Genomic DNA, 115,343 nt, shown 5'->3' with positions numbered 1-115,343 from the left:
TATTAATATAACCGTAATAAACCGCAAGGAGTGGATTTAGGTGTTACCTCAACAGTATGGAAAAGCCGTTATTTTTAGCGCATGTTCGCTGATATCCGTAACAGCATTAGCAAATTCAAGCGCTAACCCTGCTTCTTTAATCTTTGGTGTTAACTCAGATAAACGTGTGTTTGAAAACACACGGTCACTCGAAAGCCAAATTCCAGTCAAAGGGCATTTAGATAGCAGCTCAGCAAACATTCAATATGCAGCAACTTATCATTCTATTGTCGGCAATTATTTTGAAGCAGAAAAACTCACCTCTGGGGTGATCAACCCAGATATGTTGCTAAACGATTATCGGCTAGTTCCTGCGCTAGAAATCATAGAACAAAAGGCTGCTGACACGCGTATCACTATGGTAAACGAGGCGTATCATAATGCTAAACACCGAGCGCTAACGATTGCCCTGTTGAAGCCTTTATATGAACAAGGCTATCGCTATCTTGCATTAGAAGCGCTTACCCCACAGGTAAGCGTTGAGCAGCAAATCAATAAACACGGCTTTACAACATATGAGCATGGGATCTACACCATGGAGGCGACTTACGCTAGCTTGATATTTGAAGCCAAATCGCTTGGCTACGAGATTATTAGTTACGATCACGACTCACAACAAGGTAGAGCCAAAGCCGCGGCTAAACACATAAAAGAAAAGGTATTTGATAACAATCGCGATGCAAAATTACTCGTTCACCTCGGATTTTTTCAACTAGATGAACAAAACCAACTGGCAAGTGAACTCAAGCAAACATTGAAAATTAATCCACTCACCGTTGATCAGGTTCGCTTATCTGAGGTTCAATCAGTGAGTGGCAATACTCCTTTGCTCCTCGCACGAGTAGCAAGCCAATCTCAGCACTACTCTTCAGACCCGCAAAGGTTTGATCTTTCTGTAACTTGGCCCAAAACCACTAAAATCAATAATAGGCCAAGTTGGCTCTCTTCAACGTTTGACTTACAACAACAATCACTCGGTGTATGTAAAAAGGTGTTTCCATGCTATTTAGAGCTGTCATTTTTTGTCGAGGAAGGTAATAAACTCGTCCCAATCGATAAAATTACAGTAGAAAAGCCACATGATCAGGTCTATTTAAAGCACTATTCTACGCCACTGACTTTGAGTAGCTATAATGCTGTCACTGGTGAGTTCATTACACAAAAACTACTCAACCAAAAACAACTATAATCATTCGTGCAAATTGAGCACCAATCTGTGACTCGCGCATTTCATACTATCAAGGTAGACTAGCTTCTGAACAAATTTAGGGATCATCCATGTATCGAGTATTTGAACGCTTTACCAAACCCTTTCCCGAGCAAGAAGTTGGTCAGCCACCACAAGGTTTGTTGGCTTTCTGTCGCTTCTATACTAAGGGAATGGAATTACCCTTGTTATTTATGTCGCTAAGTGCTGCGCTCCTCGCAATTTTGGAAGTAACATTATTTGGCTTTATGGGTGATTTAGTTGACTGGCTCTCCACTTATACACCACAAACTCTATTTGAAGCTAAACAAACCGAGTTAATTCGAATGTCTGTCATCACGTTAGTGGCGCTGCCACTGTTAGTCTTTTTTCACAGCGCCATTTTACATCAGAGTTTATTGGGTAATTACCCAATGGCTATTCGCTGGCAGGCACACCGCTACTTGCTAAAGCAGTCTATGACATTCTATCAAGACGAGTTTGCAGGGCGTATTGCAACTAAAGTGATGCAAACCGCCCTAGCCGTGCGCGAATCAGTCATGAAGCTACTCGATGTGCTGGTTTATATTTTAGTGTACTTCACCGCAATGCTCGCGCTTGTTGCAAGCAGTGATATACGTTTGATGATCCCCTTGGTTATTTGGCTTGGCTGCTATATCTGTTTCCAGTTTTATTTTGTTCCTAAACTAAAACGCGTTTCTAGTGAGCAGGCTGACGCGCGCTCAGAAATGACGGGAAGGATCGTTGATAGCTACACCAATATTTCAACCGTAAAGCTTTTCTCTTATACCAAACGAGAAGAAGAATATGCCAAAGACAGCATGGATGTGTTTATTCAACCTGTTTATAAGCAGATGCGCTTAGCAACTAGTTTAAACGTTAGTATTCAGGCCTTAAATTATCTGCTGGTATTTTCCGTTGCCGCGCTTTCAATCTACTTATGGTCATTTAATGCAATAACCGCTGGTGCAATCGCAATTACAGTGGGTTTAGCCTTACGACTAAATGGTATGGCGCAGTGGATAATGTGGGAAATTAGCGGCCTATTCGAAAATATTGGTACGGTTGCAGACGGCATGAACACACTCTCAAGACCGCTTGATATTGTTGACCAACAAACAGCGCCACAGTTAGATTTTAAAGCCGGAAAAATCGACTTTTGTAACACTACCTTCGCTTATAAGCGTAAAGATGCAGCGAGACAACATAACGTCATCGACAACTTGAACCTACATATCAAACCCGGCGAGAAAATTGGTGTAGTTGGCCGCTCAGGTGCGGGGAAGTCGACCTTAGTGAACTTATTACTGAGATTCTACGATACCGACGGCGGCAGCATCGAAATAGATGGCCAAAATATTGCGAAAGTAAAACAGGAAAGCTTAAGACGTCATATCGCCATGGTGACGCAAGATACTTCTTTGCTCCATCGCAGCGTGCGTGACAATATTCTTTATGGTCGCCCTGATGCATCAGAAGAAGAATTAATAGCCGCAACAAAAGAAGCGCAGGCTTACGATTTTATCCAAGATTTAGAAGACAGTCACGGTAATACTGGCTTTGACGCACAAGTAGGTGAACGCGGTGTGAAACTATCAGGTGGCCAACGCCAACGTATCGCCATTGCCCGTGTATTACTAAAAAATGCGCCAATTTTAATTTTAGACGAAGCCACTTCAGCCTTGGATTCTGAGGTTGAGCAAGCTATCCAAGAGAGCTTAGATGCACTGATGGAAGGTAAAACCGTTATAGCGATTGCCCATAGGTTATCCACGATTGCACAAATGGACAGATTAATCGTTATGGATGAAGGTCGGATAGTAGAAGAAGGAAGCCATCAATCCTTGCTAGCTTTAGGTGGTATTTACGCCAAACTGTGGTCGCATCAAACCGGTGGATTTATTGGCGTTGAGTAACGCCATTACAAAATAGCGAGACCGCCTTTTCAACTAATATATCAAGCTCTGCTTCTGGAAGCGGAGCTTGCCATTTTATTGCGCGTTCCCAATAGCCTAGCTTTTTCAGTGCGCCCCAAAAGTACGCTGCGGCAAAGTCCGCATCAAAACTACCAAGACACCCTGAATTCGCAGCATCTTCGAACCATTGGATCATCGCGGCTTCACAATGACTAAACTTTTCATTTAAATTCTGTGCTTGCTCAAAGCTACGCATCGATTCAATCATCACAATACGCGACAAACGCATATAATCCTCGTCATTCAACAAAGTCATTGCGCTTTTCGCAAGATGTTGCAGTTGCACTGAAAAGTCATAGTTTGGGATAAATTGTATCGCTGTTATCGGCTTAATTCGCTCAATTAACAGCTCAACAACGGCATCAAAGAGCTCGTCTTTGGTCGAGTAATGCTTGTATAACGTGCGCTTTGATACTTCCGCTGATTGACTAATCGACTCCATCGTCGTCGCCTGCAAGCCTTTTTGAGCGAACTCTTCTATCGCTGCACATAAAATTGACTGCTGTTTTGGTGAAAGTTGCGTCATTTACTTATTCTGTCTTTAATTAATAGTGGGAAAAGCGAGCCATTGATAGCTGCTACTCACATGGTCAGTTGTATACCGAGAATCACCTCTCTATACAGAGATAAGCCTTCTTCGTAATAAATCAACATTCCCTTTATTTTAATCAATAAAGTCGTTAATAAAAAGTACACATGATCGTATACCTAAATTGAAGAAAAGTACACGCAACCGTTTACCTTTTATTTCTTTAAGTATACACTACCGTTTACTTGTTTAATTGTCGAACAAATAGCCTTTACTTTGGTGTGGTTAAGGTATGAAATGAACTCACTTGACTGATTGCATCCAGTTGAGTGTGCGTTATTAAAGGCAAATTGCAAGGTAGTTCCCCGTCAAAGCCGGGGCAGCATAAAATGATAATATAGGAATTGGAGTGTTCATGTATCCAGCATCAATACGCAGTCGTGTTAAACACCTATCTTTTTTAATGCTCACGTTAGGCACTTTGTCAGCGTGTTCAGAAGCACCACAGCAAGGGGGCCATGCAATGCCACCTGCGCAAGTGAGTGTACAACAAGTTACTACTCAATCAGTGCCTTTCGATATCGAACTTCCGGCTACTCTCGCGGGTGATAAAGAAGTCGAAATTCGTTCTCGAGTTTCTGGGATCATCGAATCTCGCAACTTTGAGGAAGGTCAATTTGTAAAAGCTGGTCATTCATTATTCACCATCGAGCTTAAACCTTTTGAATTAGCGGTAGAAAAAGCGCAGGCAGCACTTCAGGCAGCAAAAGCAAACGTTGATCAAACTAAGCGCGAGAGCGAAAGGCTTGAGCGTTTGAAGAACGAGCGTTCAGTATCAAAGCGCGACTTTGATAACTCAGTATCGGCCTACGATATTGCAGTTGCGAATTTAGAATCTGCAAAAGTCGCATTGAGTGAAGCCAAGCTAGACCTTGAATACGCCAAAGTTGAAGCACCTGTTTCTGGTATTGTTGGTCGTGAACTGATGTCAGAAGGCAGTTATGTTTCTGGTCCGAGTGTACTATTAACTGAACTTACCGACATTAGCACCATTCGTGCTCGCTTCGGCTTTTCAGAGCGTGAGCAGCTAACAATGCGCCAAGATGTAGAAAATGGCTCATTGTCATTACCAGATCATAATGAATTTGATACCACGATTATTCTGCAAGACGGTTCACTATACGGACAAGCCGGTAAAGTAAACTTTAGCGACGTTCGGGTAAACCGCTTCACGGGTACCAGTGAGTTACAAGCTCGTATTCCTAATGAAAATGGCGAGTTAAGACCGGGTCAGTTTGTTCGAGTTAAACTCTCTGGTGCGGTACGCAATAACGCCATTGTACTTCCGCAAAGAGCGGTATTAGACAACGGCACGGGTAAATTTGTATACATTGCCACCAAAAATGAACAAGGCACAACCGTAGCCCTGCCTGCACCGGTCAAAGTTGGTGAGTGGGTCAAGCTTAATAATGAGAATATGTGGGTTATTCGCGAAGGCTTAAAAGAAGGTCAACCTGTCATCGTTGAAGGTATGGCGAGGATCTTCTTCCCTGGTATGCCAGTGTCTGTGAGCGAGCAAGGAGAATAATCTGATGTTCTCCAAATATTTCATAAACAGGCCTATTTTTGCCTTTGTTATCTCTATCGTAATAGTGCTTGCGGGGCTTGCTGCAATGCGCAGTTTGCCTGTTGCACAGTATCCCGAAATTGCACCACCTCAAGTTGAGGTACGTGCGGTATACCCTGGTGCATCAGCAGATGTATTAGAACAAACTGTTGCAACCCCTATCGAAAACGCGATTACGGGTGTTGAAGGCATGATGTACATGACATCAACCAGTACCAACTCTGGCGTAACGACGATCGCAGTTACTTTTGAGATTGGAACGGATGTTGATCAGGCTGCCGTAGATGTAAATAACCGGGTGAAGCAAGTAGAAGCTCGTCTCCCTGAAGAAACTAGACGCCAAGGCGTGGTGGTTCAAAAGACATCTTCTAACTTCTTACAAGTACACGCATTCTATTCGCCAGATGGTACTCGAGAAAGTCTCTGGACATCTAACTACGTCACCATGAATATCCTTGACCGCGTCAAACGCATTCCTGGTACGACCAATGTGCAGATCTTCGGTGCTAAAGATTATGCCATGCGTATTTGGTTGCGCCCGGATATTATGAGTCAACTGCAAGTCACAGCTGACGATATTGCGGGTGCAATTAGAGAGCAAAACTCTCAGTATGCTGCGGGTAGTATTGGTGCAACACCGACATCTCAAGACGCGCAATCGCTCGTTTATAGTGTCACCGCGAAAGGACGTTTATCGACGGCTGAAGAGTTCGAAAATATCATCGTTCGTGCAAACCCAGATGGCTCAACACTGCGCCTTAAGGATGTTGCTCGCGTAGAGCTTGGTTCTAAAGACTATAACTTCCAAGGTACTATTAACGGTAAGGAAGCGGTATTACTCGGTGTATTCTTACAACCGGGCGCGAATGCGCTTGACGTGGCTAAAGCAGTAGAGGCTGAAATTGAACAGATCAAACCTCAGTTCCCTACAGGCCTCGCTCACGTTAACTCTTACGACACCACACGCTTTGTAGAAGTCTCAATTCGAGAGGTGTTAAAAACGCTTGGTGAAGCAATGATCTTGGTATTCTTAGTGGTTTACCTGTTCTTGCAAAACTGGCGTGCAACGCTAATTCCAACGCTTGCAGTTCCGGTCTCGTTACTTGGTACATTTGCAGGTCTCTATATGCTCGGTTACTCGATTAACACACTTACGCTGTTCGGCATGGTGTTATCGATTGGTATCGTGGTAGATGACGCCATCGTAGTACTTGAGAATGTCGAGCGTATTATGCATGAGCAAGGCTTGCAGGCTAGAGAAGCCGCAGTTAAAGCGATGCAAGAAGTAAGCGGCCCCGTAGTCGCGATTGTATTGGTATTGTGTTCGGTGTTTGTACCTATCGCTTTCCTAGGCGGGTTAACAGGCGAACTATTCCGTCAATTTGCGATCACAATCTCCATCTCTGTAAGTTTATCCGGTGTGGTTGCACTGACGATGACGCCTGCACTTTGTGTATTGCTGCTTAAGCACGAGCACAAACAGGATGCCAAGTTTTTCTTGTGGTTCAATGACTGGTTCCATCGTGTAACCGGACGCTATGTTGGTGCGGTTAGCTTTATGGTTCGCCGTGGTTTTGTAGGCCTAACCTTAATGGTAGCGATGATTGGTGCAACGGTATTCCTGTGGCAAAAAACACCAAGCTCGTTGGTACCAGATGAAGACCAAGGTTACTATATGATAGCGGTGTTCTTGCCTGATGGCTCTTCGTTAGAGCGCACTGCTAAAGTGGCCGATGAAGTGATAGCTGCAGCGAAGTCAAACCCAGCTAACGAAAACGTCGTGGCGTTTACGGGGATGGACTTCATCGGTGGTGGCTTCAAAAATAGCGCGGCGACTATGTTCGTGACGCAAACACATTGGGATGAACGCGATGTGTCGGCGAAGGAACTTGTTGGTGAGTTATTTATGAAAACCGCGCATATTAACGAAGCATTAGTGCTGGCGTTTAACCCACCGCCAATTTTCGGCTTGGGTACAACAGGCGGATTTGAAGTCTTCTTGCAAAATAAAGGCGGCTCTGATCCCGCTAAATTGAAGCAAGGCATGCAGATGATCATGGCCGAGGCGCAGAAGAGCCCTATCCTTACAGGCATTCAAACGCTATGGCGTCCTGATGCACCACAGCTAAAAGTGCATATGGATCGTGAACAAGCGCGTGCCATGGGGGTTAATATCAATTCTGCGTTTAACGCACTTGCAGCCAATTTAGGTAATTACTACGTCAACGACTTCAATAAATTTGGTCGTGCATGGCAAGTGATTATGTCCGCTGAAGCCGAGTTTAGAATGACACCGGAAGATGTTGGCCGCATTTATGTGAAAAACAATCGTGGCGAAATGGTACCAATTTCTGCATTTACGGATGTTGAGTATAGTCGCGGCCCGGAAACCATGAATCGTTACAATAACTTATCTGCAGTTAAGTTAATGGGCGAAGCAGCACCTGGCTACAGCTCAGGTCAAGCTATCGCGGAGTTTGAGCGTATCGCCAACAAAGTGCTACCACCAGATATGACTTACGAGTGGACGGGTTCCGCGTTCCAAGAAAAGCAAAACTCTGGCACAACCGGTATTGCACTCGGTATGGCCGTGATCATGGTATTTTTGATCCTCGCAGCACTTTATGAGCGCTGGTCATTGCCATTCTCGGTTATGTTAGCGCTACCGTTTGGTACTTTTGGTGCATTGGTCTCAATCTGGATCGCTGGGCTAACCAACGACGTTTACTTCCAAATCGGTTTGGTTACCTTACTTGGCCTTGCCAGTAAAAATGCCATTCTTATTGTCGAGTACGCACTCATGAAGTATCAAGAAGGATGGAGTCCAGCAACTGCAGCCCTTGAAGCGGCAAGACTGCGTTTTAGACCTATTATCATGACTTCACTTGCTTTCATACTTGGTGTAGTTCCACTGGTGATGAGTTCTGGAGCTGGCGCAGGAGCAAGACACAGTGTGGGTACTGGCGTAATGGGTGGTATGCTCTCGGCTACCTTCCTCGCAGTATTCTTCTTGCCACTATTCTTCTATTGGCTAATGGCAAGACGGATGTCAGAGAAGCGTTCTAAGCAAGAACTTTCAGATGAAATCGCGAAGCATCATAAAGATGAGCATGTCGATACAGATGAAGGATTAGCTTAATAACATCCCTTAAGTGAAACCACAAAACGCCTGAATTTTCAGGCGTTTTTTATACCCCAAAAAAGCTAATCTTGACCTTTCCACTACCTCACCATCACACACTTTATCACTAGCCATTAGTCGTAATTTCATGCTTTTCGTCCAAATGCACTTGATTTTGTCGACAATTAGGTTATCACTGATAAAGCATAATGATAAAAACTAGAGATCAACAGCAAGGACAAGATATGACAACAGAGAGCCAATTAATAAATGCAAGTGCACTTACAAAGAGTTACTTCAAAGGCCCCCAAGTAGCACCGCTTACTCAACTCACCATAGGGCAATACCTAGAAGATATTGTCGACAATTATCCAGAAAGAGAAGCCATTGTTGTCTCTCATCAATCTGTTCGCTTAAATTATCGTGAGTATCTCGCCAAAATAAATCAACTTGCCGCAAGCCTTTTAGCTGTGGGCATACAACCAGGGGATAGAGTTGGGATTTGGTCTCCAAACAATCTTGAATGGAGTCTAGTGCAATTTGCAACCGCTAAAATTGGCGCGATCATGGTGTGCATTAACCCAGCTTATCGTCCAAGCGAGCTTGAATACGTGCTAAACAACGTTGAGTGTAAGATGTTAGTTATGGCGAAATCATTTAAACATAGCCATTACGTTGACATGATAAGAGAGCTGGCACCAGAATCTTATGACTGTATGTTTGGCGAATTATCTTCACAGCGCCTTCCCTCTCTCAAACAGATTGTGCTGATTGACGAAGATATTGAACCCGGTCTTATGAATTTCAGCACCCTGTTATCTAAAGCTAATGATGCCCACTATCTTGAGGCAAATGCGATTGCAGCCAACCTCAGTGCCAGCGACGCAATCAATATTCAATTCACTTCAGGTACTACAGGCAACCCGAAAGGCGCCACCCTCACCCACAATAATATCCTCAATAACGGATTACTCGTCGCCAATGCTATGAAGCTCACAGAGCAAGACAAGCTTTGTATTCCCGTGCCGCTTTATCATTGTTTTGGTATGGTACTCGGTAATCTCGTTTGTATCAGTAAAGGGGCGTGCGCTGTATTCCCTAACGATAGCTTTGATCCGCTTGTCACCTTAGAAGTTGTTGAACGAGAAAAGTGCACTGGGCTTCACGGTGTACCAACAATGTTTATCGCACAATTAGAGCACTCAGACTTTACACAGTTTGATCTATCTTCGCTGCGCACTGGGGTGATGGCAGGCTCTACCTGCCCTGAAAAGGTCATGCGCCAAGTACAAACCCAAATGCATATGACCGATGTACTAATTGGTTACGGGCAAACCGAGTGCAGCCCAATCAATAATATTACCGAAATCGATTCGCCTGTTGAGAAACGCGTGCAGACTGTTGGTCGCGCTATGCCACATACCGAGGTCAAAATTATTGACGAGCTAGGACATATTGCCCCAATTGGTACGCCTGGTGAAGTATGTGCCCGAGGATATTGCGTAATGAAAGGCTATTGGCAAGACCCAGAAAAAACGGCGGCAACTATTGATAGCGATGGCTGGCTACATTCTGGCGATTTAGGGGTAATGGACAACGAAGGGTTCGTCAGTATCGTCGGCCGCATAAAAGACATGATCATTCGCGGTGGCGAGAATATTTACCCCAGAGAAATTGAGGAAGTGCTTTATCATCATCATGATATTCAAGACGCCGCTGTATTTGGGATCAAAGACGAAAAATATGGTGAGGAAGTATGTGTTTGGGTTCAACTTAAGCCCGGACACTATATTTCGGAAGAGGATATTCGTATATTTTTAAAAGATAAACTCGCCTATTTCAAAGTCCCAAAACATATCAAGCTCGTTGAAAATTATCCGATGACAGTCACAGGCAAGCTACAAAAGTTCAAAATGCGAGAGCAAATGGAAAGTGAGCTTGATGCATTTGCCGAATCTCAGTAACTAAGATGAGTAAGTGGTGAGCAATATCCTAGCTCACCACTTACGTAGCTCTTACAACGCGTTTGAAAACTTTGCTCTGTAAAAATCACAACCACCGCTAAGCTACTACTCAACTAATTGTTTAAATTGAATTTTTCTTTGGTTCATTTCTTGCTATTAGTTTCTAAATTTTATATGAAGGAAACGAGCAATGACCAAGTGTCCATTAACCACCACAGCTGGTAATCCAATCGCCGATAATCAAAATAGTCTTACCGCAGGTCCTAGAGGCCCATTATTGGTTGAGGATTACCAGTTAATCGAAAAACTGGCGCATCAAAATAGAGAACGTATTCCAGAGCGTACCGTGCATGCTAAAGGATGGGGTGCGTTTGGAACATTTACGGTAACAAACGATATAAGCCGATATACCAAGGCAAAGCTATTTGCTGAGGTTGGTAAGCAAACCGACATTCTGATGCGCTTTTCAACAGTAGCCGGTGAAAAAGGGGCTGCCGATGCGGAGCGTGACGTAAGAGGTTTCTCGATAAAGTTTTACACTGATGAAGGAAATTGGGATTTAGTTGGTAATAATACCCCCGTATTTTTTGTCCGTGATCCGTATAAATTCCCAGATTTTATTCACACCCAAAAGCGCCACCCAAAAACCAACCTGCGTTCCAACACCGCGCAATGGGATTTTTGGTCACTGTCGCCAGAAAGCCTGCATCAAGTATTGATTTTAATGTCTGACCGTGGCTTGCCAACGGATGTGAGACATATGAATGGCTATGGCTCTCATACCTTTAGTTTGATTAACGAGGAAAACCAAAGAGTTTGGGTGAAGTTTCATATGAAAACCCAACAAGGCCACCAGCATCATACCGATGAAGAGTCAAAATCAGTAATTGGCGAAAGCAGAGAGAGTTTTCAAGAGGACTTGCTTGAGGCCATAGAGCGCGGAAATTATCCGAAATGGGATATGAAAATTCAAGTGATGACTGAAGCGCAAGCAAAACAGTTCCAACACAATCCGTTTGATTTAACCAAAGTCTGGCCGCATGGCGACTTTCCACTCATCGATGTTGGCACTCTCGAATTAAATCGCGTACCAGACAATTATTTTGCTGAGATAGAACAAGCCGCATTTAGTCCGTCTAACGTGGTATCTGGCATTGGATTTTCTCCGGATAAAATGTTGCAAGCACGCATTTTCTCCTATGCCGATGCTCACCGCTACCGACTCGGTACGCATTATGAGGCATTACCTGTTAATCGCCCAAAATGCCCTGTGCATCATTACCACAAAGACGGTGCAATGCGGTTCTTTAATAATGAACCTGGTGGTAACGAAGATGCTTACTACGAGCCTAACTCGATGGGAGGCCCAAAAGAGAGCCCAGAGTATAAACGCCCTGCTCTTGAGCTTGAAGGAATGGCGGATAGATACGACCACCGCAAAGACAATGATGATTTTTCACAGCCTCGTGCCCTATATTGCCTATTTGATGATGCCCAAAAACAGCGCTTGTACGGCAACATAGCACGCGCTATGGAGGGTGTACCTGAATATATCATTGAACGCCAACTTGGGTTATTTAAATCTGTTCACGAAGAACTTGAAGCCGGTGTTAGAACGGCACTGAGTCAATAAGGTTAACTGCCTAGTCTGAACAAATAGCTAGCACCTGAAGTGCTAGCTATTAAACGGCTAAATTTGTGACCATGCCTTTTTGGTTCCAAGCGCGTAAGCCCCTCCTATTACCAAACAAATTGAGGAACTCATCAGCCAAAACGTCATGCTGTTATCTGGGATCGTTGGCATGATAAAAACAAACCCAATTCCCCTTATTAAAAAGATTGCACTTATTACACACAGGGCGATTTTAAGCATAGGTAATTGTCGGATCCGTTTCGCCCCTGAAAACGCATAGCATGACCAGAGCAGTAAAATCGTAGCGATAACGGCAGTGACAATGTGCGGATAAATAAGCCCCTGTTCGGCCATAGTAGCCATTTCCTCGCCCGCACCAAAAAAGCGATACCAAGGCGCGCCAAAGATAATGCAGCCAATGTGCGCCACTGCCGCAATGGCTGTACACACACCCGCGAAGAGTAAAAAGTGGTTGGTCGTTTGAGTTTTCGTGTTCAAGTTCATTTCCCTATATTGTCAACTTGCTTGAGTATCGCTGCTCTGCCGCTGCCTGTCGATAGATATGCGCTCAACCAATATTATCTGTGGGTCGTGATTTATCACGACAAATGATTTCCGCCGCCTAAGGTACGGCATTAAAACCAAAAAGATCGCGGGTGAACCCGCTCCCACCTGATATGGGTAAGTGTTATTACAACGCTATGTTTTTGGTGCAACGAGGGGTAGATCAAACTGGACCATTAGACCACCTTTCTCGCGATTAAAGAGTTTAAGTTGTCCACCATGGGCAATCGCGACTTCATTACAAATACTCAGCCCTATGCCTGTGCCACTGGGTTTAGTAGAAAAAAACGGCAGTACTGCGTTTGCTAGCTTTTCTTCTTCCATTCCTACACCTCTGTCAACAACCACGACTATCAGGCGTTGATAATCAACCAGCAGCTTCACGCCTATTTCATCTATCTTAGATCCTGACTCATGGGCGTTTTTAACCAAATTAATCATCACCTGCTCTACCTGTATGGGATCAAAAAAAGCGCGCTCCACAGGAAGTGGTGCCAGCAGAGTAAAGTCATAAAGCTTATTTACGGTATCAAGTAAGGGCTGCAAGGGTTGCTCTGAAATATTAGGAGCCGGTAATCTCGCAAATTCGCTATATTTAGCGACAAACTCACTCAAGTTTTCGGTGCGGCGATTAATGGTTGCCAGCATATCAGGCAACAACTGGACTAGGGTATGATTTTGTTCTTTAGCACTGCGCTCAACAATCGTATTTGCGGAGTTAGTCAACGAAGAAATAGGCGCTAATGAATTATTGAGTTCATGACTGATAAGGCGGATCGCATTTTTCCAAAGCCCTACTTCTTGACGGCTCATTTCGCTAGATAAGTTTTGACACATTAACAATACATGTGGCTGGTGGTTGAGCGTTATGCTCTGCCTTGAAAAGTAATAGCTCTGCTTTTCATCATTGGCTTGAAAGGTCACAAACCCAGATTCTTTTTGTAGCAAAATAGTTTGCAGCTTAGGATCTGCATTCGCGATGGCATGGTGAAGCACAAGGCCACTTAACGACTTGTTGTTATTGAGTAACTTGCCGGCTTTGTCGTTGGCATATACAACCTGATCAAACTGATTTAACAGTAAAATCGACACCGGCGACACCTGCAAAATAGTATCGAGTAGTAACTCCCTTTGGCTGGTGGCGTGGCGCTGCTTTTTTAATGTTGTCGATAAACGATTATATTCCAAAATTAGATCAGACATTTCTATGCTTTCAAAATGCGTAATTTGAACTGAAAAGTCTTGATCTTTAAAACTGCGGATCCCGTCCGTTAAGCAATCTATGATCCGTTGTTGGCGAGAGAAAAAGTAACTGATACCGACAATGCCTACTACCGCCGCAACAATTAGCCCCAGTGGAATTGCCAGAGTAAATGGTATTGCAAATAAAGCTGCCAGCCATAGAATAGCCGCAAACACCAATAGTGATACAAATAGGCATGCAGACACCGCTGCTTGAAGAGACACCGTCATTTTAAACCAAACTTCTCCATTCTCCGGTATAGTGCTTGCCGACTTAATCCAAGCTTTCTTGCGGCTTTACTGACTACGCCATCAGCGCTGTCTAATGCAGCTTCGATATCTGCTTGTGTATATTCAAGCGGCTCTTCATGTTGTGGTATTTGAATTGCTAAATGCTCACACTCAATTTCTTGCCTGGGGCTCAGCAACACAGCACGACCTATGGTGTTTTCAAGCTCCCTGACATTTCCAGGCCAAGTATGATGCTTTAACTGCTTCATTGCTGCGTTACTCAAACTCTTATTGCTAGGTAAAAAGTGATCCACTAACACGGCAATATCTTCTTTTCGCTCAGATAGTGGCGGCAATTTAAGCTCAATCATATTGATCCGATAATACAAGTCTTCTCTAAAAGTACCTGCGCGAATGGCCTCTGGTAAATTACTGTTGGTAGCACTTATCACCCTAACGCTCGCCTTTTTGGTCACGTTACTGCCAACGCGCTCAAACTCGCCGCTTTGTAAAACCCTTAGCAATTTTTGTTGCCCTGTCAAAGACAAGTTGCCGATTTCATCCAAAAACAAAGTGCCACCATCGGCGGCTTCAAAACGTCCAGCCCTCGATTTTTGTGCACCTGTATAAGCACCACTTTCAACCCCAAATAACTCGGCCTCAATGAGGTCCGCCGGAATGGCCCCCGCATTCACTTTAATAAAGGGTTTATGTTTATAGCTGCTATTGGCTTGCACGATTTCTGCAATTTTCTCTTTACCAGCGCCGTTTGGTCCTGTGATCAGAATTGGCGCGTCGGAGTGCGCAACCTGCGTCGCCATTTCAAGCAAGCTCAACATGGCAGGATCGGCAACCACCACACCACACAGGTCGTATTGCGCTTTTAGCTTTTGTAACCTGGCGTTGCGCTGATTAGCAGCGCTACTTACTTGCTCTTGTAGTTCTCGCATTTCGAGCAAGTTTTTCACTGAGGTGACGAGTTTATGGTCTTTCCAAGGTTTGGCTAAGTAGTCTGCCGCACCATCTTTAATAAGCTCCACCGCCATTTCAAGATTTGTCCAAGCGGTCAGTAAGATGATGGGTAAGTCTGGCTCTAAATCTCGAATGGCTTTATACAGGGCTTTACCTTCCACGCCGCTGGTGGTGTCTCGGGTAAAATTCATATCTTGAATAACTAAGTCGAACTGTTTGCTACGAACCTTCTCTAGGCCCAGCTGCGGAGAGGTAACACCTTCACACGGAATATCATTGAGCAACAAAAGGACTTTAATGGCTTGAATTACATCCGGATTATCGTCAATTACCAATACACTCATGAACGCTTTTGATCCTAATTTGTAGATTTAGCCCCTTTCGGGGCTTTGTTGTTTTTATTATTAACTGGATTTAGTTACTTGCGCCGGCGACACTTTCGCAGCTTCTTTGGCAGGCAGGTACACTGCCAATGTACTCACAAGCCAAGTAAAAATAGCGACCCCAACCAATAACGGGATCTCTACCACACTTTGCACGCGAACATTATTCATCAAAAAATAGTAAAGCAAAATCGAGAGACCAAAGCCTAGCACTAAACCGATAAAGACTAAAATTGTATTTTCTTTAATTAAAGACCACATCACTTTGCCTTTAGATGCCCCTAACGCACGAAGTACACCATGATCTTTCTTTCTTAGGCTAACAGAAAAGCTGACAAGTGCGACAATACCAAGCGCGGTGACCACGCATGCTATGATGCTTATACCTGCCATGGTGAGTGCAAAGGTGCTACGGCCATCCCACAAACGTTTTTTTGCCCTAGCAACAAACTCTACTCGCTCAACCATTCGTCCGCTGGTGTGATACAGTGCCGTTTCAACTTCTTCTAGCACTCGCTCAGACACACCTTTTTCAACCCTGACTAAATAATTGGCTCGTTGACGGTTACCCCATATGACCTCAGGTACAACCCCTGAATTGTAGTGTTGTTGATTGTATGTTGCGCCTTCTCCAAGCATTTTACCTTTATAAACACCAATCACTTGATGTGGAATGCGTTGTCTTGAAATATACACCGTCTGCCCAAGGGCAGAGTCACCACCAAATAAAGACGTGGCAAGGTCGTCACTTATCATAATAACGCCTGCATTTTTTGTTGCCTCATCACCTTTGATAAATTCGCTGGCATAAAATCTCCGCCCCTCAACGAGTTCAAGCCCAAGTACATCTACCCCTTTTTCATCCAAGCCAAAGTAGCCGAACACGCTGTAATCCGTTTCTGGTTGGGTATCTTTAAAAATAGTCCATCCAGGGCCTAAGCTGTTTAATACCAGCTCTCTACCAGCATAAGATGCGGCAACGACCCCTGGCACATTTTCAATCGCTTGAATATCCTTTTCTATAAGTGACTGCACGTCTACGGAGGTATCAAACACACGCGTCGTTACATTGAGAATTTGTTGCTCTTCCAACTTTGAAGGAATTAGCCAGTTTTGCAGCGTTGCATAGCTGATAAACGCGGTATTGCTGACAATCATCACGGTGATCGCGATTTGTAGAATAATTAACAGCGCAATACTTTTTTGTTTTAAGATCAGTTTTAAAATATGTTTAATCGCCATACTTACCCCCTTAACTCTGCAGCTGGTGATACACGGCTACTACGGTATACCGGATATAATCCAGATATCCCAACCGCCAAGAAAATACCTATGGTGGTCAAAAGTGCCAGCTCACCATCAAACTGATAGATTTGACGAACCTGCTCGGCAAATGCCATATAATCCGTCTGATACATACGTAAATGGAACATCAACTCGAGTCCTGCAAATGCGAGTACAAAACCAAGCAACACAGATGCAACTGTGAGCATGAGAATTTCTAGAAAATGAATTTTCATGATCACCCCACGATTTGCACCGAGGGCTCGGTAAAGGGAAATAAGCTTACGATTGGCTTGGAATTTGGCCAGTAGGATCCCCACAGTGTTCACTAGACAAATGGCAAATAGTAAATATGAAAACGTTAGGTAAATGGCTTCCCATGCCATAAAACGCTGGATCAAAATATAGAGCTCACCCATGCTATAAAAATCGGTGAGATTTTTGTGTTGAAAACGGCCAACCACTTGCTGATTTGCAGTATAGTTATTCAACCAAGTTTTTAGCTCTGCAAGATGTGCCACCCCCATATCATTTTGGTACTGGAACCAAACCGTCAAATAACCACATTCAGCACTTTTCAGCATGTCGATACTGCCGCTACGCGGGTTGGTTGCGGTGTATAAATCGTCGGTTCTACACGATACTTGCCCTGTTCTTGGAAAGTTTTGCGCATAGGCATAATTTAGCGGGATAAATGCATCGTGATTGTAATTATTACTAAAGCTCAAATCTTGGAAACGACGTTTATAATTGCTCAAATCAACCACGCCCACGACTTGTATTTGTTCGCCTTGAACTTGAATAAACTGCCCGACAGAATTCGCCCCACCAAAAAGATGGTCATTAGCGTTTTTACTGATCACAGCGACCGCTTCACCACTTTGCTGGCTTTGTTCACTCCAAGAAGCTCCGTGGATAAACGGCGCATCTAGTACACTAAACATTTCTCTATCTGTACCAGAAGCTTCTACACTAATAGGTCTAACTGAGTTATCCGCCAGCCCCACAATAAACTCTGTGGTGTAGTTAAATGATAGATGCTCGTATGGTAAATCCGCTTGCTTAAGCGCCTCTGCATCTTGATATGTCCAGCGTGGAAATTGGTTAAAATCGACAACGTCTTGGTCGCCATCAAAAAAATTTAGGCCCGCGGTGTACAAGTGATCTCCCTTATAACCGATCACCTCACTGCTGCTTTGTTTTACAATGGCTGACATCGTCAACATTAACGTGATCCCAACTGCAAGGTTGATCACCATCAGTGCGCTTAGCTTGGGTTTTTGCTTTAATCCCTGCCAAGCTAATAGTATTAGCTCTTTCATTGCTAGCTCCTACACTGCCAGTTCAGTTAGCTGAGATTTGGTGATGTCGGTTAGCTCACCATCAAGAATTTGGATGTTACGACCCGCTCGTCGTGCCAGCTCATTGTCATGGGTTACCATAATCAATGTTGTACCCGCCTGATTCACTTCTTGTAATAAATCCATCACTTGCCTTGCCATTAAGCTGTCTAAGTTACCCGTTGGCTCATCCGCTAAAAGGAATCGCGGTTTCCCCGCCAAAGCTCTGGCAATAGCCACACGCTGCTGTTGCCCGCCACTTAGCTGTGCGGGATGATGTTTCATTCGGCTTGCAAGCCCAACGAGTTCAAGCGCTTCTTCAATGCGCTTTTTACGCTCACTGGCCTTAATCCCACGAAAAATGAGCGGCACTTCAACGTTGTCATATAAAGATAAGTCGCTGATAAGGTTAAAGCCTTGGAAGATAAAGCCAATTTTTTCGTTTCTTAGCTGAGACAACTTTTTATCGTTAAGATTGGCAACGTTTTCACCATCTAGAAAATAGTCACCGCGCTCAAAACGCTCTAACAAACCGGCAATGTTCAAAAAGGTCGTTTTGCCTGATCCTGACGGGCCTGTGACCGCAATAAACTCCCCTTCTTCAATGGTTAAATTAACATTGCTGAGCGCATGGGTCTCAATCAGATCTGTACGATAAATTTTGCTTACTTCATTCATTTTTAACATTGTCTATTCCTTCTCATTCTTATTCGGTACGCAAGATGAGGCTACTTCCCGAGTAACACTCGCGCTTTGTTATTGAACGGATCTAAACTTGAAATCACGATTTCTTGTCCTTCACTCAGGCCCTCGATAATCTCAACTTCAGAAATACTTTTTACACCGAGCTGAATGGGTGTTTGATCAGCCTGCTCACCGACAACCGTATAGGTAAAACGCCCTGCGCCAGTTTCAACAAATGCACCACGCCTTACTTTGAGCACGTCTTGCTTTTGCGACAGGATAATTCTTGTAGATACCTTTTGGTTTTGGCGAAGACCACTTGGTTGTTCATCAAAGCGTACTCGCGCACTGACACGGCCAGCTTCGATTTCAGGGGAAATAGCGACAAGCTTTGCATGGTATTGGTATTGATTGATAAATACTTCAGCGGCCATGCCGACACCTAGATTGTCGGCATAAATTTCTGGTATTTGCGCTTCAACCTCAAGCTCTGAAAGGTCAACCAAGGATATTAGTGCCGCATCTCGCTGTACAAACTGCTTTTGCTGGACATGCACCGTACCAACAATACCCGACAACGGCGATATAATGTTAAGTGCCGCTACCTGACGCTGCACTTCTTCTAAAATATGCTGTTGTCTGGTTAGGCTCAGCTCGCTACTTTTTAGCTCAAACGCAAGTCGCTCTTGCTCAAGCTTTAGCGAATCGATGGCGTGACGCTCTTGTAGCTGCGCGCGCTTAAGTTCAACCATTGACTGTTCAAGCTCTAATTTTGAGATAATTTGCTTTTCGATGCTTTGTTTTGAGCGTGCCATTTCCCGCTCTGCCGCTTCTAAGTCTACTTTCGCCATTTCCATGCGTTGTTTAGTATCAAGTAGCTGCTGTTTAATCGAGATCCGTTGGCGCTCAACTTCCGTTTGTAAACGTTCAAATGTCGCCTCTTCTTGCAGTAAACGGTTGGTAAGCTCTGGACTGTCTATGCTAAGCAACGCTTGCCCTGCTTTGATGGCATCACCGGGTTTAACGTTTAGCGTTACTGTGCCCGATGCGATGGCGTATAAGTCGGGATTATTCGCAGCCAGCGTACGCCCTTCAACACGAATATCTTCGCTGATATCACCTCTCACTACCGTGGCGAGACGTACTTGCTCCCGCGATACCGTCTGCTCTGCAGATAAAATTGTGTTAATGCTTGGCCAAGCACTGGTCAATCCACCTAAGGTGATGCCAACGGCCAACAACGCAAGCACAGGCTTTTTTATGGTTCGTTTCTTTGCGATTTGTTTGTCTTGCGCACTTGTATCTTTAATCATGCTACCTCCTTGCGGACAAGAGGGTGTCCGCGATTATTATGAGTAACTAATAACAAGTAGCGTGCCATAATTTATCTTACTGTTTTATATGCTATTTATGTAATTTAACGGCTTTATTGAGAGGGTTTGGACGGACACCGGACAGTTTGCGGACAAGGGAGCTTTATATCAATTTGCTTTATTAAGTGATCTATTCTGCAGCGAGAAAATTTTGTCGATAACACCGCTACTGCATCCTGCTACCGCCAAGGTGCCTACATCCATATCTGCAAGGCAAAGATTTTGCTATTGAGTTGTTCTAAATAAGAAATTTTTAACGCAGGTAGCGTCAGATTTACACCTTCAAATTGAGCTAGTATTAAGACAAATTGGTATTAAAAAATATATTTAAGCTTGATGGTTAGGGCCTGTCCAGCCGTGCGAGTCACTTTGACATTTTAGTGATGTGAACACATGCAAACATCTTGATACTTGATCAAACGTTTCCTCTTCTATTGGGAATTTAATCTATCTGCAGCCAATATATACTTGTTATAGCCGGTTTTACCGGCTATAAATTTTTGCCATCATCAGCCATTTCCCAGTACTTTGGCAGGATCCGTTTTGGTGGCTTGCCAAGCGGGATATAAGCTTGCGACGACAGCCATAACAAAAGTCGTGACTAAACTGATATAAATGTCTGTCCAAATAATTTTGCTCGGTAAGTACTCAATAAAGTAGACGCCTTCAAGCGGATTGGTATCACTCATATTGATCCAGGCTTTAAAAATATCGGGGATATTAATAGCAATAAAAATGCCGATCCCTGTGCCTAGCAGTGCACCTATCCCTGCATACGTCACACCTTGCAGCGCAAAAGTCGAAAAAATCGTACTGTCCTGTGCACCCATCGTTTTCAAAATGGCAATATCCGCCCGCTTTTCTTTTACTTCCATCACCATAGAAGAGACGATATTAAAGCTCGCTACAGCGATGATCAGAAATACCACGAGATAGACGATAGTGCGTACCATCTGAATATCTTGATACAGTCCACCTTGCGTTCGAAACCAAGACGATACGTACACTAAATCGGGTAATGCCCTGCCCGCTGATGTCGCAATTTGCTGTGCCTGAAACACATCACTCACCTTGGCACGCAAGTCCGTTACTTGGTCTTCTCTAAAATCCATCGCTTCTTGCAGTGCGTTAAGTGGCACTAAGGATAATGTTTGGTCAAGTGGCCCGCCCATATCGATAAGCCCCACCACCGTCGCCGTTAATCGCTTTGGCGCAGCGAGTGGATTATCCGAATGTTTGTTAGCAACCAAGAGCTGGATATTATCGCCAGCCACGACGCCAAGCTTGTCAGCTATCCCTTTGCCGATGATCACTTCACCCGGTTTTAGTGCCTTTAGTTCTACGCCTTTTATAAAATCACCTATGCTCGACACCGTATGATGCCTATTCGGTGCGATCCCTTTTAACTGCGCCGCTTTTAAGGTGCCTTTGTATTGCAGCATGGCTGTTAAGTTAATTTCAGCCGTCGCGCTTACGACGCCACGTTGACTCTCCAAGATCTCTACTTTTTGCTGCCACGCTTGAATAGGGTCGTAAGGTGCTTGATAACTAACTTGCGGTACCACCGACAACAGCCGCTGCTCTAATTGTTCTTCAAAACCATTAATCACAGAAAGTGCGACTATCAATACTGCCATACCCAGCATTACACCAAGCGTAGAAGCACGGGTTAAAAAACCAATAAAGCCAAGCTGACGTTTAGACTCTCTAAAACGTTTGCTTAAAAAATAACTAAGCATGCTGATACACACCTACTTTGCCATCGTCCAGTTGCACTGCACGACCAAGCTTATCTGCCAACTCTAGGTCGTGTGTTACAACAACAAAGCTGGTTTTTAGTTGCTGATTGAGTTCAGCTAGGAGGTCATAGATCCTTAGCGCATTATGCTTATCAAGATTGCCGGTTGGTTCATCAGCTAGCACCAAATCAGGTTCTGTTACTAACGCTCTCGCTATCGCAACACGCTGTCTCTCCCCCCCAGAAAGCTCTGAAGGCTTATGATCAGCACGATGACTCAAGCCTACTTTATCAAGCATGAGTAATGCTTTTTCGCGGGCTTGTTTTGCTTTATTACCGGCAATTAGTAATGGCATCGCCACGTTTTCAACCGCGCTAAACTCCATCAACAAATGATGAAACTGATAGATAAAACCCAAATGCTTATTTCTAAATTCCGCCTGCTTTTTACGTGACAGCTTGCCAACTTCCACACCTTTGATTTTTACACTGCCGGTGGATGCTTTATCCAAGGTACCGAGAATATGCAGTAAAGTACTTTTACCTGAACCCGAGCTACCTACAATGGCAAGCATCTCACCTTGGGTTACAGATAAATCAACGCCTTTTAGTACCGTTACTTCGGCTTTACCATCTTGGTAGCTTTTGACCAAATCTTGGCAGTCAATGACTAAATCACTCATATCTTAATACCTCTGCTGGCAGCACACTCGACGCGCGTTTAGCTGGATACAAGGTTGCTAAAAAGCTTAGCAATATGCTGCCCACTGCCATAATCGTTAAATCTGTTAGTTCTATTTTGACCGGAAGTTCAGCGCCACCAAGCAACTGAAGGCCTGCGAGGTGGAGCACCTCATTAATATTGTTCGAAAGCAATAATCCACCAGCAACACCAATGAGTGTGCCAAAAATGCCGTTATACATCCCTTGCGCCATAAATACTTTAGCTATCATTTGTGGTGTAAAGCCAAGCGTTTGCAAAATAGCCACTTCCCCTTGCTTTTCACTCACCATCATAGATAGCGCTGAAATGATATTAAATACAGCCACTATCACAATAAGGCCAAGTAATAGCGACATAATGCGCTTTTCCATTGCAACCGCCGCAAACAATGTGCCTTGCTGAGTTTGCCAATCCTGTATCTCGAGCCCTTGTAACAAGCTATCCGCTTGCTGATAAAAATCAGGCAGACTAAAGGCATCATATAAATGAATGTTAAGGTCGTATTGCTCTGGCTTCTTGCGCATTAACCGCTGTAAACTCTTCCCGTCGGCAAATGCCAAATAAGTGTCAGCTTCGCTTTGGCCATCATATATGGCAGCTACGGTGAATAAGCGCTGCGTCGGTGTGCGGCCAAGCGGTGTGTATGTGGTGAATTCAGGCATGATCACGCGAAGTTGTTGACCAACGCTTACGCCAAGTTTATTGGCTAAATAGCGACTCAGCGCCACTTGGTATTTTTGCTCATACAATCGAGTTAAGCTACCTGCGCGTACGGCGTCATCTAACGCTGTTTCATACCCTTGAAATAGTCCTTGAAGTTGCACACCCACCAAATCTTGATTGGTTTGTAGAATTACGTCACTTGCAACATATGGCGAAACTTGCTTAACCAAAGGATGACTTTCAATGGCTTGTAATTTATTTTGATCAAGTTGCTCATTTTCCTTAATTTGCACATGCGGGATCAAATCAAGCATGGCGGCTTTTAAGGTTTGCTCAAAGCCATTCATCACTGAGCTGACGGTGATCAAACTCATCAAGCCAAGGGCGATACCCGCAATTGAGAAAAATGAGATAAACGATATAAATGCATTGCCTTTCGCAGCACGGCTATATCTTAACCCAACAAAGAGGCTAACTGGTTGAAACATAATCTATCTCGTAAAAAACTGCTGCACGGATACTAACATACTCAAAACCAGATTGATGGCAGGATTGCTATAAAAAGTGTGACAAACTATAAATTTGTTGACGTTTAGCTGTGCATTGCTTATCCCGTCAAAACGTTACTACTCGCCATACTTAGCGATTACCTTTTGCGGATCTGATATGGCACGTTTCTGCGTTTGACTACTGTTGATTTCACCACCGATGTGTGGGTATCACCCAGCGTGGAGACTTTATCCAGAATTTCGTCTAGCTTAGGCATACTCTCAAAACACAACCTCACATAAAAACAATCCTCTCCCGTCACTTTGTCACATTCAATCACTTCAGGAATGTTTTGGATCATCGCTTCAAGCTGTTTTAGTTTACCGGGATGCTGACGAATACGCACAATCGCTGTCAGCGGGTAATCAAAGCTTTCTTGGTCTAATTCAATACTGTATTTACTAATTACCCCATACTCTTCCATACGTTTCATGCGCTCATTCACACTCGGTGAAGACATATTCACAGCACGAGCCATTTCAGCAACAGACACTCGGCTGTTGTTTTCTAACAGCGCTATAAGCTTGCTATCTATCGCATCAAGCGACCATTTTTCATTATTAATTAATTTTCGCATTTTTGCCTTTCATTTTTAGGAAAATAGAAAAATTAGCCTTTTATTGTCTATTAGCAATACGGCAAACCCTAAGTAATATGCAAGTATAGAATTGAATATGACAAGGTGTGAACAATGTTTGGCTCAGATAAAGAAAAAGGTTCGATAGAGATGATAATAGCTATGGTGCTATCTGGCACCATAGGATACTTTGTCGTCAGTGCACAACAATCCTATTGGAACGTGGTATTTTTACGTTGTGTTATTGGCGCGTTGTGCCTTCTTGGATACGTGCTCGTAACAAAGCAACTGACAAAAGAGGTGTTTAAAGGTCCCGTTTTTATAACCATCTTGCTCGGCGGTATCGCGCTGGTCGGAAACTGGGTGCTGTTATTCGCCTCATTTGACTATATTCCTTTTTCAATTTCAATCATCGCATACCATCTACAACCTCTGATGTTGGTATTACTAAGCGCGGTGCTTTATCGTCAGTATCCAAGTAAAGCAATCCTTTTGTGGTTGAACATCGCCGTGGTGGGGTTATGGTTGGTTGTGGGGATCCCGTATCAAGAAATAGTCGCAGTTATTTTTGCACAAGAGAGCAATCAAGCCGTTTTTGGTCTGCTACTGGCGCTTGGAGCTGCATTTCTGTATACCATTACAACGCTGATGACAAAAAAGGTAAGCCAAGTGCCATCCGGTGTGGTTGCTGTGATCCAAATCTTTTTGGGCGGTTTATTTTTATTGCCTTGGGTTGACTTTGCACATTTCCCTGAGACTTCATCGAGCTGGGGCAATATCCTATTCTTAGGCGTCGTCAACACAGGGTTTATGTATGTGATCATGTATGATGCGTTTCAACGCTTAAGCACCACATTAATCGCTATTCTTTCTTTTATTTATCCGGTCGTGGCGCTGTTTGTAGATTTTATTGCATTCGAGCACACGATTTCGATACTACAAACGCTTGGGATTGTTTTAATCTTAACGGCCGTCAGCGCTGTAAAGTTCGATTGGAAGTTAGGCAAGTTATTTAACCTGAGGTTTGGATAAGGAGTGTTCCAACTCATTGTTGCTAAAGCACAACTTAGTTTTTCCTTGTCTAGCCAGAGAGTTTTAGGGAAAACACCGCTTCCGCGTCCTGCTCTCGCTAAGGTACCTACATCCGGTAGGCAAGGCGAATTTACGCACCAATAGCTGGCTATTGGAAGTGAATTCAACGCAGTTAGCGCTAAAGCTGGCTGCTAGAAAGGCATTAATTATCCGCAGCTCAGATTATTTAGCACACCAAAGCAAAAAATCAGTTAATTTAGCTAATTTGAACTTAAAGGAAACACCAGTGATAAAAGCAGAGTAAAGTGCAAGTACTTTGCTCTGCTGCTGTTGACTAGCTTACTGCTCTAGGTAACAAATAACCGCTGCTTGCTTAGGGTTGCTTTGTGTATCTTCAATCAGATAGCTCGCTTTCTTACTGTTTTGGCATAAACACATGTCGTAATGACTGATCATGTAAGCATTACCTACAGCATCTTCATCCGTTTTTTGGATGCTACAGGTAGGCTCTCTCCAAATTGGATCCCAGCCGCTTTGGCCAATGGCAACAATTTTAATGTTCTGTTGAGTAACGAGTGCTTTCGCCTCTTCTACTTCTTGAGCAGATACAGATAATGCGGTGAATGCAACGAGTGCAGTGATTAGCTTTTTCATTTTTCATCCTTAATTTAAGTCAGCGCTATAGATAAAAAACAGCAAAATACTGTAACAGTAATCAAAATATTGAATAAAAGCTCTATAGCGCCCGCTATTTTATTCATTAAATATGACAACTCAAGAATAAATTCATTAAATTTATAAAAATAATTTAAACCTTAAAACTTCATCATAAAAAATCTTGCCCACATACGTATGCCCACACCTTTTAGGTCTCTTACATTTAGAATAAATAGAAATATAAAACATAGTTAAAATAACAAAAATGAATAACGAAGTTTAATTCCATTTATCTTAATAGCGCAATTTACACAACAAACTCGCACACTTAAAAAAATAACAATTTCATTAACGTAAACACCATCATTTTTTTAATTCCGAATAACACAAGACATAACTCAAGAAACAAAAACCCGCCCCTGATTATTAAGATAAATTACTTTTCACACATTCAGAATATTAGTACATAGAGCATTTACACCAAAATTAATTCAATAAAACTCAAATATCAAAATTAGACAAACAGCATTAAAAATAACAAATTTGATTACTTCATAAAAAACAACAATAAAATTATCTAGGTTAATTTAGTCAAAATAAAATCATTAGCATCTAAAGAATTTCAATGTTTGAATACGCAACTTGTGAACGCAGTGTAATTAAAATGTGTACAAACAAGCTTTTAATTGCCTATTTATCATACTTCTGCATTAAGGTTTTTTGAGATGAATGACTTTTCTTCAAGCACTTGCTTTGAACTTGTCTCTGAAGCACTAGAGGATATCGAAGCTCTTCATGACGAGCTTCAAGGTATTGATGAGGATAAACATACCAGCCACCGCGTTGTTGACATCGCAAGGCAGTTAGTCGCATTTAAGTCGATCACACCAGATGACGTTGGTTGTCAACTGTGGTTAGCACAAGAGTTACGAGCTTTGGGCTTTTCAATCAAACACTTACCCGTTCGTGATGTAAGTAACTTAGTAGCAAGCATAGGTAACAACAGCGATGCTAGGTTTGCTTTTCTTGGTCATACCGATGTAGTACCGGCCGGAAGTGCACAAGATTGGCAGTTTAACCCTTTTAAGCTGACAGAACACAATGGCTGCCTCTTCGCTAGAGGTATTGTTGATATGAAAGGCGCTATTGCCGCCTTTTTCTGTGCAATTGAGGCTCTAGTGACAGAATTTGGAATACCGGAAAAAGAGCTTTGGTTGCTACTCACTAGCGACGAGGAAGGCGAAGCGGAACACGGAACCAAGCGGATCACTCAGTTTTTAAAACAGCAGCGTATCACATTTGATTTTACCTTGGTCGGAGAGCCAAGCTCTGAAGCGCAAGTAGCAGATACACTGAAAGTCGGTCGCCGTGGTGCTTTGTCTTTTACCATTAATTTACATGGTAAAAGTGGACATGTGGCTTACCCTCAAAAAGCGACCAATGCCATCCATCTAGCACAAAATATTATGCAAGCATTATTGTCAGTAGATTGGCCTAAGCACTGTGATAACTTTGACTCGACCACACTACAATTCACTCATGTAAATTCTGGCGATTTTGTTGACAACATCATTCCAAGCCAATGTCAGCTAAATTTTAATATCCGTTATACACCCGCATACAACGAATATGAATTGGTCCAGCTGGTCAGAGAAACCATCGAAAAACATACACTCAATTATGCATTAACGACCAATAACTCCTGTAAACCCTATTACTGCGTAAATAATGATGAGATCCCTTCTCCATCCCTCGCTATCGTCTGCGATGAAATCAACAGCCAATGCCATTTCACACCAAAACTATCGACCGCAGGGGGAACGTCGGATGGCCGCTTTATTGCTGAAATATCAACCTCAGTATTAGAACTTGGATTGGTGAACAAAACCATTCATCAAATAGATGAGCACACAACAACATCCGACTTAATCCAGCTTCAACAACTTTACTACGGCATCTATAAACGCCTGCTCTACCCTACGCTTCATGTTCACTCAACCACTCAAGATGAACTGCTGCAACTTCGCTAATTAACAGAAAATAGATAACTTCAAGGAATGCATTATGGCAATCGAAAATGAACGCTCTGTTCGCCCCGCAAACGACACGCTACCGATAGCAATTATTGGCATGGGTTGTCGTTTCCCAGGTCACGCGAATAGTCCTGAATTGTTTTGGGAAAATATTAAACATGGTGTCGATTGCATCATAGAAACCCCAGAATCGAGATGGAATATCGATACTCATTATTCGTCTGTAAAAGCGAATAAAGGCAAGTTGAGCTCAAAATGGGGTGGCTATATCGATGGTATCGATAAGTTTGATCCAGCATTTTTTGGGATCACGCCTCGTGAAGCCGAGTTTATGGACCCTCAACAACGTAAATTGCTGGAGGTAACTTGGGAAGCGTTGGAAGATGGTGGGCAAAAGCCATCTGAACTCGCAGGAGAGTCGGTCGGTGTTTTTATGGGTGGGTTTACGCTTGACTATAAAATCATGCAATTCACTAACCCAGATTTTGACAACATTGATGCTCACACTGCGACGGGTGTTATGATGACGATGCTTTCTAATCGCATCTCTCATACTTTTGACTTTAATGGCCCCAGCATGTCCATCGATACTGCTTGTAGCTCCTCTATTGTCGCATTAGATATGGCCTGTAAAAGCCTACAGACCGGGGCAAGTAATATGGCACTCGCAGGTGGTGTGCTATTACATTTGGCACCACAATATACAGTATCCGAGTCTAAAGGCGGTTTCTTATCTCCGACTGGTTTTTCTCATGCTTTTGACGACTCCGCAAACGGTTATGTCCGCGCTGAAGGCGCTGGCGTCGTTGTGCTCAAGCGCTTAGATGATGCGATTAAGGATGGCGACCCAATTCATGCGGTGATCTTAGCCACCGGTGTAAACCAAGACGGTAAAACACAAGGGATCACGGTGCCAAACGGCGATGCCCAATTGCGCTTGATGAAAGAAACCTATGCCAAAGCGAATATTGACCCCGGTAAAGTGCAGTACATTGAAATGCACGGCACAGGCACGCCTGTTGGCGACCCAATTGAAGCAAAGTCAGTTGGAACACTCCTTGGGATCAACCGTAATCAAGACGATAAATGCTACATTGGCTCAGTAAAAACCAATATTGGCCATACCGAGGCAGCCGCAGGCATGGCTGGTTTGTTCAAGGCGGTCAAAGCCATTCAAAACAAACAGATCCCACCGCATTTACACTTAAAATCAATTAATCCTAAGATTGATTACGCCAATGCGCCGTATGAGATCCCCACTAAACTTACACCTTGGCCTAAGCATCAAGGTTTAGCCGTTGCGGGGGTAAACTCCTTTGGTTTCGGTGGAACCAATTCCCACGCGGTTATTCAAGAATTTGTTGCGCCAGAAGTACCATCAATACCTCCAGCAAATGAGAATGGCCTAAAACTTTATCCATTGAGTGCAAGAGATCAACACGGGATCCATCGCTTTGCCAAAGCACATAATGAATTTTTGCAAGACAGCGATGCATCTCTCAGTGATATTATCTACACACTGGGTGAGCGCCGTGAACATCACCAATATCGTCATGCAATTTGTTTCAAAAATGCAGAGGATCTGCAACAACAACTGCAAACACTAACTCATGATGCTGAATTTGCTGCGGCCAGTACATTGCGCACGCTGAAAAAAGATGAGCAAAAACTCGTATGGGTCTTCACCGGCATGGGGCCACAATGGTGGGCAATGGGCCGTGAGCTGTACCAATCAGAGCCAACTTTTAAAGCGATGATCGATGAGTGTGATAGCTATATGTCAACACTTACAAATTGGTCATTGGCTGATGAAATGCTTGCCGATGAATCAGCGTCAAACATGCAATATACTTGGCTCGCTCAAACGGCAAACTTTGCCGTGCAAGTTGCACTTGCAGCAATGTGGCGTCAACACGGCATTTCACCTGATGTCATTGTTGGCCACAGTACTGGTGAAGCAGCAGCATTTTATGAAGCCGGGGTCTACTCATTAAAAGATGCTTGCACCATCGTAGTCCATCGTAGCCGTTTACAACATCAATGCCGCAACACAGGTAAAATGATGGCGGTAGGACTCTCTGACAGTGATGTCACGCCTTATCTCAACGACCAAGTTGAAATTGCAGCAGTAAACAGTCCAAACTCTGTCACCCTAGCTGGTGAAGAAAATGCGTTACACAGTATCGAAACACAACTGAGCGAAGCTGGTGTGTTTTGCAAGTTTCTCCGCGTTGAAGTGCCCTATCACAGCCAGTTTATGGAACCGATTAAGACCGAATTGCTCGAGTGTTTAGCTGGTATTCAAGCTAACACCGCACATACTCCATTGTATTCAACGGTAACAGGAACACTTGCAGAGGGGCCTGAGCTTGATGCTAACTACTGGTGGCTCAACGTCCGCCAAGCCGTGCGTTTTGTTGATGCCACCCGTGCAATATTACAACAAGGTTACCAAGCATTTTTGGAACTAGGTCCACACCCTGTGCTTGGCGCATCTATTGCCGAAACCGCAGAAGAACAAAGTTGCTCAAGCGTTGTCGTCTCGAGTATGCGCCGTAAATCCGACGAGCAACACACCTATTACCACGCCGTAGCTCAACTGTTTGGTTTAGGCTTTGAATTAAATTGGTCAGCCATAAATGGTCGAGGTAAGTTCATTACGTTGCCAACTTACCCGTTCTTGCAAGAACGCTTTTGGACCGAGCCTGAGTACTTTAATCAAGTGCGTTTAGGGCAAAGTAACCATGCTTTCTTGGGCCGTAAACGCAGTGAAGCTGAACATGTTTGGAACGCGGTAACCGACACAAATCGCGATAGTTTTTTAAGCTGTCACCAAATCCAAGGCAATACCCTCTTCCCCGCTGCTGGCTTTATTGAAATGGCGTATGCTGCAGCCAAAGAGACTTGGGGCAATGGCAGCTATGCACTCGACCACTTTGTCATCGATAAAGCGTTATTTTTGAATAATGAACACGCTCCCAATGTGCAATTCATTTTGCACCATGATGAACCGAATTTTAAAGTGGTAAGCCTTGAAGATGGTAAAACGACCCGCCATGTTCAAGGGACAATCCGCCGAGTACAAAGCGCCAACCTTGCTGAGCCTATTGATCTCAATGCTATTCGTAGTGCCGCTACCAGCGCGCAGCAGCACGATGAGTTTTATGCACACCTAAAAGAGTTTGGTTACGAATATGGTCCATGTTTTAGAGCCATTGAACAGATCTGGGCAACAGACAACGGCGTGCTTGCCAAAATCTCTTGGCCTACTCAACTTGAGCGAACAACACAATTTACCCTACACCCAAGTCTACTAGATGCGTGCTTCCAGACGTTAGTATTTACAGAGCTTGCAAGTGCTAATGCTCAGCAATTCTCTATCCGCTTACCAGTGATGCTAGAGCAGATCCTGCTTTGCGGGCAGAACAATACTGATTTTTGGTGTTATACCCAAATCACTCATCGTGACGACGAAAAAACGGTCGGTGATTTATACCTCTGTGATGAGTCTGGTCAAGTGTTTGGTGTTATCAAAAACTTTATTGCACAAAGCGTTGACTCCGCTGCAAGTGGGATCACCACCAGAACCATAGATAGCTGGCTTTACCAAGTTAATTGGCTTGCAGAGCCCGAGCAGGAAATACAAGAAACCGACACATCGGGTCGTTGGGTGCTCCTCGCAGATCAATCAGGAACAGCCGAACAGGTAGCCGAACGTTTAGTAAAGCTTGGCCACTCTAGCTGTATCGTTAAATCTGGTGAATACTTTGATATCGACAGAGACCATTGTCATGCATGGCTAGTTCCCGATTCACGGGATCACCTGTCACAACTTATCGAGACTTTGGGCAAACAAGAAATTCGTGGCGTTGTGCATTGCTTTAGTCTAGATAACAGCGCGATAGAATCACTGACCCTTGCTCAACTGCAAAGAGAAAAACGTCAGTCGCTACATTCATTGTTAAATCTAGCCAAAACCGTAATTGAACAAGACTGTAAATTCCCGCTTTACGTGGTAACACGCAACGCCAGCCTCGTTAATAGTGAGCAACTTACCGCGGTGATGTCCGCTTCGTTAACTGGATTTAGCCGAGTGCTCGCACAGCAAGAACTGGTTGATAATTGGGGTGGCCTCATCGATGTTGATGGCCAAAATGATGCCGAACATATCACAGCTAGATTATTAAGTGACCGCCAAGAAGGGGAAGTTGCTTTTAGGGAAAATCAGGCTTATGTTGCTCGTTTAGAGCAGGCAACGTCACTTCAACCCGCCTTCCCAACTCGCGTGCAAAGCCATAAAGCACAGTTGATCACGGGGGCATTTGGTTCAATCGGTCAGTTAGTTTGTCAGCTACTCGTCGATAGAGGTGCACGAAACCTCATTTTGCTTGGTAGGAGTCAATTACCTGAGCGTAAGAGTTGGTCAGAACTTACCTCAAGCGACTGTAACTATGATCGCGTTCGGTTTATTCAACACCTTGAAGATCAGGGCGTTAATGTCTCGTTATGGCAGACAGACTTAACTCGAGAGCGTGAACTTCACGCGGCCCTTGAGTCTTATCATCTAAGTGCACAAGCACCGATCAACGGATTATTTTTCTGTGCTGGTATCGTCAATGACACCTTACTTGGCAATATGGATACCAGAGCATTTGACGGTGTGTTTGACACCAAAGCGATTGGTGCGTTGATGCTTCACAAAGCACTCAGTAAAGTTGACCTCGAACATTTTGTACTCTTCTCCTCTGTCGCGGCTCAAGTCACTACCGCAGGACAAACAAACTATGCTTCTGGCAATGCTTTCTTAGATGCCCTCGCCCACTACCGTCGCAATCAGGGTCTTCCGGCGCTGAGTATCAACTGGGGTCCTTGGGCTATTGGTATGATTGAAGAGTTGGGTCTCGCCGAACATTACAAGAACCAAAGGGGCATGAACTGCATCTCACAAAGTGCGGGGATGGCTGTGCTTGAACGTATTCTAGACCAAGATCAACCTCAACTCTTAGTGTGTGACGCCGATTGGTCCAAAGTAACCAATTGGTATGCAGGAAAGCCGAGTTTATTTAGTCACTTGGCTACCCAAGAAAACGACAAGCAAAGCCACCAAGAGCAAGAGTTTGCTCCTTTATACCAGCAAACAGACAGCGCGCTTCGGTTACCGCTTGTTGCCGATCATCTCGCTAATGCTGTCAGCCAAGTATTACGCTGTAAACGAGAGCAAGTGGAATTAGATCTATCGCTCGGTAATCTCGGTATTGACTCTATTATGGCGACAGAACTGAGAAATAAGATCACCACCCATTTTGGTGAAACCCTAACGATTGTACGCCTACTAAGTGGTGCATCTATCAACGAATTAAGTATAGAGCTTAATGACAAACTCGTTGAGTCGCTTGGCTTTGAAGTCATAACCACAGAAACATCGCAGGTTCAGCCGGTTTCCGAGACCAAGGTTAACTCTATTATCGTATCTGATGCCAATGTGGAAGCTGAATTCCCACTTTCCTATGGACAAAAAGCGATTTGGTTTATCAATCAACTCAACCCAAGTAGCGCTTCCTACAATATCGGCGGCGCGATGCACATTCCTAGTGCCCTGAATATCGACGCGCTGAAAAAAGCCCTTAGTGCTGTAGTTGCTCGCCACCCAATGTTAAGAACAAACTTCTTCTTTAAAGATGGCGAACCCTATCAAAGAGTTTGGACTCATCGCGAGGATGCACTGCAAGTCATTGATGTACATGGTAAGTCTTGGGAAGATATTCAACCTATGATGATTGCAGACAATGAACAGCCTTTCGACCTTGAGCACGACCCGCTGTTTAGACTGTATTTGTATAAGCAGAATGATCAAAGCTACTACTTTGCAGTGACGATTTATCACATCATCTCAGATGCATGGTCAAATTACATGTTTATCGATGAAATGCAGTCACTGTATGCGCATTTCGCAAAAAGTGAACCGTTAGCACTCGACGAGATAACGTCAAGCTATGAAAAATTTGTCGATTGGGAAACACGCTTTGTTCACTCTCCACGCGGCGCGGCAAACTATAAGTTTTGGCAGAATCACTTACCTGCTGAGATCCCCGTATTAGACCTTGCAACCGACAAACCTAGACCTGCGGTACTCACCAACGTTGGTGATTCATATCATTTTGAGTTGGATAAAGCCCTTACGTCTTCGTTAAATGCCCTGGCAAAGGCACAAGGTTCCACCATGTTTATGGCGTTGCTTAGCATCTATTACGCAGTCATGCATAAATATACTCAGCAGGATGAAATCATTATAGGCAGTCCTGTGGCCGGTCGTACAAATCCCGAGTTTTCAAACGTCTACGGTTACTTTGTGAATCCCCTACCGCTATGCGCAAGGTTTGCTCCTGAAACGCACTTTACTTCGCTTTTAGCGCAGGTGAAAGACATTACACTCAACGCACTAGATCACCAAGAATATCCGTTTGCGCTGTTAGTGGATAAGCTTGGTATTGAACATGATGCCAGCCGCTCTACGGTATTTCAGGTCATGTTTGTGATGCTCAATCACCGCGTTGAGCAATCACATATGGATGAAAATAATGTCGCGTACTATAAGGGCTTTCCTATGCAATTCATGGAACTGCCTGAAGAAGAAGGTCAATTTGACATTACGCTTTCGACCTATGAAGAAAATGGCGTGTTCAAAGGCACATTAAAATATAATACCGATCTATTCGAAACCGAAACGATAGCGCAGCTGGCTCGGGACTATATCGCACTGGCGCGAATGGTCGTTGATAGTCCAAATCGGCCACTTTCGGAGCTTGCCTTAACAAGTCCAGACGCAATAGATGCCTTGGCGACATTTGCTGAAAGTCAACAAAACGCACCTGCATTACCGACTTTGGTCAGCCAAATAGAAAGTGCGGCGCAACATAGCCCTGAGCTTCCAGCCCTTAGCATTGCCTGTGAAACAAATGCTGGAGAACTGGCTGCTACTTTAAGCTATCGTGAACTCAACAATCTGGCAAACCAGTTAGCGCGACTAATCAATTCGCAGCTAGATAATCAACCTAGTCAAACGATTGCCTTACATTTTGAAAAATCTATCGCGTTAGTTGTTGCTTGTATCGCTACGTTAAAAGCAGGTCATCATTTTGTGGTAATTGACCCGCAGCAACCCAATGAACGCAAGCAGCTGTTGCTTGAGCAAAGTCGCTGCGCGTTACTACTTTGCGAAGAAGCGCTAACATCAGATCACCCTACACTACTTTGGGAAAGCTTCCAAAGCCAACGAGATGAAATCAGCGAGCACAATTTGGCGTTAAATCATCAGCCAAATGACATCGCGTATATTGTCTTTACTTCTGGCTCTACAGGTACGCCAAAAGCTGTCCAGGTTAGCCATCAAAACTGGGCGACGATCGCAGTGGACTGGTTAGCCCAATTTGATTTAGCACCTACTTCTCATCATTTACAATTGGCTAGCCCAACCTTTGATGTGTTTTGTGGCGATCTTGCGCGCGCATTTTACAATGCGAAGCACTTAGTGTTGTGTCCTAAAAATATGATGCTGAACATGCCGGTGTTGTATGACCTCATTGAGACACAGCAGATTGATACGGTTGAGTTTGTGCCCTCTGTGGTTCGTAATCTCATCTTATTCGCAAAGCAAAGTCAGGTTGGATTTACCAGCTTACGTAGAGTGATTGTTGGCTCTGAGCAATGGCAAATCGCTGAATACCGCGCACTCAAAGGATTGCTACAAGAAGATGCTCGACTATTTAGCTCCTACGGTACATCTGAAGCAACCATAGACAGTAGCTTCTTTGAGGAATCAGAACAGTACCTGGAAACCAGCGCGACTGTGCCTATCGGCAAGCCTTTCAATGCAACGCAACTTATCTTGCTCGATAAGCAAAACCAGTTAGTATCGAGTAACGCAGTCGGCGAAATTGCAATTGCGGGGCAAGGCGTAAGTCTTGGCTATCTCAATAATCCAGAGAAAAATGCCAGCCAATTTATCCAACTTCCCGTGTCAGAAAATAGCACCCTACGGGTATATAAAACGGGTGATTTAGGTAAGTGGGACAAACACGGCAATCTACATATTCTGCAACGCATCGACAACCAAGTAAAAATACGAGGTCACCGCGTTGAGCTAGGAGAAATTGAGTCTAGCATCAGCCAGATCCCAGGAATTAAGCGAAGCTATGTAAAAGGGATAGAAGTACATGGGCAAACCCAATTAATTGCCTACTTTGAGTCGGATCTTGCGGTCGGTACTGAGTTTGTCCTCGAGCAGTTAGAGAACCAGCTACCAAGCTATATGGTACCTAGTAAGCTGGTTGCTATTGATCAATTTCCATTACTGAGTAACGGTAAAATCGATGCAGCGGCATTACCGCAGGTTGAACTCGCCGAGTTGGTAAGAGCATTCGTAGCGCCTGCCACCCTATTTGAACAGCAGCTCGCTGAGATTTGGTCCAATATGCTAGGGCAAAAATCCATTAGTCTTCATGATGACTTTTTTGCCCTTGACGGTAACTCTTTATATTTGATTGAGCTAATGGTCAGGATCCAGTCAGCCTTCAGCATCAAAATGGAAGTTAATCAGCTATTTAGATTTACAACCTTACATGGCATGGCCAGTGCAATTGAAGATGTAGTAACAGGAAAAGAAACGGGCGCGTCCCCTTATCTTATCTTCAATGCAGGCCAATCTACTCGTTTATTTGCCCTACCACCAGCGGGTGGTTACAGCATCGTTTACAAGGCATTTGCCGACGCATTGCCTAACACTGAAGTGATCTCTTTTAACTACCTCGAAAATGACACTAAAGTTAGCGACTATGCCGACCAAATTATGCAAATTCAACCTCATGGTCCCTATACCCTATTTGGATACTCCCTTGGCGGTAATTTAGCCTTTGAGATTGCTAAGGAGCTGGAAGGCCGAGGTCAACGTGTCGGGGATGTGGTGATCTTAGACTCATTCAGGATCACTGAAACAATCAAAATGCGGGAGCAAGACTTCGCGCACTTTGAGCAAGAGTTAAAAGCACATTTCGCCCGCCACACCGGCTCAAATACGGTACACCAGCATACACTGGCACAAGCGAGAGACTATATCGATTGGTGTTATGAAGTGAAAAACCTAGGTCAGGTTCACGCCAAACTGCACTTTATCGTCGAGCAAAATGCACATGCAGAAGCTGCTCGTCTAACCAGTTGGGATGCAGCATCAGACGCCGAAGTCATTACCTATCAAGGTGTTGGTAAGCACGAGGAAATGTTGATGCCAGATATGATGCAGGCAGGCAACGGCGCAATTATGCAGAGTATTCTGCAGGATACCCAAAGCCAAGCGGTAATAGCAACAAACGTGGAGTAACAGCTTGCCCCAAAGCCTTCGCTTTGGGGCTTTCTAACGACTTTAAGGACAGAATTATGACCACACAAAGACAATCTATGATCATCATAGGTGCCGGCATGGGTGGACTCTCAACCGGTAGCTATGCACAAATGAACGGCTACAAGAGCGTGATCTTAGAACTGCACGATATTCCCGGCGGCTGCTGCACATCGTGGGAACGCAGAGATTATATTTTTGATTGGTGTATTAGCTGGCTACTGGGTAGTGGCTCAGGCAACGGCATGAATCAAATCTGGCAAGAGTTAGGTGCGCTGGATGATAAAGAAATTAGAGACTTTGAAATCTTCAATTCAGTTATTGATGAAGAATTAGGAGAAGTACATTTCTACGCAGATCCAGATAAACTCGAAGCCCACCTCTTAAGTATTTCTCCCGCTGACAAGAAACTCATCAAACAATTTTGCGATGGCATTCGTGAATTCGTCAAAATGATAGACGCTTATCCCTTTCTGGTGCCAGTTGGCATTATGTCACGCTGGCAGAAGCTAAAAATGATGTGGCCATTTATCAAAAAATTCAATTTAATCCGCAAATCCATGGCGACATTGATGTCGGACTTTGCTGCTAAGTTTTCACATCCGCTGCTGCAAAAAGCATTTAACGTTATCTTTTATGAGCAACATCCCAGTTTCCCATTGCTACCTTTCTACTTTAATTTGGCCTGCGCGGCGAAAAAAAATGCAGGTGTACCCGAAGGTGGCTCGTTAGGTCTCGCACAATCGATGGAAGCAAGATATAAAAAGTTGGGGGGTGACATCATATACAACACCCGAGTACACAAGATCTTGGTCGAAGACAACAAAGCCATCGGTGTTGAACTCAGCGACGGCCAAAAAATGTATGCCGATATCGTGATCTCAGCATGTGACGGTACGGATGTGGTAAAAAACATGCTTGATGGCCAGTATTCCAGCCCAGTGTTAGACAAGCTATACGACGAGTTAAGGGAGACCGATGGTCAAATGTTCCCAGGATACGTCTCTGTATTTTTGGGGGTAAACAAGGACTATACCCATCATCCCCATTGCCGCACCCACTTGTTAGACCAACAAGATCTGGTCCACTGCCCTGGTATGACGCACCCGGGGATCAATGTGCAGGTGCGCAATGTACACTACCCGCATATCGCCCCAGAAGGCAAATCCGTGCTTTATATCACTTACTTCTCAACCTATGAGCCATGGGCTGAATTAAATAATTTCCAAGAAACAACGGCGACTAAACGCCATCACATTAGGGTCAAGCGTAGCGTTCAATATCGCCTCGCTAAAAAGACCTTAGGTGAATTTATAATCGATAAGCTCTCCACTCATTTTGAGGGACTAAAAGAGCATATCGAATATATCGACATCGCAACCCCTTTGACCCAAGTTCGCTATACCCGCAACAGCAAAGGAACGGTATTGGCGTGGCAGCCATTTTTGGAAAGTGGTGAAAGTTTAGAAGACGAAATAAATGCCAACGGGACAACGGGACTGCCAGGCCTTAGCAACTTTTATATGGCTGGTCACTGGGTGACAACCGGCGGGTTGATCCGCGCTGCAGCTACAGGCAGACATGTTCTGCACTTTGTATGCCGTGATGATGACAAGCCGTTTCAGGCTTGGATCGGTGAAAACCCACTACACCAACCTCAATCTTATAGCGAACAAAAGCAGCATGTTGCTTAACCAAGAGAATTAAAAGGAAATATTATGAGTACTCGTATTGGCCTATTTTATGGCAGCACAACAGGTAACACTGAGGCCGCAGCAGAATTAATAAAAGCAAGCTTAAACCAGTTTACCATCGACCTCTTTGATATAGCAGATACTGAATTAACCTTAACCGAGAACTATGAATTTTTGATTTTTGGTATTTCAACGTGGGAATACGGTGGTTTACAGGATGATTGGGAGTCACGTTGGGAAAGCCTAGCACAACAGGATTTCAGCGGAAAAATCGTGGCTATCTTCGGTCAAGGCGATCAAGTTGGTTATGATGAGTGGTTTCAAGACGGTATCGGCATCTTACACGATAAACTAACCGAACAAGGCGCCACAGCAATTGGTTACTGGCCAAATTCAGGTTATCACTTCACCAAGTCGAAAGGGCTAAATGAAGACGGTAGTGAGTTTCTCGGCTTGTCGCTTGATGATGATAACCAACCAGAACTCACCGAGCAGCGCATCAACGACTGGTGCCAAGAGATTGCCGCCGTGCTTCAAGAACTTACCTGCGAAACAGCTTAAGGCCATCAAGATAACTATTCGGCGATGCTTAGCTGTATTACATGCACGCCGAATATGACAAGGAATAACAATGTCAACAAATACAAAATCAGTCATTATTATCGGAGCTGGCATGTCAGGTCTAAGCACCGCAGCATACAGCCAGATGAATGGTTACGAAACGACAATATTTGAGCTACATGAAACTCCCGGAGGATGCTGTACTTCTTGGCAGCGAAAGGACTTTACTTTTGATTGGTGCTTGAGTTGGTTAAAAGGTACAGGTCACAAAGATGAGATGTCATTAATTTGGAATGAACTTGGTTGCCTCGATGACGTTTCAATCTACCATATTAAAACATTCAACACCGTAATTTTTCCAGATGGACAAAAAGTTACTTTCCACGCAGATCCCGATAAGCTCGAGTTAAGTTTAATCGAACAATTTCCTGAAGATACCAAGCATATTAAAGAGTTTTGCGGCTATATTAGAAAACTAGCTGGTTGTAGTCCCCACTTTCCATTTCTAAAAAATACTGGACTCATGACATGGTGGGAAAAAGCTAAAATGATGTGGAAGTTGCTTCCCTACATGAAAACATTGATGAACACAATGTCTATCAGTATAGAAGACTACTCAAAACGCTTTAATAATCCAATTTTAGCTGAATCTCTTAACTGGATAATTTATGACAGACTTGGGGACTTTCCAGTTATGCCCTTCGCTTTTAATATTGCCAATGCCGCTGATAAAACGATAGGAGTTCCGGATGTCGGCTCATTAGGATTGGCTAAAAAGTTGGCTAGCAGAGTGGAAAAACTAGGTGGAAAAATCCACTATAAAGCGAAAGTCGACCAAATTTTGGTTGAAAACAATAAAGCTATTGGGGTACGACTAAGCAACGGACAAGAACACTTTGCAGATTACGTGATCAGCGCAAGCGATAGTTACAACACAACACAACACTTATTAAAGAGTGCTTACCCTCACCCTGTAATGGATAAAATGTATAGCCAACTGCATAACGATCCAAAGGGCATCATTTTTCCTAGCTTAGTTGCCGTATTTATTGCCGTTAATAAGGATTACACTGATCATGCTCCTTATTCAACCTATCTAATAGACGATAAACTGAAATCAGAGTTGATAGGTATTAACCACGGCGGAATAGCTGTACAAGTTAGAAGCACTCTATTACCAAAGCAGGCTCCTGAAGGTAAGTCAGTGCTCTACATTACTTACCTTACTGACAGTCAACCATGGCAAAATTTAAACGCAAACAGTGTTCAATCCGAACATATCAGTATTGGACGAAATAGTCACACCCGTCGAAGACGCTCTGTAGAATATAAAGTCGCCAAGAAAGACGTTGGCTCCAAGATACTACAATTTCTTTCTCAGCACTTTGAGGAATTAGAGAACAACGTTGAGTTTATAGATGTTGTCACACCGCTTACTTGTGAACGATATACCAAAAACTACAATGGCACAGTATTAGGTTGGGACCCATTCTCTCCTTACTCTGAAGAGTTTGAAAAATACATCAACAGACATGGGCCCACTTTACCTCACTTAGATAATTTCTATTTTTCCGGTCACTGGGGAACATCAAATGGTGTAGCTCAGGCCGTGGCTAGCGGCAGACATATAGCCCAATATCTTTGTCTACAAGATAGCAAAAGGTTTCGAGTCACGCCCTTGTTAAGCCATGCCAACACTGCAACGCAACCAAAAGAGAATGAGCAATATGCATAACTTAGCGACAAAAAATAGGGTCACTCAAGCTATGAGTATACTCTGCTACCCAATCATTTTCTTAATAGTTAGTGCAATTAGTTTACTTGCGATTACAGAAAAACTTGAACTTGGTATCACTACTTTTTTCACCGTTTTATTCGTTATTTTTTACTTCGTTGTGATGGAAAGAATAAATCCCTTTCGACATAGCTGGCATCCAAGCAAAAAGGAATGGCAAAGAGATGGACGTTATTTCATTTTAGTGATGATTTATGGCGCGATTGGCGCGGGCATCATTCGCACCATCTCCATTTATTTGGCACCTCAGGAAAATGCACTAACACTGTCACAAAATGTGTTACTAGCAATTCTCGTTAGTTCATTTACGGGATATTGGCTTCATAGATTGCAACACAAGTACCTATCTTTGTGGAGCTTTCATGGTATTCACCATACTCCGAACAAGGTCACAACAAGTAATAATGTTGTTGTACATCTATTTGAAGTAATTATAAGCGCAGTTACTATTCAACTTATCTTTCTACTCTTGGGCTTTTCTGCCGAAAGCGTATTTATTGCCGGTCAATTTACGGTATTGCAAGGGTACTTCATACACGCCAATATCAATGTCAAAATGGGATGGCTAAATCATCTTATTGCAACCCCCGAGTTGCACCGGTTTCACCACAGCACCAACTTACAAGAAGCTGGAAACTACGGCTCTGAACTAAGCATTTGGGATAAAGCCTTTAACAGTTTCCAGTACCACCCCGAGCGCTCACCTCAGGAAATTGGTGTTACTAAACCACATTTGTTCCCTGCCCCTTCAGCCATTGGACTTGGTATTTTGCACCCTTTTAAGTGGTTTATAAGTTCAAAAGGCAAACGTCCAAATTACAGCAATATTGATAAACGCACGGCAAATAGGCCGAAAAAAGTGCCATCAACAACCCATGATATTGGATGATAGTGTGAAAGATTTAACTCAAGGCTCAATTCCAAAACATATCATATCAATGGCCTTGCCACTGGCTATCGGTATGCTTGTCCATACACTTTATATGTTTACCGACCTCTATTTTGTATCTCAGCTAGGTGATGCAGAAACGACGGCACTCAGCTTAGTTGGCAATGTACTCTTTTTTATTTTTGCGATTAGCCAGATTTTAAACGTTGGAACCGCTACGTTAATTGCGAACTCCGTGGGCAAGAAAAACCAAGCTGAATCAAACTCAATCTTCAATCAAGCGATTTTATTGTCCTGCATATTAGGATTGGTGGTGCTATCTTTTGGGCTATTTGTGATCCAATTTTATCTTCAACATACCACTACAGACTTGGCAGTTCGAGAAGCGGCTATGATTTACACTAAATGGTTTATTCCTTGTCTCGCAATGCAATTTTTATTTATTACTTTGGGAGCAGCGATGCGAGGTATAGGAATAGTTAAACCTATGATGTTTGCTCAGCTCGGATCTCTCCTTCTCAATATCTTGCTATCCCCTTTACTTATAACTGGTTGGGGTTTCATCCCTTCCATGGGGATCTCGGGGGCTGGACTTGCAAGTTCAATTTCCATGATATTAGCTATTGTCGTTACCCTTTTATATTTCAGAAAAGCAGATGGTTATCTAAGAATAGATCTAAAAGCATGGAAAATTGATCATTCCACCATCAAAAAACTACTCGTTATCGGCGGACCCGTTGGGCTCGAGTTAACGCTAACCTTTTGCTACATTTCACTGACGTTTTGGGCAATCAAAGATCTCACAACGGATGTCCAAGCAGCACTCAGTATCGGTTCAAAGATAATTCAAGGACTTTCTCTACCCATGATGGCTGTTGTCTTTTCGCTTCCAGCAGTTGCAGGGCAAAACTTCGGTGCAAATAACTTAGCACGATTTAAATATGCTTTTTTTTGGGTAATGTGCTGTGTTTCAATCATTATGTTGCTCATGTCTGTTATCGCAATAAACTGCGGCTCCCTGCTTGCCACTCCTTTCTCAAATGATGCAAATGTCATCGATCAAACGCAGTACTTTTTGGAGATTGTTGCATTTAACTTCATCGCCACTGGTATCGTTTATAGTTGCTCGGGAATATTTCAGGCTACAGGTAATACTTTCCCCTCTCTTATAAGCAATGCTTCCAGACTATTCACTTTTGTTTTACCTGTTATCTGGCTCGTACTTACACAACGAGTTTCCGTAGAGTTACTATGGCATCTGTCTGTGATAACTGTGCTTATTCAAGCAGCTTTAAGCTTGTATTTAGCTAGAAATCATTTAGGGCTCATTGCTAGCAAAATAAGTGCTACCGATTACTCCGTGAAGGAGGTATCGTGATTACCCATAAAATAGAAGAGCGCATAAACCACCAGCTTTCTACTTCAAAATGGTTTTCCTTACTCAATAAGCCTAACACCATTCGCAAACAACTCATTTGCTTTCCTTTTGCTGGCGCAGATGCAGCTGTTTACCAAAATTGGGCAGAAAAACTACCAAAAGATGTCGCTTTATATGCACTCCAAGCCCCTGGGCGAAAGGAGCGGAGTCATGAAGCTGCCATTGATAATATTCATACCTTGATCGGCGCAATAGCACCTATTTTGAGCGAGGCAACACCACTGCCTAGCGTTTTTTACGGTCATAGCAATGGCGCTTATATTGCGTATGAGCTTGCCCTAGCACTTCATCATAGTAGCTGTAATATCGTTAAACACCTGTTTATTGCAGCAAGGAAGGCACCGCGATATGCGATAAGAAAATCCCCCTACCATACTCTTGACGATAAGAAGTTCATCGACTCGGTAAATTTAATGGGCGGGTTACCACCGGCTTTGCTCAACGATATCGAACTGCAACAACTGATGCTGCCAACGTTAAAAGCAGACTTTAAGCTGGGAGAGACCTATCAATACGATTCAACTTGTAAACTCGACGTGCCTGCAACCGTGTTATATGGTACTCGGGATAAAGCAGCAACAGGGATGGATATGCAACATTGGGAAAGCTGCTTTAAACAAGGTATCGCACCTAAAGCAATACCTGGTCGGCACTTTTTTATGCAGGATTCCTCGGCTTTGGTGCTAAAAGAAATCAACGCGGTGTTGGAAACACTGAGCCCCTTATAGTTGGGGCTCTTTGGTTACTTCAATTTGCCTAATGGCCAATCCTTGAATTTCTATTACTTTAAACTTAAAACCATCAACTTCTAACGACTCTCCTTCGGCAGGAAAATGCTTTAACCTGTGGATCACAAAACCGGCTAAGGTTTCTATGGCTTCAATCGGTTCAAACTCGTACTCAATCACCGAAGCTTGAAAGTCCTTAATCGACATATCGCCCTGCACTAGCCATCGGGTGTTATCCTTTTGTCTAAATTGGGCTTCTATTGCTTGGTCGTCTTTCAGTGCAATTAAATTCAAGATGCTGGATAACGTTACCATCCCGACCACTGTTGAGAATTCATTGATCACCACCGCACAGTTGCTTTCATGACTTTTCAACCCATCTAGCGCATCGGAAAGGCTTAGAGTATCAAGTAAAATTACCGGCTTATGGAATTCTTGTTGTTGACCATCCAGTAACGGCTTTTTAGCCAAAATATTACTAAGCAGTTGCTTTGCCTCAGGTGCAGCTATCACTTTGTCGAGCGAGCCGTCACACAGCAAATACTGTTGAAAACTGTGCGCTTGAATTAACGTGCTCAGGTTTTCTTCTGATTCTTGAATGTCTAACCACACGATTGCATCGCGATTGATCATCGCTTGGGTAATATTAGTCTGGTTAAGGTCGAGCACATTGCCAATGATATTGTACTCGTGTTCGCACAGTTCACCCTGCTCAGCACTTTGATCAACCACCGCATAAATATCATCACGCGTTACCTGTTCGTCACGCTCATTTGGTAAATTGAATAGCTTTATAATCCAATCAGCGAACACGTTAAATAGCCAGATAATAGGCTTAAAAATCCATACACTGGCAAGCATAAGATGGATAAATCGCATCGCGATAGTTTCTGGGATAACCATAGCTATTCGCTTTGGCAATAAATCAGCAAACAGTACAAATAACGATGTGATCAGTAAAAACGACACCACTGTGGATATTTGCAATAACATCGAGGCATGAGCTGCAACATCGGCAAACATAAAACTCGCAACCCAGTTTAGTAGTTGTAATACATAAGGAGTAAACACCGACTCGCCTATCATACCCGCAACAATTGCCAAGGCATTGAGTACCACCTGTACCGCAGCAAAAAACTGATGCGCATTAGCCTGCAAATACAATACTTTCTTGGCTCTAACGTCACCAAGATCAAATAAGGTTTGTAATTTAACTTTGCGTGCCGCTGCCAATGATATTTCACACAGCGCGAAAACTGCACTCAAGCTAATGAGTAACAACACCCAAAAAAAGTCCACAGATACACCTAAAAAAGAAAGCGAGAATTCGACGCGATGTATACGCCTATTTTATGACTTTAGCAATGTAATTCGCGTCAAATAATTAAATTTTTGTCGCCTATCTCGTACTGTTCGCGACGAATAAAAAAGTACGTCAAGGAAGGAAAATGACAAAATTGATACACTCTCTCAAATTAGCGCTATGATATGCTTGTCAACGGCATGTTCAACCTATCATGAGATCACTACGAGGCGTGTAAAGCACAATTGCTATTAAGTTAAGTCCAAGAGCACCAAGCGAGATAAGAGCCAAATCGCAAGTTTATGGTTTTAAATCCGGCCGCGCTTCTGCAAAGCTTGTTGGTGACAAATACGACAATGGCGAGCTCAACTTTACGCACTTCGGAAAATTGAGTTATCTGCTCGCAATTAATTTCGATGTTAAGAGGAGCCTCTTTGAAAAAGCATCTAAAGCGGTTACAACACCTTTAAAAAAACAGCCAAAGGTGCTTTTTCCTCCTTGCCATCTCTGTTATCGCCACTATATTTCTTGGTAAATATAGGTGCTTCAAGCACTAAATGATAAAGAAATAGTACAACGTCATAATGCACTACTGTGCTTTTTTATCAGAGACGCTTTCATAATATGTTGAGGGCCAGCAGGACCACCGAGGTATTTTTCATTTGTGTCTTCAAATCCACCTTTTAGGTAACAGGTAATCGCCGCTGGGTTTCTACAATTTACGGTTAAATATATTGACTCAAACTCTGGATAACTTGCCTGCGCATAGGGGACCAATGTACTCGCGGCTAATGTCCCTAGACCCTGACCTTGTCGCTGGCTATCTATGACAAATGCTCTTAAACCTAAACCGCTTTTTGGGCAAAACGAATATGTGTTCGAATATGCAATATCAAACTTAAAATATCCGATAATTTCATCAGCCACCTTTATGACATGCAAATGGGTGGTCTCACTTTGATCTTCTAAAAATGATTCAGCGGTACCGGCAAATTGAATTTGCTCCTCCGCAAGGTGTACTCGTTTCACTGCCTCTACATGAGTTGCGGTGAATGGCGCTAAGGTCAGCATGACTAAATCCTTCGTTGTCTAAGAGTTATACCATAACATAATACTCTCATTCGTTCCCAATAAGTTTACGGGCAATAAAACCTGTCTTTACTCCCTTATTTAAACTAAAGCTGTCGGTACCGAAATGAGCCACCACAAACAAAACAGACATAGAATATGTATACAGTGCATGAGAATTACTTTTACGTATTTTAAATGGCAGATCAAATTTGAGGAGAAAATAACCAAAGTACCACTTTCAAAAGTTAACAAGTAAACACGCTCTCTTAATGCACAAAAGTAACTTCGACTTAAATTTATCTCTGACTCTGGAGCAAAAGGTAACTTTAGGCGTAATGCCTAAAGCACCTCTCTCGCTTTAAACTCAAGTACTTGGGCATTGATACAATAGCGGTCTTGACCTTTTGGCCCTTCATTTTTAAAGACATGGCCTAAATGAATGCCGCTGCTTTTTGAGCGTATTTCAGTTCTCACCATTCCGTGGCTTAAATCTTTGTGATAGGTCACGCTGTCTTTTACTGGGTGGGTAAACGACAGCCACCCAGTGCCTGAGTTAAATCTATCTCGGGTGTCAAAAAGAACCTTGCCGCTTAATTTATCGATAAATACGCCATCAGGTGTGTTTTTAAAGATATCATACTGCTTGCAAAATGGTCGCTCTGTGCCTTTTTGAAAGGCAATGTCAAAAGCTTCTGAACGACCCAGCTTAAAAGCTCCGAGTGCCTTGTAAAACTCTTCTCTCGCCATAAAACCTTGAAAGCCTAAAGACTCAACACCATTTTCAATAAATAAGATCGTTGGCGTCGCCCAAGTCGCGGTTTTTATCATTAGTCCCTCGAGTTGATCTGCATAGCGAAAATGAAGTGGTATATCACCTTGATAGTCGTTTAACACCTCTTTTTTTAGCTTCTCGCAATAAGGGCAATAGCTTTTAGCATCAACAATCACGATATGCTTACCTTGGGCTAGCATAGTGTTATCTGTTTTATCTTTCGCAACCTTATCAAAGGTCACTCCCGTGCTGTGATCTGGGCAGTATCCCTTGGGATTCTTGGTTAAGTAGTTTTGATGATACTCTTCCGCTGGATAAAATTTTCTAAGCGGCTTAATCTTGGTTTGAATGTCGCCATAGCCTTGCTCAGATAATAAATGTTGATACTGCGCTTTTAATGTGTGGGCCTTGTCACTTTGTTGATCGTCAGTATAGAGAATGATCGAACGATACTGCGTTCCAACGTCATTACCCTGCCGATTTTTTTGGGTTGGATCATGACTTTCAAAGTAGTACTTTAGCAGCGCATCGGTGGTGATAAGGTTTGCGTTGTAAGTTACCTTTACCACCTCCGCATAGTTGTCTTCATCAAAGCGTCGGCTCGATTTAATGATTTCTCTATAACTTGGCTTAAACCCTTTACCGTCGGCATAGCCAGATTCAGCATCTATCACGCCCGTCATTTTTTCATAACGCTTTTCAGGACCCCAGAAACAACCGGAACCCAACACTAACGTTTTTATATGGTTACTTGCGCCATCAACTTTTGGCTTGGGCATATCTGTCCCCGCGAGTGCCGATACGCCTACACCTAACATCATGATAAACCCTATCGATGCGGCCACCTGTAATGTTCTCATCACTACCCTCTCAATGCTGTATGTCACAACTAAGTATGATTATCACTTCATACTTATTGAACTTAATATGATTTACTGCGTATTAAATGAGACCGCTAAAGGTTAATTATCATTTCATCTAAAGTCGTTCATGATAGTGAAGTAGGCTGTCTGCAAAATAAAGGAATGGGTGTGAGTAAAATAAGTGAGAATCTCTATCAAAAGCTAACCAATGATGACGAAGCGCGTGCCTGTAAAGCGATTGACGATAAGGCGTGTAAAGAAGTTCCCGGTAACTACGTACTTATTTTATTGAGTCAACTATTTAGCAAATTGGGAGATGCCCTACTCAACCCAAAGATCACGCTACCTTGGCTGATGCAATCACTCGGTGCTCCCGCTTATATGATATCGGCTCTGGTCCCCATTCGCGAGTCCGGTTCACTGATCCCACAATTGTTTATTGGCCAGTGGGTGCGTAAGCACGCTAAACGAAAGCACCTTTGGTCTCTCGGCGCACTTACTCAAGCTATTTGTGTACTACTTATGGCACTGCTTGCATGGCAGCAAACTGAAAATCAATTATACGCTTGGATGGTACTTGGATTACTGGCGATTTTTAGCATCGCCCGCAGCTTAAGTTCCGTGTCGTCAAAAGATGTCATCGGTAAAACTATCCCTAAACAAAAGCGCGGCCAGCTTAGCGGCCAAGCCGCCTCTGTCAGTGGACTTATAACCGTTACATTTGGTGTTGGGCTTTTTATCGCTGCCACTCAAGTAAACAACGTCAACTTTGTGATCACACTGGTACTAGCTGCAATCTTTTGGCTGATTGGTGCGTTAACGTTCTCAAAAATCAAAGAATATGAAGGGGCAACCGAAGGTGGTGAAAGCGGATTAGATAAAATAAAGCAAGATTTAGCACTGTTGAAAACCGATCCAATACTTAAAAAGTTCATTTTAGCCCGTGGATTGCTATTAAGTTCTGCGCTTATTCCGCCCTATTTCACCGTGCTGGCGCAGCAGAATATTGGCAACGGTGCATGGGTGTTGGCAGCTTTGTTAGCGGTATCTGGACTTGCTAGTTTAGTCAGTGGTGCATTTTGGGGTCGCCTTGCCGATCAATCCAGTAAACACGTAATGATTTATGGTGCTACAATCACCGTTGCTATCACTGCTGTACTACTGGCAACTTCTTTATTTTATTCTTCACTGCTTGAAAAAATCTGGTTTATTCCACTTTGCTATTTTGTCATTGCCATCGCTCACCAAGGCGTGCGCGTGGGCCGCAAAACCTACGTGGTCGATATGGCCGAAGGAAACAAACGCACCAGTTACGTCACGCTCAGTAACACAATTATCGGTATTGTACTTTTATTAACAAGTGCACTTGGTGTCGTTGCCTCGGTATTTTCAATTAATGTGTTACTTGCACTCTACATTATGGTCACGATATTAGGCATCGTGCTGACAAGCCGCTTACCTAATGTCACTGAACGGTAAAAGCTGTTACTTCACCGACAAACTGTGTCTAAATTTCTCCAAATGAGGTAAAAACGCCGCAATTTTAGTTATCTGAGGATAAAATTATGTCATTGACTACGCGTTTTTCTGCTTTAGCGCTGGCGGTTGCCAGTATGACTTCTGCAAATGCCGCTGACTTTGAGTTCAATACCAAGCTTGCAGACGCTGATGCACTGGTACTTTTTCAAGCTGGTGAAAACCAAAGTAACCTAAAGTTCCTAGATAAAGACACTCGTAAACAATTGGAGCGCGCAATTGCTGCTGAAGATTTTAAAGGCGCGTATGGCAAAACAGTTGAAGTATTAGCACCTGTAGACTCTGATTATAAGCGTATCTTCATTGTTGGTTTAGGTGACGCAGGCGAACTCAACGCCAGCAAAATGACCAAACTTGGTGGTAACCTACACGCTAAATTCGAAGGTAAAAAGCTGGAGAATGTTGCGGTTGCATTCGAAGACGTTGAGGGAGCGCTTTCAAATGCAGAACTAGCAGCACAATTTGCACACGGTGCAAACCTTCGTGACCACACCTTCGAAGTATACAAAAAAGAGCCAAACACTTTTAACGTAAGCTATCACTTCGACGTTGCCGATAAACAAGCAACACAGGCTCAGTATAAAGCACTACAACACATTCAAGCTGGCGTGTTTTTAGCGCGCGACTTAACCTCTGAAGTCGCAACAGAAATGACTCCTGTAGACTTTGCAAAAGCGGCAAAGGAACTTGAACAATATGGCGTTGAAGTAAAAGTACTAGCACCAGCTGAACTTAAAGAACTTGGCATGGGTGCGCTTGAGGGCGTTGGCCGTGGTAGTGAGCACGGCTCTCGCTTAGTTGTTGCACATTATAAAGGTAACAGCGAGACACCAATTGCCCTGATCGGTAAAGGTATTACTTTCGATTCTGGTGGTTATAGCATCAAAACCGGCGCTTCGATCGCACGCATGAAATCTGACATGGCGGGCGCAGCTGCCGTACTTGGTACGGTAAAAGCAATGGCGCTAAGCAAAGCAGACGTAAACGTGGTAGCAGTCATGGGTATGGCGGCAAATATGGTGTCTCAGTATGCAATTGCACCGGGTGATGTACTGCGCACTGCAGAAGGTATTAGCGTAGAAGTGGTCAACACAGATGCTGAAGGCCGTTTGGTGCTGTCTGATGCGATGTGGTATGCACGTAAACATTACAGCCCTGAGATCATGATTGACGTCGCGACATTAACGGGCTCTAAAATTCGTGCTGTTGGTAATGAATATTCAGCAATTTTCTCTGAAGATGATAGCTTAATTACAGAATTTACCAACGCAGGTAAGGTTGTGAACGAAAACGTATGGCGTCTACCGCTTGGCTATAAGGACAAACTAAAATCTGACATCGCCGATTTCCAAAACGTAGGTTCAGGTGGTCCTGGTGCAACAACTGCTGCGACTTTCCTACAACAATTTGCAGGTGACACCCGTTGGGTTCATATCGATATTGCCGGTAACGCACTTTCAAGCTCAGCCAAAGACGAAGTACCAACTGGTGGTACAGGCTATGGCGTTCGCCTCTTAAGCGAGTGGCTATTAACTGCTAAATAAATCCTCAGATTTTAAGCCGTGTTTAAACACGGCTTTTTTGTGACTGCAACAAAATGGCAACTGATAGCAATAACTTCGTTTCAATTGCGAGGTGTGTTATAAGAAATATAACGTTTACCAAAGCAACCAATTGTTATTGTCTATGTCCGATGTGAGTTGTTATCTATTAGGTGAGCAAGCAATTGTTGTAAATGCAACATGTTTGCCTGATAGCAAAAGTCCAATTAATCAACGACTGTTCGCCCTCAAGAAATGGCTTGATAGTAGCGGTGATTTTATTGATGTGGTGCCTGCCAAATCTTCCGTTACTGCCTATTTAAAAGACCCCCGTAAAGCCGATCCGTGGCAACATAAAATCCAAGCACATTGGCAAGATCTAGAGGTAGCAGAGGTAAAGCCTACACACCATCATATTGAGGTGTTTTATGGCAAAGAATTCGGACAGGATTTTGAACGCATAGCGGACGAATTACAACTGACACCAAAACAGCTTATCGAGCTACACTCAAGCGTTGATTATCAAGTACAATTTATTGGCTTCTTACCCGGTTTTGCTTACTTGTCAGGGTTACCAGCTGCGCTTCAATTACCCAGAAAATCCACACCAATTACCAAAGTCCCCAAAGGCAGTATTGCCATCGCAGACAGCTACAGTGCAATTTATCCGAGTCAATCTCCCGGTGGCTGGCATTTACTTGGACAAACCAATACTACGCTATTTGACCCAAATTCTGCGTCAGCAAGCTTGCTGCAACCAGGAGATATCGTGCGTTTTGTGGAGAAATCATGCTAGAAGTTATTAAACCTGGGCCACTTTCAACTATTCAAGACATTGGCCGTCAAGGACTTCGCCACTTAGGAGTAAGTCAAGCAGGTGTCATCGACCCTGTTGCGCTTAAACTTGCAAATACACTCTTGTCAAATGACGACGATAATGCAGCTATTGAAGTGACCATTGGCTTATGTGAGTTTCACTTCCACGCCCCCACTAACTTTGTTATCACAGGGGCAGATCTCAATGCTGCTTTAAACGATGAAGTGATATACCCTTGCTGGCGCTACAGGGCAAAAGCTGGAGATAAGCTAACATTTAAACAAAACCGCGATGGTTTACGCGCTTATTTGGTGGTCGAAGGTGGATTTACCAACATAGACAAGCTGCTTGGGAGTTATTCAACCGATCTCATGGCAGGCTTTGGGGGTATAAGCGGCCGAGCTCTTAAACAAGGGGACAAGCTGAGCTACACGCCAAGCACTGCCAAGGACGCCGTTGGTGGCCTGCAGCCCAGCTACGAAAAGCTCATTCATTTTATCCCAGGCCCACATCTCGAGTTAATTTCCAAACAGACACTGAGTGTATTAAACGACACCATTTGGAAAGTAAATCCCAGCAGTAATCGTATGGGTATTCGCCTAAGTGGCCATAGTAGCCTAGTGCATGCACATAATATTGCAACCCAAGCTGTCCACCCAGGCGTTATTCAGCTCCCCCCTAGTGGCGAGCCCATTATCCTATTGAATGACTGCCAAACCACAGGCGGTTATCCAATTATTGGTACCATCATTCAAGCCGATATGCGCCACTTGAGCCAATTGGGCGCGGGCGATTGTATCCATTTAAAATCAACATCCCTTATAGATGCAGCAAAGGAATCTCACCGAGTACAGGCGCATCTCAATCAGCTAAGGCTAGCGCTTAAAAATAAAGAACAACAAAATGACTGAGCTAAATCTCCTTCCTCTTTCGGGCATTGCTGTGATTGTTATTGGCTTTGCTCTGAGGTTTAATCCCTTGTTGGTTGTCACCTCGGCAGGTCTAGTTACTGGTTTTGCCGTTGGGATAGACTTTGTCGACTTAATTGCCACCTTTGGCGAAAAGTTTATGAACTCTCGCCAGCTTGCAAGCTTTCTACTTATCTTACCCGTGATTGCAATTTTAGAACGTTACGGCTTACAGCAGCGCGCTAAAGCTTGGGTTGCGGGCATAAAAGGGGCAACCACTTCTCGAATTTTAAGTATGTATTTTGTGGTCCGTGAGTGCTCCGCTGCGCTGGGGTTAATCAATTTAGCGGGCCAAGCGCAAACCGTTAGACCACTGCTCGCTCCGATGGCGATAGGCGCTGCGGCAAACCAATACGGCGACCTGCCACAAGATGTAAAAGACATGATAGGCGCACATGCTGCGGCCTGCGATAACATCGCCGTGTTCTTTGGTGAGGATATTTTTATCGCCTTTGGTGCTGTACTACTGATGGATGCATTTTTAAAAGAAAACGGCATTGCCGGGATTGAACCGCTACATATCGGACTTTGGGCAATACCAACCGCAATTGCCGCGCTCATTGTTCATCTTTTCCGGTTAGCGCGATTTGAGGCAAAAATCCGGGCAGAAATTGCGCGCTGTCAGCAGCAACAAAGCGAAGAAGAGCAAACACCTAGCAATACAAATTCAGCGCTTAAGGAGGAGTCATTATGAGCTTAATGAACACTCCTGACGCGCAATCTAGCTTACTTTCAATTGACAACATCTATTTATTAATTGGCTTTATTGTGATGTTTTTAGTGGTGAAAACGCTACAAGATAAGGCCCATCCTAAGCGCCTCACCACCGCCCTATTTTGGTTTTTATTTGGCACTGTCTTTATCTTTGGTGATGCTTCTGCCGCGTTGATTGGTGAGCGAAATACTTATTTATGGATTGGCATCAACGTGGTGATCATCGCACTACTTGCAGGTATGAATATGGTTTCCATGGGAAATTACGACATGCCGTGCGAACGAGCCAAAACAGAGGATGCAAATCGGTTTGGTAATAAATTGTTTGTTCCTGCTGTACTTATTCCAATAGTTACCGTTATCTGCACTATCATCTTAAGTGAGATCCAGCTCGGCGATTTTTATCTATTCGATCAGGAACATGTGACGCTTTCAGCACTGACACTCGCTTGCACCATCGCATTGCTGGTGAGCTGGAAAATAACCAAAGGCAGTCCACTACAAGCACTTTCTGAGTCTCGTCGCTTAGTCGATTCAATAGGCTGGGCAGCAATATTGCCACAGATGTTAGCAATGCTTGGCGGTGTATTTATCGTCGCCAACACAGGCACTGCTATCCAAGATTTAGTGACATTGTTTATTTCGCCAGATAACCGTTTTATGCTCGTTGTACTGTATTGTGTGGGCATGGCGCTATTTACCATGATAATGGGCAATGCTTTTGCCGCATTTCCGGTAATGACGGCGGGTATTGCGCTGCCATTTTTGATCCAAGGCCACGGCGCTGACCCTGCACCGCTTGTAGCAATTGGCATGTATTCGGGTTATTGTGGAACACTGATGACACCGATGGCCGCTAACTTCAACATAGTGCCAGCGGCACTGTTAGATTTAAAAGATAAATACCAAGTCATTAAAGTGCAAATACCAACCGCTATAACGTTATTGGTGATTAATATTTTTCTTATGTACGGAGTCGTTTTTTAATGTCCAGTTACAGTAAACCTTGTGTCCTCGTTACTGGGTTCACCCCATTTGGTGGTGAGTCCATCAACCCTTCATGGCAATTAGCTCAGCTATTAGAAGGTGAGACCATTGAAGGCCACCTGATCCACACAAAAGAGTTACCTTGTGAATTTGACAAAAGTATTGAGTCTTTAACACAAGCGATAGATAAGTATCACCCAAGCATCGTGATCTGTTTAGGCCAGGCTGGTGGACGCTGTGATATCTCCATCGAACGTATCGCGATTAACGTTAACGATGCCAGAATAGCCGACAACGCAGGAAACCAGCCGATAGATACACCAGTCGTTACACACGGACCCGATGCTTACTTTGCCTCTTTACCAATAAAAAGTATGCTAAGTAGTGCGATTCAGGCGGGAGTTCCTGCAAGTATTTCTAATACTGCGGGCACTTACGTGTGCAACCATGTGATGTATGGATTACTGCACTATCTTAGTACACATGACTTAGCGTGCCGTGGTGGCTTTGTGCATATTCCATACTTGCCCTCCCAAGCGGCGCACCACCCTGGTGCACCCAGTATGGACATTGACACCCTAGTTAAAGGAATAAAAATCCTATTAACCAGTGCCATTACACAAAAGCAAGATATTAAGCTTGTCGCTGGAACGACACACTAATAAGTAATGCCCCAAAATGGTGCAAGATTGCACCATTGCACATCACAAAAAATTCACATTTTCTCTATTTCATTGTGTGACTTATCAAATTATTTTTGGTAGAACTTAAACTATCTCATGGTAACTATGCTTCCGTGAGCAATAATAATTTGTTGATATTATCAACACATCAATAGGAATGAGGAAATATGTGTTCAATTTTCGGCGTACTTGACATCAAGACCGATCCCCTTGCACTTCGTGAGCAAGCGATCGAAATGTCAAAAAAATTAAGACACCGTGGCCCCGACTGGTCAGGGGTATATTCAAGTGAAAAAGCCATCCTAGTTCATGAACGTTTGGCAATTGTCGGCGTTTCTAGCGGCGCACAACCATTATTTAACCCTGAAAAAACACATATTTTGGCGGTAAATGGTGAAATTTATAATCATAAAGAGCTTGCAAAAGCACTGACCGTTCCATTTGAATTTCAAACAGAGTCAGACTGTGAAGTGATCTTGGCGCTATACAAGCAAAAAGGCCCTGAGTTTCTAGATGATCTCAATGGAATTTTTGCATTTTGTTTGTACGATGAAACGGAAGATGCCTTTTTAATTGGTCGTGATCATATCGGTATCATTCCACTTTACACTGGCCGTGATCAAAGCGGTAACCTCTATGTCGCCAGCGAAATGAAAGCGCTCACACCTATTTGTACACAAATTGAAGAGTTTCCTCCTGGCCATTATTGGTATTCAAAAGAAGGGGGTCCAAGAGAGTATTACCAACGCGACTGGCAAGCGTTTAGTGCTGTAAAAGACAATGAGGCCAGCCCCGAAGCGGTTAAAAATGGGCTAGAAGCCGCAGTAAAACGCCAATTGATGTGCGATGTGCCATATGGCGTGTTGTTGTCTGGTGGTCTCGATTCTTCAGTGATTTCCGCTATCACACAAAAGTTCGCAGCAAAGCGTATCGAAGATGATGATGCTTCCGATGCTTGGTGGCCAAAACTTCACTCATTTTCCATTGGCTTGGAAGGCTCACCCGATCTCGCTGCAGCACAAAAGGTAGCGGATAAAATCGGCACAGTTCACCATCCCATTCACTTTACCGTCCAACAAGGGCTCGATGCCCTTAAAGAGGTGGTCTATCACCTAGAGACCTACGATGTCACAACCATTCGCGCTTCTACTCCTATGTACCTCATGGCACGCTACATTAAAGCAATGGGCATTAAAATGGTGCTATCCGGTGAAGGGGCAGATGAACTATTTGGCGGCTATTTGTATTTCCATAAAGCACCAAATGCAGAGGAGTTTCACAATGAGCTAAACCGAAAGGTCTCGAAACTGCATATGTTTGATTGCTTACGTGCAAATAAGTCGATGGCAGCTTGGGGGGTTGAAGCACGTGTTCCCTTCTTAGATAAAGAATTTATCGATATTGCCATGCGTACCAACCCAGACTATAAAATGTGTAAAGATGGCCGTATCGAAAAACACATTATCCGTGAGGCGTTTGATGGCTATTTACCCGATGACGTTTTGTGGCGCCAAAAAGAACAATTTTCTGATGGTGTAGGCTATAGCTGGATCGATTCGCTAAAAGAGTATGTCAGTCAGCAAGTGAGCGATTCGGATCTTGAAAACGCCCACTACCGCTATCCAATCAATACACCGGATAGCAAAGAAGCCTATTATTATCGCACCATTTTTGAGTCGCATTTCCCAGGAGAAGCGGCAGCTAAGTGTGTTCCTCACGGCAAGTCTGTAGCGTGTTCAACGCCCGAAGCGCTTGCTTGGGACGAGTCTTTCCAGCGCAATGCCGATCCATCAGGTCGCGCAGCAAGCTCACACAACGAAGCGTATAATCAAAAATAAGAAAGTAAAAAAGGGACGCTCGTCCCTTTTTAAAAAACTGACAGTGTTTGAATTAAATAAAACGCTTGATAATAAAGTCGACTTTCACACGCTTAGCCTGGCCAAGAAGTTTTTTCACAGGTGCTGGATAATCCGCTAGTGTCTCGAGATCGTCGTGGCTATCGATGCGACGGCAATGTTTTAATATCTCTTGTTTTTCTAACTCGATTTGAGGCAACAGTGCTTTGTCGGGATCTTCTATTAGAATACCATTTTCAATATCTAACCCCCACGCCCTTGGGTTGAGGTTATGACCACTCATTAAATGCGTATCACCATCTTTGCTCACTCCCTTCAAGTGAAACGAGTTGTTGCCATCTTGCCACAGATACACATCCAGCAATCCGGCGTTTATGAAGCGGCGTTGAGACTTGATAAATTTATACAAAATGGTTTCGTACAAATAAGGAAGCGCACCAATTCGGCTAAATGGCTGCTCTGGACTGATATAGAAATCATTTGCCGTTTTATCCCCCACCACTATTGTCACCTTTTTGCCTGTTTTCAGTAAACGACGTAATGAGCGAAGTAAAGGAGCCGGAAAATTGAAGTAAGGGGTGTAAAGTACTAACTCTTGTTCTGTGGTATCGAAAAGCGCCTTAATAAGACGGTTTAGCTTATTAGTTCTACGACCAAAACCTAAAAATGGACGAACCGTTAGACCCTCCCGACTGTTCGCCTTTGAAATATCATAACTGGCCTTTTTCAACTGTTTCATCAGCTGTTTTTGCTCAGTACGAATGTCGAGTAAAGTAGGTAATGGACGGATGTCGAGTCTAGGTACTGCGTCAGACGCTATCAGCACTTGATCGGTAAAGTGGCAAAAGCTATCCGCGAGCTGTGCTTGTTTAATCACAAAATAGCGGTCTAGACGGTATTTTTCATCATGATGCAAATAGACATTATTTAAACTAGCACCGCTATAAAGCAGGATATCGTCAATAACAAAGCCTTTTAAATGCAACACGCCAAAAAGTTCTTTTGCTTTTACCGGCACACCATACACTTCAACTTGAGTGCCTAGCTGCTCTTTTAAATCACAATATAGCTTGGCGTTGCCTTCTGACTTTTCAGCGCCAATGAGGCCGCGTTGCGCACGGTGAAAATCAACCAACACTTTTACCGTTAAGTCTGGATTTTGCTGTGCAGCCTCGTGCAATGCGTGCAATATCTCACGACCCGCCTCATCATCTTGTAAATAAAGTGCGGTGATATAAATACGCGTTTTTGCCTGTGAGATCAGTTGTAAAAGTGTCTGATGATATTGCTTAGCATCAGTTAACACCTCACAATCTTGTGCACTTAACCCGAAGCCTGGGGTATTCTGCCAAAATGCCATATGTACCTTTTCAATTAGGCTATCAACTCTTGATAGCAAAACAAAATTCTCTAAAACATATCAAAAAAAAAACCTGAGGTCATGAAATACTGCTGTTTTTTGCTAGTCCCGAACAAGATTGCTCAATCTGTAGTCGATTTAAAACAAAACAGTACAAATTTTTTGACAACTTGCCAATTTATACCAAATCAGATTACGGTTTTTTATTTACTTCCCTATTGAATTACATAGAATCGAACAAACTTTTGCTTAATAGCATTTTTTAGAATTTAGTTAGGAAAATTACATGAGCGATGCAAAACACTGCAAACTGTTGATTTTAGGTTCGGGTCCTGCGGGTTACACTGCCGCGGTATACGCAGCACGGGCAAATTTAAACCCAGTACTAATCACAGGTATGCAGCAAGGTGGTCAGCTGACTACAACTACTGAAGTCGAGAACTGGCCTGGTGATGCACATGGTTTAACGGGTCCAGCTCTTATGGACCGTATGAAAGAGCACGCAGAGCGCTTTGAAACTGAAATCATTTTCGATCACATCAACAAAGTTGACGTGACGAAGCGCCCTTTCACACTCACTGGCGATCAAGGCACTTATACTTGTGATGCGTTAATCATCGCAACAGGTGCATCTGCTAAATACCTTGGTCTTGAGTCTGAAACAGCGTTCCAAGGCCGTGGCGTATCTGCTTGTGCAACTTGTGATGGATTCTTCTATCGTGGTCAAAAGGTTGCGGTTGTTGGTGGTGGTAATACCGCGGTTGAAGAAGCACTTTACCTATCAAATATCGCTGAAGAAGTACATGTTATTCACCGCCGCGATTCTTTCCGTAGTGAGAAAATTCTTGCCGATCGCTTAATGGATAAAGCGGCGAACGGTAACGTAGTATTACACCTAAATCGCACACTAGATGAAGTGCTAGGTGATGAGATGGGTGTTACTGGTATTCGTATCAAAGATGCTGATTCAGAAGCGACAGAGCAGCTTGATCTTGCTGGTGTTTTCATCGCGATTGGTCACAAACCAAACACAGATATGTTTGAGGGCCAGCTAGAGATGAAAGATGGTTATTTGGTAGTGCAATCAGGCCTCAATGGTAATGCAACACAGACTAGTGTTGAAGGTGTATTTGCAGCAGGTGATGTGTCTGACCACATTTACCGTCAAGCAATTACCTCAGCAGGTACAGGCTGTATGGCAGCACTAGATGCAGAGCGCTTCTTAGACAGCCAAAAATAATAGATAAATGGGTCGGTCTAGACTGGCCCACTTCCCTCCTTGCCTTAATTTGCTATATTGAAATAAATAACAATCTTGTAGTTTGTTCAATGATCCAACAACTGTTCCATCTCGCCCGCGATGACTTTCGCTTTCCGCCAAATCACTATGCCTTGTCTGAACCAGATGGACTGCTTGCCATTGGCGGGTGTTTACAGGTAAAACGACTGAAAAACGCTTATGCCAATGGGATCTTTCCTTGGTTTAATGAAGGTGAGCCAATCATGTGGTGGAGCCCAAGCGAACGCGGGATCTTGGAGCTTCAAGATTTTCATTGTGGTAAAACGCTAAGAAAAGCCCAACGCAAACTCAGTCCGACCGTCACAATCAATACCGCCTTTTCACAAGTGATTCAAGCTTGTAGAAATCAACGAATGGCCGCTGAAGGAACTTGGATCACGAATGCGATGTTGGCTGCGTATCAGCAAGCACACATTCAGGGATTAGCACATAGTGTGGAGGTATGGGATAAAGGCAACCTCGTTGGCGGGCTCTATGGCATCATGCAGTCCGGTGTATTTTGTGGTGAATCTATGTTCCACACCTTACCTAATACGTCCAAAATGGCGATGTGGGCACTGGTTAATTGGCTCAAAGCCCATCAAGCACATTTTATTGATTGCCAACTCGAAAATCCTTATTTAACAAGTTTGGGATTAAAAGTTGTACCAAGGAGCGAGTTTTTGACTAGACTTAGATTGGCGGATCGATTTGAGATCCCATCATCAATGTGGCAGCCTCAGGAGTTGAAAGCTATCTATGAATGAACACTTTCCTTCTAAAATCGGACTGAGCCAACAATTTAGTTGTAGTTATTTACCTGAGCAGAAGGAACAGTTACTGGTTATTCTAGACCCAAATTGTTACAGCCCAGATAGATTTGAACAATTGTTAGCATTAGGGTTTCGCCGCAGTGGAGACCAGATTTATCGTCCGCACTGTCCCGCATGCTCAGCTTGTCAATCAGTAAGAGTATTAACTCAAGAATTTAAACCGAGTAAATCTCAAAAGCGCAAACGTAATAAATTAAAACAAGATTATCAGCTTATTATTAGCCATCAGGAGCGGCCTGAATACTATCCGTTATACGAGAAATATATCAGTCTACGCCACAGCGATGGCTCTATGTACCCACCTAACCGTCTCCAGTACGAAAGCTTCTTATTTTGTCGTTGGATGAACATCGTCTTTATCGAGCTATGGCACAAAGATAAATTAATTGCAGTGGCGGTCACAGATTCAATGCCCTATTCATTGTCTGCTATTTACACCTTTTTCGATCCTGAGTATGAATCACTAAGTATCGGTACTATCATGATCATGGCTCAGTTAGAACAGGCGGCGAAACAGAATAAACCCTATTTGTACTTGGGTTATCAAATCGACGAATGTAAAAAAATGCGTTACAAAACCCAATTTGTTCCAGCACAAAAGTTAGTTAAAGATATTTGGCAAGATATTGATCCCGCTCCCCCGCAATCTTGTGGTTAGTGCTTAGTATTCCTGCATGCTTAAGCTCAAATGCAGGAATACTTCTCCTTTTACACCCTTATTATCCCGTTGCATGGACAAAAAACATGCGTTACTAGCAGACTTTCCTATGCTAGAATAGCGCCCTTGCCTAGTAATATGGCTCCAGATTTTGAGATGCGTTAGGAATAGAAGCGAAAAACTTTAGTAAAACTGGCTGAATAAACGACCAAATTAACAAAAAATCAGCTTGTAACTTTACTTATTCCCCGCTTTTGGGCAAAATCTGCATCGTTTAATTTAACCAAGAGGTGATACGCTACACATGGCGAAAGAAGACGTAATTGAAATGCAAGGCACGGTCCTTGACACGCTACCAAACACAATGTTCCGTGTTGAACTAGAAAATGGTCACGTGGTTGTTGCACATATTTCTGGAAAAATGCGCAAAAACTACATCCGTATTTTGACTGGTGACAAAGTTACTGTTGAAATGACGCCTTACGACCTATCAAAGGGACGTATTGTCTTCCGTGCTCGTTAATCTGCGTGTGTAGATTTATACTAAGTTGATGCCGTAAACTCGTTGATACCCAAGCGACTTCAACATACTGATGTTACTTAGGTATACCAAGTTCATTCAAGCAATTAGTATACACGAACGACTAACGCTGAGTTTAAAAGACGGTAATGCCGCATCAAACTCAGTGATAACAAAAAGCCCAGCTATTCTGGGCTTTTTGTCGTTTGAATTTATTATCTAGCCCTAACCTCAGCGTTCAAAGGGAGCACCATGGTCTTCCGTGCTCGTTAATCTGCGTGTGTAGATTTATACTAAGTTGATGCCGTAAACACGTTGATACCCAAGCGACTTCAACATACTGATGTTACTTAGGTATACCAAGTTCACTCAAGCAATTAGTATACACGAACGACTAACGCTGAGTTTAAAAGACGGTAATGCCGCATCAAACTCAGTGATAACAAAAAGCCCAGCAGTGCTGGGCTTTTATCCTATAGTTCAAAGGTCTTATGCTGACACCGCTTCCGTTTGGTAATCAAAGGACAACTTGTTGTCTTTCACTGTGACTTTTACCGTCCCACCATCAGACAAATGACCAAACAAGATTTCATTGGCAAGAGGCTTTTTCAGGTTGTCCTGAATAACCCTCGCCATTGGACGAGCCCCCATTGCCTTGTCGTAACCAAGATCTGCCAGCCAATCTCGTGCTTGCGCCGTAAGTTCCAGATTAACAGACTTCTTATCAAGCTGCGCTTGCAATTCAACAATGAATTTATCAACAACTTGCAAGATAACTTCTTTCTCTAGGTGGTTGAACCAAATGATGTTATCCAAGCGGTTTCTAAACTCTGGTGTGAACACCTTATTGATTTCTACCATGGCATCATGAGAGTAGTCTTGCTGCTGGAATCCAATCGATTGACGAACAGTCTCTTGCACACCCGCATTTGTTGTCATCACCAACACAATGTTTCTAAAGTCTGCCTTACGACCATTGTTGTCTGTTAGCGTACCATGATCCATAACCTGCAATAGAATGTTGTAGATGTCTGGGTGTGCTTTCTCTATTTCATCGAGTAACACCACTGCATGAGGATGCTTGATTGCAGCCTCGGTCAACAGTCCACCCTGCTCAAAGCCAACATACCCCGGAGGCGCACCAATTAGGCGGCTAACGGCATGGCGCTCAGAGTACTCAGACATATCGAAGCGAATAAACTCTATGCCCATACACTTAGCAAGTTGCTTGGTTACTTCGGTTTTACCAACCCCAGTAGGACCTGCAAACAAGAATGAACCTACAGGCTTGTCTTCATTAGCAAGGCCTGAGCGTGATAAGCGAATTGCTGATGTTAACGCGTCAATCGACTCATCTTGGCCAAACACCAACATCTTTAAGTTACGATCAAGATTCTTAAGCGTTTCTTTATCACTAGATGATACGCTTTGCTGTGGAATACGCGCCATTTTAGACACAATAGCTTCAATGTCCGACACATTAATCGTTTTCTTCCGTCTTGAAGTTGGCTGTAGCCTTTGACTTGCACCCGCTTCATCAATGACATCGATTGCTTTGTCAGGCAAATGACGCTCATTAATATATTTAGCGCTCAGCTCAGCTGCCGCTTTTAACGCTTTTTGCGTGTAACGAATACCGTGGTGCTCTTCATAACGCTCTTTCAAGCCATGTAAGATCTTCGTGGTATCTTCAACACTTGGTTCAACCACGTCGATTTTCTGGAAGCGGCGCACTAATGCTCTGTCTTTCTCAAAGATATTCTTGAATTCAGAATATGTTGTCGAACCCATACAGCGAAGCTGTCCACTCGATAACAGTGGCTTAATTAGATTAGATGCATCCATCACACCACCTGAAGCAGCGCCAGCGCCGATAATGGTATGGATTTCGTCAATAAATAATATCGCATGAGGCTTTGACTGAAGTTCTTTCAGTAGCGCTTTAAAACGTTTCTCAAAGTCACCGCGATATTTTGTACCCGCAAGTAATGCTCCCATATCCAGTGAGTAAACCACAGCGTCAGCAATTACATCAGGTACCTGATTATTGACGATCCGATAAGCTAAACCTTCAGCAATCGCGGTTTTACCAACCCCCGCTTCACCAACGAGTAACGGGTTATTTTTCTTACGACGGCACAGCACCTGAACCGTACGCTCAACTTCCTCATCACGACCAACCAACGGATCAATACGTCCAGATTCCGCTTGAATATTTAGATTAGAAGTGAAATTTTCCAGCTTGGTTTTCTCTTCCTGTTGCATTTCACCGCTATCGTCTTGCATCTCTTCATGATCGTCTCGCTCGTGATCATCTTCAATTTTAGAGATACCGTGACTAATGAAATTAACAATATCTAGACGACTAACGTCGGCTTTCTTAAGTAAATAAACAGCTTGGCTTTCTTGCTCAGAAAAAATCGCGACAAGCACGTTTACCCCTGTTACTTCTGAGCGACCAGATGATTGAACATGGAATACAGCGCGTTGTAATACACGCTGAAAACCAAGTGTTGGTTGTGTTTCTCTGTCTTCCTCTAAATCAGGAATAACAGGCGTTGTTTCATCAATAAACTCTGATAACTCGCGCTTCAAGGTATCCATATCGACACCACAGGCATCAAGCGCCTCACTAGCAGAGGGGTTATCGATCAATGCAAGTAATAAATGCTCAACCGTCATAAATTCATGACGGCGAGAACGGGCCTCGCGAAACGCGGCGTTAAGAGTAAGTTCTAAGTCTTTGTTTAGCATTGGCAACCCCCAACAAGAAATTTATAGGTTATTCCTGCTCACAACTACAGAGCAGCGGGTGCTCGTTGTCACGAGCATATCGGTTTACCTGCTCAGCCTTGGTATGGGCTATGTCAGCAGGGTATACTCCACATACCGCTTTTCCCTTGTGATGCACTTCAAGCATCACCTCAGTTGCTCTCTCGCTATCCATATTGAAGAATGTCGTCAATACCTCGACAACAAAATCCATGGGCGTGTAATCATCATTGTTTAAAATCACTTTATATTTTCGCGGCGGTTGAAGCTGCTGCTTCTGTTCCTCGCGAACGGCGTCCAATACACCCGAATCTTTTGTCCCACTCATAATAAATATAGTCTTGTCTTATATACTCAAGCAAATAGATTTGAGAAATAAATAAAATGTTAAAAAAAAGAGCAAAAAACTTGACTGCTTGCTCATATAAACTACAGTCTTACATGACTGTCTAATCTATGGGCAGTTTAGCAAAATTAAAAGAGTAGATTAACATTAATTTAGTCAACTTATAGAAGGATGTAGAAGTATGGCTTGCGGAAAAGTCAAATGGTTCAATAACGCCAAAGGGTTTGGTTTCATCGTAGAAGACGGCAGTGACGAAGATATCTTTGCTCATTACTCAACGATTGTAATGGATGGATACAAGACGCTTAAAGCTGGTCAGGATGTATCATTCGAGCTACAACAAGGACCTAAGGGTCTACACGCAACCAACATCGCTCCAATTACGGAAGATGTTGTTTAAGTGTTAACGTAGTTTTTGGCTAAAGCGGGTTACATGAGTGCTCGCTTATTCCTCTTTTTTGAATATCTGCACAATAACTAAAAGAAATCTTCAATCTCTCCTTATCACGTTTGTTATAACTTTTCACTTTTACACTTTAAATTTAATAATTAGCCCCCATATGCAAACACTGTTAGACTAAAGCACGCTTGCAAAGTCAATTTCAGGTTGATTAGATATTGCTACTTGATGCATTTCAATGCTGAATGAATACCAGTTATTGTAATAAGCCAAAAGTATAAATACCTAACAAACTTGCTAATGCTGCGCTACCTAGGCATCGATTCTAACGAGGATTGTCGAGGTTTTTTGCACCTTTCATTAATCGCTTAGTGAACTGGTCCCGTTTTAACCAGCGACAACGACACGTTGTTGAGTGTGAAAATTGCGTTGCTTAGTCCTATTAGCAATTGTTGAACGGCGTAAAAGCCCACAACTATCTAGGAATGATGATGACATCGAAAATTATCTATACCAAAACAGATGAAGCCCCGGCTCTCGCAACTTACTCGCTATTGCCAATCATCCAAGCATTCACTAAGCCTGCAAATATCGAAGTTGAAACTCGCGATATTTCACTTGCAGGACGTATTATTGCGACTTTCCCTGAGTACTTAAAAGAAGAACAACGTATTGGTGATGCACTCGCTGAGCTAGGTGCACTTGCTAAAACGCCTGAAGCTAACATCATCAAGTTACCTAATATCAGTGCTTCAATTCCACAACTTCGTGCAGCAATTAAAGAATTGCAAGCTAAAGGTTACGCGCTTCCAGAGTATCCTTCTGAAGCAAAAACAGACGAAGAAGCCGATGTTAAAGCGCGTTATGACAAAATCAAAGGTAGTGCAGTAAACCCTGTACTTCGTGAAGGTAACTCAGACCGCCGTGCTCCAACTTCAGTCAAAGGCTATGCTCGTAAAAACCCACATTCAATGGGTGCTTGGTCTAAAGACTCACAGTCTTATGTTGCATCAATGGCTGACGGTGACTTCTTCAGTTCTGAACAGTCGGTAACGGTTGCTGAAGCGACTGATGTTCGTATTGAGCACGTAGCGAACAATGGTGACATCACCGTACTAAAACAAAGCACGCCACTACTTGCGGGTGAAATCATTGACGCCTCTCGTATGAGTGTACAGGCACTACGTGAATTCTTAGCAGTACAAGTACAAGAAGCAAAAGATAAAGGCGTTTTGTTCTCGCTACACATGAAAGCAACAATGATGAAGGTGTCAGATCCAATCATCTTTGGTCATGCTGTAAAAGTATTCTACAAAGACGTATTCGAAAAGCATGCGGCGACATTTGCTGAAATCGGTGTTGATGCAAGCAACGGTGTTGGCGACGTGTACTCAAAAATTGAGTCGTTGGACGATGCGAAGCGCAAAGAAATCGAAGCTGACCTTGCAGCCGTTTACGAGACAGCACCTGATATCGCGATGGTAGACTCAGACCGTGGTATTACAAACCTGCATGTACCTAGTGACGTGATCATTGATGCATCAATGCCTGCTGCAATTCGTTCAAGCGGTCAGATGTGGAATGCTGAAGGTAAACAACAAGATACGGCTTTTGTGATCCCAGATCGTTGTTACTCAGGTGTGTACGGCGCAACGATTGATTTCTGTAAAGAAAACGGTGCATTTGACCCACGTACTATGGGTACGATCCCTAACGTCGGTCTAATGGCACAAAAAGCGGAAGAGTACGGTTCACACGACAAAACGTTTGAAGCGCCATCAGCTGGCACAATCCGCGTTGTAAATGCGGCGGGCAACACTTTACTTGAGCACACTGTTGCAGAAGGCGACATCTGGCGTATGTGTCAGGTGAAAGATGCACCGATCAAAGACTGGGTAAAACTAGCGGTTAACCGTGCTCGCGCAACGAATACACCTGCCGTTTTCTGGTTAGACGAAGCCCGTGCTCACGACGCTGAACTTATCAAAAAGGTAAACGCATATCTGCCTGAGCATGACACTGATGGCCTTGAAATCTTAATCAAAGCACCAGTGGATGCAACGCTATACTCTCTAGAGCGCATGAAAAAGGGCGAAGATACTATTTCAGTAACGGGTAACGTGTTACGTGATTACCTAACTGACCTATTCCCAATTTTAGAGCTTGGTACGAGTGCAAAAATGCTATCTATCGTTCCACTAATGAATGGCGGTGGCTTATTTGAAACTGGTGCGGGTGGTTCTGCGCCTAAACACGTTCAACAGTTCGAAAAAGAAAACCACTTGCGTTGGGACTCGCTAGGTGAATTCCTTGCACTTGCTGCTTCTTTTGAGCATTTGAGCCAAACAACGGGTAATGCTAAGGCACAAGTACTTGCAGACACACTAGACGCAGCAACGGCTAAATTCTTAGATGAAAACAAGTCACCTTCACGTAAAGTGAAAGAGCTTGATAACCGCGGTAGCCATTTTTACCTTGCAATGTACTGGGCTCAAGAGCTGGCTGCACAAGACAAAGATGCAGAGCTTAAAGCTAAGTTTGAAAATGTTGCTGCGGAACTAACAGCAAAAGAAGCTGATATTGTTGCAGCACTAAATGAAGCACAAGGTCAAGCAATGGATGTTGGTGGTTATTACCAGCCTGAAGATGACAAAGCGTTCGCAGCTATGCGTCCTTCTGCGGTATTTAACGACGTACTAGCGTCACTGTAATCTTCGGATAACAGTCAAAAAGCGGCCTGAGGGTCGCTTTTTTGCTTGCAGGCGACACTCAGGAGCAATTGCGCTAAAATGCCATTTTTCGTGAACCTTAGGAATGTGGCGATGAACACAAGTAGTAGAGCCAATACAAATAACAAAAGAAAATCACATGCTAATAAGCCCGCATTCTCTAGACACAACACAGCACGGAAAAAGCCAATAACTAATCGGCTGTCAAAACCCGCCCTACCGCCAGAGCAAGTAAAAGTCGTTCTATTTAATAAGCCTTTTGATGTTTTGTGTCAGTTTACTGATGATCAAAATCGTCAAACATTGGCTGATTTTATTGATATCAAAGATGTCTATGCTGCAGGTCGCTTGGATAGAGATAGTGAGGGGCTATTGCTACTTACCAACTGCGGTAAATTACAAAACACCCTGACTTCTCCTAAAAAATCGACATATAAAACCTACTGGGTTCAGGTCGAAGGAGAGCCAAGTAGCGAATGCCTAAACGCGCTAAGAAACGGTGTAGAACTAAAAGATGGTCCAACTTTACCTGCCAAAGTGGAAGTAATAACTGAGCCCAATGTTTGGCCGCGTAACCCGCCGATAAGAGAACGCAAAAATATCCCAACAACCTGGCTTTCTATCTCCATCAAAGAAGGGCGTAATAGACAAGTTCGTCGTATGACGGCGCATATTGGTCATCCCACGCTTAGACTTATTCGCGCACAAATAGGTGAATATAGTCTGGGCGATCTTAAAAACGGTGAATATCGAGTGCTTTAGCATTTTCTACTAGGACTTTTCTCCTGCGCTTGAACGCCTCACGGACGTGCAATTTAAAGAGATTTGAGTATAATAAGCGCTTTCTATCTGAGCATTAAGATTAATAGCGAAATTATGAGCGATAATAGTCACATTAAAGTCATTGTCGGAATGTCCGGCGGTGTAGATTCTTCTGTATCTGCCTACCTTTTAAAACAACAAGGCTACCAAGTAGAAGGCCTGTTTATGAAGAACTGGGAAGAAGATGACAATGATGAGTATTGTGCAGCAGCTGATGATCTAAAAGATGCCCAGGCAGTGTGTGATAAGCTAGGTATTGAGCTACACACCGTAAACTTTGCTGCTGAATACTGGGATAATGTGTTTGAACACTTCCTTGAAGAATACAAGGCTGGCCGTACACCAAACCCAGACATCATGTGCAACAAAGAAATCAAATTTAAAGCCTTTTTACAGTTTGCAGCAGAAGCGTTGGGTGCAGACTATATCGCAACTGGCCACTATGTTCGTCGCGCAGAGCGTGACGGTAAATTCGTTATGCTTCGTGGAGATGACGAGAACAAAGATCAAAGCTATTTCCTTTACACATTAAGCCATGAACATATTGCGCAAACACTCTTCCCTGTGGGTGAAATTGAAAAGCCAGAAGTGCGTAAAATTGCAGAAGACCAAGGCTTAATCACACACGATAAAAAAGATTCAACCGGGATCTGCTTTATCGGTGAGCGCAAATTTAAAGACTTCCTTGCCAAATTTTTGCCCGCACAGCCTGGTGTGATTGAAGATTGCGAAGGTAATCGTGTTGGTGAACATGAAGGCTTGATGTACCACACGCTAGGTCAACGTAAGGGTCTATTAATTGGTGGTTCTAAAGAAGGCAACGGCGAACCTTGGTATGTGGTAGATAAAGATATCGAACGTAATGTACTGGTTGTTGGTCAAGGTAAAAACCACCCTCGCCTGTTCAGCAATGGTCTAAACGCAAATCAACTACATTGGGTCGACCGCGTAGGTCCGCAAGGTACAACTCGCTGCACGGTAAAAACACGTTATCGCCAAACCGACATCCCTTGTACGTTATTAGTTGGCCAAGATGGTATGGCACGTGTGCTATTCGATGAGCCACAAAAAGCCGTAACTCCCGGACAATCTGCGGTATTCTACGCAAATGACGTGTGCCTTGGCGGCGGTATTATTGAGTCGGTGATTAAATAATGCAAAACCAATACGTAATGCCTCTGGCGGCAATGTGTCAGATCAGTAAACTGGTACAAAAATGTGCGCGTTACGGCACCTTCAATGAAAATGAAGTTGAGGGCTTTTTAAAAAGCATTATTAATACTTCTCCTGAACGCCCAGAGGACGTTTACCCAGACAAATTTGCCATCAAAACAGGCTGTCGAACGCTAATTGAGCAGCTTTCGGCTGGCGGCGAAAAAGACGTTGAAATGGTTAAATATGTTGGCGCGATGATGCAATTAGAGCGAGTGCTAAGTAACGATAGCAAATCTCTTGATTTGTTAGCACAAAAAATTCAGCAAGTTGAGCGCCAGTTATTACACTTTGATATCTGTGAAAGCCAAGTTGTTGCCGCACTTGCCGACATTTACGGTCAAGTAATAAGCCCTCTTGGCCCTAAGATCCAAGTATTCGGTAAGCCTGAGCTATTAAAACAAACAGCAACACAACAAAAAATTCGGGCGCTATTACTTGCGGGGATCCGTAGTGCAGTATTGTGGCGCCAGCTCGGCGGTAAACGTCGTCATTTCTTTTTTGCGAAAAAGAAAATCATTACTGCTGCAAAAAGTTATATGTAATACCAATTTGTCTTAATACTTGCTCAATTTGAAGGAGCAAATCTGACGCTAACAGGGCTAAGAATTTCTTATTTAGAACAACTAAATAGCAAAATTTTCGCCTTGCCTATATGGATGTAGGTACCTTGGCGTGAGCAGGATGCGGAAGCGGTGTTATCGACTAGATTTTATCGCCTCAAAGTAGACCACTTAATTAATCAAGTTGGTATAAAATTCGTAGTGGTTCTAATACCACTATCTAAGTATCGTTCAAAAACAAATAGTTAGGAGTTATTATGGAGCTTTCAGCGTTAACCGCTATCTCTCCTGTGGATGGTCGCTATGGTAGCAAGACCAAAGAACTGAGAAGCATCTTCAGTGAATTTGGCTTGATCAAATACCGCGTCATCGTAGAAGTTCGTTGGCTACAAGCGCTAGCGAGCAGCGACGCCATTAAAGAAGTACCTGCTTTCAGCGATGAAGTCAACGCACTTCTTGATAGCATCGTTGAAAACTTCAGCGAAGCAGACGCAGCACGCGTAAAAGAGATTGAGCGCACCACTAACCACGACGTTAAAGCTGTAGAATACCTTCTTAAAGAAAAAGTAGCTGACAATGCCGAGCTAAATGCCGTCAATGAATTTATTCATTTTGCATGTACCTCTGAGGACATCAACAACCTTTCTCATGGCCTAATGCTAACTGAAGCGCGTGACACGGTATTACTGCCATACTGTGATGAGCTACTGAGCGCAATCAAAGACAAAGCGGTTGAGTATAAGTCAATTCCAATGATGACTCGTACACACGGCCAACCTGCTTCACCATCAACCATGGGTAAAGAGTTTGCAAACGTGTATGTTCGTCTGCAACGTCAACGCCAGCAAATCGCTAACGTACAAATGCTTGGTAAAATCAATGGTGCCGTTGGCAACTATAATGCTCACCTAAGCGCTTACCCTGATTACGATTGGCATGCACACAGTGAACGTTTTGTATCAAGCCTAGGTTTGACTTGGAACCCATTCACAACGCAAATCGAACCGCATGACTATATCGCTGAGCTATTCGATGCGATTGCACGCTTCAATACTATCTTAATTGACTTTGACCGTGACGTTTGGGGTTATATCGCGCTAAACCACTTCAAGCAAAAAACCATTGCTGGTGAGATTGGTTCTTCAACAATGCCTCACAAAGTTAACCCTATCGACTTTGAAAACTCTGAAGGTAACCTTGGCATTGCTAACGCTATCTTTGCGCATCTTGCACAAAAACTACCTGTTTCACGCTGGCAACGTGACCTAACCGACTCAACGGTTTTACGTAACTTAGGTGTTGGTATGGGTTATGTGCTTATCGCGTATCAAGCAACGCTAAAAGGCGTTAGCAAGTTAGAAGTCAATGCTGATCGTTTGCTTGCTGAGCTTGATGATAACTGGGAACTACTTGCAGAGCCAATCCAAACGGTAATGCGTAAGTACGGTATCGAAAAGCCATATGAAAAGCTAAAAGATCTTACTCGTGGTAAACGCGTAAACAAAGAAATCATGGCTGACTTCATCGATAACCTAGACTTGCCAAATGAAGTAAAAGCACAAATGAAAGAAATGACGCCAGCAAACTATATCGGTCGTGCTGAAGCGTTCATTGACGAACTAAACTAAGTATAAAGCGACACCAGCTTTTTACTACTTGGTATAGAATAAGCGAAAGAGTGCACTCTTTCGCTTTTTTATTACTGGAATTTCCCTATGTATCAACTGCAAATTAATGACCTTACCTTCGAACAATTTCTTGCCCAGTATTGGCAAAAGAAGCCATTACTCATCAAACAAGGATTCCGAGACTTTGAAGACCCAATTGAGCCAGAAGAACTTGCCGGCCTTGCAACTGAAGAATGCATAGAATCTCGAATTGTCACTAATCACGATAATAACTGGGAAGCTCATCACGGCCCTTTTGAACAATTTGATTTACTCACCGATAGTAACAGCACCCTATTGGTCCAAGCCGTTGACCACTGGCACCCACAAGCCGCACAATTAATAGAAGCGTTTAGATTCATACCAAATTGGCGCATAGACGATTTGATGATTAGCTTTTCGACTCCTGGTGGTGGCGTTGGTCCGCACTTAGATCAATATGATGTTTTTATAATTCAAGGACAGGGTAAACGTCATTGGCGAGTTGGCGAACGGGACAACAGCCTAAAGCAATTTGCGCGCAACAAGAGTCTATTACAAGTAGAGCAATTCGAAGCGGTCATTGATGCAGTTCTTGAACCGGGTGATATCTTATATATTCCGCCAGCTTGTCCTCACGAAGGTTATGCAGTTGAGGATGCTTTAAACTACTCAGTTGGCTTTCGAGCGCCTGATCAAAAAGACTTACTTTCAAGCTTTGCTGATCACGTAATTGATATGGAAGCTGGCAAACGCCGTTTTAGCGATCCAGAATTACAACTCAGAGCGTCTATTGGCGAAGTCACCTGCAGCGACCAACAACAGATAAAGTCTCTGCTCAATGCTTTACTTGAAGATAAGGCACTATACAGTCAATGGCTTGGAAAGACACTCAGCGAACCAAAACATGAGATGGATCTCGCGCCATTAGAACCCATAATTGATCCTCAGGAGCTTCTCGAGATCGCCAAAGATAACCCATTGGTTTATCGCGCTGGTGGAGTACGTGCTATTTACCAAATCTGTGACGATCATATTTTGTTCAGTGTTAATGGTGAAAACTATGAATTAGACCATCATTGTTTAGATGCCGTAAAGCAGCTAAGCGATCATGTTGTGTTTGAGTTTAATGCAATAATTCCTGCATTAAATAGTTTGGAATTTAAACAAACGTTAACTAAACTGATTAATGATGGGACCTACTTCGTTGAAGACAGCGATCCAGCCGATGCTGACTTCGATGAGGGCTGGGAGTAGAGCCTGTTAGAACAAGATAGCCGCGTTCACAAAAATAACAATATGCCGCGAAATCCTTGATCTTCAAGGTTTTCGCAAGCTCTAGCTTGTCGCTAAACAGGGAATGCAGGTGCAATCTGTAAATGGGGGCAGTATGAGTTATAGGATCAGTAGAGTAACTTGGCAAACCAAAAAATTGGAGCTAAAAGCGATACGCGAGCGCGTATTTGTGTATGAACTTCATATTCCTAAAGAAGTCGAATTTGATCAGCAGGATATCACTGCTGAGCACTTAATCATTATTGACGAATTCGATGGGCCAGTTGGCACAGGGAGACTGTGCGAAGATGGGTTATTAAGCCGCATTGCCATATTCAAATCTCACCGTAATCGAGATGCTTATGCTTCGTTGATCGGGGGACTTGTTGACTTGGCAAAAGACAAAGGCTTTGAAGATGTTTTTATCCAATGCATTTTGGATGAAGTGCCCGAATTTTTACAGTCGGGGTTTTCCACGCATGGGCACGTATTTATGGAAGCTGGCATTCCAAGACAGCGCTTGAAATGCCCTATTCAATCACTCAAGATGGAACCGTTTACGATGCTTCATTAGCCCAAAGTTCATCTTTAGCGAAAAGGTCATATAGACCATGAGCTCGGTTTACTAGTAGATTAGCAAACTGGGCTTGTGTTTTTTCTACTGGCTTTGCAGACATAATTTCTTCTGCTTTCATTTGCCAATGGAATGAAAAATAGCGCAGTGCTTCACGTGCTGTCGCTGCAGCGGAAGCCTCAATATGATCCGTCGGTAGATTACCTGTGATCACCCAATACTTTTTGCCGTTTTGACCTTTGATTTTCCAAAGCGCAACCAATGGCTCAATATAACGACATTCTTTTTCAATTATACTTTGCGGTAACACTCCTTTATCCGCGAGGTGTTTTTGTGCAGCTTGTACGCAGCTACGCTGCCATTGTATTGATCTTTGCTGCTGTTGTTCTGGTGTCAACGTCTCTTGCTGCGGTTGGTTTTGTTCTTCACTCATTGTTCACCCTTTTATTCTTTTTAGATTACCGAATAGCATTTTACTTTATCGTTATTTACGCGGTGTGTTTCAAAGCAAATTATTCAGCAAATCGGTTTTGATTCTTATACACCAAGCACTCAAACGCTTGCGAAGTTACCTGATACTAAGCTTTTGCAGTCATAACGGCAATACGAACGAAGGAATTTTGAGTTTATATGATTTATTACTGAACTGTAAGTTTCGAGAAAGTTTCTTTCTCTATTCTAGCCATATCAACATGATTACTTAAACTCAAGGAATACTGACTATGGCTAGATTACTATTAACGATCACTACTTCTCTTTCATTCTTTTGTTGTTCGTCAGCGTTTGCTGAACAGCACCCCCAATCAGAAGCGCTAAAATGGGGGATCGGCGGCGCTATTATTGCTCAGGACCAAGGTTATATAGATATTGGAAATGAAACAGAGTTTGTACCGGCCATCGCCATACAATATGGCGACTTCAACCTACTAGGGCCAAGAGCAACCTATAAGCTATATCAAGCCGAACAATTTGAAATCAGTGTGGGTGCTCAATTACGGTTAGATGGATTCGAGGCAGCTGATAGCAAGTTCTTTACTGGCATGGAAGACAGAGATATGAGTTTCGATGCTGGATTTGAAGCAGAATATGATACTAGCTTTGGTGAATTTGGATTCGAGTTTATGCATGACGTGAGTAGTACACACAAAGGCTATGAAGCCAGCGTAAGCTATGGTGTACCATTTAGATTTGCTGACGGCAGAGTATACCCGTATATCGCTGCGAACTTTCAAAGTGAAGACCTTGTTGATTATTACTATGGTGTCAGAGTAAACGAAGCATTAAGTTCTCGACCCTATTACCTTGGTGAATCCAGCACTGCACTCGAAGTCGGTATTCAAAGCGATTGGTTTTTTGGTAAACATCATATGCTTAAAGCTGATGTTAGTTACACCAGTTACGGTGATGAAATAAAAGATTCTCCCCTTATCGATGCCTCTGGCAACGTACAAGTTTTGCTTGGGTATGTGTATGTTTTTTAGACTAGCAATAATAACGATCACCTTAACGCTTCAGGGCTGCGGTGATCCTTCAAACCTACAGACTACTGCAGAAAAACGCTCAACGACGCTTATTTCAGTACCTGTAGAGTTAGCTACAACGATTCCGACGAAGCATTTTTATAGTCGAATTACAGGCAGTGATGTTGTCTATGTTGCTTCCCTGTCACAAGGGAGAATTGAGTCTTTATATGCCTACTCAGGTCAATTAGTTAAAAAAGGAGACATGCTAGCGTCACTCTACTCTCCAAGACTTAGCGCCCAGCTGCGTGAAAAACAAGCGTTACTAGCCAGTTCTAAACGTACTGAGCAAAAGACACAGATTGATTTCGACCGAGCTAAAAAGCTCTTTACGGAGAAGCTTATAGCAAATTCTGCGCTTGAGTCCGCAAGGCTTGCGTTTAATATTGCAACTCAGCAAGTCCAAGCAGCACAAGCTCAGGTTGAAGAGGCAAAAAATGCACTGAATGAGAACAAAATATTCGCTCGAAAGGAAGGTATCGTCACCAATATTTACGCTCGTTCAGGTGATGTTGTCTCTTCGGGACAGCCAATTTTCCAACTCCAGACATTATCTACGCTAAAGGCTGAATTTCAGCTCCCTGAACAAGAATTTATTGCTTTACAACTTAACCAAACCGTTCACATAGCCATTCCTTCGCTAAGCAAAAGTCTAAGCGGTAAAATTATAGAGAAAAGTTTACCCTCTAATGCCGTTGGTAAGCTTTTTAAACTTATCGTCGATTTGGAAGTGAGTGACTCTGAACTAGTTGGCCTGCATAGTCGTCTTGAGCTCCCTATCACCAATACACCACTCTATAAAGTGCCAAGCAACGCAATCCACTATGATGCCTTGGGGCAAGCCTATGTGCTGGTTACTGAACCCAAGGTCCAAAGACGCGATGTGACTATTTTTGACAATGATGATAACCAAGTCATAGTCACAGCACCAAAACTGATGGGTAAAAACGTACTCATCACATCGGAGGCTAAGTTAAATTTTAACTTGGCGCTACTGGAAGGTGAGTCTCATGAACAAAAGTAGAAGCTTATTAGTCCTATTCTCGCACTTTGTATTTAACCGACTTCAGCAGCGCTTATTTACAAGCATTACTGGTAGACCTATCAATAGGTTACAGGAGGAAGTTTATGGATAAGCTTCTCCCATCTAATTATCTCACTCCACGTCTAGTACTCGGGCTAACTCTGCTGCTTGTATTCACAGGTATTGTAGGCTGGTTTAAAGCAAAAAGTCAGGAGGACCCCAGCTTCCCCTATCGAAATGGCTTTATTCAAATTGTAAATCCAAGTGCTAGTGTCACTCAACTCAATGATGTCGTTGTTAAGCCACTTGAGCGACGTTTAGCAAAAATTGATGAGATTAATACCATACACGCACGGATAAAAACAGGAAGTGCCGTTATCGATATCGAGCTTAAAGAGCAAGTGTATAATACCGCTTTAGTTTGGCAACGCATCAAAGATGAAGTAGCACCACTGGGTGCAAGCTTAGCTGATAGCCAATTCTATGTAGTAGATCGAGCACAAGATACCCAAGGGATAGTCTTAACCGTGCGCACGGGAAAAGGATTAACAGCAGATAGAAAGCTCGCCCTCGAAGTACGTGATGAGCTTGAGTATCTCGACGTTGTGAGAAGTGCCTCGCTAGTAGGCGACCCCGGGCTTGAATTGGCTATTTCCTATTCTCAAGAGCGAATGCTCGCTTTTGGCCTCTCGCCAGCAGAGATTGCAAAACAGCTACGGGATGCCAATCAGCAAGATAGCCTTGGCGTATTGTCGCAAAATCTAAGTGCGCTATCGCTATTGCCTGTCAATCACCTGCGTAACGACGCTCAGTTAAAAGACGTACAAATAACAACACCTGACGGGTCAAAAATCCCACTCAGCACTATCGCTAATATTGGCTACCGGACTGCCCCAACTTCAAGCGAGCAATTTTGGCAAAATGGTCAACGAGTCATCGGTATTGCATTATCTCTACCGCCCAACCAGCATAATATCGCTAACGCAGGGGATACTATCAAACAAGCTATTGCCGACATTAATGCACGATTTACAGATGCTCCCATTAAAATTGAGATTTTCCAGCCCGACTGGTCTCAAAAACGCCGTGAAGGATTAGTAAATTCTCTAATTCAAAGCTGTATCGCTATTTGCGTTGTTTTATTACTATTTCTTTCGGTACAAAGTGCGATTGTTATCAGTTTAACCGTACCCGCTATCGTGTTTTCTTCACTTGCGTTATTTATTACTTTCGATGGCGTTATTCACCAAATGACCATTGCCGGCTTGGTACTCTCATTAGGCTTGATGGTTGATAATTGCATTATCGTAGCTGAACGCTTGAGCTATTTACGCAGCAAAGGGTTTACGATGAGATCTGCCTTGGCGCACTCTGTGAACGAATTGAAAAAACCGCTTGCCGCGGCAACAATGACTACTATCGCAGCATTCGTTCCCATGCTGTTGGCAAAAGGCAGTGTCGCTGATTTCATTGCTACTATCCCAGTGCTCGTTATCATCTGCATCTCATTGAGCTATATTGCAGCTTTACTACTGCTTCCTGTACTTTTTGTTTATTTCCCTATTTCCATCCCTTGGCTAGAAAGGTGGCAGGAAACCGTTACTCAGAAACTTTCAACATTTGGCTATCAGCTAGCTCATAAAACATTACAACATCCCGTATACACGATTGTGGCCGCTACTGCCATGCTATGCACTTTACTTTCGCTACCCAATGCCAACGGCAAGTTCTTCCCAAATGCTAACCGCAATCAGATTTATATCGACGTCCAATTGCCGTTAGCTAGCCACATAGAAGCTACAACCAAGACAGCAAATCAAATCGCCGAGTATGCCCTTCAATATCCTGAAGTCAGCGAAGTGATGGTATTTAGCGGCTTTTCAGGTCCAAGGTTCTACTATAACCTTGCACAAAAACCAAATGAATCCCATATTGCTCGAGTTGTATTAACGCTGCAGGATGATGTTAACCCGCCTGAATTTTCACGCTTCATCGATGGTAAATTAAACAAGCAATTTCCTGAAATCTTAATCAACGCCCGTGAGCTCGGGCAAGGTCCTCCTATTGAGAGCCCGATTGAGTTGAGGTTGAGTGGCAATGACCGCAATGCTCTATTCGCAAGCGCTGAAGCTATGCTTATGCACCTCAGACAGCAACCTAAAATCACCTCCCCATATCGTAATTATAGTTTGGGCGCTCCTACCATTAACTTAGAAGCCCAGCAACTTACCTTATCAGCCTTGGGTTTAGCACGTAGCGATATTGCCGAATATATCGCATGGCGTAGCTCTGGACTAAAAGTAACAACTCTTGATTATAATTTCGAACCGATAGATTTGATGATTGTTGACACTACTTCTAATCAAAGTAGTACTGATATTTTAAATACTCAAATCATGCTACCCAACCAATTAAGCATCCCCCTATTTGCAGTGTTGAATGCCGAGGTTATTGGCACACCACCATTTATTGAAAGGCGCGATGGCAAGTTTGTAATGTCTATAAAAGCGGATGTCGCTATGGGAAGTGACGAAGAAGAAATCCTCGAAGCGTTACAACCGACCTTGCTAAAAATCGCGCAGCAACATCAAGTGACGTTAATGTTTGGCGGGGAATTGGAAGAATCAAAACAGGCTAATGGCGCTTTACTACAAACACTTCCTTTTGGAGTCGCATTGTTATTTGGGGCATTAATGTTGCAGTTTAATTCATATCGTTTAGCAATATTGGTGATGCTAACTATTCCTCTCGGCGTTGTAGGAGCGCCAGCTATGTTATCTATCGTCGGAGTACCCTTTGGCTTTATGTCAATATTAGGTGTACTAGCGCTTATGGGTATTGTGGTGAACAGTGCAATTTTGCTGATTGAGCATACACTAGAGTATTTAAATCAAGGCACAGAGCTATCGCAGGCAATTTGCTTATCGGTACAAACGCGTCTTCGTCCTGTTATAGTAACTACATTAACAACCATAGTTGGCATGTTGCCGCTAACTTCCAGTGCAAGCCCTTTGTGGCCACCATTAGCCTTTGCAGTAATTGGAGGTTTGCTGACTTCAACTTTGCTTACGATGCTGATATTGCCGCTTATACTGAAGTTTTTACTATCAAGTAAACGTTTTCAAAAACCACAACTAGAAACAGAAAATAAGGAAATATTAATTCAATGAGAGTGCTAATCACTGAAGACAATCAGCAGCTTGCGACATTTATACAGCAAGCAATTACTCAAGATGGTCACGCCGCTGATATTGCTGCAACTGCTGCACAAAATGAACAGTTAATGCAAAGCTGGCAGTATGATGCCCTCATACTAGATTTAGGCTTGCCAGATAAAGATGGTTTAGAGGTTATTCGCTCAATTCGAAAACAACAAAATGCATTACCAATTTTGATCCTCACCGCGCGTGGCAGTGTCGATGATCGCATCAAAGGGCTTGATTTGGGTGCAGATGACTACCTGAATAAACCCTTCGCGATTGACGAGCTTAAGGCAAGACTTCGAGCATTGCTGCGTCGCCCGAGTACCTACACCGGAAACCTATTATCACATAACAATCTTGCTGTTGATACAAAGGCACGTCGTGTCACCGTTGGCTGTGAAAATTTAGCGATGGGGAAAACGGAAGTTGCCATTTTAGAATATATGATCCGAAATGCAGGTTTAACCGTGGGCAAAGATGCACTTTACGATGCTATCTATGCCATGGGTTTCGAAGTAACGGATAATGCAATCCAAGTTGCAGTGCACAGGATCCGCAAAAAACTAGAATCGTCCAATGCACAAACAACTATCAATACACTGCGCGGTATAGGATATATTTTGACATGAAGCAACTTTCTCTCGCGAAAAAGATATTTCTGCATTTTTTTATAATTGGATCTGCTGTATTCAGCTTGATTGGGTTTGCCTTGTACCTTTTTTCAACCAACTTTGCCAATATGGCTGTTGAAGAAAGTATGGTTGGTATGAGTGAAGATATTCAAGAGCAACTCTACTTTGATAAGAACAATAAATTAATATATCAATCTGATGTTGTAGCTGAGAAATGGGGTTACGATGCTTTATACAACAACCTAGTATTTAGAGTCACACACGCCCAAACTGGTGCCGTCTTGCTGCAGTCCACAGCCAATGAGAGTAGCTCTGCAGCCTTGCAAGCATTGATTGCTACTGAAGACATCCCTGTCGGATATTCGCATCTTAGTGGCATAGACCGTTACCGTCTTCACGCTAACATCGATAATACTTCTGTCAATATCGATTTGGGCAGAAATGATCTGATTGGTGAGCTTGCCAACGAAGCGGTTATGCCCGCTCTGAGTCAAGTCTCTATTTTTATCATTAGCGCAGCATTTTTAGTATTTATGGTTGTTGGATATCTGTCTATTCGCTCTATTGTCCGACCCGTGAAAAGCGTTGCAGAACAACTCCAACGGATTAGACCTGAACAGCTTAATTTTAGGCTAAGTGAGCAAGGTCTCCCTGTTGAAATCGTTCCCATTGTGCATTCGTTGAATCAAGCGATGGCAAGAGTCGAAACAGGTTTTGATGAACAAAAGCGATTTGTTGCTAACGCAGCCCATGAGTTAAAAACCCCGCTTGCAATTCTCAATACCCGTGTTGAACTCGCCCAGTTAGATAAACACACCCACTCTGGTATTTTGGCGGATGTAAGTTATATGACACGTGTTGTACAGCAATTGTTAGACCTGTCTCGTGCACAGAGCCTTAACGCTTACGAAAAGCATTCGCTCAGTATTGTACCGTTAGCAAAAGAAGCCTGTATGATGCTGGCGCCGTTATCTGTCACCATGGATAAACAGCTAGAACTGGAAATTGATGATACTGGAGAAGTAATTACAGGCGATCAGTCCTCCATCCATATCATGATAAAAAACCTCATCGAAAATGCCCTACGCCACAGTACTGAGCAAGCTCAGATTAAAGTAAAGGCCTCTGGAAAATGTATCGAAGTTATGGATAGCGGCCCTGGGATCGATATCCAAAATTATGAAAAAATCTTCGAGCGTTTTTGGCGTAAAGAGCAGTCGTCAATGACTGGCAGTGGCCTCGGTCTCGCTATTGTAAAAGAGGTAGTCGATTTACATCACGCCACATTAGATGTTACATGTCAAAATTATATGGGTGGTGCGACATTTTCTGTCACATTTAAATGACCAGCTCCAAATAGCATCGTATTTATTGTCAGAAATTTTAATCAGTAGATTAAACCCGCAAATCAATAACCAAAGAAAACCAAAGCTTTGTGGTTTTGAACTGCTGTATCGAAAATGAAGTTCACCGTTTCTATATAGGAAGTTTCCTTAGTATATGGTTCGTCACTACCAAGAAAAACCTGTCGTCCCTGCTCTAATTCTTCAAAAGGGACACTGTAGAATTCAGGCCAATCATCATTTCTGGGGATAGGAATAAATGCTTTATGATTAGATGGCGTCACATCTTCCATTATGTCTAGAAAGTCATCATGGCGAACCATCTCACCAAATTCTTGGCACAGCATTTCATATAGATAACCGTAAATAAAGTTGTCTTCGTCGTCCTCATCCGTACTCGTTCCATTTATAATATTCGCCATGCAAGCGGCATATCCGTTAACATCCAGCTCTTCTTCTTGTCCTGCGATTTCATCTCGGTATTTGGATAAAAATCGTTGCAAAAATTGCTGATCTTTACTTCCCCACACCGCTTTTACTTTTTCTGCATCGACTTGATATGCAATGACATTATAACTCATTAAAAATCTCCTTTTTGAGTAAAATAGCTGGTTAACTTCTTTGCAGATGCTACAAGCGCGAAGCTATATCAGCAAAAAATAACCCGCCAGCGCAATAACGATTACACTGGCGGCAAACGTAAACACTTTGCCAGAGCTTGCACCTCCTTCTTGACTGTCTTTGCTACAATCTTCTCCTACATGGGCAATCACTGCAGACTCTGATCGTAAAACCGTTGAAGCTGGACTAACATGGTCATTTGTTAAATCAACATAGCTATCGCCAGTTTGAGTACTAAGAGGGGGAGATTCATTTTTAAGGTCCGTATCAATAACCGTGCTATCGGTTGCTTCGACTTCCGCTACGTCTTCCTGAGCTTCTAAATTATCGCATGTAGCCTGATGAGAGGATGCATTGAGTTCAACCAGTGTAGAGGGTTCATTGTCCAAAACTGGGTCTAACAGCACTTGAGCCATTAAAGCATCAATATTATCCTCTTGTAGCTCAGGCTCGAGCTCAGACGCGGCATACTCGGGGTGATACAAAGTGACAATTGTTTCGTCAGGTGTAACTGTTTGTTCAAGCTTTTTGACAAAGTCGCATACTACACCATCGTGGGGAGCACTTACTTCAAGAACAGCCTTATCGGTATAAACATCGCAAAGCCTATCGCCACAAGCAACCATGTCTCCTTCTTTCACATAGATTTCAATAATTGTCGCACTATCTACAAACTCGGGTAATGCATCAATCTGCACGTCAATATTGCCTTTCCCTTTCAACTCATGCTCAGTAGTGATGTCTTCATTACTGAGCAGCTGATGAACTCTCTTCGATATCACTGTAGACTCTGCTCGTAAAGGCGTTGAAGCTGAACTAACATGGTCATTTGTTAAATCAACATAGCTATCGCCAGTTTGAGTACTAAGAGGGGGAGATTCATTTTTAAGCTGTGTGTCAATAACCGTGCTATCGGTTGCTTCAACTGCCGCTATGTCTTTATTCGCTTCTAAATTATCGCATGTAGCCTGATGAGAAGGCCTATTGAACTCGACCAGCGTAGAAGGTTCATTATCCAAAGCTGGATCTAACAATACTTGAGCTATTAAGGCATCAATATTATCTTCTTTCGATTCAGGAAGTGTAGTCTCAGGCCCAATATACTCGGGGTGATACAAAGTGACGATCGTTTCACCTGCAACGACTGCTTGCTCAAGCTTTTTGATAAAATCGCACACTACGCCATCATTGGGAGCACAAACTTCGAGGATGACCTTGTCAGTATAAACATCGCAAAGCCTATCGCCACAAGCAACCTTATCTCCTTCTTTGACATAGATTTCAATAATCGTTGCGCTATCGACAAAATCGGGTAATACATCGATCTGCACGTCAATATTACCTTTTCCTTTCAACTTATGGTCAGTTGTGATGCCTTCATTACTGAGCAGCCGATGAACTCTCTTCGGTTCAAGTGCAACTAAGTGGTTTAATTCTGGATCTGGAGTGATTGACATAATAAGCGCATCGGCTTTCAAAACATCGCCTTCGTTCACCACGATTTTACCGATACGGCTGGCTTCTGGCGCTCGTAGCTCCAATACGACCTTACTCGTTTCGATATCACATAAGACTTGATTTTTTGCAACTTGATGTCCTTCGGCTACATAGAGTGTTGCAATTTTTGCAGTATCTATTAACTCAGGCAACACGGGTACTTTCATTTCAACCGTCATAATTTCCCTATTACGTTTGAGTATTAAAAGATGAGGCTCGAAACCTCAGATGAAAATCACTGAGATATATCTGATTTAGTCGATTAACGTATTATAAAATAGGGACAGGCGCAAGCTTTTCACTGCTCCAGAGGAAAGGAAATAGTAAACTGACTACCCACTCCTTCTTGGCTCTGAACATCAATTTTCCCTTTGTGCTCTTTTACAATCGCATGAGTAATGGCAAGTCCCATGCCCGTACCTTCGCCGACAGGCTTAGTCGTAAAGAAAGGATCGAACAATCTAGGAAGCACATCAGCATCAATTCCAATTCCGTTGTCGCTAACGCTTAAGATAATATCTTGATCGTTACCCGGTGCGAGTAACACTTCTATTGATTTATGCGATTTATGGCTCATGTCTACCGCATATTTAGCATTCACCAAAAGATTGATGATCGCTTGTTTTAGCGCTCCCTCCTTGCAATAGATAGTTGGCACATCTTCGACCGCGACGGTCAGCTCGTATCCCTTAAGTTGACCATGAAGTAAACGAAGCGTGTCTTCAACAATAGACTTTAGAGACGCCCTACCGAAACTATCGTTATTGGAGCGGGAGAAATTCATTAAATCGTTTACTATGGTTTTAATTCGCTCGCAGCCGTGCAGCGTATCGTGAACGAGATCTGGCAAATCATTCGTAATTTCGTCAATACGTTGCTTTAAATATATATCAATAAGGCGAGCTTCCAATTGATCTCCTCTCAATTCATTTTGCTCAAGTAATTTTACTGTCTCAAGCAACTGTAATATGGGCGAGATATAATAATTAAGTGACTCAAGGTTACCTGCCACATATGCCAAAGGGTTATTTAATTCATGCGCAACGCCTGCTGACAGTGTCCCTAACGTCGCCATACGTTCGTTGTTTATTAATACGGCTTGCTGATTCTTTAGTTGCGCTAATTGACGTTCAAGTGTTTGATTGGCTAGATATAACGCTCGCGTTTTCTCTTCAAGTAATGACTCGACTTCATCACGCGCACAACGCTCTCTTAGATACGCCTTTTTATAGTCGTTATATTCAGACATCGAATTAATCCAAATGAAGAATGGGTACGCAATGTTTAGCGCCGCTGTGCATGCACTGTGGATGTTCAATTTTTAGTTTGCGACTGTAAAATTGGGCGGCACCATAAAGAAGCCCTTCCGCACAAAAACACAATTTACGATTCGAGCAATACTCTAATACGATAGTTTTGTCATCTTTCACTATCGCCGCAATTGAGGGGAGGTTCGGTTCATCGTAAAGCTTTTTTACCTCCATGTGTATCACGCTATCGATAGATAAAACCAATTCTTCAAACGACGTAAATTTTGATGAAATACCTTTGTGCTTTTCCGCTAAAAATCCAAATAACGACTGTCCGAAAATGGCCAATACATCTGTCAATGGCTTATTCAATTTGTCAGCAACGCCTTGCGCTAACGCAAATAACTCTGCATCTGGGTAGGATGTCGGGGAAACATAAACCCTTCCCTCAGGTGCATGTGCTTCGAGTAACTCATCCCAAGTTTGCATGCCAATCGCTTCTACAACTAATTCTTCTAAACCTCTAAATATCACGCCGCGCATTAAACTCTCCCTTAACAAAGTTGCTGCGTTATATAGTCAAGACTCAACTCGAAACAAGCCTTTGAATTAACTAGCTTGTTTCGTTCTTAATTAAGTGTAGAACAATATTTGGGATGTAATAGATCTTTCTCTATTCAGCTATAGGAGTTTGTTCGTCAAGTTCAGTTGTATCGAGTTCAATTCTTTCAAGCATAGACATATTGAGAAAGTTATCTAGTTCCTCATTATGCGCAAATACCTTGTCTTTTATGCCTTGATAGTAGTCATTTACAATTCCAGCTAAATTACGCTCCATCCAAGTTTCGACAGAATCTGAGCGTTTAAACGCACCGGGGTTTTCTTCAACATCTTCTAAAATAGATAGCCACATATTGAGCTCAGCTCGCACAGGCATACCTTCTGACTGCTCCATTACGTCATTCATCCAACCGAGCCCCTGATTTTCATAGGCTTTTATCAGCTGATTGTATAACCTACTTTTTTCGTTATCGTCAGCTGGTGCACCTTTAAATTTAACGTATTCTCGATTGTCAGTTCTAAAGTATTCTGTGTTCTCATTTTCGTAATTGAGTTTGCTCAATCTTGCGAACAGGTTATTCGGCTCCCGCGTATCCACTTCGTTTAACATTTCTATAAAAGTAGTTCGGTCATTTGCCTTAACCAAGGTTGCCATATCTAGCATGCCACGACTCGTATCAAAATCAGAATTTGCTATATGCGCGTTCAGATCTAAAAGATCACCGTCTGAGAATTTGTTATCAATGACAAATTTTGCATAGTCATTTAATAATTGGTTGTTCATGTCACCATACTCATTTACATCTTCAAAAAAGCCCAAATCTCTTACATTTAAATCGAAATCAGCATGGCCGTCTTTATCAAGCAGATAAGCTGGTAAATTTGGTTCTGCGAAGACTTTATTGTTAGCTTGCTCCATCAGCTTAGACATGGTCCTCACCGTATCTTTTAATACCTCATCTGACATATTGCTAAGCTTATTTATTAGCTTGGTAGAATAATCATCCTTTTTTGGATCAAGTATGTTGATAGACAACGACTCGACAATAAAATCGGTGAGCTGTCCAAGCTCCTCATCAGTTAATCTGTTAGCAACATCAAGAAGTGCTTCAGTTGGTTTAAAGTGGGAAAACTTTATTTTTTGTTCTTCGTCCAAACGATCGAAAATAGCTAGAAATTCGTCAATTTTCTCTCTTCCTTCAAAATCACCATAGGTATCTTTATAAATATGGCCATTTTCATCCGTCCCCATATGCTCTCGATGAATCCCATAGCGCTTAAGCCCAATCATGCTGAGGTCTAGGTTGAGAAAAAATTCTTTACTGTATGTGACTGGTGATTGTGTGTAAGAAAAATCAATAGTTAATTCATTGTCTGAACTAGGTAATTGATTGGGCTCATCGTCGGCCCTATTTGTCGCAACTTCTCTGACCTTTTCATGTAGTTTTTCTGACGATGTTGAGTTTACAACATTGCCGTTATTCATTTGATATGGTGGTCTTATATTCATAACCTATATCCTTGTTACAAATTCATTTTACCGCGGAGTTATTAAATGTTATCGACCCACATAGAATAAACTTTACCCAATTTTGCTCCTTGTTTTAGCCTTACCTAATGTAGCTTGCCAAAATATCGAACCCACTGACGCTATCTTCAAAGTATCGAGCTTTTACCTCTACATATTCAGCATCACTGAAGAAGGACTCCATTGAAGCTTGATCAGGAAAATATATGGTAAAAAGTCGATTCGCTAGGCACAGTCCCTCTGTTAGCAAGGTTTCTGCAATATGAAAATCGTTACTAAATCCACCACCATATTGTCTTAAGATTGGCTTCATCGCTTCACGATATTTGGCATATCGCTCGCTGTTATGAATTTCCATCGCCACTAACATCTCATACATAATTTAGCCCTTTTAAAGTTGTTATCATCTTAACATTGCTCATAAAGTTCCAGCGGCAAACCATCAGGATCACTGAAAAAGGTAAACCGTTTGCCTGTATATTCATCTATTCGAACAGGCTCTACAGCCACTTGATACTGCACAAGGTGTGTAATACAAGCATCAATATCCGATACGCTAAATGCTAAATGTCTCAGCCCTTGCGCCTCTGGATGTGATGGTCGCTTGGGAGGATTTGGAAACGAAAACAACTCAACCTGGCTCCCATCAGGCAGCGCAAGATCTAATTTATAGGACGCTCTATCTTTTCGATAGTTCTCCCTGAGTACGTGCAAACCAAGTACTTCGGTATAAAACACTTTTGATCTTTGGTAGTCAGAACAAATAACAGCGACGTGATGTATTCCAGATAACTTCAAGCACTTCTCCTAACTAATTTAATGTCTTTCAAATAAAAAAGCGGCAATTTGCATTGCCGCTTCACACACTCAAGTAGGAACTTGGACTACAAGTTGTAAAACCAAGCCTATTTTTTCATTACAAGCGAATGCCGCCGTCAATCTCAACGACACGTCCCGTAAAGAAATCGTTTTCAATGATATATTTTGCAGTATGGGCAATTTCTTGCGCTTCGCCAAGACGCCCTACTGGCTTCATTTTCACTAGACGCTCTTTGGCTTCAGGCTTCATTGCATCGGTCATTTTTGTACGGATCACACCTGGTGCAATTGCGCCCACGCGAATACCAAAACGACCTAATTCTTTAGCCCAACTGGTAGTCATCGCAACGACTCCAGACTTTGCCGCTGAATAATTGGTTTGTCCCATATTACCAGCGCGTGCAACGCTCGACATATTAATGATCACGCCACCATTACCCGCTTCTACCATTTTGACAGCAGCTTCGCGACCGCACAGGAAAACACCCGTGAGGTTGACATCAATAACGGATTGAAATTGCGAAAGCGACATTTTGTCGATGACTTGCCCATCTTTTGCTTTGAGTAGCAAACCGTCACGCAAAATACCCGCATTATTAATTAATACCGAAATATCGCCGAAGTCATTTACGATCGCATTAAACACATTTTCGACGTCTGATTCTTGACTAACATTAGCGACATACGTGTTAACTTGGGTGCCGAATTGAGCTAGTTCGTGCTTCGCTTCTGCTAAAACGTCTTCTTGCATATCAATCAGGGCAAGTTTTGCCCCATGCTTTGCCATTTCAGTCGCCATGGCAAGACCTAAGCCTTGCGCACCACCGGTGATCACAACTGTTTTATTGTTAATATCCATAGTGTCCTATTTCTCTGAATAAAGCTTAAAAATCGCACTAAAGTCTTCACTGCCTTTGCCTTGATTTTGCATCAAGTTATACAAATTCTTCGCCAGAGCCCCCATGGGCGTCGCAGAATTCGTTTGCTGCGCAGATTGCATTGCAAGACCAAGATCTTTAGCCATTAAATCAACCATAAAGCCCGGCTTATAACCGTTCGAAGAAGGCACATTTTCTAGTACGTCAGGACATGGGTTGTATAGCTCTAGCGTCCAGTTACGACCAGAGCTGTTTAGCATGATTTCGCTCAATACTTTAGGATCTAAGCCATGATCTACACCCATCTGCAGCGCTTCACTTGTGCCCGCCATTAGTATTGATAACAGCATATTGTTACATATCTTAGCGACTTGTCCGGCACCAATATCTCCAGCATGGAAGATATTCTTACCCATATTGGTCAGTACCACATGCGCACGTTCAAAGTCCGCTTTATTACCACCGACAATAAAAGTTAATGTACCGGCCGCTGCACCTGCCACACCGCCAGACACTGGCGCATCGACAAATGAAATACCCGACTCTGCCAACTTGTTGCCAACAAACTGAGCAGATCCAGCATCAATGGTCGAGCAATCAATTACTTGTGTGTTTTTGCTAAGGTAATTAATTAATCCGTCATCACCGGTATACACTGCTCGAACATGTTTGCCTGCAGGCAGCATACTGATCACATAATCAGCTTCGCGACATACATCGCTCACAACCGTCGCCTTCGTCGCGCCACTTGCTTCAAGCGTCGCAACGGCCTCTGGGTTCAAATCGAATACACATACTTGGTGGCCAGCCTTTAATAGGTTAATGGCCATTGGACCACCCATATTACCTAAGCCGATAAATCCTACTTGTGCCATTTAAGTCACTCCTTATAAGTCACGCAATGGGTGATCGTTTTCATCCCAGCGAGGTGCAAAAAAGCGTTCTATTGCATCGTCTGTAACCTCGGCGACAGATTTAAATCGCCAATTTGGCTTGCCATCTTTATCGATAAGCAACGCACGTACACCCTCTTGAAACTCACCAAACTCGCCAGCCGTTACCGACATTCCTAATTCCTGCTTAAAACAGTCTCTTAGTGTTTTGCCTGCACTTCTAGTGAGCTGAGCTTTAACCAATGCAGCACTTAATGGTGAACCATGCTTTAATGCAGCCTGTGCCTTGCTTAGCCATTTGTTGTCAGTGCTATCCAACGCCAAAATAAACTCAACTTGCTCTGATAATTCACGTTTATCATCAAGCGCTTCGAACACCTTGATAAGCGGTTTAATTTCGCTTTTTGGCGGCGCATGAGACGCTTCATCTAGTGACAACAGCAACTGAGTAAGCTTTTCATGATTTAATACATTGGTTTTGCCCCAGTTCACTTCAACTAGGTTTTGTAACAGTAAGCTCAGTTTTTCTGAGTCCATAAAATGATCGGCGAGCCCAACCAGCTTGGCATCCGCAGCGTTAATGTTTGCAGCGGTGAGACCCAAGAATAGTCCAACGCCTTTTGGCATCTTATTGAGGAAATAGCTCCCTCCCACATCAGGGTATAAGCCAATGGTGATTTCCGGCATCGCGATGCGCGACGTTTCGGTCATCACTTTATGGCTTGCGCCAGCCGTTAAGCCCAGTCCGCCCCCCATGATGATGCCATTACCCCAAAGTAGGATTGGCTTATCATAGTTATGGATTTGATAATCTAACCGGTACTCTTCACTGAAAAAGGTTTCGATTAATGCGTTACTCGTATCAGACGACATTTCGCGATATAAACTCACGACATCGCCGCCGGCACAAAACGCCTTCTCTCCAGCACCTTTTAGCATAACCATTGCTATTTGCGGGTCGTTTGCCCAAGCGTCTAGTTGTGGCGCGAGCAAACGGATCATATCAAGGTTTAAGGCATTTAACGCTTTTGGTGCATTTAATGTCGCCAGCGCTATTTTCATCCCGTTATGGCACGTTGCCTGTTCGAAAATAACCGGCGCCTCTTCGTGATTTATTAGCTCAAATTCAATCATTAGCCATTTACCCAATTCGCTTTACGCTTCTCTAAAAACGCGTTTACGCCTTCTTTTTGATCTTGCGTATCGAATAGTGTTACGAAAAGTTCGCGTTCAAGTGGCAATGCGCTATTGATTGTGCCAGTGCGGCCTTTTTGAATTAGAGCCTTACAAGCCGTGACCGCAACTGGACTTTGATCTTCTACTTTCTTAGCAAGTTCAAGCGCAGCTTCCAGTGCTTTACCCTGCTCGACCACTTCTTCAACTAAGCCAATTTGCTGTGCTTTATCAGCTTTTAAGCGCTCACCGCATAAAATCATACGTTTTGCCCAGCCTTCGCCTACAAGCCACGACAAGTTTTGTGTGCCGCCAGCACAAGGTAACAACCCCACTTTCGCCTCTGGGAGTGCCATTTGTGCTTGAACTTCGGCAATGCGGATATCGCATGCTAGTGCTACTTCTAAACCGCCACCCATTGCAAAACCATTGATAGCAGCAATAGATACGCCTCTAAAGTCGCTGAGTGTTTCAAACGCTTCGCCAAATACTCGAGACATATCCGCAGCGACTCCTTTGTCACCGTCGGCAAATACGTTTAGATCCGCACCTGCTGAAAAGAACTTTTCACCTTCGCCAGTGATCACTAAAGAATAAATTTCTTTATCTGCATTCAATTCGATTACTAAATTTTTAAGTGCAGTTAGTGTCTCTTTTGTCCACGTATTCGCGGGTGGATTTGACATAGTAACAACGGCAGTATGGCCTTGTTTTTCGAGTTTTAATTGTGCAGTCATGATACTCTCCTTATAGGACGCTTGCCGCGCCTTCAGCTAAGATCCGACGTGCAATAATTACACGCATGATTTCGTTTGTACCTTCAAGGATCTGATGAACACGTACGTCACGTAAATGACGTTCAAGTGGATATTCTTTGATATACCCGTAACCACCATGAATTTGCAGTGCATCATCACACACCTTAGTGCCTACATCAGTGGCAAAACGCTTCGCCATTGCACAATAAGTGGTCTTTTCTGGGTCGTTGCTATCCAGTTTAAATGCCGCAAGTCGAACCATTTGGCGCGCAGCCACAAGTTCTGTATTCATATCTGCAATTTTAAATTGCAGTGCTTGGAACGCCGCTAACGGTTTACCAAACTGAGAACGCTCTTGCATATACTGCTTGGCGGTATTGAGCGCCTGCTGGGCTGTACCAATCGAGCAAGTTGCAATATTAATACGACCACCATCAAGGCCTTGCATCGCAAATTTGAAGCCTTCGCCTTCTTGGCCTAGTAGGTTGGCAGCTGGGATACGGACATTTTCAAGCGTGATAAGGCGCGTAGGTTGAGCGTTCCACCCCATTTTTTCTTCTGCTTTGCCATAAATAACGCCATCAGCATCGGCAGGTACAACAAAGGCCGAAATACCTTTTGGACCTGCTTCACCAGTTCTTGCCATTACTACCAATACGTCAGTTTCACCCGCGCCTGAGATAAACATCTTAGAGCCAGACAAAACGTACTCGTCACCTTCTTTTATTGCTTTTGTTTTCAGCGATGCAGCATCAGAGCCAGAACCAGGCTCTGTTAGACAGTAAGAAGCCAGTAGCTCACCTGTTACTAACTGATCCATATATTTTGCTTTGGTTTCTTCCGTTGCAAAGCTCGCTATCATCCACGTTGCCATGTTATGGATAGTCAACATGGCGGTTGTCGCTGTACAACCCATTGAAAGTTGTTCAAAAATAATACTTGAGTCAAGGCGAGATAAACCCAGACCACCTGCCTCTTCAGGCGTATATAGACCGCAAAAACCAAGCTCACCTGCTTTTTGAATTACGTCTTTTGGAAAAATGTGCTCTTGATCCCATTTTGCTGCATGTGGAGCAAGCTCGCTCATTGCAAATTGGTGCGCCATATCGGCAAATGCTTGTTGATCTTCGTTTAGGTTAAAGTCCACGCTAGACCTCTCTTGCTGTTCTGACACCCTGAATGTGTGTCGGTAATTCTTATCGTTTTGGTAAAAAATAGCGTGCTCCCCCTGCAGAGCACGCTATGCAATATGAGCTATCTAAGGTTGATACTCATATTTGGACCACTAACAGCCTCATCGTCAAACCAACGTGAGGTAATCGTTTTGGTTTCTGTATAGAAACGCACGCCTTGCTTACCGTAGGTGTGTTGGTCGCCGTAGAATGAATTCTTCCAACCGGTAAATGAGAAGAACGGCAATGGCACAGGAATAGGAATATTAATGCCTACCTGACCCACTTCGATTTCACGCTGGAACTTACGTGCTGCGCCACCGCTTGCAGTGAATAATGAGGTGCCGTTACCGTATGGGTTGTTATTAATAAGCGTAATTGCTTCATCTAAACTATCGACAAATACACAGCAAAGGACTGGGCCAAAGATTTCTTCTTTGTAGATATCCATTTCAGTTGTGACATTTGAAAACAGGGTTGGACCTACCCAATTACCATTTTCATAACCCTCAACTGTAAAATCAGAACCGTCTAGCAAACACGTTGCGCCTTGTTGCTTACCGCTGTCAATCAGCGATAGAATGCGCGCTTTAGCCTGCGGCGTCGTTTGCGGACCATAAGCAGCTTCAGGATCATCCCAAACGCCAGGACGTACCTTCGCCATCGCGTCTTTAAGTTCCTCTACCCACTGTTGTGATTGCCCAACAAACACGGCAACTGAGATCCCCATACAGCGCTGACCACCCGCGCCGACCGAAGAGCCAACCAGATTATTGATCACTTGTTCTTTTTTCGCATCAGGCATAATAACCATGTGGTTTTTCGCACCAACACATGCTTGAACGCGTTTGAGGTTTTGCGTACCTTTACTGTAAATGTACTGACCAACACCACAAGAACCTACGAAAGAAATCGCGCGAATTTCCGGCGCTTCAAGGATTTGGTCAACCTGATCCTTACTACCGTGTACTACCTGTAGTACGCCTTTTGGCGCACCAGCTTCTTCAAACAATTCAACTAAGCGCATTGGCGTTAGTGGATCTTGCTCTGATGGCTTAAGTACAAAGGTGTTACCGCATACAATTGCCATTGGGAACATCCACAGCGGGATCATCGCTGGGAAGTTAAATGGCGTAATACCCGCACAAACGCCTAGCGGTTGGGTATATGAATAGGTGTCGATATTTCGGGCAACGTTTTCTACCGTCTCACCCATCATCATTGAAGGGGCATTACATGCTTGCTCAACCACTTCAATACCACGCCATACATCACCTTTCGCATCTTCAAAAGTTTTGCCTAGTTCATGGCAAATGATGGTTGCGATTTCTTCTTGATGCTCTTTAAGAAGCGCTGCATAACGCATCATAATTCGCGCACGCTCAGTTACCGGAACATTACGCCACGTTTTAAATGCCTCTTGAGCTGAATGAATTGCAGCTTGTACTTCTTCGTTAGTAGCACAAGGTACTTTTGCTAACACTTCTTGATTAGCCGGATTAACAACGTCTAACCATTTGTCAGACTGAGACTGTGAAAATTCACCGTTGATGTATAAAGGTACTTGGTGCATGAAGCACTCCTCCCCATAAAACGAGTTTATGCGCTGCGTGAATGATTAGAATTATGGAAAACGCAGCGCCCCTTGAACGAAATAAATTGCAGTAACTTACACTTCTACCGCGAGCGCTACAGCTTCACCACCACCGATACATAGTGACGCTACGCCTTTTGATAAGGCGCGGTTTTTTAGTGCATGGATAAGTGTAACTAAGATGCGTGCACCGCTTGCACCGATTGGGTGACCTAGTGCACAAGCACCACCGTTGACGTTGACTTTGTTGCTATCTAACTGCATTTCGTTGATAGCTAACATAGTCACCATGGCAAACGCTTCGTTGATTTCCCAAAGGTCAACGTCTGCTGTCGACCAACCCGCTTTTTCAAGCAGCTTATTCATCGCACCGACTGGTGCCACGGTAAATTCAGCAGGCGCTTGTGAGTGAGTTGCATGGGCAACAATCTTACAAAGTGGTGTCAAACCGTGCTTTTTCGCTTCTGATTCACTCATTAAAATCAGCGCTGCTGCACCATCAGAAATAGACGAAGAGTTAGCAGCAGTGATAGTGCCGTCTTTTTTAAATGCTGGGCGAAGTGATGGAATTTTGTCTGGACGCGCGTTACCAGGTTGCTCGTCAGTATTAACCTCAACATCCCCCTTACGCGTACTCATTACATGAGGGGCAATTTCATTGCCAAAGCTGCCATTTTCGATTGCGGCGTTTGCTTTACTTAGTGAGCCAAGTGCAAATTCATCCATGTGCTCACGGGTAATGCCATATTCATCAGCAGTAGCTTGTGCGAAACAACCCATCGCTTTATTGTCATAAGCATCTTCTAAGCCATCAGCCATCATATGGTCTTTGATTTCGCCATGACCCATGCGCATTCCGCCACGGGCTTTTGGAATAAAGTAAGGTGAGTTAGTCATGCTTTCCATGCCACCAGCGATAGCAGAATTAATGCTACCTGAGCGGATGAGATCATGCGCGAACATCGCCGCTTTTAGACCCGAGCCGCACACCTTGTTAATAGTGGTTGCTCCCGTCGAGCGTGCAAGCCCCGCATGTAGCATCGCTTGACGCGCTGGCGCTTGACCAAGGCCTGCAGGTAAGACACAGCCCATGATAACTTCGTCTATACTCGCGTCACTAAGACCTGTTTCATTCATTACTGCTTTAATTGCAGTCGCACCTAAGTCTGTCGCGGTTGCGTCAGATAGGCTTCCCATAAAGCCACCCATTGGTGTACGCTTAGCAGCGACGATGACAACAGCTTCGTTACTCATTGCAAAACTCCTGTTTACAAGCCAATCTTGGCTTGTTAAAAATTAACTCTGTATTCGAGCATACATAATATTTACGTTTACGCCAACGTAAATCTAAAATCAAGCCAAACGAGATCAGTGAAAGTGTAAAGCTAACTTGCACAAATTTGTTTCCAAGGCTTATTTTCTCTAGCTGTAATGAAGATTTGATGACAATTCGAACGGACAGATTATTCCTTTTATAAGACTAAAGAAGGATCTGCTATTCTTACTTTACCTTTACGTAAACTTCACTTATATTGGTCTAATCAGTGACGTTGTAAGTGTAAATAAAAATGCAAGAAATTAATGAACCTACCTATTCAATCAGCGAGTTAGCTAAAGAATTTGATATTACTACTCGCAGTATTCGTTTTTACGAAGACCAAGGACTCCTTTCTCCTAGGCGCCAAGGACAAACGCGTATTTACTCAAAACGTGACAAAGTTCGATTAAAACTGATCCTTCGCGGCAAACGCCTTGGTTTTACACTTGCTGAAACTGGCCGACTATTTGAGCTTTACGACGCCGACAAATCGAGCGAAAAGCAACTTAAAACCATGTTGCAACTCATTGAAGAGAAAAAAGCCGATTTAAGCCAACAGATGGACGACATTAAAGTTGTCTTAATGGAACTGGTGACGGCTGAGCGCCGTTGTCGCGACACCCTACACGAGCTCGAAAAATAAACTCTCACAACAGGATGAAGACCGATGAGCACAGTATCTTTATATAAAGAATTAAACTTTGGACTAGGCGAAACAGCAGACATGATCCGTGATCATGTGAATAGCTTTGCGACCAGTGAAATTGCCCCACTTGCTGAAAAAACAGATCAAGAAAATGCATTTCCAAACGAAATGTGGCCAAAGTTTGGCGAAATGGGCCTACTTGGGATCACCGTCGCTGAAGAATTTGGCGGCTCAAACATGGGTTATCTTGAACACGTTATCGCAATGGAAGAGATAAGCCGTGCGAGTGCATCAATTGGCTTAAGCTACGGCGCACACTCAAACCTATGTGTGAACCAAATTAACCGCAACGGTAACCAAGCCCAAAAAGAAAAATATCTACCAAAACTTATCAGCGGTGAACACATTGGTGCACTAGCAATGAGTGAGCCCAATGCTGGCTCTGACGTGGTTTCAATGAAACTGCGTGCTGAAAAGCAAGGTGGCAAGTTCATCCTAAACGGTAATAAAATGTGGATCACCAATGGTCCAGATGCCGACGTTTTTGTGATTTACGCAAAAACGGATACCAATGCAGGCCCTCGCGGGATCACGGCCTTTATCGTCGAAAAAAGCTTCCCAGGTTTTTCAACGGCACAAAAGTTAGACAAACTTGGAATGCGTGGTTCAAACACCTGTGAGCTGGTATTCGAAAACTGCGAAGTACCTGCAGAAAACATCCTTGGCGAATACAACGAAGGCGTTAAGGTACTCATGAGTGGCCTAGACTACGAGCGTGTGGTATTGGCAGGCGGTCCGCTTGGTATTATGCAGGCTTGTATGGATGTAGTAGTACCTTATATTCACGAGCGTAAACAATTTAACCAATCCATCGGTGAATTCCAGCTGGTGCAGGGCAAAGTTGCTGACATGTACACGCAAATGAACGCAGCACGCTCATACGTTTATACCGTGGCAAAAGCCTGTGACCGTGGCGAAACCACTCGTAAAGATGCTGCTGGTGCGATTTTATATGCCGCAGAACTTGCAACCAAACTTGCACTTGATGCCATTCAGCTACTAGGCGGAAACGGTTATATCAATGAATATCCTACAGGTCGACTACTTCGCGATGCCAAGCTGTATGAAATTGGCGCTGGTACGTCTGAGATCCGCCGTATGCTTATCGGACGTGAGCTATTCAACGAAAGTCGCTAGGAGTGCTACATGACGGTACTAAATTCTGCGGTTAATCCGCATGATCCCCAGTTTAAGGCAAACAGCGATGCGATGGCATCGCTGGTTGCTGATCTTAAAGAGAAAGTTGCCACATTGAGCCAAGGTGGTGGTGAAGCGCTTATTGCCCGTCACCAAAGTCGCGGTAAATTATTTGTACGTGACCGAATTGAAACCTTGCTTGACGAGGGCTCGCCGTTTTTAGAAATTGGCCAATTCGCCGCGTTTGGCGTTTACGAGCAAGATATTCCTTGTGCTGGTGTGGTCGCCGGGATCGGACGCGTCAAAGGCGTTGAATGCATGATTGTGGCAAATGATGCGACGGTAAAAGGGGGAACCTATTTCCCTATTACTGTAAAAAAACACCTACGAGCGCAAGAAATCGCTGAGCGCTGCCATCTTCCTTGTATTTATTTAGTGGATTCTGGCGGTGCGAACTTGCCAGAACAAGATGAAGTATTCCCAGATAAATTGCATTTTGGTCGGATTTTCTACAATCAAGCCCGTATGTCTGCAAAGGGGATCCCACAAATCGCAGTGGTCATGGGGTTATGTACCGCTGGCGGCGCATATGTACCAGCGATGGCCGATGAAAGTATTATCGTCAAAGAACAAGGCACCATTTTCTTGGCAGGGCCACCACTTGTTAAAGCGGCCACGGGTGAAGAAGTGAGTGCAGAAGACTTAGGCGGCGCAGATGTTCACTGTAAAGTCTCAGGTGTAGCCGATCACTATGCAGAAAATGACGAGCATGCGCTTTCTATCGCAAGACAGTGCGTGTCACGCCTTAATCACCAGCGCCCTACTCGCCCGTTCCTGCAAGATGCCAAACCACCACGTTATGACATCAGTGAGGTGTATGGCATTGTCGGTACGGATCTGAAAAAACCGTTCGATGTACGCGAAGTCATTGCCCGTATCGTGGACGATTCCCAGTTTGATGAATTTAAACGCTACTTCGGCGAAACGCTCGTGACTGGTTTTGCTGAAATTTACGGTCACCCTGTAGGGATCGTAGCAAACAACGGTATTCTCTTTTCTGAATCCGCGCAAAAAGGCGCACACTTTATTCAACTCTGTGCACAGCGCAACATTCCGCTGCTATTTTTGCAGAACATTACTGGATTTATGGTTGGTCAAAAATACGAAGCGGAAGGTATCGCCAAGCACGGTGCAAAAATGGTAACTGCCGTTTCCTGTGCTGATGTGCCTAAGTTTACAGTATTGATTGGCGGCTCATATGGTGCTGGTAACTATGGCATGTGTGGCAGAGCGTACGAGCCAACCATGATGTGGATGTGGCCAAACGCACGGATCTCCGTAATGGGTGGTGAACAAGCTGCAGGCGTATTAACGCAGGTTAAACAAGATGGTTTAGCGCGTAAAGGCCTTAGCATGAACGATGCCGAAGTGAGCGAATTTAAAAAGCCAATTATCGAGCAGTACGAAAAGCAAGGACACCCATACTATGCCAGCGCAAGGCTTTGGGACGATGGCGTTATCGACCCTGCGGATACGCGCACAGTACTTGGTCTTGCCTTAGAGGCTGCGAGCAATGCGCCGCAAAAAGAGTCTAAATTTGGCGTCTTCAGAATGTAAGGAGCACTTATGCCTGTCACTTTAAATATAACAAAAAGCAAAGTGGCGATTTTAGAGCTAAGTCGCCCAGAAAAACATAATGCCTTCAATGCGGAGGTGATTGCCGAACTCATTAAGAATATCGAATATGCCAGCGGCCTCGATGTCAGAGCGCTGGTATTAAAAACCGAAGGTAAACACTTTTCAGCGGGGGCTGATCTGGCGTGGATGAAATCCATGGCAGACAACGACTATGACGAAAACGTCGCTGATTCTTTAGAACTTGCTAAATTAATGCAAGTGCTGGCCACTTGCCCTCACCCAACGCTGTGTTTGGTGCAAGGTGCAGCTTTTGGCGGTGCACTCGGATTAATCGCCTGTTGCGATATCGCCATTGCAGAGCACAACTCTAAATTCTGTTTAAGCGAAGTCAAGCTTGGTCTTATTCCGGCTGTAATTAGTCCTTATGTCATTAAAGCCATTGGGGAACGCCAAGCGCGACGCTATTTTTTAACAGCCGAAGTATTCGATGGTGAAAAGGCGCTAGAAATGGGTTTAATTCACGAATTGAGCGATGATTTAGCAAAAAGCGAAGCGGATTTTCTCGATACCTTACTTAACAATGGCCCTGCTGCTGTGAAAAGTGCCAAAGCACTGATCAACGAAGTTGCAGGTAAAGAAATAAATGAAGCGTTGATCGCCCATACCGCAAAGCGTATCGCTGAAATTAGAGTAAGTGACGAAGGCCAAGAAGGGCTTAGCACCTTTTTCGATAAACGAGCACCACGCTGGCAAACCGCCGCAAGCGAATAGGAGTCAACATGCTAACTAAAATTCTAGTCGCGAACCGTGGTGAAATTGCCTGCCGCGTGATGCGCACCGCAAAGAAATTGGGCCTAACCACAGTGGCAGTTTATTCTGATGCAGATGCCAATGCGATGCATGTGAAAACAGCTGACGAAGCCTATCATATCGGTCCGGCACCAAGTAAAGAGTCTTATTTGGTCGCAGACCGAATTCTTGAAGTCGCCAAAGCGGCGGGCGTCGATTGCATCCACCCAGGTTATGGTTTTTTGTCTGAAAATGAAGTATTCGCAAAAGCATGCGAAGCGGCAAACATTGCGTTTATTGGTCCGCTGGCAAGCTCTATTGAAGCGATGGGTTCTAAGACACGTGCCAAGGAAATCATGCATGACGCTAATGTGCCTTTAGTCCCAGGGTATTATGGCGACAAACAAGAAGATGATTTCTTACAGGCAGAAGCAGAAAAAATCGGCTTTCCGGTACTTATCAAAGCCGCTTACGGCGGTGGTGGTAAAGGGATGCGCGTGGTACGAGAAAACAGCGAGTTTTTATCGGCACTACATGGCGCTAAACGTGAAGCTGCAGCGAGTTTTGGCAATGACTTAGTACTGCTTGAGCGTTTTGTTGATAAGCCTCGTCACGTTGAAGTACAAGTTTTTGCCGATAGTCACGGTAACTGTGTTTACCTCGGTGATAGAGACTGTTCACTACAGCGTCGTCACCAAAAAGTGATTGAAGAAGCGCCCGCGCCAGGTTTGAGTGATGCTATGCGCAAAGCTATGGGTGAAGCGGCAGTACGCTGTGCGCAAGCGATTAACTATCGCGGCGCAGGTACAGTAGAGTTCTTATTATGTGGCGATGAGTTCTTCTTTATGGAGATGAATACTCGCCTGCAAGTAGAGCACCCAGTGACAGAAATGGTAACTGATCTTGATTTAGTCGAGTGGCAACTGATGGTTGCTGCGGGTGAACAGCTACCGCTGACTCAGGAGCAGGTTTCGTTATCTGGTCATAGCTTTGAAGCGCGCATTTACGCAGAAGACCCTGAAGAAAACTTTATGCCGTTTTCTGGTGTACTTTCACACCTTAGCTTTCCTGAAGCCAAAGATGGCGTAAGAATTGACACTGGCGTGCAGCAAGGCGATGAGATCAGTCCATTTTACGACCCTATGATCGCCAAGCTTATTGTTCATGGCAAAAATCGTGAACAAGCGTTACTCAAATTAAAATCGAGTTTAGAGCAAGTACATCTGTGTGGTTTAAAATCCAATATTGCATTTTTGCATCACTTAGCAGGCCACCCTACTTTCACAGCTGGTGCGCCTGATACCCACTTTATCGACACGCAAACTGAGGTATTAACTCAATCGAATACGCCGCTGGATAAAATGGTGTTATTAGCAAGTGCGGCCTATCTTAGCCACCAACAACCATGTAAAAACACGGTGTGGGGAAACTTAGGCTTTAGGCTTAACCAAACCGCGAAAGTGGATTTACCATTTGCAGATCATGTCGCCTGTGCCTATCAATCTCAAGGTGGTTGGAAGGTTTCGTTTAACGAGCAAATCCACCAAGTTGAATGTGAATTAAATGGACACCAGTTGACAGTGGTGATTGATGGTGCACGGGTACATGCCAGTGCCATTGTGACCGAAGCCGCAATCACTATTATGTATGGCCCGTATCAACATACCGTTGAACTCAAGTCAAAGCATTACATTAGCGATCATGAGCACGAAGCCGCACCGCTGGCAGCGCCTTTGAACGGCACCGTGGTTAAGCATTTGTTAGCCGTCGGTACCCAAGTCAATAAAGGCGATGCAGTGGTGATAATCGAAGCCATGAAGATGGAATATACGCTCAATGCACCATTTGATGGTACGCTAACTTCATACTGCTTTGCAGAAGGCGAGTTGGTCAGTCATGGCGATATGCTGGCGATTGTTGAGGAGCAAGACTAATGTCTCAGTATCCGGCTAACGTCAAAATTGTAGAAGTCGGCGCACGTGACGGCTTACAAAATGAGGTCAGTGTTGCCACAGAAGCTAAAATCTCGCTGGTTAACGCGTTAAAAGACGCTGGTCTCAAGCACATAGAAGCAGGCGCGTTTGTGTCGCCCAAATGGGTGCCACAAATGGCCGATTCTGCTGCGGTGATCCAAGGCTTTGAGCGTAGTGAAGGTGTTGAAATAAGCGCCCTAACGCCAAACCTTAAAGGCGCAGAGCTTGCACTAGAAAATCAGGTCGACGAATTTGCCATTTTTACTGCCGCCAGTGAGGCATTTACGCAAAAAAACATCAACTGCACGATTGAACAAAGTATTGAACGCTTTCGTCCCGTTGTTGAACTTGCACAAAAAAACAACATAAAAGTAAGAGGTTATGTTAGCTGCGTGGTTGGTTGCCCATATCAAGGTGAAGTACAACCAGAGCAAGTTTTAGCGGTATGTAAACAATTGTTGTCACTTGGTTGTTATGAAATCAGCCTAGGCGACACTATAGGTGTTGGTACGCCTAAAAAAGTCCAGCAGCTGCTCACCTTGTTACTGCAACATATCCCTGCTGACAAGCTTGCGGTGCATTTCCATGATACCTACGGACAAGCATTAACGAATATTCACACGGCCCTGCAAATGGGGATCGCAACTGTTGATAGCGCCGTTGCAGGTCTCGGTGGTTGCCCTTACGCCAAAGGCGCGTCAGGAAATGTTGCCACTGAGGATGTAGTTTACTTGCTGCAAGGACTTGGCATTGAGTGTGGAATTGATTTAGAAAGGCTAGCAAAAGCAGGATGGACAATTTGTGATGCGCTAGGCAAGACACCAAGCAGTAAAGTGTCGTTAGCACTCAAACAAACTTGTCAATCTTAAAACAATAACATTATTAGGAGTGGGCTTATGGCCGGTTTCGATAAAGTCGTATCAAGCTACAGCGAAGCGATGGCGGGTCTTAAAGACGGCGATACCATCATCGCAGGTGGCTTTGGTTTGTGTGGTATTCCAGAAGGCTTAATTGCAGAAATTAAGCGCCTGCAAACAAAAGAACTTACCGTGATTTCAAACAACTGTGGGGTCGACGACTTTGGTTTAGGTATTTTGCTTAAAGATCGTCAAATTAAGAAGATCATCGCCTCTTATGTTGGCGAAAATGCGCTGTTTGAACAACAACTTCTCGATGGCATTATTGACGTTGAATTAACACCACAAGGTACGCTTGCAGAGAAGATGCGCGCTGGTGGCGCTGGGATCCCAGCTTTTTACACGGCAACAGGATACGGTACTCCCGTTGCTGAAGGTAAAGAAGTAAAAGAATTTGATGGCCGACCATATATTTTGGAAGAATCAATTACCGGTGAGTTTGCTATTGTTAAGGCTTGGAAAGCAGATCGCTATGGCAACTTGGTGTTCCGCCACACAGCAATGAACTTTAACCCAATGGCAGCGACAGCCGGAAAAATCACCGTAGCGGAAGTTGAAGAAATTGTAGAGCCGGGTGAGCTTGAGCCGAGTCAAATCCACACCCCAGGTATTTATGTCAATCGCGTGATCAAAGGTGACTTTGAAAAACGTATTGAACGTGTCACTACGCGCAAATAGGAGGCAATCATGGGTTTAAATCGTGAACAAATTGCGATGCGCGTGGCGCAAGAGCTTGAAGACGGTTATTACGTTAACTTAGGCATAGGTATTCCAACCTTAGTGGCAAACTACGTACCACAAGGCATTGAAGTGATGCTGCAATCGGAAAATGGCTTGTTGGGTATGGGTCCCTACCCAACTGAAGACCAAGTTGATGCCGATATGATCAACGCGGGTAAAGAAACCGTGACAGCAGCGACAGGTGCAGCAATTTTTAATAGTGCGGAAAGCTTTGCCATGATCCGTGGTGGTCATGTAGACTTGACGGTACTAGGTGCATTTGAAGTTGATCAACAAGGCAATATCGCGTCTTGGATGATCCCGAAAAAATTAATCAAAGGCATGGGTGGTGCAATGGACTTAGTTGCTGGTGCACGCAACATCATAGTGACCATGACCCATGCTAGCAAACACGGCGATTCTAAATTGCTTGAATCATGCACATTGCCGCTAACTGGCGTAAATTGTGTTAAGAAAATCGTAACAGATTTAGCTGTGTTAGAAGTAAAAGACGGCGCATTCCATTTGCTAGAACGCGCACCGGGTGTTAGTGTTGATGAAATAATCAGCAAAACTGCAGGCAAGCTTATCGTCGACGGTGAGATCCCTGAAATGCAGTTTGAGGCGTCGTAAGACACACCCTAACTTACAAATGTACCGACCTCATTCCCAGTGCCAAAGGCGCTGAGTTACCCAAAACCCCTCGCAAGAGGGGTTTTTTTTCACATGCCATCAAAGAAAAACTCCTTAGTCTACATCACTCTTCATGTCTAGTTGATGAATGTGATGATTTTTAAATAAAAAATTCAGTAGCCATTTACTTTTCAATCTCACCCCCTAAACTAGTAGAGATAGTTTTGGTTGGCATTGAATATTCACCTGCCAGTACAACTTAAAACTAAAAAGTTGCTGCTTTGAAGCATCGACTGAATATCAAGTTGACACAATATATTGATACCATAGCTTAGTAGCATAACGGTTCGGTTGGTTTATCTTAATTACAAGTATTGAGGCAGTATACTGTCGCTGTAACTAACATAAACCCATCATATATTTAGATAGTCATTCGGCTGATGTGATTGAAATGCATAAATCGAATGAATACGCTAAATAATCTAAACTAGACTAAGTAGTTTTTGTGGCTTATGGCTAGCATATTTTACGACTGATAAAGTCATTCTAAGCCGCTAATGATTAGCATTAATAGCCAGATTACATTTTGCTTTGTTGCATAGTTAGTTTATGTCGAATTGTTATCACCCATTGTCTAGCGATTAATTCAGTATATCAGCTTGGTGTCGTATCACGATGAGAACAACAAGAGGATATCATGGGCAATCACCACGATAAGTACAGCATCGATAATACAGACTACACAGTTGGACAAGACAATGTTCAAAAGTGGGGATTTGACGTACATAACCCTGTATTTGGTGTAAGTGCTGGATTAATACTGGCGTTTTTAGTCGCCGTATTATTAGTTGATGCAAACACAGCTAAAACCACTTTAGACGGCATAAAGTGGGATATCATAGGTAACTTTGATGCCCTATTTATGTGGTCTGGTAATTTCTTTGTGCTATTTTGTTTGGTGCTCGTTTTATCGCCTTACGGTAAAATTCGTTTAGGTGGTGAAAACGCCAAACCAAGCTATACTCGGGCGTCATGGCTGGCGATGCTATTTGCAGCAGGTATGGGTATTGGTCTGATGTTTTGGGGTGTAGCGGAGCCTGTCGCCTACTACACTGGCTGGTATAAAACACCGTTAAATGTTGCTGCAAACACACCTGAAGCGGCTGAACTTGCAATGGGCGCGACCATGTACCATTGGGGTTTGCATCCTTGGGCTATTTACGCCGTAGTCGCGCTTTCTTTAGCATTCTTTGCCTACAATAAAGGCTTGCCACTGTCGATCCGCTCAATCTTTTATCCTATTTTAGGAGACAGAGCTTGGGGTTGGCCGGGCCATATCATCGATATTCTCGCCGTTCTTGCTACCTTGTTTGGCCTTGCGACATCACTCGGTCTGGGCGCACAGCAAGCTGGTGCTGGGATCCAACATGTATTTGGCATAGAAGCAGGTCTCGGTCTAGAAATTGCCGTGATTGTGGGCGTTACTGCCCTTGCGATTATTTCAGTTGTTCGCGGTATTGATGGCGGTGTAAAGATACTTAGTAACGTTAATATGTTAATTGCATTTGTGTTATTAGTATTCGTTGGTATTGCAGGTTTTGCGATTGCCATGGGTAATATTCCGACGACTTTAATGGCCTATGTTGAAAATATCATTCCACTGAGTAACCCGCATGGTCGTGAAGATGAAGCATGGTTCCAAGGTTGGACCGTATTTTACTGGGCATGGTGGATTTCTTGGTCACCATTTGTCGGTATGTTTATCGCACGCGTTTCTGAGGGGCGTACCATACGCGAGTTTATTACCGCAGTTTTATTAATCCCGACATTGGTAACCGTGATCTGGATGTCAATCTATGGTGGCCTTGCTATCGATCAGGTAAAAAATGGCATTGGCGCTCTAGGTACTGATGGCTTGACTGAAGTGCCACTGGCGATGTTCCAAATGTTTGAAAACCTACCGATGAGCGATTTACTCTCGTTCACGGCGATTGTACTTGTACTGGTTTTCTTCATCACCTCGTCGGATTCTGGTTCTTTGGTTATCGATAGTATTACCGCTGGTGGTAAAATAGATGCCCCAGTACCACAACGTATATTCTGGGCGAGTATTGAGGGTGCAATTGCTGCAGCGCTATTGTGGATCGGCGGTAAAGAGGCAATTGAAGCACTGCAAGCGGGTGCTATTTCAACAGGTTTACCGTTTACTTTTGTACTACTACTGATGTGTGTAAGTTTGATCCTCGGGCTTCGAACTGAGCCTAAAAGCTAACGGTCGTTAATCTCATTACAGGCGGAGCTTGGTGTATGCTCCGCCTTTTTGTTATTTGGGGTTAGCTCCACCAGCGTTTCACCATGTCTGATGGGTCTAAACAATATTGAGCTTGAGCTTGAAATAGCTCCGCCGTTGCTAACGCATCGGACAAGGCATGATGTGGCTGATAATAGGGAAGCCCATAGCGCTTTCTGCAGTCAGCTAAACGTACCGAAGGAATTGGTTTACGTTTGAGCTTATCAAGCCAGCCTCTGGCGTTGTTTATCGCTGACTTTTCAATTTCCATCGTATCAATCACTGGAAACTCAATACCCTCACCCAATCTCGCTTTTAGCGCAGAATCGAAAAATGACTTTTCGACAAACTGATAGTGCACCACTATGACTTTACCATGCAGCGAAGCAAACACTTCCTCAAGAATATCTTGCAGATCTGGCGCGCTTTCAACTTGTGAGTGTGTGATCCGGTGCAGTACCACAGACTCCTCAGCCAGCGGACTGGTTGGCTTCACTAACCAATGCTTCGCTTGAGCCAAGCGGATCCGTCGTAAGTCAAATGGTACGACACCAACGCTCACAATATCATCGGTGTTTGGGTCGAGCCCTGTAGTTTCAAAATCAAGGGCAACAAACTCGCACTGGCTCAATTGCTGGTAAGGATCTACCACGCCTTGCTGATAAAATGCTTGAATTCTCGGGTCTTTCGACGTTTCTACCAAATGCTGAAAGCGATTTGGCCATGACATAATCTCGCCTTGCATATTACACCGCTACTTCATCATGGATTTGTTTTGATAGCGAAACTTTAAAAAGCTCTGTGCTTTGTCTAACACGCCAAAAGCTTCTTTAAGATTACGCTGTTCAAAATCAGAGAGTGTTTCAGGCGGCAAGCTGTTATCAGGCTTTTCGCCCTGCTCAATTTGCCATGCTTGATGGCGAATACGCATGATGGCAATATATTCAAGCGCAGCTTGCAAATCTAGCACCTTACCCTTTGGCAGTATATTTGCCTCGTCAATATCTTCTAATCGCTCGAAGGAGTTTTGTTTTTTAGAACCAACACCAAGGGCATGCACTCGAACCAAGTCTGAAAGCGGTGCTGTGCCACGGCGTTTAATGTTCATCGAACGCCTGTGCTCACCGTCTTGCTCAAGGACAAAACCGTTAAAAAAGCCCAAAGGCGGTGTTCTTCTTAGCGCATTATGTGCCATCGCAGCCAAAAATTTAGGGGTGCTTTTGGCCTTTTTACTGATAAAAGCAGTGAGTTTCTCAGCCCATTTTGTTTCACCCCATACGCCTTCCAGATCAAAGAAAATCGAACTATTAAGTAAAGCCTCAGGACTGGGGTTTTCTATCCAGTCTTCAAATTGTGCTAACCATTGACTGTAAGTTAGACGCCAAGCTGGGTTGCTTGCCATGATCCCACCATCGCAATATTTATAGCCGCAATTGGCTAGACCATCACACACAAACTTCGCCAACTTTTCGAAGTAAGCGCCATGCTCAGCGGGTTGATAACTGTCATCCAAGATCAGTGCATTATCCTGATCGGTCACAATTAATTGTTCGTCCCGAGCCATTGAACCAAGGGCAATAAAGCAGTATGGGATTGGTGGCGGACCTAATTTTGCTTCCGCGAGTTCGAGTAACTTGTGTTTAAACGTTTTGCCTATAATCGACATCGCAGAACCAATCATGTGTGAGTTGGCGTCTTCATTCACCATCCGAGTAAAAATTGCAGGAAGCTGCTTGGCGTAACTACTCAAGTCTTCAACACTTTGTTGGTCCATTAGCCCTCTAACAAACAACAGACTGCTTTGAGACTCATAGCGCAAAATATCGGATAGCGCGACCACTCCTATCGGTTTACGCTTATGAACAACGGGCAAATGATGCACATTGTCTCTTAGCATCAGCATCATGGCTTCGAAGACATAGGCATTGGAGTCAACAATAATAAGGTCAGTCGACATAATCTCAGAGACCGAAGTTTGATAATTCAGCCCCTCAGCGACTACTTTTGTACGAAGATCTCTGTCACTGATAAGGCCAACCACCTGACCATCATCTTCATCTGGATCTTCGACAACTGGTTTCTCGGGGTCATAGATAAGTAGTGATGACACATGCTCTTTTGCCATCACTTGAGCTGCCTGCTGTACCGTGGCGTTGCGTTCAACGTACACCACATCGCGTAGCAATAGTTTACGCACTTTGGCCGTGGTCAAATCGTTGCTGTCGGCTTGCTCAGAAACCGTGATTTTTAGTCTCGCATTATCGTCTGCTTCAAAATAATCAGCAAACGCTTCATAAACGTCGCAATACTCATCAAAAATGCCTACAGGAATACAGTACACCAGTGTATCTTCAAGGCTTTGAGCGCCAAAACGAACTTTGCGATTCATCAATAAACCACGCTGGCCAAAGATCCCACCTGTGGAAATACGATTGTATAGCTCACCTGAGCGCCGATAGAGCTCGACAGCACCAGATCGGATCACATACAAGTAAGTGATCTGCTCTCCATATTCCAAAATGCCGCTGCCCGCTCGGTAGTAACCTACTTCGACTTGGCTTGCGAGTTTATGTAGTGCCTCTTGAGGCAAATCCGAAAACGGCGGGTAAGCTACTAAAAAATTGGCAATTTCCTGATGTTCAACTTCCATGGTTTGCCTTGATATAAAAAGGAATTTAACCCTATTGTGGGCAACGAGGGATAAATTTGCAATGAAAGCTGGTTTAACTAAGGCTGCAGCAATTGTTTTTTCCACTGTTCACCATTGTGATCAGGAGACTCGCTAGGATGCAGTCGAATTTAGTAAACGTGAGGAATTGCGTTGTAATAGGTTAATTCCAATTCCCTATTAATTTGTTTTGCAATGACTGCGTGCTAAAGCTAAATAAGTACAAACGCCTAATTTGACCTAAGTCACTTTAAAAACCAGTGAAACCGCCTCATACTAGTTATCTATAACTATTCGCAACAGGAACCGCACTCATGACTTATGAAGTCAATTTCGACGGCTTAGTAGGGCCAACACATAATTATGCCGGATTATCTTATGGTAATGTCGCGTCACTTTCTAACGCTACCAGCGTCTCTAATCCAAAAGAAGCGGCATTGCAAGGTCTTGAAAAGATGAAAGCAATGCATGATATCGGCCTAAAACAAGGAATATTCGCACCTCACGCACGCCCGAGTTTAGCCCCACTGCGTCGCGTTGGCTTTTCGGGAACTGATGCACAAGTACTTGAAAAAGCATATAAACACGACCCTATATTGCTTCGAGCTTGTTACTCTGCCTCTGCAATGTGGACGGCAAATGCGGCGACTGTATCGCCTTCTATTGATTCCAGCGATGGCAAAGTACATTTCACAAGTGCCAATTTAAACTGCAAATTTCACCGTTCAATAGAGCCAGAAACCACCACGAATTTACTTCGTGCTATGTTCGCTAATGCGCAATATTTTGCACATCACCAGCATTTGCCTGAGCAGCCTTTTTTTGGCGATGAAGGTGCTGCAAACCATACTCGCCTCGCCGATAGCCATGGCAGTAAAGGTCTACAATTATTTGTGTACGGTTCAAGTGGCTTTAACAGCGATATAAAGGGTCCTACTAAATATCCTGCTCGGCAAACATTAGAAGCAAGTCAAGCGATTGCAAGACTACATCAATTAGATGATAAGCAAGCAATTTTTATCCAGCAAAATCCAAATGTGATTGATCAAGGCGTGTTCCATAATGACGTCATTGCGGTGGGCAATGAGAATGTGCTGTTTTGCCATGATCAAGCCTTCATTGATCAAACCTCCAGTCTAACCAAAATTAGACAAGCGTATATCGGCGAAAAGCCTTTACATATTGTAGAAGTTCCGACACATGCAGTGAGTGTTGAAGACGCAGTAAAAAGCTACCTATTTAACTCACAATTGATCACCTTGCCATCAGGCGAGATGATGCTGGTTGCACCGGAGGAATGTGCGAAGAATGATAACGTTGCCGCGTATATCGAATATATGCTCGGTGCAAAAAATCCGATTTCGCAAGTACGCTTTTTTGACTTACGCCAAAGTATGCAAAATGGTGGTGGACCTGCATGTTTGCGATTACGTGTAGCACTCAATGAAGCTGAGCTAAAAGCGGTAAATCCAGAAGTGATGATGAGTGAAGACAAATTTATTCAACTAAGCGCGTGGGTCAATAAACATTATCGCGATAAAGTCACAGAGCAGGATTTAGCTGATCCGAGCCTACTGCAAGAGTCCTATGCTGCACTAGATGAACTCACCCAACTACTTAATCTTGGTAGCGTTTATGACTTCCAACGCGCCTAATTTCAAGTTTTGCTTGTCAAACTGCAATTAATCTGAGATTTAAAGGGAGTGATTTCACTCCCTTACTTTTTAGCAAGTACGTTAACCGCCCACGTCTCAAGCATACCGTCGCTATTTAGCGTTACTAAGGTGTCTGGGTTTGGGACATACATATCGACTACCGTTGCCCCCTCATTCTCAGTATGAATAGACCAAGTACCTAATTCTTCCCCGCTCTCATAGCGCCAGATGGAGAGGTGAGACTTTGACGATGATGTCGCAAGTAAGCCTGAGTCAGAAATAAATTTGGCCTTTCTAAACATCTTAAAACGCGCCATATACTTTAGCTCACTGAGCTGTTTTCCAGACTCAAAGTCTAGTACATGTTGCGCATTCAACCCATCTGAGACGAATAAGTGCTTGCCATCATGACTCACTGTTAAACTGGTAACACGATGACTAAATTGATGCTCATATAAAGGTTCTGGTGAGGCAAATTGCCAAAGGGCAACCAACCCATCTTGCGCGCCTGTAACAAAATAGTCGCCACTATTGTCAAACGCCAAATGCTCTATCGGCCGAGTATGTGGCATAAAACGATTGTTTAACTTCGTGAATAGATCCGCCATATTGAGTGAGCCATCATCCATCGCAACAAGCAAACGCTGATTGTTATGGGAAAGCGCTAAAGCAGAGATTGAAGCTAGTGGACTCACCCCTGCAAAAGGTACGTTCGTTATCAACTTTTGCTTTGGAACAGACCAAATTGAGATAAGGTTTTCACCTGCCACGATGAGCATTTCCTTATCATCTGACAATAAAACTTCTTTGACTGGTGTTTTTATTTTGTCTTTGGGTACTGAGAATATGACAGATTGATTGGCATTATCATAAATATGGATTTCAGCATTACTGTCTAATGTTACGCTCCACTTTCCATCTTTAGAAAAGTGTCCAAGTATTATGCCATTTTGCGTCAACTGGCTTGTTACCCCTTTACTAATTTCAGGTTGCGATCCACACCCTACTAAAAATAAAGCGAACCAAGCTAGTGATATTAAACGAGACATCTTAAACCCTTAGCACATAATACATTTATTTCATTTACTGGCTTTACATATCGGCCGTTAGCAGACAAACTTAACTTATTGTGAATAATTTTAGACTGCATATGATGTATTTTAGCATGACAAAGTCACTTATTAAGCAAACTTTCGTTGTCTTAGCCGCAATGATTTTACTCTCAGCGTGCGGCTCAGAGGATAATGTCAGTGGTGACAAGGACACTCCTGGATATGCCGCAACAATGTATTTTGACGCACTCTATAATAAAAAAGATCTAGACGCTGCAATGAAAATCGCCACTCCCCGTCACGCGCGTATCATGCGCTCTTACGGTACTGCGTCGCAATTCGCCAGAAATTTAGTGAATATGCAATACGATGAAGTCACCATAGAAGTTGATATGACCAATCAAAGTCTGCGCGAACAGTATGGCGACAGCGCAAAAATTAATTTAATTTTTACAGGTCAGCTCCACGGTGAGCAAGTAGACGACATGCGTAGTGTCAGTATGGTGCGCAAAAAAGGCAAATGGTACGTAGACAAGGTACTAGCCGACCCCTTTGCACGTTAACTCAAGAATAAGAAAGGAAAGCCCCGTTGTCGGGGCTTTTTTAACAAATTAGCCAAAATCCTCAGTCACAACAAACTAGTTGGGCGCTTTTGCATCAACAGCAATCGCTTTTGCAACCAGCGTTTCAATACAAAAGATGGTTTCAGAACTCTTATCATCAATCACCTTGTCGTCCATTGCGATACTGAGTTTTTCATTCAATGTCTTACCCACCAGTTTCACGCTATTTTGTTTACACCACTTACGATATTTTGCCATTAGTGGAGCATGCGCCTTTTCCAGTAAATAAGCATGCTCAACCGTATCTATCGCAGAGTGTTTTACCACGGCGCACAGATGCGAGATACGTTCACGGGTCGAGTTATGATCAGAAACATTGCTACATACCTGCACCGCCAATTTGTCGCTTGGCGCTTTGAGCCACTTACCAACAGGAAACGCCATACGCTTTAGCAAAAATGCCAGAGGTGCTGCGGTAAAGTTATCGCAAAATGCATAAATAGCCTTACTTGCTTCGTTAAGACAGTGATCTAAGGCAAACTTTACCAGCGGTAAGTCCCCTTGCTGACGGCCATCATCTTCGTATTTTTTTAATACGCACGAGGCGATATAAAGAAAGCTCAGGACATCTCCTAATTTTGCAGAGAGCATTTCTCTACGTTTTAGTGACCCGCCTAGTTTTAACATAGCGATATCACTATACACAGAAAGCGCTTGGCTCAACCATGTTAGCCGTCGGTAATACGCCGCCACATCACCACCAACTGGCGCACGTTCGAAACGTGCAAGTGTGAAGCCATTAAAAAATGCCTTAAGCCCATTCACAGAGGTATGCTGCAAGTGTTTGCAAAGCACTTCATCAAACTCTTTCAATGCGATTAATTGATCTTCTTGCTGTACGATACTCATTTCTTTCAGTATGAAAGGATGACAACGCGTTGCACCTTGACCAAAAATCATCAAGCTTCGCGTTAAAATATTGGCGCCCTCAACGGTAATAGAAATCGGCATCCCCATATAATTGTGGGCAAGATAATTCATTTCCCCCATTTGAATGGCTTTGCCGCCATGAATATCCATCGCATCATTTAATGCCACCCTTGCATGCTCTGTGAGGTGATACTTGGCAATCGCAGTGACTACCGAAGGGCTTTGCTTTAAATCAATTGCCAACGCAGTGGTTTGTCTCACCGCTTCAATAAGATAGCTATAGCCGTAAATTCTGGCTAACGCGCTTTGCACTCCTTCAAAGGCAGAGATAGGTACACCAAATTGACGGCGGACACCGGCGTAAGCCGAAGTCGCTCTGGCACTTAATTGAGCGGTTCCCGCGCTCAGTGCAGGCAAAGATATCCCCCGCCCAGCACTTAAACACGACACCAGCATACGCCACCCTTTGCCGATACCCGCCTGTTCGCCTATCACCCAAGCCATTGGAATAAAAACATCTTCACCACTGGTTGTACCATTCATAAAGGCTTGCCCCAGCGGGTTATGTCTGTCTCCAGTTTTTACGCCTTCATGTGTAGTCGGAATAAGTGCACAAGTGATCCCAAGCTCTACTCTATTTGAAAGCAATTGATCCGGGTCGTAAACCTTAAACGCAAGTCCTAATACATCAGCGACGGGCGCCAGCGTGATGTATCGTTTTTGCCAAGTTACCGCAAGTCCAATTTGCTTTTCTCCCTCAAATTCTCGCTCACACACAATCGCAAAGTCTTGAATGCTACCAGCATCCGATCCCGCCTCTGGAGAGGTCAATGCAAAACAAGGTAGCGCCTCACCCGAGGCAAGCTTTGGCAGCCAAGTATTCTGCTGTTCATTGGTCCCGTAATGAAGCAGCAGCTCTGCAGGGCCTAAACTATTTGGCACCATCACGGTCACTGCAGTAGATAAACTACGGCTGGCTATTTTTGCTACGATGGTGGAGTTCGCCTGAGCACTAAATTCCCGACCACCAAAAGCCTTTGGAATAATAAAAGCAAAAAAGCCCTTTTCTTTCAAAAATTGCCAAACTTCTTCAGGCAGGTCTTGAGCCTCAGATATTTTTTCTTCATCAAGCATTTTTAGCAGCGTGTGT

At 43.6% G+C, this 115,343-nt stretch carries 89 protein-coding genes (1 of these 89 only partly in view); 51 read left to right on the top strand and 38 right to left on the bottom strand.

The annotated features are described in order from the left end of the window. The first annotated feature begins 40 nt into the window (after window positions 1-40). Window positions 41-1,228 carry a hypothetical protein gene (locus DS891_RS02995; RefSeq protein WP_174168808.1) on the top strand — a complete coding sequence of 396 codons (1,188 nt, stop codon included), beginning with the start codon at window positions 41-43 and terminating at the stop codon, window positions 1,226-1,228. Window positions 1,229-1,317: 89 nt separating this feature from the next. Then, window positions 1,318-3,162: an ABC transporter ATP-binding protein gene (locus DS891_RS02990; protein WP_102056876.1), complete on the top strand. Its 1,845-nt coding sequence runs from the start codon at window positions 1,318-1,320 to the stop codon at window positions 3,160-3,162. On the opposite strand, the gene DS891_RS02985 is transcribed toward DS891_RS02990, so the two are convergent. Further along, window positions 3,146-3,748, bottom strand: coding sequence for a TetR/AcrR family transcriptional regulator (locus DS891_RS02985; protein ID WP_010604874.1), 603 nt, complete (start codon window positions 3,746-3,748; stop codon window positions 3,146-3,148). The genes DS891_RS02990 and DS891_RS02985 overlap by 17 nt on opposite strands. A 418-nt stretch (window positions 3,749-4,166) precedes the next feature. Here DS891_RS02985 and DS891_RS02980 point away from each other — a divergent pair, with 418 nt between their 5' ends. The 4 genes from DS891_RS02980 (at window position 4,167) to DS891_RS02965 (ending at window position 12,096) form a co-directional block, all read left to right on the top strand. Next, window positions 4,167-5,339, top strand: a complete 1,173-nt coding sequence (locus DS891_RS02980) for an efflux RND transporter periplasmic adaptor subunit (protein ID WP_102056877.1) — start codon at window positions 4,167-4,169, stop codon at window positions 5,337-5,339. A gap of 4 nt (window positions 5,340-5,343) precedes the next feature. Continuing rightward, a complete protein-coding gene (locus DS891_RS02975) occupies window positions 5,344-8,517 on the top strand; it encodes an efflux RND transporter permease subunit (RefSeq protein ID WP_010604876.1) in 3,174 nt (1,057 codons plus the stop codon). Window positions 8,518-8,744: 227 nt separating this feature from the next. Next, window positions 8,745-10,463: an AMP-binding protein gene (locus DS891_RS02970; protein WP_174168807.1), complete on the top strand. Its 1,719-nt coding sequence runs from the start codon at window positions 8,745-8,747 to the stop codon at window positions 10,461-10,463. Window positions 10,464-10,653: 190 nt separating this feature from the next. Next, a complete protein-coding gene (locus DS891_RS02965) occupies window positions 10,654-12,096 on the top strand; it encodes a catalase (RefSeq protein WP_174168806.1) in 1,443 nt (480 codons plus the stop codon). Window positions 12,097-12,153: 57 nt separating this feature from the next. Here the strand turns inward: DS891_RS02965 and DS891_RS02960 are convergent, their stop codons facing one another. The 11 genes from DS891_RS02960 to DS891_RS02910 all read right to left on the bottom strand — a co-directional run bounded on the left by DS891_RS02960 (window position 12,154) and on the right by DS891_RS02910 (window position 24,420). Next, window positions 12,154-12,600: a hypothetical protein gene (locus tag DS891_RS02960; protein WP_174168805.1), complete on the bottom strand. Its 447-nt coding sequence runs from the start codon at window positions 12,598-12,600 to the stop codon at window positions 12,154-12,156. A gap of 195 nt (window positions 12,601-12,795) precedes the next feature. Next, window positions 12,796-14,133, bottom strand: a complete 1,338-nt coding sequence (locus tag DS891_RS02955; protein ID WP_174168804.1) for a PAS domain-containing sensor histidine kinase — start codon at window positions 14,131-14,133, stop codon at window positions 12,796-12,798. Next, window positions 14,130-15,449 (bottom strand): sigma-54 dependent transcriptional regulator, encoded by a 1,320-nt coding sequence (locus DS891_RS02950; RefSeq protein WP_174168803.1) that lies wholly within the window; start codon window positions 15,447-15,449, stop codon window positions 14,130-14,132. The genes DS891_RS02955 and DS891_RS02950 overlap by 4 nt, the downstream gene beginning before the upstream one ends. A gap of 60 nt (window positions 15,450-15,509) precedes the next feature. Further along, window positions 15,510-16,730 (bottom strand): ABC transporter permease, encoded by a 1,221-nt coding sequence (locus DS891_RS02945; RefSeq protein ID WP_174168802.1) that lies wholly within the window; start codon window positions 16,728-16,730, stop codon window positions 15,510-15,512. Window positions 16,731-16,732: 2 nt separating this feature from the next. Further along, window positions 16,733-18,094 (bottom strand): ABC transporter permease, encoded by a 1,362-nt coding sequence (locus DS891_RS02940; protein WP_174168801.1) that lies wholly within the window; start codon window positions 18,092-18,094, stop codon window positions 16,733-16,735. A 9-nt stretch (window positions 18,095-18,103) separates the two neighbouring features. Further along, window positions 18,104-18,799 (bottom strand): ABC transporter ATP-binding protein, encoded by a 696-nt coding sequence (locus DS891_RS02935; protein WP_010604884.1) that lies wholly within the window; start codon window positions 18,797-18,799, stop codon window positions 18,104-18,106. A 41-nt stretch (window positions 18,800-18,840) separates the two neighbouring features. Beyond that, complete coding sequence (locus DS891_RS02930) at window positions 18,841-20,109, bottom strand: efflux RND transporter periplasmic adaptor subunit (protein WP_174168800.1); 1,269 nt, start codon at window positions 20,107-20,109, stop codon at window positions 18,841-18,843. A 569-nt stretch (window positions 20,110-20,678) separates the two neighbouring features. Further along, window positions 20,679-21,908, bottom strand: a complete 1,230-nt coding sequence (locus tag DS891_RS02925; protein ID WP_174168799.1) for a lipoprotein-releasing ABC transporter permease subunit — start codon at window positions 21,906-21,908, stop codon at window positions 20,679-20,681. Beyond that, on the bottom strand, window positions 21,901-22,590 hold the full coding sequence (gene lolD / locus DS891_RS02920) for a lipoprotein-releasing ABC transporter ATP-binding protein LolD (RefSeq protein WP_045990679.1): 690 nt from the start codon (window positions 22,588-22,590) through the stop codon (window positions 21,901-21,903). The genes DS891_RS02925 and lolD overlap by 8 nt, the downstream gene beginning before the upstream one ends. After that, complete coding sequence (locus DS891_RS02915) at window positions 22,583-23,782, bottom strand: lipoprotein-releasing ABC transporter permease subunit (RefSeq protein WP_174168798.1); 1,200 nt, start codon at window positions 23,780-23,782, stop codon at window positions 22,583-22,585. The genes lolD and DS891_RS02915 overlap by 8 nt, the downstream gene beginning before the upstream one ends. Window positions 23,783-23,940: 158 nt before the next feature. After that, a complete protein-coding gene (locus DS891_RS02910; RefSeq protein ID WP_174168797.1) occupies window positions 23,941-24,420 on the bottom strand; it encodes an Lrp/AsnC family transcriptional regulator in 480 nt (159 codons plus the stop codon). Window positions 24,421-24,534: 114 nt separating this feature from the next. Here DS891_RS02910 and DS891_RS02905 point away from each other — a divergent pair, with 114 nt between their 5' ends. Next, window positions 24,535-25,452 (top strand): DMT family transporter, encoded by a 918-nt coding sequence (locus DS891_RS02905; RefSeq protein WP_174168796.1) that lies wholly within the window; start codon window positions 24,535-24,537, stop codon window positions 25,450-25,452. Window positions 25,453-25,791: 339 nt separating this feature from the next. On the opposite strand, the gene DS891_RS02900 is transcribed toward DS891_RS02905, so the two are convergent. Next, complete coding sequence (locus DS891_RS02900) at window positions 25,792-26,106, bottom strand: hypothetical protein (RefSeq protein WP_010604891.1); 315 nt, start codon at window positions 26,104-26,106, stop codon at window positions 25,792-25,794. Window positions 26,107-26,834: 728 nt separating this feature from the next. Between DS891_RS02900 and dapE the strand changes: the two genes are divergently transcribed. The 8 genes from dapE (at window position 26,835) to DS891_RS02860 (ending at window position 44,638) form a co-directional block, all read left to right on the top strand. Then, window positions 26,835-28,139, top strand: coding sequence for a succinyl-diaminopimelate desuccinylase (gene dapE, locus DS891_RS02895; protein ID WP_010604892.1), 1,305 nt, complete (start codon window positions 26,835-26,837; stop codon window positions 28,137-28,139). Window positions 28,140-28,173: 34 nt separating this feature from the next. Further along, window positions 28,174-37,515: a hybrid non-ribosomal peptide synthetase/type I polyketide synthase gene (locus tag DS891_RS02890; RefSeq protein ID WP_174168795.1), complete on the top strand. Its 9,342-nt coding sequence runs from the start codon at window positions 28,174-28,176 to the stop codon at window positions 37,513-37,515. 56 nt (window positions 37,516-37,571) lie between these two features. After that, a complete protein-coding gene (locus DS891_RS02885) occupies window positions 37,572-39,227 on the top strand; it encodes an NAD(P)/FAD-dependent oxidoreductase (RefSeq protein WP_174168794.1) in 1,656 nt (551 codons plus the stop codon). Between the two features lie 24 nt (window positions 39,228-39,251). Continuing rightward, on the top strand, window positions 39,252-39,788 hold the full coding sequence (fldB, locus tag DS891_RS02880) for a flavodoxin FldB (RefSeq protein ID WP_174168793.1): 537 nt from the start codon (window positions 39,252-39,254) through the stop codon (window positions 39,786-39,788). A gap of 70 nt (window positions 39,789-39,858) precedes the next feature. Next, window positions 39,859-41,523 carry an NAD(P)/FAD-dependent oxidoreductase gene (locus tag DS891_RS02875; RefSeq protein ID WP_174168792.1) on the top strand — a complete coding sequence of 555 codons (1,665 nt, stop codon included), beginning with the start codon at window positions 39,859-39,861 and terminating at the stop codon, window positions 41,521-41,523. Continuing rightward, entirely contained in the window at window positions 41,516-42,472 is a 957-nt protein-coding gene (locus DS891_RS02870; protein ID WP_130164193.1) for a sterol desaturase family protein, read from the top strand. Before DS891_RS02875 ends, DS891_RS02870 begins: the two co-directional genes overlap by 8 nt. A gap of 4 nt (window positions 42,473-42,476) precedes the next feature. After that, complete coding sequence (locus tag DS891_RS02865; RefSeq protein WP_286121789.1) at window positions 42,477-43,850, top strand: MATE family efflux transporter; 1,374 nt, start codon at window positions 42,477-42,479, stop codon at window positions 43,848-43,850. Next, entirely contained in the window at window positions 43,847-44,638 is a 792-nt protein-coding gene (locus tag DS891_RS02860; protein WP_174168790.1) for a thioesterase, read from the top strand. Before DS891_RS02865 ends, DS891_RS02860 begins: the two co-directional genes overlap by 4 nt. Here DS891_RS02860 and DS891_RS02855 read toward each other — a convergent pair. The 3 genes from DS891_RS02855 to msrA form a co-directional block, all read right to left on the bottom strand. Continuing rightward, window positions 44,633-45,937, bottom strand: coding sequence for a hemolysin family protein (locus DS891_RS02855; RefSeq protein ID WP_010372478.1), 1,305 nt, complete (start codon window positions 45,935-45,937; stop codon window positions 44,633-44,635). The genes DS891_RS02860 and DS891_RS02855 overlap by 6 nt on opposite strands. A gap of 583 nt (window positions 45,938-46,520) precedes the next feature. Next, a complete protein-coding gene (locus DS891_RS02850; RefSeq protein ID WP_010604901.1) occupies window positions 46,521-47,012 on the bottom strand; it encodes a GNAT family N-acetyltransferase in 492 nt (163 codons plus the stop codon). 339 nt (window positions 47,013-47,351) lie between these two features. Further along, window positions 47,352-48,605: a peptide-methionine (S)-S-oxide reductase MsrA gene (gene msrA / locus DS891_RS02845; RefSeq protein WP_174169079.1), complete on the bottom strand. Its 1,254-nt coding sequence runs from the start codon at window positions 48,603-48,605 to the stop codon at window positions 47,352-47,354. 204 nt (window positions 48,606-48,809) lie between these two features. On the opposite strand from msrA, the gene DS891_RS02840 reads away from it, so the two are divergent. The 8 genes from DS891_RS02840 (at window position 48,810) to asnB (ending at window position 57,731) form a co-directional block, all read left to right on the top strand. Continuing rightward, window positions 48,810-50,126 carry an MFS transporter gene (locus DS891_RS02840; protein ID WP_217448569.1) on the top strand — a complete coding sequence of 439 codons (1,317 nt, stop codon included), beginning with the start codon at window positions 48,810-48,812 and terminating at the stop codon, window positions 50,124-50,126. Window positions 50,127-50,212: 86 nt separating this feature from the next. Continuing rightward, a complete protein-coding gene (locus DS891_RS02835) occupies window positions 50,213-51,727 on the top strand; it encodes a leucyl aminopeptidase (protein WP_174168788.1) in 1,515 nt (504 codons plus the stop codon). Window positions 51,728-51,869: 142 nt separating this feature from the next. After that, window positions 51,870-52,520: a 5-oxoprolinase subunit PxpB gene (pxpB, locus tag DS891_RS02830; RefSeq protein ID WP_010604906.1), complete on the top strand. Its 651-nt coding sequence runs from the start codon at window positions 51,870-51,872 to the stop codon at window positions 52,518-52,520. After that, on the top strand, window positions 52,514-53,452 hold the full coding sequence (locus DS891_RS02825; protein WP_174168787.1) for a biotin-dependent carboxyltransferase family protein: 939 nt from the start codon (window positions 52,514-52,516) through the stop codon (window positions 53,450-53,452). Before pxpB ends, DS891_RS02825 begins: the two co-directional genes overlap by 7 nt. After that, window positions 53,445-54,203 carry a DUF969 domain-containing protein gene (locus DS891_RS02820; RefSeq protein ID WP_010372454.1) on the top strand — a complete coding sequence of 253 codons (759 nt, stop codon included), beginning with the start codon at window positions 53,445-53,447 and terminating at the stop codon, window positions 54,201-54,203. Before DS891_RS02825 ends, DS891_RS02820 begins: the two co-directional genes overlap by 8 nt. Continuing rightward, window positions 54,200-55,210 carry a DUF979 domain-containing protein gene (locus DS891_RS02815; protein WP_174168786.1) on the top strand — a complete coding sequence of 337 codons (1,011 nt, stop codon included), beginning with the start codon at window positions 54,200-54,202 and terminating at the stop codon, window positions 55,208-55,210. Before DS891_RS02820 ends, DS891_RS02815 begins: the two co-directional genes overlap by 4 nt. Then, on the top strand, window positions 55,210-55,872 hold the full coding sequence (gene pcp / locus DS891_RS02810) for a pyroglutamyl-peptidase I (RefSeq protein WP_010604909.1): 663 nt from the start codon (window positions 55,210-55,212) through the stop codon (window positions 55,870-55,872). The genes DS891_RS02815 and pcp overlap by 1 nt, the downstream gene beginning before the upstream one ends. 188 nt (window positions 55,873-56,060) lie before the next feature. After that, window positions 56,061-57,731, top strand: a complete 1,671-nt coding sequence (asnB, locus tag DS891_RS02805; protein ID WP_174168785.1) for an asparagine synthase B — start codon at window positions 56,061-56,063, stop codon at window positions 57,729-57,731. Window positions 57,732-57,783: 52 nt separating this feature from the next. Here the strand turns inward: asnB and pssA are convergent, their stop codons facing one another. After that, window positions 57,784-59,109: a CDP-diacylglycerol--serine O-phosphatidyltransferase gene (pssA, locus tag DS891_RS02800; protein WP_174168784.1), complete on the bottom strand. Its 1,326-nt coding sequence runs from the start codon at window positions 59,107-59,109 to the stop codon at window positions 57,784-57,786. Between the two features lie 286 nt (window positions 59,110-59,395). Between pssA and trxB the strand changes: the two genes are divergently transcribed. The 4 genes from trxB (at window position 59,396) to infA (ending at window position 62,402) form a co-directional block, all read left to right on the top strand. Further along, window positions 59,396-60,349, top strand: coding sequence for a thioredoxin-disulfide reductase (trxB, locus tag DS891_RS02795; RefSeq protein WP_174168783.1), 954 nt, complete (start codon window positions 59,396-59,398; stop codon window positions 60,347-60,349). An 89-nt stretch (window positions 60,350-60,438) separates the two neighbouring features. Further along, on the top strand, window positions 60,439-61,155 hold the full coding sequence (aat, locus tag DS891_RS02790; protein ID WP_010604913.1) for a leucyl/phenylalanyl-tRNA--protein transferase: 717 nt from the start codon (window positions 60,439-60,441) through the stop codon (window positions 61,153-61,155). Beyond that, window positions 61,148-61,879, top strand: a complete 732-nt coding sequence (locus DS891_RS02785; RefSeq protein WP_010604914.1) for an arginyltransferase — start codon at window positions 61,148-61,150, stop codon at window positions 61,877-61,879. The genes aat and DS891_RS02785 overlap by 8 nt, the downstream gene beginning before the upstream one ends. A 304-nt stretch (window positions 61,880-62,183) precedes the next feature. Next, window positions 62,184-62,402, top strand: a complete 219-nt coding sequence (gene infA, locus DS891_RS02780) for a translation initiation factor IF-1 (protein WP_002962494.1) — start codon at window positions 62,184-62,186, stop codon at window positions 62,400-62,402. 486 nt (window positions 62,403-62,888) lie between these two features. Here infA and clpA read toward each other — a convergent pair whose 3' ends face one another. Then, a complete protein-coding gene (clpA, locus tag DS891_RS02775) occupies window positions 62,889-65,153 on the bottom strand; it encodes an ATP-dependent Clp protease ATP-binding subunit ClpA (RefSeq protein WP_010604915.1) in 2,265 nt (754 codons plus the stop codon). A gap of 28 nt (window positions 65,154-65,181) precedes the next feature. Beyond that, window positions 65,182-65,499, bottom strand: a complete 318-nt coding sequence (gene clpS, locus DS891_RS02770) for an ATP-dependent Clp protease adapter ClpS (RefSeq protein ID WP_010379297.1) — start codon at window positions 65,497-65,499, stop codon at window positions 65,182-65,184. 199 nt (window positions 65,500-65,698) lie between these two features. On the opposite strand from clpS, the gene cspD reads away from it, so the two are divergent. The 8 genes from cspD to DS891_RS02730 all read left to right on the top strand — a co-directional run bounded on the left by cspD (window position 65,699) and on the right by DS891_RS02730 (window position 74,738). Then, complete coding sequence (gene cspD, locus DS891_RS02765; protein WP_010379294.1) at window positions 65,699-65,917, top strand: cold shock domain-containing protein CspD; 219 nt, start codon at window positions 65,699-65,701, stop codon at window positions 65,915-65,917. 491 nt (window positions 65,918-66,408) lie between these two features. Next, window positions 66,409-68,628 carry an NADP-dependent isocitrate dehydrogenase gene (locus tag DS891_RS02760; protein WP_174168782.1) on the top strand — a complete coding sequence of 740 codons (2,220 nt, stop codon included), beginning with the start codon at window positions 66,409-66,411 and terminating at the stop codon, window positions 68,626-68,628. A 111-nt stretch (window positions 68,629-68,739) separates the two neighbouring features. Then, complete coding sequence (locus tag DS891_RS02755) at window positions 68,740-69,408, top strand: pseudouridine synthase (RefSeq protein ID WP_174168781.1); 669 nt, start codon at window positions 68,740-68,742, stop codon at window positions 69,406-69,408. Between the two features lie 114 nt (window positions 69,409-69,522). Then, the gene (gene mnmA, locus DS891_RS02750; RefSeq protein WP_174168780.1) at window positions 69,523-70,623 is read left to right on the top strand and encodes a tRNA 2-thiouridine(34) synthase MnmA; all 1,101 of its coding nucleotides are present in this window, start codon (window positions 69,523-69,525) and stop codon (window positions 70,621-70,623) included. After that, window positions 70,623-71,225, top strand: coding sequence for a high frequency lysogenization protein HflD (gene hflD, locus DS891_RS02745; protein WP_010604919.1), 603 nt, complete (start codon window positions 70,623-70,625; stop codon window positions 71,223-71,225). The genes mnmA and hflD overlap by 1 nt, the downstream gene beginning before the upstream one ends. Window positions 71,226-71,500: 275 nt before the next feature. Beyond that, window positions 71,501-72,871 carry an adenylosuccinate lyase gene (gene purB / locus DS891_RS02740; protein ID WP_174168779.1) on the top strand — a complete coding sequence of 457 codons (1,371 nt, stop codon included), beginning with the start codon at window positions 71,501-71,503 and terminating at the stop codon, window positions 72,869-72,871. A gap of 87 nt (window positions 72,872-72,958) precedes the next feature. Further along, complete coding sequence (locus tag DS891_RS02735; RefSeq protein ID WP_174168778.1) at window positions 72,959-74,146, top strand: cupin domain-containing protein; 1,188 nt, start codon at window positions 72,959-72,961, stop codon at window positions 74,144-74,146. A 133-nt stretch (window positions 74,147-74,279) separates the two neighbouring features. Next, a complete protein-coding gene (locus DS891_RS02730) occupies window positions 74,280-74,738 on the top strand; it encodes a GNAT family N-acetyltransferase (protein ID WP_029215775.1) in 459 nt (152 codons plus the stop codon). Here the strand turns inward: DS891_RS02730 and DS891_RS02725 are convergent. Further along, complete coding sequence (locus tag DS891_RS02725; protein WP_010604923.1) at window positions 74,722-75,171, bottom strand: DUF4826 family protein; 450 nt, start codon at window positions 75,169-75,171, stop codon at window positions 74,722-74,724. The two genes, DS891_RS02730 and DS891_RS02725, sit on opposite strands and share 17 nt — an antisense overlap. Before the next feature lie 289 nt (window positions 75,172-75,460). On the opposite strand from DS891_RS02725, the gene DS891_RS02720 reads away from it, so the two are divergent. From DS891_RS02720 to DS891_RS02700, 5 genes are all read left to right on the top strand, one after another. Then, complete coding sequence (locus DS891_RS02720) at window positions 75,461-76,219, top strand: MipA/OmpV family protein (RefSeq protein ID WP_017219475.1); 759 nt, start codon at window positions 75,461-75,463, stop codon at window positions 76,217-76,219. Then, complete coding sequence (locus DS891_RS02715) at window positions 76,209-77,282, top strand: efflux RND transporter periplasmic adaptor subunit (protein ID WP_174168777.1); 1,074 nt, start codon at window positions 76,209-76,211, stop codon at window positions 77,280-77,282. Before DS891_RS02720 ends, DS891_RS02715 begins: the two co-directional genes overlap by 11 nt. A gap of 104 nt (window positions 77,283-77,386) precedes the next feature. Then, entirely contained in the window at window positions 77,387-80,452 is a 3,066-nt protein-coding gene (locus tag DS891_RS02710; protein WP_174168776.1) for an efflux RND transporter permease subunit, read from the top strand. Then, window positions 80,449-81,114, top strand: coding sequence for a response regulator transcription factor (locus tag DS891_RS02705; RefSeq protein ID WP_045988096.1), 666 nt, complete (start codon window positions 80,449-80,451; stop codon window positions 81,112-81,114). The genes DS891_RS02710 and DS891_RS02705 overlap by 4 nt, the downstream gene beginning before the upstream one ends. Next, window positions 81,111-82,463: a cell wall metabolism sensor histidine kinase WalK gene (locus tag DS891_RS02700; RefSeq protein WP_174168775.1), complete on the top strand. Its 1,353-nt coding sequence runs from the start codon at window positions 81,111-81,113 to the stop codon at window positions 82,461-82,463. Before DS891_RS02705 ends, DS891_RS02700 begins: the two co-directional genes overlap by 4 nt. Window positions 82,464-82,525: 62 nt before the next feature. Here the strand turns inward: DS891_RS02700 and DS891_RS02695 are convergent, their stop codons facing one another. The 14 genes from DS891_RS02695 to DS891_RS02625 form a co-directional block, all read right to left on the bottom strand. Continuing rightward, window positions 82,526-83,041, bottom strand: coding sequence for a hypothetical protein (locus tag DS891_RS02695; RefSeq protein ID WP_174168774.1), 516 nt, complete (start codon window positions 83,039-83,041; stop codon window positions 82,526-82,528). A gap of 63 nt (window positions 83,042-83,104) precedes the next feature. Then, window positions 83,105-84,757 (bottom strand): biotin/lipoyl-containing protein, encoded by a 1,653-nt coding sequence (locus tag DS891_RS24425; RefSeq protein ID WP_254605654.1) that lies wholly within the window; start codon window positions 84,755-84,757, stop codon window positions 83,105-83,107. Window positions 84,758-84,876: 119 nt separating this feature from the next. Next, a complete protein-coding gene (locus DS891_RS02680; protein ID WP_174168773.1) occupies window positions 84,877-85,827 on the bottom strand; it encodes a sensor histidine kinase in 951 nt (316 codons plus the stop codon). A 4-nt stretch (window positions 85,828-85,831) separates the two neighbouring features. Beyond that, entirely contained in the window at window positions 85,832-86,371 is a 540-nt protein-coding gene (locus tag DS891_RS02675; protein ID WP_174168772.1) for a heme NO-binding domain-containing protein, read from the bottom strand. Between the two features lie 130 nt (window positions 86,372-86,501). Next, window positions 86,502-87,899, bottom strand: a complete 1,398-nt coding sequence (locus DS891_RS02670; protein WP_174168771.1) for a hypothetical protein — start codon at window positions 87,897-87,899, stop codon at window positions 86,502-86,504. A gap of 100 nt (window positions 87,900-87,999) precedes the next feature. Beyond that, window positions 88,000-88,296, bottom strand: coding sequence for a DUF1330 domain-containing protein (locus DS891_RS02665; RefSeq protein WP_174168770.1), 297 nt, complete (start codon window positions 88,294-88,296; stop codon window positions 88,000-88,002). 29 nt (window positions 88,297-88,325) lie between these two features. After that, a complete protein-coding gene (locus tag DS891_RS02660) occupies window positions 88,326-88,715 on the bottom strand; it encodes a VOC family protein (protein ID WP_174168769.1) in 390 nt (129 codons plus the stop codon). Window positions 88,716-88,833: 118 nt separating this feature from the next. Next, window positions 88,834-89,595, bottom strand: coding sequence for an SDR family oxidoreductase (locus DS891_RS02655; protein WP_010604931.1), 762 nt, complete (start codon window positions 89,593-89,595; stop codon window positions 88,834-88,836). Window positions 89,596-89,601: 6 nt separating this feature from the next. Further along, entirely contained in the window at window positions 89,602-90,489 is an 888-nt protein-coding gene (mmsB, locus tag DS891_RS02650) for a 3-hydroxyisobutyrate dehydrogenase (RefSeq protein ID WP_099029248.1), read from the bottom strand. Between the two features lie 12 nt (window positions 90,490-90,501). Continuing rightward, entirely contained in the window at window positions 90,502-91,641 is a 1,140-nt protein-coding gene (locus tag DS891_RS02645; RefSeq protein ID WP_174168768.1) for an enoyl-CoA hydratase/isomerase family protein, read from the bottom strand. Further along, complete coding sequence (locus tag DS891_RS02640) at window positions 91,641-92,417, bottom strand: enoyl-CoA hydratase (RefSeq protein ID WP_174168767.1); 777 nt, start codon at window positions 92,415-92,417, stop codon at window positions 91,641-91,643. The genes DS891_RS02645 and DS891_RS02640 overlap by 1 nt, the downstream gene beginning before the upstream one ends. Window positions 92,418-92,427: 10 nt before the next feature. Then, entirely contained in the window at window positions 92,428-93,585 is a 1,158-nt protein-coding gene (locus DS891_RS02635; protein ID WP_010604935.1) for an acyl-CoA dehydrogenase family protein, read from the bottom strand. Between the two features lie 107 nt (window positions 93,586-93,692). Then, window positions 93,693-95,183: a CoA-acylating methylmalonate-semialdehyde dehydrogenase gene (locus DS891_RS02630; RefSeq protein ID WP_010378628.1), complete on the bottom strand. Its 1,491-nt coding sequence runs from the start codon at window positions 95,181-95,183 to the stop codon at window positions 93,693-93,695. A gap of 96 nt (window positions 95,184-95,279) precedes the next feature. After that, complete coding sequence (locus DS891_RS02625) at window positions 95,280-96,458, bottom strand: acetyl-CoA C-acyltransferase (RefSeq protein WP_174168766.1); 1,179 nt, start codon at window positions 96,456-96,458, stop codon at window positions 95,280-95,282. Window positions 96,459-96,772: 314 nt separating this feature from the next. On the opposite strand from DS891_RS02625, the gene DS891_RS02620 reads away from it, so the two are divergent. The 9 genes from DS891_RS02620 (at window position 96,773) to DS891_RS02580 (ending at window position 107,307) form a co-directional block, all read left to right on the top strand. After that, window positions 96,773-97,165: a MerR family DNA-binding transcriptional regulator gene (locus tag DS891_RS02620; protein WP_010378624.1), complete on the top strand. Its 393-nt coding sequence runs from the start codon at window positions 96,773-96,775 to the stop codon at window positions 97,163-97,165. Between the two features lie 24 nt (window positions 97,166-97,189). After that, entirely contained in the window at window positions 97,190-98,365 is a 1,176-nt protein-coding gene (locus DS891_RS02615; protein ID WP_010604937.1) for an isovaleryl-CoA dehydrogenase, read from the top strand. Between the two features lie 9 nt (window positions 98,366-98,374). Continuing rightward, on the top strand, window positions 98,375-99,982 hold the full coding sequence (locus DS891_RS02610) for a carboxyl transferase domain-containing protein (RefSeq protein WP_174168765.1): 1,608 nt from the start codon (window positions 98,375-98,377) through the stop codon (window positions 99,980-99,982). A 9-nt stretch (window positions 99,983-99,991) separates the two neighbouring features. Continuing rightward, window positions 99,992-100,774: an enoyl-CoA hydratase-related protein gene (locus tag DS891_RS02605; RefSeq protein WP_174168764.1), complete on the top strand. Its 783-nt coding sequence runs from the start codon at window positions 99,992-99,994 to the stop codon at window positions 100,772-100,774. A gap of 8 nt (window positions 100,775-100,782) precedes the next feature. After that, window positions 100,783-102,726 carry an acetyl/propionyl/methylcrotonyl-CoA carboxylase subunit alpha gene (locus DS891_RS02600; RefSeq protein WP_174168763.1) on the top strand — a complete coding sequence of 648 codons (1,944 nt, stop codon included), beginning with the start codon at window positions 100,783-100,785 and terminating at the stop codon, window positions 102,724-102,726. After that, complete coding sequence (locus tag DS891_RS02595) at window positions 102,726-103,634, top strand: hydroxymethylglutaryl-CoA lyase (RefSeq protein ID WP_174168762.1); 909 nt, start codon at window positions 102,726-102,728, stop codon at window positions 103,632-103,634. The genes DS891_RS02600 and DS891_RS02595 overlap by 1 nt, the downstream gene beginning before the upstream one ends. A 27-nt stretch (window positions 103,635-103,661) precedes the next feature. Then, window positions 103,662-104,360, top strand: coding sequence for a CoA transferase subunit A (locus tag DS891_RS02590; protein ID WP_174168761.1), 699 nt, complete (start codon window positions 103,662-103,664; stop codon window positions 104,358-104,360). A 9-nt stretch (window positions 104,361-104,369) separates the two neighbouring features. Continuing rightward, window positions 104,370-105,035, top strand: coding sequence for a CoA transferase subunit B (locus DS891_RS02585; RefSeq protein WP_010604942.1), 666 nt, complete (start codon window positions 104,370-104,372; stop codon window positions 105,033-105,035). 697 nt (window positions 105,036-105,732) lie between these two features. Next, entirely contained in the window at window positions 105,733-107,307 is a 1,575-nt protein-coding gene (locus DS891_RS02580) for a BCCT family transporter (protein WP_010604943.1), read from the top strand. A 61-nt stretch (window positions 107,308-107,368) separates the two neighbouring features. On the opposite strand, the gene DS891_RS02575 is transcribed toward DS891_RS02580, so the two are convergent. Both DS891_RS02575 and DS891_RS02570 read right to left on the bottom strand, forming a co-directional pair. Next, entirely contained in the window at window positions 107,369-108,070 is a 702-nt protein-coding gene (locus tag DS891_RS02575) for a 3'-5' exonuclease (RefSeq protein ID WP_010604944.1), read from the bottom strand. A gap of 9 nt (window positions 108,071-108,079) precedes the next feature. Further along, entirely contained in the window at window positions 108,080-109,975 is a 1,896-nt protein-coding gene (locus DS891_RS02570; RefSeq protein WP_174168760.1) for a DUF294 nucleotidyltransferase-like domain-containing protein, read from the bottom strand. A 332-nt stretch (window positions 109,976-110,307) separates the two neighbouring features. Between DS891_RS02570 and astB the strand changes: the two genes are divergently transcribed. Then, window positions 110,308-111,648 carry an N-succinylarginine dihydrolase gene (gene astB, locus DS891_RS02565; protein ID WP_039497635.1) on the top strand — a complete coding sequence of 447 codons (1,341 nt, stop codon included), beginning with the start codon at window positions 110,308-110,310 and terminating at the stop codon, window positions 111,646-111,648. Window positions 111,649-111,710: 62 nt separating this feature from the next. Here astB and DS891_RS02560 read toward each other — a convergent pair whose 3' ends face one another. Next, window positions 111,711-112,697: a WD40 repeat domain-containing protein gene (locus DS891_RS02560; protein WP_095727524.1), complete on the bottom strand. Its 987-nt coding sequence runs from the start codon at window positions 112,695-112,697 to the stop codon at window positions 111,711-111,713. A 116-nt stretch (window positions 112,698-112,813) separates the two neighbouring features. Here DS891_RS02560 and DS891_RS02555 point away from each other — a divergent pair, with 116 nt between their 5' ends. Further along, window positions 112,814-113,263, top strand: coding sequence for a hypothetical protein (locus tag DS891_RS02555; protein ID WP_010378604.1), 450 nt, complete (start codon window positions 112,814-112,816; stop codon window positions 113,261-113,263). A gap of 75 nt (window positions 113,264-113,338) precedes the next feature. Here DS891_RS02555 and DS891_RS02550 read toward each other — a convergent pair whose 3' ends face one another. Then, a protein-coding gene (locus tag DS891_RS02550) for an acyl-CoA dehydrogenase (protein WP_174168759.1) crosses the window boundary here: on the bottom strand, window positions 113,339-115,343 show its 3' portion. 266 nt of this gene lie beyond the right edge of the window; 2,005 of the gene's 2,271 nt are visible here — the last part of the coding sequence; its start codon lies beyond the right edge, outside the window; its stop codon occupies window positions 113,339-113,341.

Source organism: Pseudoalteromonas sp. JC28 (assembly GCF_013319255.1).
Classification (GTDB): Bacteria; Pseudomonadota; Gammaproteobacteria; order Enterobacterales; family Alteromonadaceae; genus Pseudoalteromonas.
This window is presented reverse-complemented; position numbering and strand designations above follow the sequence as displayed.

Bases quoted from the DNA above. Each gene is read 5' to 3' on its own strand.
- DS891_RS02990 (WP_102056876.1), top strand. From the start codon at position 1,318: ATGTATCGAGTATTTGAACGCTTTACCAAACCCTTTCCCGAGCAAGAA.
- DS891_RS02985 (WP_010604874.1), bottom strand. From the start codon at position 3,748: ATGACGCAACTTTCACCAAAACAGCAGTCAATTTTATGTGCAGCGATA.
- DS891_RS02980 (WP_102056877.1), top strand. From the start codon at position 4,167: ATGTATCCAGCATCAATACGCAGTCGTGTTAAACACCTATCTTTTTTA.
- DS891_RS02975 (WP_010604876.1), top strand. From the start codon at position 5,344: ATGTTCTCCAAATATTTCATAAACAGGCCTATTTTTGCCTTTGTTATC.
- DS891_RS02970 (WP_174168807.1), top strand. From the start codon at position 8,745: ATGACAACAGAGAGCCAATTAATAAATGCAAGTGCACTTACAAAGAGT.
- DS891_RS02965 (WP_174168806.1), top strand. From the start codon at position 10,654: ATGACCAAGTGTCCATTAACCACCACAGCTGGTAATCCAATCGCCGAT.
- DS891_RS02960 (WP_174168805.1), bottom strand. From the start codon at position 12,600: ATGAACTTGAACACGAAAACTCAAACGACCAACCACTTTTTACTCTTC.
- DS891_RS02955 (WP_174168804.1), bottom strand. From the start codon at position 14,133: ATGACGGTGTCTCTTCAAGCAGCGGTGTCTGCATGCCTATTTGTATCA.
- DS891_RS02950 (WP_174168803.1), bottom strand. From the start codon at position 15,449: ATGAGTGTATTGGTAATTGACGATAATCCGGATGTAATTCAAGCCATT.
- DS891_RS02945 (WP_174168802.1), bottom strand. From the start codon at position 16,730: ATGGCGATTAAACATATTTTAAAACTGATCTTAAAACAAAAAAGTATT.
- DS891_RS02940 (WP_174168801.1), bottom strand. From the start codon at position 18,094: ATGAAAGAGCTAATACTATTAGCTTGGCAGGGATTAAAGCAAAAACCC.
- DS891_RS02935 (WP_010604884.1), bottom strand. From the start codon at position 18,799: ATGTTAAAAATGAATGAAGTAAGCAAAATTTATCGTACAGATCTGATT.
- DS891_RS02930 (WP_174168800.1), bottom strand. From the start codon at position 20,109: ATGATTAAAGATACAAGTGCGCAAGACAAACAAATCGCAAAGAAACGA.
- DS891_RS02925 (WP_174168799.1), bottom strand. From the start codon at position 21,908: ATGCTTAGTTATTTTTTAAGCAAACGTTTTAGAGAGTCTAAACGTCAG.
- lolD (WP_045990679.1), bottom strand. From the start codon at position 22,590: ATGAGTGATTTAGTCATTGACTGCCAAGATTTGGTCAAAAGCTACCAA.
- DS891_RS02915 (WP_174168798.1), bottom strand. From the start codon at position 23,782: ATGTTTCAACCAGTTAGCCTCTTTGTTGGGTTAAGATATAGCCGTGCT.
- DS891_RS02910 (WP_174168797.1), bottom strand. From the start codon at position 24,420: ATGCGAAAATTAATTAATAATGAAAAATGGTCGCTTGATGCGATAGAT.
- DS891_RS02905 (WP_174168796.1), top strand. From the start codon at position 24,535: ATGTTTGGCTCAGATAAAGAAAAAGGTTCGATAGAGATGATAATAGCT.
- DS891_RS02900 (WP_010604891.1), bottom strand. From the start codon at position 26,106: ATGAAAAAGCTAATCACTGCACTCGTTGCATTCACCGCATTATCTGTA.
- dapE (WP_010604892.1), top strand. From the start codon at position 26,835: ATGAATGACTTTTCTTCAAGCACTTGCTTTGAACTTGTCTCTGAAGCA.
- DS891_RS02890 (WP_174168795.1), top strand. From the start codon at position 28,174: ATGGCAATCGAAAATGAACGCTCTGTTCGCCCCGCAAACGACACGCTA.
- DS891_RS02885 (WP_174168794.1), top strand. From the start codon at position 37,572: ATGACCACACAAAGACAATCTATGATCATCATAGGTGCCGGCATGGGT.
- fldB (WP_174168793.1), top strand. From the start codon at position 39,252: ATGAGTACTCGTATTGGCCTATTTTATGGCAGCACAACAGGTAACACT.
- DS891_RS02875 (WP_174168792.1), top strand. From the start codon at position 39,859: ATGTCAACAAATACAAAATCAGTCATTATTATCGGAGCTGGCATGTCA.
- DS891_RS02870 (WP_130164193.1), top strand. From the start codon at position 41,516: ATGCATAACTTAGCGACAAAAAATAGGGTCACTCAAGCTATGAGTATA.
- DS891_RS02850 (WP_010604901.1), bottom strand. From the start codon at position 47,012: ATGCTGACCTTAGCGCCATTCACCGCAACTCATGTAGAGGCAGTGAAA.
- msrA (WP_174169079.1), bottom strand. From the start codon at position 48,605: ATGATGTTAGGTGTAGGCGTATCGGCACTCGCGGGGACAGATATGCCC.
- DS891_RS02840 (WP_217448569.1), top strand. From the start codon at position 48,810: ATGGGTGTGAGTAAAATAAGTGAGAATCTCTATCAAAAGCTAACCAAT.
- DS891_RS02835 (WP_174168788.1), top strand. From the start codon at position 50,213: ATGTCATTGACTACGCGTTTTTCTGCTTTAGCGCTGGCGGTTGCCAGT.
- pxpB (WP_010604906.1), top strand. From the start codon at position 51,870: ATGTCCGATGTGAGTTGTTATCTATTAGGTGAGCAAGCAATTGTTGTA.
- DS891_RS02825 (WP_174168787.1), top strand. From the start codon at position 52,514: ATGCTAGAAGTTATTAAACCTGGGCCACTTTCAACTATTCAAGACATT.
- DS891_RS02820 (WP_010372454.1), top strand. From the start codon at position 53,445: ATGACTGAGCTAAATCTCCTTCCTCTTTCGGGCATTGCTGTGATTGTT.
- DS891_RS02815 (WP_174168786.1), top strand. From the start codon at position 54,200: ATGAGCTTAATGAACACTCCTGACGCGCAATCTAGCTTACTTTCAATT.
- pcp (WP_010604909.1), top strand. From the start codon at position 55,210: ATGTCCAGTTACAGTAAACCTTGTGTCCTCGTTACTGGGTTCACCCCA.
- asnB (WP_174168785.1), top strand. From the start codon at position 56,061: ATGTGTTCAATTTTCGGCGTACTTGACATCAAGACCGATCCCCTTGCA.
- pssA (WP_174168784.1), bottom strand. From the start codon at position 59,109: ATGGCATTTTGGCAGAATACCCCAGGCTTCGGGTTAAGTGCACAAGAT.
- trxB (WP_174168783.1), top strand. From the start codon at position 59,396: ATGAGCGATGCAAAACACTGCAAACTGTTGATTTTAGGTTCGGGTCCT.
- aat (WP_010604913.1), top strand. From the start codon at position 60,439: ATGATCCAACAACTGTTCCATCTCGCCCGCGATGACTTTCGCTTTCCG.
- DS891_RS02785 (WP_010604914.1), top strand. From the start codon at position 61,148: ATGAATGAACACTTTCCTTCTAAAATCGGACTGAGCCAACAATTTAGT.
- infA (WP_002962494.1), top strand. From the start codon at position 62,184: ATGGCGAAAGAAGACGTAATTGAAATGCAAGGCACGGTCCTTGACACG.
- clpA (WP_010604915.1), bottom strand. From the start codon at position 65,153: ATGCTAAACAAAGACTTAGAACTTACTCTTAACGCCGCGTTTCGCGAG.
- clpS (WP_010379297.1), bottom strand. From the start codon at position 65,499: ATGAGTGGGACAAAAGATTCGGGTGTATTGGACGCCGTTCGCGAGGAA.
- cspD (WP_010379294.1), top strand. From the start codon at position 65,699: ATGGCTTGCGGAAAAGTCAAATGGTTCAATAACGCCAAAGGGTTTGGT.
- DS891_RS02760 (WP_174168782.1), top strand. From the start codon at position 66,409: ATGACATCGAAAATTATCTATACCAAAACAGATGAAGCCCCGGCTCTC.
- DS891_RS02755 (WP_174168781.1), top strand. From the start codon at position 68,740: ATGAACACAAGTAGTAGAGCCAATACAAATAACAAAAGAAAATCACAT.
- mnmA (WP_174168780.1), top strand. From the start codon at position 69,523: ATGAGCGATAATAGTCACATTAAAGTCATTGTCGGAATGTCCGGCGGT.
- hflD (WP_010604919.1), top strand. From the start codon at position 70,623: ATGCAAAACCAATACGTAATGCCTCTGGCGGCAATGTGTCAGATCAGT.
- purB (WP_174168779.1), top strand. From the start codon at position 71,501: ATGGAGCTTTCAGCGTTAACCGCTATCTCTCCTGTGGATGGTCGCTAT.
- DS891_RS02735 (WP_174168778.1), top strand. From the start codon at position 72,959: ATGTATCAACTGCAAATTAATGACCTTACCTTCGAACAATTTCTTGCC.
- DS891_RS02730 (WP_029215775.1), top strand. From the start codon at position 74,280: ATGAGTTATAGGATCAGTAGAGTAACTTGGCAAACCAAAAAATTGGAG.
- DS891_RS02725 (WP_010604923.1), bottom strand. From the start codon at position 75,171: ATGAGTGAAGAACAAAACCAACCGCAGCAAGAGACGTTGACACCAGAA.
- DS891_RS02720 (WP_017219475.1), top strand. From the start codon at position 75,461: ATGGCTAGATTACTATTAACGATCACTACTTCTCTTTCATTCTTTTGT.
- DS891_RS02715 (WP_174168777.1), top strand. From the start codon at position 76,209: ATGTTTTTTAGACTAGCAATAATAACGATCACCTTAACGCTTCAGGGC.
- DS891_RS02710 (WP_174168776.1), top strand. From the start codon at position 77,387: ATGGATAAGCTTCTCCCATCTAATTATCTCACTCCACGTCTAGTACTC.
- DS891_RS02705 (WP_045988096.1), top strand. From the start codon at position 80,449: ATGAGAGTGCTAATCACTGAAGACAATCAGCAGCTTGCGACATTTATA.
- DS891_RS02700 (WP_174168775.1), top strand. From the start codon at position 81,111: ATGAAGCAACTTTCTCTCGCGAAAAAGATATTTCTGCATTTTTTTATA.
- DS891_RS02695 (WP_174168774.1), bottom strand. From the start codon at position 83,041: ATGAGTTATAATGTCATTGCATATCAAGTCGATGCAGAAAAAGTAAAA.
- DS891_RS24425 (WP_254605654.1), bottom strand. From the start codon at position 84,757: ATGACGGTTGAAATGAAAGTACCCGTGTTGCCTGAGTTAATAGATACT.
- DS891_RS02680 (WP_174168773.1), bottom strand. From the start codon at position 85,827: ATGTCTGAATATAACGACTATAAAAAGGCGTATCTAAGAGAGCGTTGT.
- DS891_RS02675 (WP_174168772.1), bottom strand. From the start codon at position 86,371: ATGCGCGGCGTGATATTTAGAGGTTTAGAAGAATTAGTTGTAGAAGCG.
- DS891_RS02670 (WP_174168771.1), bottom strand. From the start codon at position 87,899: ATGAATATAAGACCACCATATCAAATGAATAACGGCAATGTTGTAAAC.
- DS891_RS02665 (WP_174168770.1), bottom strand. From the start codon at position 88,296: ATGTATGAGATGTTAGTGGCGATGGAAATTCATAACAGCGAGCGATAT.
- DS891_RS02655 (WP_010604931.1), bottom strand. From the start codon at position 89,595: ATGGATATTAACAATAAAACAGTTGTGATCACCGGTGGTGCGCAAGGC.
- mmsB (WP_099029248.1), bottom strand. From the start codon at position 90,489: ATGGCACAAGTAGGATTTATCGGCTTAGGTAATATGGGTGGTCCAATG.
- DS891_RS02645 (WP_174168768.1), bottom strand. From the start codon at position 91,641: ATGATTGAATTTGAGCTAATAAATCACGAAGAGGCGCCGGTTATTTTC.
- DS891_RS02640 (WP_174168767.1), bottom strand. From the start codon at position 92,417: ATGACTGCACAATTAAAACTCGAAAAACAAGGCCATACTGCCGTTGTT.
- DS891_RS02630 (WP_010378628.1), bottom strand. From the start codon at position 95,183: ATGCACCAAGTACCTTTATACATCAACGGTGAATTTTCACAGTCTCAG.
- DS891_RS02625 (WP_174168766.1), bottom strand. From the start codon at position 96,458: ATGAGTAACGAAGCTGTTGTCATCGTCGCTGCTAAGCGTACACCAATG.
- DS891_RS02620 (WP_010378624.1), top strand. From the start codon at position 96,773: ATGCAAGAAATTAATGAACCTACCTATTCAATCAGCGAGTTAGCTAAA.
- DS891_RS02615 (WP_010604937.1), top strand. From the start codon at position 97,190: ATGAGCACAGTATCTTTATATAAAGAATTAAACTTTGGACTAGGCGAA.
- DS891_RS02610 (WP_174168765.1), top strand. From the start codon at position 98,375: ATGACGGTACTAAATTCTGCGGTTAATCCGCATGATCCCCAGTTTAAG.
- DS891_RS02605 (WP_174168764.1), top strand. From the start codon at position 99,992: ATGCCTGTCACTTTAAATATAACAAAAAGCAAAGTGGCGATTTTAGAG.
- DS891_RS02600 (WP_174168763.1), top strand. From the start codon at position 100,783: ATGCTAACTAAAATTCTAGTCGCGAACCGTGGTGAAATTGCCTGCCGC.
- DS891_RS02595 (WP_174168762.1), top strand. From the start codon at position 102,726: ATGTCTCAGTATCCGGCTAACGTCAAAATTGTAGAAGTCGGCGCACGT.
- DS891_RS02590 (WP_174168761.1), top strand. From the start codon at position 103,662: ATGGCCGGTTTCGATAAAGTCGTATCAAGCTACAGCGAAGCGATGGCG.
- DS891_RS02585 (WP_010604942.1), top strand. From the start codon at position 104,370: ATGGGTTTAAATCGTGAACAAATTGCGATGCGCGTGGCGCAAGAGCTT.
- DS891_RS02580 (WP_010604943.1), top strand. From the start codon at position 105,733: ATGGGCAATCACCACGATAAGTACAGCATCGATAATACAGACTACACA.
- DS891_RS02575 (WP_010604944.1), bottom strand. From the start codon at position 108,070: ATGCAAGGCGAGATTATGTCATGGCCAAATCGCTTTCAGCATTTGGTA.
- DS891_RS02570 (WP_174168760.1), bottom strand. From the start codon at position 109,975: ATGGAAGTTGAACATCAGGAAATTGCCAATTTTTTAGTAGCTTACCCG.
- astB (WP_039497635.1), top strand. From the start codon at position 110,308: ATGACTTATGAAGTCAATTTCGACGGCTTAGTAGGGCCAACACATAAT.
- DS891_RS02560 (WP_095727524.1), bottom strand. From the start codon at position 112,697: ATGTCTCGTTTAATATCACTAGCTTGGTTCGCTTTATTTTTAGTAGGG.
- DS891_RS02555 (WP_010378604.1), top strand. From the start codon at position 112,814: ATGACAAAGTCACTTATTAAGCAAACTTTCGTTGTCTTAGCCGCAATG.